At 60.9% G+C, this 113966-nt stretch carries 100 protein-coding genes and 1 pseudogene (2 of these 101 cut by a window edge); 41 read left to right on the forward strand and 60 right to left on the reverse strand.

What is annotated here, in order from left to right; genetic code table 11:
• A protein-coding gene (locus tag H621_RS0110990; protein WP_028943447.1) for a TonB-dependent receptor crosses the window boundary here: on the reverse strand, window positions 1-968 show its beginning. 1072 nt of this gene lie to the left of the window's left edge; 968 of the gene's 2040 nt are visible here — the first part of the coding sequence; the start codon lies at window positions 966-968; its stop codon lies beyond the left edge, outside the window.
• A gap of 231 nt (window positions 969-1199) precedes the next feature.
• Here H621_RS0110990 and H621_RS0110995 point away from each other — a divergent pair, with 231 nt between their 5' ends.
• Window positions 1200-1421, forward strand: coding sequence for a VF530 family protein (locus H621_RS0110995; RefSeq protein WP_028943448.1), 222 nt, complete (start codon window positions 1200-1202; stop codon window positions 1419-1421).
• A gap of 69 nt (window positions 1422-1490) precedes the next feature.
• A complete protein-coding gene (locus H621_RS0111000; protein ID WP_371919749.1) occupies window positions 1491-2078 on the forward strand; it encodes a Pr6Pr family membrane protein in 588 nt (195 codons plus the stop codon).
• A 10-nt stretch (window positions 2079-2088) separates the two neighbouring features.
• Here H621_RS0111000 and H621_RS0111005 read toward each other — a convergent pair whose 3' ends face one another.
• The 3 genes from H621_RS0111005 to H621_RS0111015 form a co-directional block, all read right to left on the reverse strand.
• The gene (locus H621_RS0111005; protein WP_028943450.1) at window positions 2089-2859 is read right to left on the reverse strand and encodes a siderophore-interacting protein; all 771 of its coding nucleotides are present in this window, start codon (window positions 2857-2859) and stop codon (window positions 2089-2091) included.
• The gene (locus tag H621_RS0111010; protein ID WP_028943451.1) at window positions 2856-3419 is read right to left on the reverse strand and encodes a PadR family transcriptional regulator; all 564 of its coding nucleotides are present in this window, start codon (window positions 3417-3419) and stop codon (window positions 2856-2858) included. The genes H621_RS0111005 and H621_RS0111010 overlap by 4 nt, the downstream gene beginning before the upstream one ends.
• Before the next feature lie 148 nt (window positions 3420-3567).
• Window positions 3568-6702: a transglycosylase domain-containing protein gene (locus tag H621_RS0111015; RefSeq protein WP_028943452.1), complete on the reverse strand. Its 3135-nt coding sequence runs from the start codon at window positions 6700-6702 to the stop codon at window positions 3568-3570.
• Window positions 6703-7139: 437 nt separating this feature from the next.
• On the opposite strand from H621_RS0111015, the gene H621_RS0111020 reads away from it, so the two are divergent.
• The gene (locus H621_RS0111020; RefSeq protein ID WP_028943453.1) at window positions 7140-8561 is read left to right on the forward strand and encodes an amino acid permease; all 1422 of its coding nucleotides are present in this window, start codon (window positions 7140-7142) and stop codon (window positions 8559-8561) included.
• 45 nt (window positions 8562-8606) lie between these two features.
• Here the strand turns inward: H621_RS0111020 and H621_RS0111025 are convergent, their stop codons facing one another.
• Window positions 8607-10226, reverse strand: a complete 1620-nt coding sequence (locus tag H621_RS0111025) for an FMN-binding glutamate synthase family protein (protein ID WP_028943454.1) — start codon at window positions 10224-10226, stop codon at window positions 8607-8609.
• A 131-nt stretch (window positions 10227-10357) separates the two neighbouring features.
• Window positions 10358-14638 (reverse strand): DNA glycosylase AlkZ-like family protein, encoded by a 4281-nt coding sequence (locus tag H621_RS0111030; RefSeq protein ID WP_028943455.1) that lies wholly within the window; start codon window positions 14636-14638, stop codon window positions 10358-10360.
• A 120-nt stretch (window positions 14639-14758) separates the two neighbouring features.
• On the opposite strand from H621_RS0111030, the gene H621_RS0111035 reads away from it, so the two are divergent.
• Window positions 14759-15172, forward strand: a complete 414-nt coding sequence (locus H621_RS0111035; RefSeq protein ID WP_028943456.1) for an NUDIX hydrolase — start codon at window positions 14759-14761, stop codon at window positions 15170-15172.
• A 24-nt stretch (window positions 15173-15196) separates the two neighbouring features.
• Window positions 15197-15835, forward strand: coding sequence for a LysE family translocator (locus tag H621_RS0111040; RefSeq protein ID WP_028943457.1), 639 nt, complete (start codon window positions 15197-15199; stop codon window positions 15833-15835).
• Between the two features lie 3 nt (window positions 15836-15838).
• Here H621_RS0111040 and metR read toward each other — a convergent pair whose 3' ends face one another.
• Window positions 15839-16756: a transcriptional regulator MetR gene (metR, locus tag H621_RS0111045; protein ID WP_028943458.1), complete on the reverse strand. Its 918-nt coding sequence runs from the start codon at window positions 16754-16756 to the stop codon at window positions 15839-15841.
• A gap of 108 nt (window positions 16757-16864) precedes the next feature.
• Between metR and metE the strand changes: the two genes are divergently transcribed.
• Window positions 16865-19177, forward strand: a complete 2313-nt coding sequence (gene metE / locus H621_RS0111050) for a 5-methyltetrahydropteroyltriglutamate--homocysteine S-methyltransferase (protein ID WP_028943459.1) — start codon at window positions 16865-16867, stop codon at window positions 19175-19177.
• Window positions 19178-19218: 41 nt separating this feature from the next.
• Here metE and H621_RS0111055 read toward each other — a convergent pair whose 3' ends face one another.
• The gene (locus tag H621_RS0111055; protein WP_028943460.1) at window positions 19219-24531 is read right to left on the reverse strand and encodes a hypothetical protein; all 5313 of its coding nucleotides are present in this window, start codon (window positions 24529-24531) and stop codon (window positions 19219-19221) included.
• Between the two features lie 200 nt (window positions 24532-24731).
• Between H621_RS0111055 and H621_RS0111060 the strand changes: the two genes are divergently transcribed.
• Window positions 24732-25721 (forward strand): alpha/beta fold hydrolase, encoded by a 990-nt coding sequence (locus H621_RS0111060; protein WP_028943461.1) that lies wholly within the window; start codon window positions 24732-24734, stop codon window positions 25719-25721.
• Here the strand turns inward: H621_RS0111060 and H621_RS0111065 are convergent.
• The 11 genes from H621_RS0111065 to H621_RS0111115 form a co-directional block, all read right to left on the reverse strand.
• A complete protein-coding gene (locus H621_RS0111065) occupies window positions 25718-26044 on the reverse strand; it encodes a GlpM family protein (RefSeq protein ID WP_167332105.1) in 327 nt (108 codons plus the stop codon). The genes H621_RS0111060 and H621_RS0111065 overlap by 4 nt on opposite strands.
• Window positions 26045-26077: 33 nt before the next feature.
• Window positions 26078-27403 (reverse strand): two-component response regulator AauR, encoded by a 1326-nt coding sequence (gene aauR / locus H621_RS0111070; RefSeq protein ID WP_028943463.1) that lies wholly within the window; start codon window positions 27401-27403, stop codon window positions 26078-26080.
• Window positions 27400-29307, reverse strand: a complete 1908-nt coding sequence (gene aauS, locus H621_RS0111075) for a two-component sensor histidine kinase AauS (RefSeq protein ID WP_028943464.1) — start codon at window positions 29305-29307, stop codon at window positions 27400-27402. Before aauS ends, aauR begins: the two co-directional genes overlap by 4 nt.
• 65 nt (window positions 29308-29372) lie before the next feature.
• Window positions 29373-30107, reverse strand: a complete 735-nt coding sequence (locus H621_RS0111080; protein WP_028943465.1) for an amino acid ABC transporter ATP-binding protein — start codon at window positions 30105-30107, stop codon at window positions 29373-29375.
• Complete coding sequence (locus H621_RS0111085) at window positions 30104-30772, reverse strand: ABC transporter permease subunit (protein WP_028943466.1); 669 nt, start codon at window positions 30770-30772, stop codon at window positions 30104-30106. Before H621_RS0111085 ends, H621_RS0111080 begins: the two co-directional genes overlap by 4 nt.
• Window positions 30769-31515, reverse strand: a complete 747-nt coding sequence (locus H621_RS0111090; RefSeq protein ID WP_028943467.1) for an amino acid ABC transporter permease — start codon at window positions 31513-31515, stop codon at window positions 30769-30771. Before H621_RS0111090 ends, H621_RS0111085 begins: the two co-directional genes overlap by 4 nt.
• 99 nt (window positions 31516-31614) lie before the next feature.
• On the reverse strand, window positions 31615-32529 hold the full coding sequence (locus H621_RS0111095; protein WP_028943468.1) for a glutamate/aspartate ABC transporter substrate-binding protein: 915 nt from the start codon (window positions 32527-32529) through the stop codon (window positions 31615-31617).
• Between the two features lie 276 nt (window positions 32530-32805).
• On the reverse strand, window positions 32806-34332 hold the full coding sequence (glpD, locus tag H621_RS0111100) for a glycerol-3-phosphate dehydrogenase (RefSeq protein WP_028943469.1): 1527 nt from the start codon (window positions 34330-34332) through the stop codon (window positions 32806-32808).
• 182 nt (window positions 34333-34514) lie between these two features.
• Window positions 34515-35270 carry a DeoR/GlpR family transcriptional regulator gene (locus tag H621_RS0111105; RefSeq protein ID WP_028943470.1) on the reverse strand — a complete coding sequence of 252 codons (756 nt, stop codon included), beginning with the start codon at window positions 35268-35270 and terminating at the stop codon, window positions 34515-34517.
• Between the two features lie 136 nt (window positions 35271-35406).
• Window positions 35407-36906 (reverse strand): glycerol kinase GlpK, encoded by a 1500-nt coding sequence (gene glpK, locus H621_RS0111110; RefSeq protein ID WP_028943471.1) that lies wholly within the window; start codon window positions 36904-36906, stop codon window positions 35407-35409.
• Between the two features lie 67 nt (window positions 36907-36973).
• On the reverse strand, window positions 36974-37825 hold the full coding sequence (locus H621_RS0111115) for an MIP/aquaporin family protein (protein WP_028943472.1): 852 nt from the start codon (window positions 37823-37825) through the stop codon (window positions 36974-36976).
• A gap of 326 nt (window positions 37826-38151) precedes the next feature.
• On the opposite strand from H621_RS0111115, the gene ybaK reads away from it, so the two are divergent.
• Window positions 38152-38622, forward strand: a complete 471-nt coding sequence (gene ybaK, locus H621_RS0111120) for a Cys-tRNA(Pro) deacylase (RefSeq protein WP_028943473.1) — start codon at window positions 38152-38154, stop codon at window positions 38620-38622.
• Between the two features lie 84 nt (window positions 38623-38706).
• On the opposite strand, the gene H621_RS0111125 is transcribed toward ybaK, so the two are convergent.
• Together H621_RS0111125 and argF are read right to left on the reverse strand one after the other, a co-directional pair.
• On the reverse strand, window positions 38707-39816 hold the full coding sequence (locus tag H621_RS0111125) for an ABC transporter ATP-binding protein (protein ID WP_028943474.1): 1110 nt from the start codon (window positions 39814-39816) through the stop codon (window positions 38707-38709).
• Window positions 39813-40733, reverse strand: coding sequence for an ornithine carbamoyltransferase (gene argF, locus H621_RS0111130; RefSeq protein ID WP_028943475.1), 921 nt, complete (start codon window positions 40731-40733; stop codon window positions 39813-39815). The genes H621_RS0111125 and argF overlap by 4 nt, the downstream gene beginning before the upstream one ends.
• 364 nt (window positions 40734-41097) lie before the next feature.
• On the opposite strand from argF, the gene H621_RS0111135 reads away from it, so the two are divergent.
• Both H621_RS0111135 and grxD read left to right on the forward strand, forming a co-directional pair.
• On the forward strand, window positions 41098-43206 hold the full coding sequence (locus H621_RS0111135) for a molybdopterin-dependent oxidoreductase (RefSeq protein WP_028943476.1): 2109 nt from the start codon (window positions 41098-41100) through the stop codon (window positions 43204-43206).
• 92 nt (window positions 43207-43298) lie between these two features.
• Window positions 43299-43634: a Grx4 family monothiol glutaredoxin gene (gene grxD / locus H621_RS0111140; RefSeq protein ID WP_028943477.1), complete on the forward strand. Its 336-nt coding sequence runs from the start codon at window positions 43299-43301 to the stop codon at window positions 43632-43634.
• A gap of 55 nt (window positions 43635-43689) precedes the next feature.
• On the opposite strand, the gene bfr is transcribed toward grxD, so the two are convergent.
• Complete coding sequence (gene bfr / locus H621_RS0111145; RefSeq protein WP_028943478.1) at window positions 43690-44160, reverse strand: bacterioferritin; 471 nt, start codon at window positions 44158-44160, stop codon at window positions 43690-43692.
• 199 nt (window positions 44161-44359) lie between these two features.
• A complete protein-coding gene (locus tag H621_RS0111150) occupies window positions 44360-44578 on the reverse strand; it encodes a bacterioferritin-associated ferredoxin (protein ID WP_028943479.1) in 219 nt (72 codons plus the stop codon).
• 232 nt (window positions 44579-44810) lie between these two features.
• Here H621_RS0111150 and H621_RS0111155 point away from each other — a divergent pair, with 232 nt between their 5' ends.
• Window positions 44811-45413 carry a peroxiredoxin gene (locus H621_RS0111155; protein ID WP_028943480.1) on the forward strand — a complete coding sequence of 201 codons (603 nt, stop codon included), beginning with the start codon at window positions 44811-44813 and terminating at the stop codon, window positions 45411-45413.
• Between the two features lie 62 nt (window positions 45414-45475).
• Here the strand turns inward: H621_RS0111155 and rnt are convergent, their stop codons facing one another.
• Window positions 45476-46144 carry a ribonuclease T gene (gene rnt / locus H621_RS0111160; protein ID WP_028943481.1) on the reverse strand — a complete coding sequence of 223 codons (669 nt, stop codon included), beginning with the start codon at window positions 46142-46144 and terminating at the stop codon, window positions 45476-45478.
• Window positions 46141-47187, reverse strand: a complete 1047-nt coding sequence (gene pyrC / locus H621_RS0111165; RefSeq protein WP_028943482.1) for a dihydroorotase — start codon at window positions 47185-47187, stop codon at window positions 46141-46143. The genes rnt and pyrC overlap by 4 nt, the downstream gene beginning before the upstream one ends.
• A gap of 130 nt (window positions 47188-47317) precedes the next feature.
• Between pyrC and H621_RS27035 the strand changes: the two genes are divergently transcribed.
• On the forward strand, window positions 47318-48268 hold the full coding sequence (locus tag H621_RS27035; RefSeq protein WP_036989697.1) for a flagellar protein MotY: 951 nt from the start codon (window positions 47318-47320) through the stop codon (window positions 48266-48268).
• Window positions 48269-48397: 129 nt separating this feature from the next.
• Entirely contained in the window at window positions 48398-49615 is a 1218-nt protein-coding gene (locus H621_RS0111175; protein ID WP_028943483.1) for an argininosuccinate synthase, read from the forward strand.
• 44 nt (window positions 49616-49659) lie between these two features.
• On the opposite strand, the gene H621_RS28015 is transcribed toward H621_RS0111175, so the two are convergent.
• Entirely contained in the window at window positions 49660-50181 is a 522-nt protein-coding gene (locus H621_RS28015; protein WP_028943484.1) for a hypothetical protein, read from the reverse strand.
• 432 nt (window positions 50182-50613) lie between these two features.
• On the opposite strand from H621_RS28015, the gene H621_RS0111185 reads away from it, so the two are divergent.
• Complete coding sequence (locus H621_RS0111185) at window positions 50614-51240, forward strand: response regulator transcription factor (RefSeq protein ID WP_028943485.1); 627 nt, start codon at window positions 50614-50616, stop codon at window positions 51238-51240.
• Between the two features lie 104 nt (window positions 51241-51344).
• Here H621_RS0111185 and H621_RS0111190 read toward each other — a convergent pair whose 3' ends face one another.
• The 8 genes and pseudogenes from H621_RS0111190 to metG all read right to left on the reverse strand — a co-directional run bounded on the left by H621_RS0111190 (window position 51345) and on the right by metG (window position 57939).
• On the reverse strand, window positions 51345-51524 hold the full coding sequence (locus H621_RS0111190; RefSeq protein WP_028943486.1) for a PA3496 family putative envelope integrity protein: 180 nt from the start codon (window positions 51522-51524) through the stop codon (window positions 51345-51347).
• A gap of 105 nt (window positions 51525-51629) precedes the next feature.
• Complete coding sequence (nth, locus tag H621_RS0111195; protein WP_028943487.1) at window positions 51630-52268, reverse strand: endonuclease III; 639 nt, start codon at window positions 52266-52268, stop codon at window positions 51630-51632.
• Between the two features lie 4 nt (window positions 52269-52272).
• Complete coding sequence (locus H621_RS0111200) at window positions 52273-52797, reverse strand: Rnf-Nqr domain containing protein (RefSeq protein WP_028943488.1); 525 nt, start codon at window positions 52795-52797, stop codon at window positions 52273-52275.
• Window positions 52790-53401, reverse strand: a complete 612-nt coding sequence (locus H621_RS0111205; protein WP_425337418.1) for an RnfABCDGE type electron transport complex subunit G — start codon at window positions 53399-53401, stop codon at window positions 52790-52792. Before H621_RS0111205 ends, H621_RS0111200 begins: the two co-directional genes overlap by 8 nt.
• A 2-nt stretch (window positions 53402-53403) precedes the next feature.
• A complete protein-coding gene (locus H621_RS0111210; RefSeq protein ID WP_028943490.1) occupies window positions 53404-54390 on the reverse strand; it encodes an RnfABCDGE type electron transport complex subunit D in 987 nt (328 codons plus the stop codon).
• Between the two features lie 4 nt (window positions 54391-54394).
• Window positions 54395-55231 (reverse strand): annotated as a pseudogene (gene rsxB / locus H621_RS0111215) (electron transport complex subunit RsxB); the annotation flags it as partial.
• The gene (locus H621_RS0111220) at window positions 55228-55809 is read right to left on the reverse strand and encodes an Rnf-Nqr domain containing protein (RefSeq protein ID WP_028943492.1); all 582 of its coding nucleotides are present in this window, start codon (window positions 55807-55809) and stop codon (window positions 55228-55230) included. The pseudogene rsxB and the gene H621_RS0111220, both read right to left, overlap by 4 nt.
• Before the next feature lie 90 nt (window positions 55810-55899).
• A complete protein-coding gene (gene metG / locus H621_RS0111225) occupies window positions 55900-57939 on the reverse strand; it encodes a methionine--tRNA ligase (protein WP_028943493.1) in 2040 nt (679 codons plus the stop codon).
• 156 nt (window positions 57940-58095) lie between these two features.
• Between metG and apbC the strand changes: the two genes are divergently transcribed.
• A complete protein-coding gene (apbC, locus tag H621_RS0111230) occupies window positions 58096-59190 on the forward strand; it encodes an iron-sulfur cluster carrier protein ApbC (RefSeq protein ID WP_028943494.1) in 1095 nt (364 codons plus the stop codon).
• Window positions 59191-59310: 120 nt separating this feature from the next.
• On the opposite strand, the gene H621_RS0111235 is transcribed toward apbC, so the two are convergent.
• Window positions 59311-59520, reverse strand: a complete 210-nt coding sequence (locus H621_RS0111235) for a cold-shock protein (RefSeq protein ID WP_028943495.1) — start codon at window positions 59518-59520, stop codon at window positions 59311-59313.
• 350 nt (window positions 59521-59870) lie between these two features.
• On the opposite strand from H621_RS0111235, the gene dcd reads away from it, so the two are divergent.
• Together dcd and H621_RS0111245 are read left to right on the forward strand one after the other, a co-directional pair.
• Complete coding sequence (dcd, locus tag H621_RS0111240; RefSeq protein WP_028943496.1) at window positions 59871-60437, forward strand: dCTP deaminase; 567 nt, start codon at window positions 59871-59873, stop codon at window positions 60435-60437.
• A gap of 100 nt (window positions 60438-60537) precedes the next feature.
• Entirely contained in the window at window positions 60538-60771 is a 234-nt protein-coding gene (locus tag H621_RS0111245; RefSeq protein WP_028943497.1) for a hypothetical protein, read from the forward strand.
• A 22-nt stretch (window positions 60772-60793) separates the two neighbouring features.
• Here the strand turns inward: H621_RS0111245 and H621_RS0111250 are convergent, their stop codons facing one another.
• The 8 genes from H621_RS0111250 to H621_RS0111285 all read right to left on the reverse strand — a co-directional run bounded on the left by H621_RS0111250 (window position 60794) and on the right by H621_RS0111285 (window position 69252).
• Entirely contained in the window at window positions 60794-61909 is a 1116-nt protein-coding gene (locus H621_RS0111250; RefSeq protein ID WP_028943498.1) for a succinylglutamate desuccinylase/aspartoacylase family protein, read from the reverse strand.
• Window positions 61910-62055: 146 nt separating this feature from the next.
• Complete coding sequence (locus tag H621_RS0111255) at window positions 62056-64110, reverse strand: c-type cytochrome (RefSeq protein WP_028943499.1); 2055 nt, start codon at window positions 64108-64110, stop codon at window positions 62056-62058.
• 187 nt (window positions 64111-64297) lie between these two features.
• Complete coding sequence (locus H621_RS0111260) at window positions 64298-66739, reverse strand: penicillin acylase family protein (protein WP_028943500.1); 2442 nt, start codon at window positions 66737-66739, stop codon at window positions 64298-64300.
• Between the two features lie 116 nt (window positions 66740-66855).
• A complete protein-coding gene (locus tag H621_RS0111265; RefSeq protein WP_028943501.1) occupies window positions 66856-67500 on the reverse strand; it encodes a glutathione binding-like protein in 645 nt (214 codons plus the stop codon).
• A 93-nt stretch (window positions 67501-67593) separates the two neighbouring features.
• Window positions 67594-67794, reverse strand: coding sequence for an SEC-C metal-binding domain-containing protein (locus tag H621_RS28020; protein WP_036989700.1), 201 nt, complete (start codon window positions 67792-67794; stop codon window positions 67594-67596).
• Between the two features lie 6 nt (window positions 67795-67800).
• Window positions 67801-68271: an LEA/WHy family protein gene (locus H621_RS0111275; RefSeq protein WP_036989702.1), complete on the reverse strand. Its 471-nt coding sequence runs from the start codon at window positions 68269-68271 to the stop codon at window positions 67801-67803.
• Window positions 68272-68276: 5 nt separating this feature from the next.
• Complete coding sequence (locus H621_RS0111280) at window positions 68277-68753, reverse strand: YchJ family protein (protein WP_028943503.1); 477 nt, start codon at window positions 68751-68753, stop codon at window positions 68277-68279.
• A gap of 4 nt (window positions 68754-68757) precedes the next feature.
• A complete protein-coding gene (locus H621_RS0111285) occupies window positions 68758-69252 on the reverse strand; it encodes a DUF6231 family protein (protein ID WP_028943504.1) in 495 nt (164 codons plus the stop codon).
• 157 nt (window positions 69253-69409) lie between these two features.
• On the opposite strand from H621_RS0111285, the gene H621_RS0111290 reads away from it, so the two are divergent.
• From H621_RS0111290 to H621_RS0111300, 3 genes are all read left to right on the forward strand, one after another.
• A complete protein-coding gene (locus H621_RS0111290; RefSeq protein WP_028943505.1) occupies window positions 69410-70099 on the forward strand; it encodes a PA1041 family peptidoglycan-binding anchor lipoprotein in 690 nt (229 codons plus the stop codon).
• 89 nt (window positions 70100-70188) lie between these two features.
• Entirely contained in the window at window positions 70189-70905 is a 717-nt protein-coding gene (locus H621_RS0111295) for a PA1041 family peptidoglycan-binding anchor lipoprotein (RefSeq protein ID WP_028943506.1), read from the forward strand.
• Between the two features lie 15 nt (window positions 70906-70920).
• Entirely contained in the window at window positions 70921-71190 is a 270-nt protein-coding gene (locus H621_RS0111300; RefSeq protein WP_028943507.1) for a DUF1145 domain-containing protein, read from the forward strand.
• 87 nt (window positions 71191-71277) lie between these two features.
• Here the strand turns inward: H621_RS0111300 and H621_RS0111305 are convergent, their stop codons facing one another.
• Window positions 71278-71742 carry a CopD family protein gene (locus tag H621_RS0111305; protein WP_028943508.1) on the reverse strand — a complete coding sequence of 155 codons (465 nt, stop codon included), beginning with the start codon at window positions 71740-71742 and terminating at the stop codon, window positions 71278-71280.
• Between the two features lie 97 nt (window positions 71743-71839).
• On the opposite strand from H621_RS0111305, the gene dinG reads away from it, so the two are divergent.
• The 5 genes from dinG (at window position 71840) to pdxH (ending at window position 79350) form a co-directional block, all read left to right on the forward strand.
• Window positions 71840-73984 carry an ATP-dependent DNA helicase DinG gene (gene dinG, locus H621_RS0111310; RefSeq protein ID WP_028943509.1) on the forward strand — a complete coding sequence of 715 codons (2145 nt, stop codon included), beginning with the start codon at window positions 71840-71842 and terminating at the stop codon, window positions 73982-73984.
• Window positions 73985-74065: 81 nt separating this feature from the next.
• Window positions 74066-76321 carry a beta-agarase gene (locus tag H621_RS0111315; RefSeq protein WP_028943510.1) on the forward strand — a complete coding sequence of 752 codons (2256 nt, stop codon included), beginning with the start codon at window positions 74066-74068 and terminating at the stop codon, window positions 76319-76321.
• A gap of 149 nt (window positions 76322-76470) precedes the next feature.
• On the forward strand, window positions 76471-77616 hold the full coding sequence (locus H621_RS0111320) for an EstA family serine hydrolase (RefSeq protein WP_028943511.1): 1146 nt from the start codon (window positions 76471-76473) through the stop codon (window positions 77614-77616).
• A gap of 99 nt (window positions 77617-77715) precedes the next feature.
• On the forward strand, window positions 77716-78684 hold the full coding sequence (locus H621_RS0111325) for an OmpA family protein (protein ID WP_028943512.1): 969 nt from the start codon (window positions 77716-77718) through the stop codon (window positions 78682-78684).
• A gap of 18 nt (window positions 78685-78702) precedes the next feature.
• Complete coding sequence (gene pdxH / locus H621_RS0111330) at window positions 78703-79350, forward strand: pyridoxamine 5'-phosphate oxidase (RefSeq protein ID WP_028943513.1); 648 nt, start codon at window positions 78703-78705, stop codon at window positions 79348-79350.
• Here the strand turns inward: pdxH and H621_RS0111335 are convergent.
• The gene (locus H621_RS0111335) at window positions 79347-79580 is read right to left on the reverse strand and encodes a hypothetical protein (RefSeq protein ID WP_028943514.1); all 234 of its coding nucleotides are present in this window, start codon (window positions 79578-79580) and stop codon (window positions 79347-79349) included. The two genes, pdxH and H621_RS0111335, sit on opposite strands and share 4 nt — an antisense overlap.
• 147 nt (window positions 79581-79727) lie before the next feature.
• Between H621_RS0111335 and H621_RS0111345 the strand changes: the two genes are divergently transcribed.
• Window positions 79728-80192 carry an outer membrane lipoprotein gene (locus tag H621_RS0111345; protein ID WP_028943515.1) on the forward strand — a complete coding sequence of 155 codons (465 nt, stop codon included), beginning with the start codon at window positions 79728-79730 and terminating at the stop codon, window positions 80190-80192.
• A 69-nt stretch (window positions 80193-80261) separates the two neighbouring features.
• Here H621_RS0111345 and nhaA read toward each other — a convergent pair whose 3' ends face one another.
• Window positions 80262-81440: a Na+/H+ antiporter NhaA gene (gene nhaA, locus H621_RS0111350; protein ID WP_036989704.1), complete on the reverse strand. Its 1179-nt coding sequence runs from the start codon at window positions 81438-81440 to the stop codon at window positions 80262-80264.
• Window positions 81441-81659: 219 nt separating this feature from the next.
• Between nhaA and H621_RS0111355 the strand changes: the two genes are divergently transcribed.
• Window positions 81660-82754, forward strand: coding sequence for a PLP-dependent cysteine synthase family protein (locus H621_RS0111355; protein ID WP_028943517.1), 1095 nt, complete (start codon window positions 81660-81662; stop codon window positions 82752-82754).
• A 65-nt stretch (window positions 82755-82819) separates the two neighbouring features.
• Here the strand turns inward: H621_RS0111355 and H621_RS0111360 are convergent, their stop codons facing one another.
• From H621_RS0111360 to H621_RS0111370, 3 genes are all read right to left on the reverse strand, one after another.
• On the reverse strand, window positions 82820-84433 hold the full coding sequence (locus tag H621_RS0111360) for an NAD(P)/FAD-dependent oxidoreductase (RefSeq protein ID WP_028943518.1): 1614 nt from the start codon (window positions 84431-84433) through the stop codon (window positions 82820-82822).
• Window positions 84434-84539: 106 nt separating this feature from the next.
• Complete coding sequence (locus tag H621_RS0111365) at window positions 84540-85214, reverse strand: COG3650 family protein (protein WP_028943519.1); 675 nt, start codon at window positions 85212-85214, stop codon at window positions 84540-84542.
• A 70-nt stretch (window positions 85215-85284) separates the two neighbouring features.
• Entirely contained in the window at window positions 85285-85884 is a 600-nt protein-coding gene (locus H621_RS0111370) for a short chain dehydrogenase (RefSeq protein WP_028943520.1), read from the reverse strand.
• A 107-nt stretch (window positions 85885-85991) separates the two neighbouring features.
• On the opposite strand from H621_RS0111370, the gene H621_RS27045 reads away from it, so the two are divergent.
• Window positions 85992-86906: a LysR family transcriptional regulator gene (locus tag H621_RS27045; protein ID WP_051270510.1), complete on the forward strand. Its 915-nt coding sequence runs from the start codon at window positions 85992-85994 to the stop codon at window positions 86904-86906.
• 44 nt (window positions 86907-86950) lie between these two features.
• Here the strand turns inward: H621_RS27045 and H621_RS0111380 are convergent, their stop codons facing one another.
• The 5 genes from H621_RS0111380 to H621_RS0111400 all read right to left on the reverse strand — a co-directional run bounded on the left by H621_RS0111380 (window position 86951) and on the right by H621_RS0111400 (window position 91952).
• Window positions 86951-87652: an ABC transporter ATP-binding protein gene (locus H621_RS0111380; RefSeq protein WP_028943521.1), complete on the reverse strand. Its 702-nt coding sequence runs from the start codon at window positions 87650-87652 to the stop codon at window positions 86951-86953.
• On the reverse strand, window positions 87653-88420 hold the full coding sequence (gene livG, locus H621_RS0111385) for a high-affinity branched-chain amino acid ABC transporter ATP-binding protein LivG (protein ID WP_028943522.1): 768 nt from the start codon (window positions 88418-88420) through the stop codon (window positions 87653-87655).
• Window positions 88417-89673 carry a high-affinity branched-chain amino acid ABC transporter permease LivM gene (locus tag H621_RS0111390; protein WP_028943523.1) on the reverse strand — a complete coding sequence of 419 codons (1257 nt, stop codon included), beginning with the start codon at window positions 89671-89673 and terminating at the stop codon, window positions 88417-88419. The genes livG and H621_RS0111390 overlap by 4 nt, the downstream gene beginning before the upstream one ends.
• Window positions 89670-90593, reverse strand: coding sequence for a high-affinity branched-chain amino acid ABC transporter permease LivH (gene livH, locus H621_RS0111395; RefSeq protein WP_028943524.1), 924 nt, complete (start codon window positions 90591-90593; stop codon window positions 89670-89672). Before livH ends, H621_RS0111390 begins: the two co-directional genes overlap by 4 nt.
• A gap of 228 nt (window positions 90594-90821) precedes the next feature.
• Entirely contained in the window at window positions 90822-91952 is a 1131-nt protein-coding gene (locus H621_RS0111400) for a branched-chain amino acid ABC transporter substrate-binding protein (protein WP_028943525.1), read from the reverse strand.
• 361 nt (window positions 91953-92313) lie between these two features.
• Here H621_RS0111400 and H621_RS0111405 point away from each other — a divergent pair, with 361 nt between their 5' ends.
• On the forward strand, window positions 92314-92619 hold the full coding sequence (locus H621_RS0111405) for a DUF2288 domain-containing protein (RefSeq protein ID WP_028943526.1): 306 nt from the start codon (window positions 92314-92316) through the stop codon (window positions 92617-92619).
• Between the two features lie 167 nt (window positions 92620-92786).
• Here the strand turns inward: H621_RS0111405 and H621_RS0111410 are convergent, their stop codons facing one another.
• Complete coding sequence (locus H621_RS0111410; protein WP_028943527.1) at window positions 92787-94970, reverse strand: hypothetical protein; 2184 nt, start codon at window positions 94968-94970, stop codon at window positions 92787-92789.
• 199 nt (window positions 94971-95169) lie between these two features.
• Here H621_RS0111410 and H621_RS0111415 point away from each other — a divergent pair, with 199 nt between their 5' ends.
• Window positions 95170-96057, forward strand: a complete 888-nt coding sequence (locus H621_RS0111415) for an NAD(P)-dependent oxidoreductase (RefSeq protein ID WP_028943528.1) — start codon at window positions 95170-95172, stop codon at window positions 96055-96057.
• Here H621_RS0111415 and H621_RS0111420 read toward each other — a convergent pair.
• Window positions 95957-98230 (reverse strand): putative bifunctional diguanylate cyclase/phosphodiesterase, encoded by a 2274-nt coding sequence (locus H621_RS0111420; RefSeq protein WP_028943529.1) that lies wholly within the window; start codon window positions 98228-98230, stop codon window positions 95957-95959. The two genes, H621_RS0111415 and H621_RS0111420, sit on opposite strands and share 101 nt — an antisense overlap.
• Window positions 98231-98507: 277 nt before the next feature.
• On the opposite strand from H621_RS0111420, the gene H621_RS0111425 reads away from it, so the two are divergent.
• Window positions 98508-99860, forward strand: a complete 1353-nt coding sequence (locus tag H621_RS0111425; protein ID WP_028943530.1) for a spinster family MFS transporter — start codon at window positions 98508-98510, stop codon at window positions 99858-99860.
• 43 nt (window positions 99861-99903) lie between these two features.
• Here the strand turns inward: H621_RS0111425 and rapA are convergent, their stop codons facing one another.
• Complete coding sequence (gene rapA, locus H621_RS0111430; RefSeq protein ID WP_028943531.1) at window positions 99904-102750, reverse strand: RNA polymerase-associated protein RapA; 2847 nt, start codon at window positions 102748-102750, stop codon at window positions 99904-99906.
• A gap of 860 nt (window positions 102751-103610) precedes the next feature.
• On the opposite strand from rapA, the gene H621_RS0111440 reads away from it, so the two are divergent.
• From H621_RS0111440 to H621_RS0111470, 7 genes are all read left to right on the forward strand, one after another.
• The gene (locus H621_RS0111440) at window positions 103611-104255 is read left to right on the forward strand and encodes a hypothetical protein (protein ID WP_028943532.1); all 645 of its coding nucleotides are present in this window, start codon (window positions 103611-103613) and stop codon (window positions 104253-104255) included.
• Window positions 104256-104396: 141 nt separating this feature from the next.
• Window positions 104397-104726 (forward strand): hypothetical protein, encoded by a 330-nt coding sequence (locus H621_RS0111445; protein WP_028943533.1) that lies wholly within the window; start codon window positions 104397-104399, stop codon window positions 104724-104726.
• A gap of 78 nt (window positions 104727-104804) precedes the next feature.
• Window positions 104805-104966, forward strand: coding sequence for a hypothetical protein (locus H621_RS28725; protein WP_165957326.1), 162 nt, complete (start codon window positions 104805-104807; stop codon window positions 104964-104966).
• A 134-nt stretch (window positions 104967-105100) separates the two neighbouring features.
• Entirely contained in the window at window positions 105101-105217 is a 117-nt protein-coding gene (gene ccoM / locus H621_RS29110; protein WP_028943534.1) for a cytochrome c oxidase subunit CcoM, read from the forward strand.
• 236 nt (window positions 105218-105453) lie between these two features.
• Entirely contained in the window at window positions 105454-107442 is a 1989-nt protein-coding gene (locus tag H621_RS0111460; RefSeq protein WP_028943535.1) for an FUSC family protein, read from the forward strand.
• A complete protein-coding gene (locus tag H621_RS0111465; RefSeq protein ID WP_028943536.1) occupies window positions 107429-107635 on the forward strand; it encodes a DUF1656 domain-containing protein in 207 nt (68 codons plus the stop codon). The genes H621_RS0111460 and H621_RS0111465 overlap by 14 nt, the downstream gene beginning before the upstream one ends.
• Window positions 107636-107647: 12 nt before the next feature.
• Window positions 107648-108511, forward strand: a complete 864-nt coding sequence (locus H621_RS0111470) for an efflux RND transporter periplasmic adaptor subunit (RefSeq protein ID WP_028943537.1) — start codon at window positions 107648-107650, stop codon at window positions 108509-108511.
• A 1-nt stretch (window position 108512) separates the two neighbouring features.
• On the opposite strand, the gene H621_RS0111475 is transcribed toward H621_RS0111470, so the two are convergent.
• Window positions 108513-109271, reverse strand: a complete 759-nt coding sequence (locus tag H621_RS0111475; RefSeq protein ID WP_028943538.1) for an SDR family NAD(P)-dependent oxidoreductase — start codon at window positions 109269-109271, stop codon at window positions 108513-108515.
• Window positions 109272-109394: 123 nt separating this feature from the next.
• On the opposite strand from H621_RS0111475, the gene H621_RS0111480 reads away from it, so the two are divergent.
• Complete coding sequence (locus H621_RS0111480; protein WP_028943539.1) at window positions 109395-110312, forward strand: LysR family transcriptional regulator; 918 nt, start codon at window positions 109395-109397, stop codon at window positions 110310-110312.
• On the opposite strand, the gene H621_RS0111485 is transcribed toward H621_RS0111480, so the two are convergent.
• Entirely contained in the window at window positions 110251-111465 is a 1215-nt protein-coding gene (locus H621_RS0111485) for a GAF domain-containing sensor histidine kinase (protein ID WP_028943540.1), read from the reverse strand. The genes H621_RS0111480 and H621_RS0111485 overlap by 62 nt on opposite strands.
• Window positions 111466-111663: 198 nt before the next feature.
• On the opposite strand from H621_RS0111485, the gene H621_RS0111490 reads away from it, so the two are divergent.
• The gene (locus H621_RS0111490) at window positions 111664-111987 is read left to right on the forward strand and encodes a DUF2025 family protein (protein WP_028943541.1); all 324 of its coding nucleotides are present in this window, start codon (window positions 111664-111666) and stop codon (window positions 111985-111987) included.
• Between the two features lie 8 nt (window positions 111988-111995).
• Here the strand turns inward: H621_RS0111490 and H621_RS0111495 are convergent, their stop codons facing one another.
• Complete coding sequence (locus H621_RS0111495; protein ID WP_028943542.1) at window positions 111996-113432, reverse strand: amidase; 1437 nt, start codon at window positions 113430-113432, stop codon at window positions 111996-111998.
• Between the two features lie 112 nt (window positions 113433-113544).
• Here H621_RS0111495 and H621_RS0111500 point away from each other — a divergent pair, with 112 nt between their 5' ends.
• Window positions 113545-113966 carry the 5' portion of a TetR/AcrR family transcriptional regulator gene (locus H621_RS0111500; protein WP_028943543.1) on the forward strand. The gene runs 160 nt beyond the window's last position, so only the first 422 of its 582 coding nucleotides appear in the window; it begins with the start codon at window positions 113545-113547; its stop codon lies beyond the right edge, outside the window.

Consider the following 113966-nt stretch of genomic DNA (forward strand, 5'->3'; position numbering starts at 1 on the left):
TGCCGGGCCTCGACCCGCGCTTCGTAGCCTTTGTTCTTGAACGTGGTATGGACCTCGCCACCCTCCAGTTCGCGGTGCTGGTAATCGGTGTAGCCGACATCGAATTTCAGCGAACTGAAAGGGCCTTCCAGATCCCGCAGTTCAGAGGCGAAGCCGTAGTGATCCTGCTGCATGTCCAGGCGTACGCCGGGCTCGGCCACCGAGCCGTAGTTCGAGTCGTAGCGGCTGAAGGAAAGCCCCGCATAGCCATGATCCCAGTGGTAGGCACCGCCCGCGGCCCCCCCCTCCTGGCGGCCATTGCTGTTCTCCAGTTTGTTGCGACTGCCCGGGTCGTCTGCATCGCGTACTTGGGAACTGTGCGCGTAGCCGGGAATGCGCAGGTCGTTGAACTGCCGGCTGTTGGCGTCCAGGTGCAGGGCAAAGCGGCCGTCACCGGCTTCAAGCTTGCCGGCACTGCTGCGGGTGGTGTCGGCGCCGCCGTAGCGCAGTTCGCCCGCACCCTGGATGCCATCGATCGGGGCGGTGGGGATGCGGTTGTCGAAACTGTTGACTACGCCGCCAATGGCGTTGCCGCCATAGAGCAGGGCGGCCGGGCCGCGGACAATTTCGATGCGATCCACGGTGGCAGGGTCCAGTGGCACGGCGTGGTCATACGACAGCGACGAGGCATCGAGGGCTCCAACACCGTTGCGCAAGATACGGATACGGTCGCCGTCCAGGCCACGAATGATCGGACGGCTGGCGCCGGGGCCGAACCAGGTGGAGGAAACGCCGGGCTGGTTGCTCAGGGTCTGGCCGAGGCTGCCCTTTTGCTGCAGGGTCAGGTCGTCGCCTTCTAGCACGCTGGTGGGCGCGGCCAGTTCACCTGTGCCCAGCGGGTTGGCGGTGATGACCTGGGTTTGAAGCTCGACCGCCAGGCTCAAGGGAGAGACGAGCCAGAGGGCGGCGGCAAGGGGGGAGAGGCGCATGGGGGAGAGGAGTCCTTGGCAGTGTTATAGTGTTGTTACAATATAACATTGCTTTCTGCTCTATGGGAAAGCCCCCGTTGGCGCAGGCTTGCCCCGTGATCAGCCATACTCCTTGCAACTGCCGCATTGGCACTGACGCGGGGCAGGTCGAGACGTCGCACCGCTGCGCTTGCGTGTAAACGACTGAAGACTGAGCTAAGGTGCGCACCTTTGATCCACTGGAGCACAGCAATGTCCACTGCCAACCCCAATCCGCTGCATGGCGTGACGCTGGAGCAGATCCTCACCAAGCTGGTCGAGCACTACCAATGGGAAGGGCTGGCCCAGCGCATCGATATCCGCTGCTTCAAGAGCGACCCAAGCATCAAGTCGAGCCTGACGTTTTTGCGTAAAACGCCTTGGGCGAGGGAAAAAGTCGAACGCCTGTACCTGAAGCTGCAGCGCGGTCGTTGATCCATGCCATGGGCGAGGCGAGCTGTCGGCCTGGCTGCCTGCCTGGGTTGGAGTGCGCTGGCGATCCAGATGTACTTGGTATTGCTGGTGCGCTGGCAGGAGCAGGCCAGCCTGATCGGCGGCCTTGTGAATTTCTTCAGTTACTTCACCGTGCTGAGCAATACCCTGGTTGCGGTGGTGCTCACGCAGGCCGCGTTTGGCAGGGCGTCGGCTTCGCGGCGGTTCTTTCTCGCACCGGGTGTCACTGGCGGCATTGCTGCCAGCATTGTCCTGGTTGGCCTGGCCTATAGCCTGTTGTTGCGCCACTTGTGGCATCCGCAAGGCTGGCAGTGGGTGGCCGATGAACTGCTGCACGACATCATGCCGTTGCTGTTCGTGGTCTATTGGTGGTGCTGCGTCGAGAAAGGCAACCTGCGCTTGAAGCACTTGCTGGCCTGGTTGCTGTATCCGGCGGGTTATTTTGCCTATGCACTGCTGCGCGGCCATTCGATAGGTGTCTATCCCTATCCCTTTATCGATGTGGCGACCCTTGGCTATGGGCAGGTATTGATCAACGCCCTGGCGATACTGCTGGGTTTCATCACCATCGGCCTGCTGATCCTGGGCCTGGATCATTGGCAGGGCGGGCGCCTGGCCAAGGCCAGGACGCAACCCTGATGGTGCCGTATTACGCGTCGTCGTTCGGATCAAGGCGCCAGTAGGCGGCGGCTTTGATCAGGTTTTCCTTCACGCCTTTCTCGTCGATCAACAAGCGCTTGGCCTGGCGGGTCAGGCTCTTCTCCAGCGCGACCCAGGTGTACAGCTGACCTTCTGGCAGCTTCAGCGCTTTCACGACGTCAAGCAGCTCCCGTTGATGACGCTGCACCCAGATCACTTCTACCTGTGCCTTGCTCGCCAGGGGTTGTTGCTCCTGCGCATCTTCAATCTCGATCACCGCCAGCACCTTGCGTGTGGCTGGCAGTTCTTCCAGTCGCCGGGCAATGGCAGGAATCGCCGTTTCGTCACCGATCAACAGGTAGCTGTCGAAGATATCCGGCACCACCATCGACGCACGCGGGCCGGCAATGTTCAGGACCTGACCGACTTCTGCCTGGGCAGCCCAGGTGGAGGCAGGGCCATCGCCGTGCAGCACGAAGTCGATATCCAGTTCGCCGGCTGCCAGGTCGATACGCCGCGGGGTGTACTCGCGCATCGTTGGGCGCCAGGTGTCACGGCCGAAGTCGAGGTTGTCCAGCGCCACCTGGTCTTCTGGCGAAGTGGCGAACAGCAGTTTGATGTGATCGTCGCTGCCCACGCTGGTAAAGCCTTGCAGTTGTGGCCCACCGACGGTGATGCGACGCATGCGCGGGGTCAGGTCGATGACCTTCAGCACATCCAGGCGGCGGTGTTTGATTTCGTGGTTCACGCGATGGATCGCGGTGTTTTCGCTGCCACTCATTGGGACTTCTCCGTAGGTGCCGTGGCCGGTCCTGCAACGATGGCCTTGGCAGTGTTGTTGAGCAGGGTACGCACCCGCTCGATTTCTTCGGGGTTCCAGCGGCCACTGTGCATTTGCAGGGCATGACGCAGGTTGTGTACCGCTTCGTGGATCTCTGCTGGGCGATCGTGGCCGAACAGTGAGCGCTTGCTGACCTCGATGCGCATGCGCACGCCGTCCAGGGCGACAGCCTGCTCGGCGAGGGCCGTGACCCCGGCAGGGGTGACGCTGTAGAGCTTCTTGCTGCCATGGACCTGGCCGACGATCAGTTCGCTCTCTTCGAGAAAGGTCAGGGTGGGGTAGATCACGCCGGGGCTTGGGCTGTAGTTGCCGCCAAACAGGGTTTCGATCTGGCGGATCAGGTCGTAGCCGTGGCAGGGCTGCTCGGCCAGCATCGACAACAGCAGCAGTTTCAGGTCGCCGGGGGCGAATACGCGCGGGCCGCGATCGCCGCGGCCATGGCGGCGTTCAAATCCGTCATGGCGATCGCCGTGGTCACGGTGGGGGTGATGGTCACGCATGGGAATCTCCGATTGCGTTAGATGTATCTTCAGATATTACTCAAGATATATCTTTAGGCAAGCGTTGAGATTGAGAATATTTCTCATGATGTCGGCGGGCAGAAGAGAACCCGGGCGCAATCAATGCGCCCAGGCAAGTTGAATCGGTTTACTTCTGGGCCACTTGTGGTGCCTTGCACAGCGTGTGGCTGCCCGGTTGCAGGTAGGGCGTCAGGATCGGCGCCATGCCCTTGAGCACCTGTACCGGCAGTGCCGAGGTGAACTTGAAGGACTCGGCGGCCCGGCCCGGTACGAAGGCGGTGAGGGTGCCAAAGTGGTTATCGCCGAGGAAGAACACGAAGGTCGCGGTGCGGTTGATGGCCTTGGACCCAAGCAAACGGCCTCCGGCGCCCCAGCTTTCGAGGCGGTTGTCGCCGGTACCGGTCTTGCCACCCATGACCATGGGCGTACCGTCGTTTAGCTTGAAGCTACCGGACACCCGGCGTGCGGTCCCGGCGTCGACGACTTGCGAAAGGGCCCCGCGCAGGGCGCGGGCGACTTCTACCGACAGCACCCGCTGGCCCAGGTCGGGGTCTCCGGCGAGGCGGGTTTCGTAAGGCGTGTCGGCGGCAAAGTGCAGGGTGTCGATACGCAGGACCGGCAGGCGGATACCGTCGTTCTGAATGATGCCGACCAGTTCGGCCAAAGCTGCCGGACGGTCGCCGGAGCTCCCGATGGCGGTGGCCAGCGACGGCACGAGGTGATCGAACGGGTAGCCGACTCGCTTCCAGCGCCGGTGGATATCAAGGAAGGCTTCGATCTCCACCAGGGTACGGATACGGCTGTCGCGAGCGCCCTTGTGCTTGCTCTTGAACAGCCAGCCGTAGACTTCCTGACGCTCGAACTGGCTGGCTTGCACCGCATCCTGGAAGCTCGCGCTGGGGTTCTTGAGGAGGTAGCCCAGCAGCCACAGGTCCAGCGGATGGACCTTGGCGACAAAGCCCTGGTCTGGCAGGTCGAACTTGCCGGGACCGTAGGCGTAGTACATGTCGTCCAGGCGTTTCTCGGTTACCGTGTCTTGCTTGCTGGGTGCACGCTTGTTGTCCAGCCGGTCCTTTTTCAGGTGCGCCTGGACGAAGGCATTGAAAGTGGCCTGGTCGGCTTCGGGGAACAGGTAACGGTGTACGGCGGCCAGGCGGATCGGGGTGATCCGCAGGCTGTCGAGGAAGGTGTCCAGGCGTTGCTGCGAGGTCTTGCGCTGGTATTTTTTCCAGAACCTGCGCAGGTAGTCAGTACCTTCCTTGTCGGCAAAGCGCGCCAGGTACTCCTGGCGCCGTGGCTCGGCATCGTCCCTGAGCAGCGCAACGCTGTTGCCGGGCGTCTGGTAGGTGCTGTAGCGCACCAGATCACGCATCAGGCGAATGAAGGGCAGGTTGATCGACTCGCGCAGCGCGTCCTTGAGGGTGGGGATACGGCCGTTGTCTTCCTTGCGAAAGTTGTTGAACACATGCATGCCGCCACCGGTGAAGAACGCCTCGCCCGGGCTTGCCGAATATTTACGGTTGAGCGCCGCATCCAGCATCGCCTCGATGTTGCGGTCCTTGTTCTGGATCAGGTAGTCGATTGCCCAGCGGGTGATGAAGTCCAGTTCTGCAACTTCGACCTTCTTCAGGTCTGCGGCGGGGGTATTGGCATACTTGTCGTGCAGCTCGGCAATGATTTCCAGGTAGCTGGTCAGCACCCGCAGCTTGGCGGTGGAGCCCAGCTCCAGCTTGCTGCCTTCGTTGATGTCGAAAGGCTGGTCCGTGCTGTCGGTCTGCACCCGTACCCGCGAACCATTGGCGGTACGTTCGAGCAAGGTGAAGCTGTAGCGGACCTGGGTGGTGCTGGTGGGCGTCAACAGGCGTTCACCGAACAGGCCGACCTTTTCGGCAAAGGCCGGGTCGGCGAGGTCCTTGAGGTACTGGCTGACTTGCCCTTGCAGGTCCGATTGCAAGGTACTGGTGGCCGACAGGTCGAGGCGGTCGAGGTCGTAGAGCGGCCGGGCCAGGGCCAGGGACAAACGGCTGCGGGCCACACTGATGCCCTTGTTGGTGACGATGGGCACGATGGTGGGTTGGGCCACCCAGTCGCGGAAGGTGGCCTTGCTGGCCAGTGCGGCATCGGCCAATGGGCGGTCGACAATATTGCTGGCCGCCAGGACGCGGATGTGGCTGTCGGTCAGTTCGGCCAGCTCGTTGCGACCTTTGGATAGAAAGTGCGAAGGCCGGCGCTGGGCGATCATCAACGACAGCACCTGACGCAGCGCCAGGCCCCGCGCCGCCATGCTTTGAGGGTCGGTAGCGGTCGAGGCCAGGATCTCGTTGACCTGGGCAAAATCGGCGCCGTACCAGACCCGCAGGCCCTCCGCCATGCCATGCACTTCACCATGGCCGGGCACCGCCGAGAGCGGCACGCTGTTGAGGTAGTCACGCACGATGCGCTGGCGGGCCTCGAGGGTCTCAGGGCCCCCCTGGTAGGCGCGCACGCTGGCGGAAATCATCTGGCGGATTTTCTCGCTGCCCGACACGGTGAGGCCGTCGGGCGAGTGACGGTATTTTTCCAACTGGGTGGCCAGGGTGCTGCCGCCGGCGGATTGGCCGGGCAGGGCCAAGTACTTGGCCACCTGGCTGTAGGCTGCCTTGGCAAAGCGTGGCCAGTCCACCGCCGGGTTGGCGTAGGGATCATTGGGGTCGAGCAGGTCACGGTTCTCGATGAACAGCAGGCTGTTGACGATCACCGGCGGGATCGAGTCGAAGTCCGGGTACAGGTACTGCGGGTAGTGGTACTGGTAGAGCACGTCACCCTTGCAGTCGGTGATCGACAGGCCGGTCTGGATCTTTTCCTTGTAGGGCACGAAGAAGCCGTGCTCGGTGTAGTTCATCAATGCTGGCGAAAAATGCACCTGCTCACTGATTACATAATCGCGCTTGAGCAGGCGTGGCAGGAAATCGCCCAGGGCGCTGTAGCCCAGGCGCTGGTCGAACGGCCCGTCGCCGGGGTAGATGATCGCATCGCTGGGCCCCGGTTGCAGGGAGTAGGTCAGGGTCGAGGCGAGCTGGCTCAGTTCGCGTGACTGCATCCGCGAAGTGTGCATTTCATTGGTGATGGCCAGTCCAAGGGCGATCAGGCTGAGCAGCAGCACCAGCCAGATCAGCCTCCACCACAAATGACGTTGGCGAGGGCTTTTCGGCAATGGTGATTCTTCTAGAGATTCAGGGGGAGCTTCCTTACTGGTTGGTTCCGATTGCCACAATGCGCCCATAGTTTTCAGCCCGGCTACTTATTTTCGTCTTGCTTGCCTGAAGCTTAGACGGTGAGCGGGTTTGGTGAAAAATTTGTAGAGCCTGCAAGGCATGACCTGGAAAGGCGCAGGCATGCGCCTTTGGTGGAAGGTTGTAATGCCCGGTTTTGGTGCTATGTTAGCCGCCCTTTTTACGGTGCTGGAAAAGGCACGGGGAATACCCCTGCATTGATACGGTTATTGCCGAGAGTTCTCGCCAAATATCGTGCTTTTTATAGTGAAAAGCCCTGTTGGGGCCTTTCTATACTGCTCGCCCCTTTCGCACTACCGGCGCCTCGCGCATCGGTAGACGGGGCCGCTCACAAGGTGGCGCCCGGCAAGGCAGCGTACTCGCCTATCGGCGGTACCAGGCCTGCACGAACGGTCTATATCCAATAACAAAATGAGGTTGTATTTCTATGCCAGTCGGCAACCATCCCTCTCACGGTGAGACCGCCCAGGGCGGCCCACTCAAGCGAGAACTCGGCGAGCGACACATTCGCCTGATGGCGCTGGGCGCCTGTATCGGTGTCGGCCTGTTCCTGGGTTCGGCCAAGGCCATCGAAATGGCCGGTCCGGCAATCATGCTGTCTTATATCATCGGTGGCCTGGCGATCCTGGTGATCATGCGTGCCCTCGGTGAGATGGCGGTACACAACCCGGTTGCAGGCTCCTTCAGCCGTTACGCCCAAGACTACCTCGGCCCGCTGGCGGGCTTTCTGACCGGCTGGAACTATTGGTTCCTGTGGCTGGTGACCTGCGTGGCGGAAATCACCGCAGTGGCGATCTACATGGGTATCTGGTTCCCTGATGTACCCCGCTGGATCTGGGCCCTGGCGGCCCTGGGCAGCATGGGCGCGATCAACCTGATCGCGGTCAAGGCATTCGGTGAGTTCGAGTTCTGGTTTGCCTTGATCAAGATCGTCACCATCATTGCCATGGTACTGGGCGGCATCGGTATCATCGCCTTCGGCTTCGGTAACGACGGTGTGGCCATGGGGATTTCCAACCTGTGGAGCAATGGTGGCTTCATGCCGAACGGCGTGACCGGTGTGTTGATGTCGCTGCAGATGGTGATGTTCGCCTACCTGGGCGTAGAAATGATCGGCCTGACCGCCGGCGAAGCACGCAACCCGCAAAAGACCATTCCCCAGGCCATCGGCTCGGTGTTCTGGCGCATCCTGCTGTTCTATGTGGGCGCGCTGTTCGTGATCCTGTCGATCTACCCGTGGAACGAAATCGGCAGCCAGGGCAGCCCGTTCGTGATGACCTTCGAGCGTCTGGGCATCAAGACTGCAGCCGGCATCATCAACTTCGTGGTGATCACCGCGGCGCTGTCGTCGTGCAACGGCGGTATCTTCAGCACCGGGCGCATGCTTTATAGCCTGGCGCAGAACGGCCAGGCCCCGGCCACCTTTGCCCGCACCTCGAGCAACGGCGTGCCGCGCAATGCCTTGCTGCTGTCCATCGCCGCTCTGCTGCTGGGCGTGCTGGCCAACTACCTGGTGCCGGAGAAGGTCTTCGTCTGGGTGACGGCAATCGCTACCTTCGGTGCGATCTGGACCTGGGTGATGATCCTGCTGGCGCAGCTCAAGTTCCGTGCCGGCCTGTCCACTGCCGAGCGCAAGGCCCTGAAATATCGCATGTGGCTGTGGCCCCTGAGCTCGTACCTGGCGCTGGCATTCCTGATCCTGGTGGTTGGCCTGATGGCCTACTTCGAGGAAACCCGTGTGGCCTTGTACATCGGCCCGGCGTTCCTGGTGATGCTCACCGTGCTTTACTACGTGTTCAAGCTGTCGCCAAAGGCCGACAACGCGCAACTGGCGCGTACCGCGTCCTGATGTGAAACATCGCGGGGCAACGTCTCGACTTGCCCCGCGAAACACTCAGGCTGCAACCTCGCTGTTGGGCTCGAAACTGTCGGCCCGGGCCATCGCCCACATTCTCGAATAGAACTCGCCACTGATCTGCCCGCTGAGCAATTCGCCGGGCTTGAGGAATACGTGCATCTGCGAGAACAATTTAATCTCGGTGGCCGACACGCGTCGCACCAAGTGCTTGGCTTCCAGTTGGGAGGGGTGATCGAGACCGGCAGCGGCGAGCATTTCGGCCAGGGCCTTGAGGGTGCTGTGGTGGAAGTTGAACACCCGCTGGGCTTTGTCCGGCACCACCAGGGCGCGCTGGCGCAGGGCATCCTGGGTGGCGACGCCGGTGGGGCACTTGTTGGTGTGGCAGCTCTGGGACTGGATGCAGCCGATGGCGAACATGAAGCCGCGCGCCGAGTTGGCCCAGTCGGCACCGATGGCCAGCACGCTGGCGATGTCGAAGGCACTGACGATCTTGCCGCTGGCGCCCAACTTGATCTTGTCACGCAGGTTCAAGCCCACCAGGGTGTTGTGAACGAATAGCAGGCCTTCACGCAGGGGGACGCCGATGTGGTCGGTGAACTCCACCGGTGCCGCGCCGGTGCCGCCTTCCTTGCCGTCGATAACGATGAAGTCCGGCAGGATGCCGGTTTCCAGCATGGCCTTGGCGATGCCCATGAATTCCCACGGGTGACCCAGGCAGAACTTGAAGCCCACCGGCTTGCCGCCCGATAGCTCACGCAACTGGGCAATGAACTGCATCATCTCGATAGGGGTGGAGAAGGCGCTGTGGCGCGACGGCGAAATGCAGTCTTCGCCCATCATCACGCCGCGGGTCTCGGCAATCTCGCGGGTGACCTTGTGCTTGGGCAGGATGCCGCCATGGCCGGGCTTTGCACCCTGGCTCATCTTGATTTCGATCATTCGCACTTGCGGGCTGCGGGCTTGTTCGGCAAAGCGCTCGGGGTCGAATCGGCCATCGGAGGTGCGGCAACCAAAGTAACCACTGCCCAGCTCCCAGGTCAGGTCGCCGCCATGCTCACGGTGGTAGGGGCTGATGCTGCCCTCCCCAGTGTCATGGGCGAAATTGCCCAGTTTGGCCCCCTGGTTGAGGGCGCGAATGGCATTGGCGCTGAGCGAGCCGAAGCTCATGGCCGAGATGTTGAACACCGAAGCCGAGTAGGGCTGGGTGCATTGCGGGCCACCGACGATCACCCGGAAGGCTGCCGGATCGCTCAACGGCGCCGGGCGCATGGAGTGGCCGATGAATTCAAAACCCGACTGGTACACATCGATCAAGGTGCCGAAGGGCTTGTCCGAGGCTTCCTTCTTGGCCCGGGCATACACCAGTGAGCGCTGGGCTCGGGAGAACGGCAGGGCATCGCTGTCGGATTCGAGCAGGTATTGGCGGATTTCCGGGCGAATGCCTTCGACCAGGTAACGGATATTGCCCAGGATCGGGTAGTTGCGCCGTACCGCGTGGCGGCTTTGCAGCAGGTCGAACAGGCCGATCAGGCTGAGGATGGCGGTCGCCAGGGTGAACGGCCAAAGCCACTCATGGTGCAGGAAGGGCAGGCTCGCCAGGGTGAACAGGACACAGGCGGCGAAAAAGGCATAGCGGCTCAGAAGTGACAGGCTCATGCAGGTTCCTTTCGATGGCTCGGTCAGGCTCGGGGCCTGGAACAATTTCCGACCTTAGCCCGGTTGCACGCACCAGCGCCAGCCCATGAACATGAAGCCTTGCCGTCAATCAGTTGGAGTAAAAATCATTCTCACAGCGATAGGCCGGGTTCGCGGATCAAGCGGTCGCGCAGCTCGCCCTGCTGGGCAAGCTCCAGCGCAACATCGAAGTGAACCGTGCCGGCAATCAGGCTGGCCACCGGCACGCCGTCGCGGTAGAGCAGGCGATTGCTGCTGAGCGCCGGCACCTTGGTGCCAGGCAGCAGCGTGCCGATCAGGTTGAGTGGGTCACTGGCGCTCAGCGCCACCAGGCTGGCGTCCAGCGGCCGTCGGCGCACCTCACGCAGCAACGCCACCGCTTCGGGCAGGGCGAATTGCTCACCGGCCAGGCCGCTGATGAAGCGCCCGCCTCGAATCTCGCCACGGGCTTCCAGGCGGTGGTAACAACGCAGCAGTTCGCGCCAGCTCGGTAGCCAGTCGGCCTCGCGCTCCAGCAATCGCCAGCAGATCACGCCGTAGCGGCGTAGCAAGGTACGGGCGATGTGTTCCAGGCTTTCGTCGCGGTTATCGGGCGCCGCAGCCTTGCGCAGCAGGGCCCAGCGCCCGGCGTCCTGCATACCGCCGAACGAAGGCCCGCGCCCACGACGGTGGCTGCGCCCCTGGCGCTTGCTGGCCGGCGTGATCAGTGCCCGCAGGCCGGCAAAGCTGTCGGCGCTGATCAACCCGGCCGCCACCAACTCCTGCAGGGCGTTTTCCAATTCGCTGGGCAGCAGGTGGGCGTCATGCACCAGTTCATCGAAGAACAAGGCGCCGTGGTCAGTCAGTACCGCCTGTACCCTTTGTGCCTTCAGGCTCAGCTCGCTGCTCTCCTGTGCTGGGTTCAGTGTCCGCCACAGCCCCAGGCGGGCACGCGGCAACAGCACCAGTGGCGTGCTGCGCAAGGTGGTGGCCGCTGCGCCGGGCGCCAGTCGCGCCCACACGAACTTGCCTGCCCGGCACGCTTCATCCAGCCACATCGGGCTGTAGTCCTTGATACGGGTGGGCAACAAATCGGCCTCCCAGGCACTTGACGCCGCGGCATAACCCTCGAACTGTTCCAGCACTTCACTGAGCGCAGCGGGGCCTTGTAGCCGCGTGGCCGTGCTCAGGTGCTGCCAGTCGAACAGAAAACGCATGAAGTCCTGCAGGCTGACCGGTTCTATTTCCCGACGCAGGCGCTTGACCGTGTAGCGGTGGATACGCGCCAGCAAGTGCCGTTCGCACCATTGCAGGTCTTGGCTACCGGGGCTGAAGTAACCGCGCATCACATAGCCTTCGGCTTCCAGGTGCGCCAGTGCCTGTTCGAGGGCGCCAATGGGCAATTGCAGGGGCGCGGCGATCTGCGCCAGGGTCAGAGGGCCAAAGCCGCTCAGGCGTGCGCGCACCAGCTCGACCAGGGCGGTGTCGGCATCCATGGGCTGATCAAACCCGGGCAGTGGCGGAACATCCGGTGTCAACGCTGCGTGCGGGTACAGCGCACGCAGCAGCGTCAGGCGCTCCCTGGCAAGCCACAGTCCCTGCAGGGAACAGGCTCGCCCTGTGCCGGCCAGTTCATCAAGCCACGTTTGCCAGCCGGGATTGGCCGCGACTTCACGGTGGCTGATGCAAGCCAGGCTCATCAGCGCTTCATGCATTTCATCGCTTCGGGTGGGCGCAGGCCAGGCTTCGGCTTCAACCGCCGCGATGGCATCGGGGTCCAGCGCACCCAGGTCATCACTGCGTTGCGCTTCGTTCCAGCGCCGATTGAGCACCGCCTGGGTGCGTCGTTCCTCCAGCGGCGCATCGTCGAGAAAGGTATAGGGACGAGCATTCAGAATGGCCGACGCCAGGGGCGACGGGGCGGGAAGGTCCCGGCTGATCAACCTGATCCGGCCTTGTTCGATACGCCGCAGCAAGGCCAGCCAGCCCTCGCTGTCCATAGCCTCGTGCAGGCAGTCATCGAGGGTTTGCTCCACCAGCGGATGGTCGGGTATTTGCCGCTCGCCGACGATGTTTTCCAGGCAGGCGATCTGGTCGGGGAACACGGCGGCAATCAGGTCCTCGCTTTTCATCCGCTGGATCTGTGGCGCCACCTTGCGCCCGCCAACAAAACGCGGCAAGGCCAGGGCGACACCGGCGTTCCAGCGCCAGCGCACACCGAACAACGGCGCGTCGAGCAGGGCCTGGATCAGGATCGACTCGGCATTGTTGCTCGACAGGTAGCGCCACACCTCGTCCAGGGCAAAGCTGTGGCTGGCCGACAGTGACAGCACGATGGCGTCTTCGCTGGCGGCGGCCTGCAGTTCGAAGTTGAAGGCGCGGCAAAAGCGTTTGCGCAGCGCCAGGCCCCAGGCGCGGTTGATCCGGCTGCCAAAGGGGCTGTGAATGATCAACTGGGTCCCGCCGGACTCGTCGAAGAAGCGCTCCATGATCAGGGTTTGCTGCGAGGGCAGAGCGCCCAGGACCTCGCGCGTGCGGGCCAGGTAATCGAGCAGTTGCTCGGCGCTGTCCATGGCCAGGCCGATGTCGCTCTGCAGCCAGTCGAGCAGGGGTTGCAGTTGGCCACCGGATTCCCCCAGGCGTCGGTCGATGTCGTCTTGCAGGCGTGCCACGCCGAACGACAGCTCATCGCTGCGACCGGGTGCCTCGCCCAGCCAGAAGGGAATGCTCGGTGGCAGCCCCCGGGCGTCCTCGACCCGTACCTTACCGCTCTCCACCCGCAGAATGCGGTATGACGCGTTGCCCAGCTGGAAGATGTCGCCGGCGATGCTTTCCACTGCGAAATCTTCATTGACACTGCCGATGTTCAGCCCCTGGGGTTCGAGCAGCACGGCGTAGTCGGCATTGTCGGGAATGGTGCCGCCACTGGTCAGCGCGGTCAGCTGGCTGCCGCGCCGGCCGCGCAGGTTGGCGTTGACTGCATCGCGATGGAGGTAGGCGCTGCGCACCCCCTGGCGCCCATTGAAACCTTCGGCAAGCATGCGCAGCAGGGCCTGGTAGTGGCCCTGGTCCAGGTCGGCGTAGGGCAGTGCCTGGCACAGACACTGGTACAACGCCTGTTCATCCCAAGGCTGGCAGCTGACTTCGGCCACGATCTGCTGGGCCAGTACATCCAGCGGAGCCCGGGGAATGTGCAGCAGGTCCAGCTCGCCCCGCCGCACGCAATCGAGCAGGGCCGCGCACTCGATCAGGTCGTCCCTGGAGAGCGGAAACAAGCGTCCCTTGGGCGTCCCGTCGACCTGATGCCCCGCGCGACCGACACGCTGCAGAAAGGCCGCAATGGAGCCCGGCGAGCCCATCTGGCAGACCAGCTCGACTTCTCCAATATCGATCCCGAGTTCAAGCGATGCGGTAGCGACCAGCACCTGCAACTCGCCCCGCTTGAGGCGCTGCTCGGCGTCCAGGCGGTGCTCTTTGGCCAGGCTGCCATGGTGCGCGGCTACTGCGTGCTGGCCCAGGCGCTCGCTCAGGTGGCGGGTCAGGCGTTCGGCCAGGCGCCGGGTATTGACGAACACCAGGGTAGTACGGTGTTCCCGGGCAAGCTGCGCGAGGCGGTCATAGACCAGCTCCCAGACATCGGTCGCCATCACCGCGCCCAAGGGCACCGGCGGCACCTCAAGGGCCAGGTCGCGGGCCCGGGCGTGACCGATATCGACAATGGCGCAGTCACGTTCCTTGCCCACCAGAAACGCCGCAACCCGCTCTACCGGGCGCTGGGTGGCCGACAGGCCGATGCGTCGCAGCGGGCGTTCGCACAGCGCCTGCAGGCGTTCAAGGCTCAGGCTCAAATGGCTGCCGCGCTTGTTGCCGGCCAGGGCATGGATCTCATCGACGATCACCGTGTGCACACTGGCAAGGCCCAGGCGGCCAGAGTCGGAACCGAGCAGTACATACAGCGATTCGGGTGTGGTGACCAGGATATGTGGCGCTTTACGGCGCATGGCCGTGCGTTCTTTCTGCGGGGTGTCGCCGCTGCGCACGGCCGTGCGGATCTGCAGGGGGGCATGGCCGTGTTCGACCAGGGCCTCGTTGATGCCGGCCAGAGGTGCTTGCAGGTTGATCTGGATGTCGTTGGACAGCGCCTTGAGCGGCGAGACATAGACCACCTGGGTCTGGTCCGGCAACTCGCCCTTGGCCAGGCCCTGCTGGAACAGTTCGTCAAGGATTGCCAGGAAGGCCGTGAGGGTCTTGCCCGAGCCGGTAGGGGCTGCCACCAGTAATGACTGGCCGTCACGAATCAGTGGCCAGGCCCGGGCCTGGGCGGCAGTCACGGTCGGGAAGCGGCGCTGGAACCAGGTGCGGACAGCAGGGTGGAAGGCGTCCAGTTCCGGGTGCTTGAGTGCGGGCAGGTTCATGGTCTGTTTATGCGGCCAAGCGGGCGAGCTTGCAAGGTACGTTCGTCAGGCGCCCCGCAGGATTGTGCCGCCAGCGGCGACATGTGATCCTTGCGCGCTTTTTCCGTCACGAGACCCTCCATGAGCAAAATCATCCGCATCGCCGCCGCCCTGCTGCTCGACCCCCAGGGCCGCACCCTGCTGGTGCGCAAGCGCGGTACCCAGGCCTTCATGCAGCCCGGTGGCAAGATCGAGGCTGATGAACATCCGGTCAGTGCGCTGGCCCGTGAGCTGTTTGAAGAGCTGGGGCTGCAGATCGACCAGCAAGATGCCGAGTACCTCGGCCAGTTCAGCGCACCAGCAGCCAACGAGCCGGGTTTCGAGGTCAGGGCCGAGCTGTTCCTGGTACATACCGCGATGCCGGTCGAGCCTGCTGCCGAGATCGAAGAGGTGGTGTGGGTATCGGCGCGCAAGCAACTGACCCTTGAGTTGGCGCCATTGACGCGGGACTTGATTCTCCCCCTGTACCGGCGATTAACTAGCCAAACTGCCTGAACCCGACATTGCAAAGGAATGCTGATGATCCCCGTCCACGAATGGCTGTTGTTTACCGGTGCAGCGCTGCTGATGGTCCTGACCCCCGGGCCGAACATGATCTACCTGATTTCGCGCTCGATCTGCCAGGGGCGCATGGCCGGGATCACTTCGCTGGTGGGTGTGGTCGCCGGGTTTCTGGTACACATGACGGCAGCGGCGGTAGGGCTGACGGCGTTGTTCATGGCGGTACCGCTGGGCTACGACCTGCTCAAGTGGGCGGGCGCCGCCTACCTGCTTTGGATGGCCTGGCAAGCGGTGAAGCCTGGGGCGCGTTCGCCGTTCGAGGCGCGTGAGCTGAGCCCGGATTCTCCGGCCAAGCTGGTGATGATGGGTTTTCTGACCAGTGTGCTGAACCCCAAGGTGGCGATGTTCTACCTGTCGATCCTGCCGCAGTTCATCTCCCCGGAGCATGGTTCGTTGCTGGCTCAGAGCCTGACGCTGGGGCTGACCCAGATCACCGTGAGTTTCTCGGTGAACCTGTTGATCGCCTTGTTCGCTGCCGGCCTGTCGGCCTGGTTCGTCCGCTATCCGTTGTGGTTGATGGTACAGCGTTATGTGATGGGTTTCGTGCTGGCGGGCCTTGCGCTGCGCCTGGTACAGGAGCAGCGCAAACTGGCGTGAGCCTCAACGCACAGCGCTGACGCCGTCGAGGGTGGAGAACGAGGTGTCCTTGGCGGTCAGCAAAAAGTCGCGCATGTACGGCGCATCGAGCATGTCGGTGCGTACCGCGGCATAGAGGGTGGCGAACAGGCCTTTGTCGCCCAGGCGCTTGCCCTTGACGTAACCGCGCGAGCTGTACTCGTGCAATGCCCAGTGCGGCATGCCGCACACGCCACGTCCGCTCGCGACCAATTGCATCATCATCACCGTCAACTCGGCTGTGCGAACCTGGGCCGGCTCCACGTCGGCAGGCTCCAGGAAACGGGTGAAGATATCCAGGCGGTCACGCTCCACCGGGTAGGTGATCAGTGTCTCGCAGGCCAGGTCCTCCGGCACGATGTAGGGCTTGCTTGCCAGCGGGTGCTGGTTGGCCACCGCGAGCATGGCCTCGTAGGTGAACAACGGTACATAGGTCAGTCCGGTCAGCTCCAGCGGGTCGGACGTCACCACAAGGTCCAGGTCACCGCGGGCCAGGGCGGGGAGCGGGGCGAAGGCAAAACCCGAAGCCAGGTCCAGCTCTACCTCAGGCCAGGCGTCGCGAAACTGGTCGATGGTCGGCATCAGCCACTGGAAGCAGCTATGGCATTCGATGGCCATGTGCAGGCGCCCGGCAGTGCCACCGGCCAGGCGGGCGATGTCCCGCTCGGCGCCGCGCAGCAGCGGCAGGGTGGCGTCGGCCAGTTGCAGCAGGCGCAGGCCGGCGCTGGTGAAGCGGAGCGGCTTGGTCTTGCGCATGAATAATTGCATGCCCAGGCGCTCTTCCAGTTCCTTGAACTGGTGGGACAACGCCGATTGGGTCAGGTGCAAGCGTTCGGCGGCCTCAACCAGGCTGTCGGCTTCACGCAGGGCATGCAGGGTTTTCAGGTGACGAATTTCCAGCACCGGGTGCTCCATGAGTAAATTTTGAGATGAACACGAATTTATTGAGTTTGTCTCATGATGGTCTTGCTGTCGACAATGGCGCCATCTTTTACAGGGAGCACGATTGTCATGGCACTGGCCCACAACCTTGGATTTCCGCGCATTGGCGCTGACCGCGAATTGAAAAAAGCCCAGGAGGCCTACTGGAAAGGCGACCTCGACCTGGCCGGTCTGCACGCGGTGGGCCGTGAGCTGCGTGCTCGTCATTGGCAGTTGCAGAAGGACGCCGGTATCGACCTGTTGCCGGTGGGCGACTTCGCCTGGTACGACCAGGTGCTGACGCACTCGCTGGCCTTTGGCGCAATCCCCGAGCGTTTCGCCAAGACCCTGGGCAGCAATGGCCTGCCGACGCTGGATACCCTGTTCGCTATGGCCCGTGGCGCGACCACGAGCTGCTGCGGCGGTGAGCACGGCCAGGCGCAATATGCCCAGGAGCTGACCAAGTGGTTCGACACCAATTACCACTACCTGGTCCCGGAGTTCAGCGCCGATCAGCGCTTCCTGCTCAGTTGGGAACAACTGTTCGAGGAAGTCGCCGAAGCTCAGGCGCTGGGTCACACGGTAAAACCGGTGCTGATCGGCCCACTGACCTACCTGTGGCTGGGCAAGGCCAAGGGCGGTGAGTTCGACAAGCTCGACCTGCTGGAGCGCTTGCTGCCGGTCTATGGTGAAATCCTCAGCCGTCTGTCCCGCCAGGGCGTGGAGTGGGTACAGATCGACGAGCCGATCCTCGGCCTGGACCTGCCCCAGGCATGGAAAAACGCCTTTGAGCGTGCCTATCACATTCTCCAGTACTCGCCACTCAAGAAGCTGGTCGCCACTTATTTCAGCGGCTTGGAAGACAACCTTGGCCTGGCAGTCGGCCTGCCGGTGGATGGTCTGCATGTCGACCTGGTGCGGGCCCCGGAGCAACTGCCGATAGTGCTCGACCGCCTGCCTAGCTACAAAGTGCTGTCGCTGGGTGTGGTCAACGGGCGTAACGTCTGGCGCTGCGAACTCGACACGGCCCTCGAGCAACTGCAGCAGGCCCGCCAGCGTTTCGGTGCCAACTTGTGGGTCGCCGGTTCCTGCTCGCTGTTGCACAGCCCGGTAGACCTGGCCCGCGAAGACAAACTGGATGCCGAGCTGAAAAGCTGGCTGGCCTTTGCCGTGCAGAAATGCGAAGAGATCGCGGTACTGGCCAAGGCCCTGGATGCGCCGCACCTGCCACGGGTGCAAAGCGCTCTGGCCAGCAGTCGCGCGGTACAGAAAAGCCGTGCCGAGTCGCCCCGTATTCACAAGCCCCAGGTCCAGGCTCGCCTGGCAGCGGTTACTGCCGCCGACAGCCAGCGCCACTCGCCCTTCACCCAGCGTATCGACGCTCAGCGCCAGCGCTTGCAACTGCCGGCGTTCCCGACCACCACGATTGGATCGTTCCCGCAGACCTCGGCCATCCGCCTGGCGCGGCAGGCATTCAAGCAAGGCAAGCTGTCGGCCAATGACTACACCGATGCCATGCACAGCGAGATTCGCCATGCCGTGCAGATACAGGAGCGCCTGGGACTGGATGTACTGGTGCACGGCGAGGCCGAGCGCAACGACATGGTCGAGTACTTTGCCGAGCAGCTCGACGGCTACATCTTTACCCGCTTCGGCTGGGTGCAAAGCTACGGTTCGCGCTGCGTGAAGCCTGCGATCATCTACGGCGACCTGAGCCGTCCGCAGGCCATGACCGTGGCCTGGATAGAGTACGCCCAGGGCCTGACCAGCAAGGTCATGAAAGGCATGCTGACGGGGCCGGTGACCATGCTGATGTGGTCCTTCCCACGCGAGGATGTGTCGCGCAAGGTCCAGGCCGAACAACTGGCCCTGGCCATTCGCGACGAAGTGCAAGACCTGGAAGCGGCCGGAATCAAGATCGTGCAGATCGATGAAGCGGCGTTCCGCGAAGGCTTGCCCCTGCGCGGCGCACAATGGCAGCAGTACCTGGACTGGGCCGTGCATGCCTTCCGCCTGTGCTCAAGTGGCGTGCGCGACGAAACCCAGATCCACACCCACATGTGCTACAGCGAGTTCAATGATGTGATCGAGGCCATCGCGGCCATGGATGCCGACGTGATCACCATCGAGACTTCGCGTTCGGACATGGAACTGTTGGAGGCCTTCGAAGCGTTCGAATACCCCAATGATATCGGCCCTGGTGTGTACGACATCCATTCCCCGCGGGTGCCGGATACCACAGAGATGGTCAAGCTGATGAGCAAGGCGGTCAGGCGTATCCCGGCCGAACGCCTGTGGGTCAACCCCGACTGTGGCCTCAAGACCCGTGCCTGGCCGGAGACAGAAGCCGCACTGGTGAACATGGTGGCCGCGGCGCGGCAGCTACGCAGCGAACTGGCGTAAAAAAAACAACGGCGAACCCAAGGGTTCGCCGTTGGTGCTTCTTAGCGGGACGCAAAATACGTCTTGGCTGTATCGTGTCTGATCGACCCTCGCCAGACTTCGTCGGTACGCAAATAGCGGTCCTCAAGGCGCTTGAGATGCGCCGCACTGAAGTTCTCGAACGGCGTATCAAGGCCACGGTAATGAAAGTGGGCATACCACATCACTGGGCGGCTGGGCGCAGTCAGGTCGCGAACCTCGTACTCTTGAAGAAAGTCACGATCTTTGAGTCGCTGCCGTTCTCCCACTGCCTGGATACCGATCTGCTGGCGTTCGTGCAGATACATCAACTGCCCTTCATTCGGTCGATGACTGAGCTTGATCTGGTCGATTCGTAACTGGGTACCTTGCTGACGCAGTTGTGTAGCCTGGGTTCGCAGGTCGGCGGTGTCCGCGAGGCTGCCGCCAAGGAGTTCGAGTCGTTCGGCGCAGCTCTCCAGTTCCACGGCCTTGAGATTCATGATGTCTTCAAGGTCAGCAGGCACTGTATTGGGCCCCATGTACCCACGGGTGCGGTTACGGAAGTTTTCCAGGTCTGCGAGCAGCTGACTTGCCGTCTGCTTGAGGTCACGCAGTTCATGTGGACGAATCGTTGGCCGCGCGGCCTGCTTTCTCCAACGCTTCCCCGAAGGCTCGAACGTACTGACCGCGCCGCCCTCGGCGTTGTGCACGACAATCTGCTCGCCAGTTGTTCCTCCCGCCGGAAAGTAGTCGCCAATGTAGAGGTTGCCGTTTTCGACCTGAAACAGTTTAAGCGTATGAGTGCCTTGCTTTGCCCGTCGTTGCCCCGGCAGGCGTTGAATGGACTTGTCGGCCTGGTCGATGAGCAGGTCGAGATGTTCATACAGCCGCTTCAAGTAAGGCGCATCAAACAGCTCCGGAAGACTGGCATAGGTGCTTTGCAGATCAAGCTTGTATTGACGGAAGACTTGCCGGGCCTGGGAATGGATTTCACGACGCTGGGCTGCATTGGTAGGCACTTCCTGTAGCCCGAGCAATGTACTGTGCATCTGATGCACGTCGTCTTCGATGGTGCTCAGTCGATTGATATAGAACTCAGCCAACACAGAGGTGTTTGTGTAGTTCTGCGCTGCGACTATCAGGTGGCGGGTGTTGTGAAAAACGAAATAAATTTGGTTCAGGTAACGTTCCCTGCGCTGACCGGCCAGTTTGAGTAACTCAAAATCTTTGACTTCCCTCAGGTACTGTTTCGCGGGCGGGAAGGCTTCGCCGAGGGTGAGTAGCCCTTCCTCGAATCGGCTCTGTATTTCAGCCGCCTTTTCAAGGAATTGATCGGGGTCCGGGTCGGTGTTTTGCCACGTTGCGTCTTCAACCACCAGGTTTTTTTTCAAGGCGGTCAGTTTGCTCTTGAACACTGCAGCGTCTCGTCTCAACGAAGGTTGTGGGGGAAGGCTGGTGAGCAGGAACCAGTGATCCAGTTTTTTCTTCAGGTCGAGCAATTGTGCTTTGCAGTCGATGACGTGGAGCGCGTGAATGCGCATTATCTGCAGCAGTGGGGCTCGATCCACCAGATCGGTCAGGTCCTCAAGCTGCAAGGAGATTGCCAGTTGGTTGTACAGGTGATGCTGGGCCTGGGTCGTTGTCAGGTCCATCAGACCGATCAGTCGGTTGCACAGGGCTCTGGCCACACGTGATTTCTGGGTCGTGCAGGTGTGTTTCAAGCCGTGTATTTCGGCTTTCAGCCGTTCATCCCAAGCGCTGTATGACGTTCTGGCCGCGTCTATGTCAGCACGAAAGCGTTGTTTCATTTGAGGCATTGCAGCCATCTGTGCCTCAGGCGTGGCGTTGTCGAATGTCTCGTATTGAGTGTTCGTGCGTTGCAGAGACGCTTGAAACGTACGCTCGTCCACCAGGGATTGCGATTCCAGCATGCGCCGGCGCCGATGGGCGCTGTCTATCAGAAAGCGTGGCAACTGGTCGCGAATTGCCGCCGGCCAGTAGGGGTCCAGTCGCTCGGCCAGGTGTCCGATTACCTGGCCACCCCCCGCGCCACCGCCCATCAGGTGCACTCCGTAGAGGGCGAAGTGGGTATCCCACTGGCCATTTTCATCCATCGCGATGTTTTTTCTCCAGGTCTTGAGCGGGGTTCCACGCAAGCGCCAGGTGTGCTCCGTCTCGAGCCACTGCACTTGGCAGGGACGATCCTCGACCAGAATGAAATCGCCGTCAGGGTGCTGGTAGATACCGCGGTATTTGCCTTGGGTTCCTGGCTCAATCCCGTCCAATGACAGTGGCACTTGATACTCATAGCCATCAAAACGAGCCAGGCGCTGGCGGGCGCTCGCCGCCCCAGGCCTGAAACCCGATGCAGGGCCGGCGTGCAGCTTGTGCAATTGACGCTGGCGGGTGAGTTGGCAGGCTGCAGTTGGGTTGGCCATTGCACCGGGCAGTAGGTCCAGCGCGGCGTCAATGAACGCCAACAGTGCGTACTCCAATTCGTCCAGTGCCCTGCCGATCTGGCCGTTTATCAATGCAGTGGCGGCGTTGGCGCTGGCCTCGAAGAAGTCATAGATGCCAATGACGGTGCCGATCACAGGCAAAAAGCCGAGGGCCATCTTGATGTGGTTGAACACCATGCCGCTCTGGTAAGCGAAATTTTCCAGCCATAGCTGGTCGTTCGAGCGCGACGTTGCGCGATGGGCCTCCAGCATTCGGCCCAGTTGGGCATCCAGCAAGTGCTGGGCAAGTGAGGTGGTAGCGGGCCAGGCAGTACCAAGGCCAATGATGCCGTCGAACTTGAGCCTGATTGCCTCGCGCAGTCGGGCGCGGTGTGCGTCGGGATTACCCTGCAAGGCACGTTCGGCGAGGTACTCGATTTCTCCGGTTTGCTTGGCAAGCCGGTAAAGGTCGATGCGGGCTGCTTCGAGGCTGGGGTACTGGCGCACAGGGCGTGTGGGGTGTTCAGGGCGATACAGTAACGTGAGGCCGCTGTGCAGGTCGCTGATAAAGGTCACGCCAGAAAGGACCGTGCCGTGCAGGTTTGTATCGGCACCACCGGCGGTGAGCATGGCGGGAATCAGACGGATATCGTGCCCTTCATGTCTGTAGGCTGCGGCGTTGTCGGCGTCGATTGCGATATTCAGGATGACCTGGGCCTTATCGTCCAGATCGCCTTTGGCCGTGGCCATGGCGCAGTGCATCTTCAGCATCAGGCGCAGCGGATCGCCAAGTACCTCGCGACGGAGCTCGCGAGCGAAGGGGCTTTCGTCGATCCCCGCGTAGGCAGCACGGATCTTCTCTTCATACTGCTGCGCAAGGTCAAGTTTGCTGGCCATGCTCACCAGGTAATCCTTGTCGATGCGATCACGCAAGGTTTGCTCAAGCGCCTTGTCGGCAGTTTGCAGGCGCAACGCCATGAAGTGCAGGCGGTCTTTTACCTCATCGTCGATGTGCTCCAGCAGCAGGGTTTCCAGCCTCACGGTTTCGCGTTCCGTGCTGGCTACCAGTACTGGTTTGACCGGCACGCCAGGTGCACCGCTGCCCGCGATGAAATCTTTTTTCCAGGCGGTGTTCTGCGGCAGGTCCAGGCCAATCGGTTTGCCATCGTAAGTGGGAAAGTCCCGCTTCAGGTATTCGCTGATGTGTTGGCGGCAGAACAGAAGGCGGTTGGGCAGGTCGCGGGCGATCAGCGCCTGGGCGCGACGCATGGCGGCGATGTAGTCGAGTGTGCTGGTCTTGAGGGCAAGCCGATCAGGTGCCTGCAGGTTTACCAGCCAAGAAGGAAAAACCGCGCTCAAGGCTTCACTGTGCGCCTGCTCTTGCAACTGTTTGAACGCAAAGTCGCGGGCCGCGTGGCGAGGCACTGTCCAGGCGTGCGCCAGTGTTTCAGCCGCACGCTCCCACGCATCGTTGGTGGCCTCGACGGGCAGGGCTTCAGGTGTACCGCGCTCCAGGTGATACGCAAGGATCTGCGCCAGTACATTGCCGCTGAGCGTGACGAGGTTCAATGACTGATCGCTCGAGTCGGTAATGTCGAAACAGCGCGCCAGTTCGTCCAGATTGGTGCAATGCAGCAGTCCGCCCGATTCGCCAGGCCAGTACAGCAACAGGCCCGATGATGGCTGCGGATCGCGCAGGGTGATCACCACGCAGTTGCGCAAGACGGTGTTGATACCTTTGAGGTGCAGTTGCGGATGTGCGGCGATAACTGCCGAACCCGCTGGTGGAAAGGACTCAGGAGCGCCGACCAGACCCTCGACCCAGCGCAGGTGTTCGTCGTTGATCTGTCCCAGCAGGTGTTGGATGCGGGCATGGGCATGCAAGCCTTCATAGTGGGCCTTGAGGAGCACCTCACTGGCGACGGGGGGCAGGGGTGATGTCTGAAGGTACAGATCGATGGCCCGCTCGGCGTCAGCACAGACCCCCTCCAGTGCGGCGTGCTCACGCTTGAACGCCTGTAGTTTGTCGTCGCTCAGGGCGGTGAGCAGCTGGTACTGCAGGTTGATCTGTTGCCGACGAACGGCGTAGGGCATGTCGATATCCAGGCTGCCAAAGTCGAACAACGAGCGGCCCGGGGGCGGTTCGTCTTCTTCGTGTTCGAGGGCCGGCGGTGTGCTCAGAACGCTCGGGCTGTATTGCCTGGCATCGACTCGATGGACGATGGCCAGGGCCAGCTCGGCATGCGTTTGGAGGTCGTCGCCGGGATTGTGTTCCAGGGCTTGGAGCCGAGCCTGCAGAAGGTTCTCGAACAAGGTGTCAAAGCCTGCTGGGGCATGGTCATCATTGCCCGGGCCGAGCGCCTGCTCATCGCCGTCACGCCTTGCCAGGGTGGCGTCCCGGCTTGCGCGCTCGTATTCCTGATAGTGGTGTCGGGCGTGGCTGAGTCGGCTGACGGCCGTACCTTTGGCACGCGCTGCCCAATAGTCATGCCATTGCCGGCTGACAATGGCCGGCAAATCCAGGGCGGCGAGTTTGTCCAGTAGTTGCGTAGCAGAGAGCCTCAGGATCGGGTGCTGGACGTCGACGCCGACGACCTGGGCCTGTGCATTCAGTTCGGCGGGGGCTTGAGGGTGGTGGCGGGTAAAGGTTGCGAGTGCGATGAGATTGATGAACGTGGCTGAAGCATGAAACCGCAGGCCGGTGATATCAGGGTCAGTGCTCAGCTGGTTGTGCAACACGCTGCGCAGCGCCTGGTACACCCCCGGCGCGCGGGCAAGCAGGTCATTGAAGGTATCGAAATGGTGTGTCCAGCGTCGGGTGGCGTCGTTCGACCGCTCGAGGTCGAAGGGGGTGGCGCTGGTCAATACGACCGGGGAAGGGACATTCGGTACGTGGGTTTCAGATGGGGCGCGCATAAAAAGACTTCCCGAAATGGGGTAGTGCCGAGAGTGGCAATCCCATTGGGTGGCAGATCCTGGTGGCGCAGGCGGTACATAGTTAGTGAGGTGACCGCTTGGCCAGATTCATCAAATTGTCATGCAACTGTGGCAGCGCGCTTGAATGAATTTCATCAGACTCGCGCTCTACTGGGGATTTGCATTCTGGTGTTTCACTCATGCGGGCTTTTTTGTTCTTTTTCTTGATTTTATGCACTCAAGTCGCGACGGCGGCGCGTTGTGACGTCAACGCGCCGGTGCAGCAGGCGCGCCTGGAGCAGGTCAGCCTGGCCTACCAGAGCATTGGACGTGACTCGGACCCTGCCTTGTTGTTGGTCATGGGCCTGGGGGGGCAATTGATCCACTGGCCGGATGAGGTGCTGGTCGCTTTGTGCCAACAGGGCTTCAGGGTAATTCGCTATGACAACCGCGACGTTGGACTGTCGTCCTGGAACCAGGCGCCGCGGAACGCCAACCTCACCTATGAATTGCTGCGCTACAAGCTGGGCCTGTCGGTGGGCGCGCCGTATACCTTGACCGACATGGCCGACGATGGCCTGGGTCTGATGAATGCCCTGCGGGTTGAGCGTTTTCATGTGCTTGGCGTGAGCATGGGCGGCATGATCGCCCAGCACCTGGCAGCAATGGCGCCGCAGCGGGTGGAGAGCCTGACGTTGATCATGTCCAGTTCCGGCGCCGTGGGCCTGCCGGCACCGAGCCCTGCGCTGGTGCAGTTGTTGGCCAGGCGCGGGGCGCCCAATCGCGAAGTGGCACTGGAGCAACAGGCCGACTTGCTGGCTGCGCTGGGCAGCCCCCAGGTCAAGGATGATCGCCAGGCATTGCTGGAGCAGGCGGCGCAGGCCTATGACCGGGCGTTCAACCCCGAGGGGGTCAAGCGCCAGATCATGGCGATCCTCGCCGAGCCGAGCCGTGTCGACCTGCTCGACAACCTGCGCCTGCCGACCCTTGTGGTGCATGGCACGGCCGACCCGTTGCTCCCCGTCATGCATGGGGTGCATCTGGCTGCCCATATCCGGGGTAGCCAATTGCGCTTGATTCCGGGGTTGGCGCACCGTTTCCAGGAGCAATTCAAGGCGCCCTTGCTGGCTGCCGTGCTGCCGTACCTGAAGGCCCATCGCGAAGACATGAGCCATTGGGCCCAGCTTTAGTGCAGGCGCACCCAGAGGCTGACCAGTACGGTCGCCGCGATCAGCCAGGCCACTGCCGCCAGGGCCAGTGAAGCCTCCAGGCGCAAGCGGTCGACCAGCAGGTACAGGGCTGCCAGGTAAACGAAATACGGAATGATCGACCACATGCCGAACAGAATGGTGGTCTTCAGGTCGTCAAGCGAACGGCCCTTGCCGACGATGTAGTGGGCAATCAGGGCGAAGGTCGGGAACAGCGGGACCAATCCCGCAATGTAGTAGTTGCGGGTTTTGGCCAACGCGGCAAGGATGACCACCACGGCTGCGCCCAGGCAGGCTTTGAGTATCAGGTCCACATGCGTTCCTGTTGGTGTGGCAGGTTATCCCAGGCCATATTTTTTCACTTTGTCGAACAGGGTGGTCTTGGCCATGCCCAACTCCTGGCTGGCCTGGCTGAGGTTGCCCCCGGTGCGCTGCAAGGCGTCGCTGAGCAGGTTGCGCTCGAACGCTTCGACCGCCTCGGCAAAACCCAGGCTCTGGTTGGAGGTGGTACCGGCTTTCTTGAAGGCCGGCAGGCCCAGGGCGTAGCGTTCGGCAACGTTGCGCAGCTCGCGCACGTTGCCCGGCCAGTCGTGGGCCATCAGCCGCGACAGGGTCTGGCTGTCCAGTTGCGGAGCTTCCCGATCGAAGCGCAGGGATGCCAGCTGCAGAAAATGCTCGAACAATTGCAGGATGTCTTCGCGGCGTTCGCGCAGCGGTGGCAGTTCCAGGGTGACCACGTTCAGGCGGTAATACAGGTCGCTGCGAAACTGCCCGTTTTGGCCCAGTGCATCGAGGTCGGACTTGGTCGCGGCGATCACCCGGCAATCGACGGGAATGCTCTGGTTCGACCCCAGGCGTTCCAGGGTGCGTTCCTGCAGGACCCGCAGCAGTTTGATCTGCAGGTTGATCGGCATGCTTTCGACTTCATCGAGGAACAGCGTGCCGCCATTGGCATGTTCGATCTTGCCGATGCGGCGCTTGCCGGCACCGGTGAACGCATTGGCCTCGTGACCGAAGATCTCGCTTTCAAACAGGTTCTCCGGTAGGCCGCCGCAATTCAGCGCCACGAACGGCTGCGCCTGGCGGCGGCTGAATTCGTGCAGGCAACGGGCAACCAGCTCTTTGCCGGTGCCGGTTTCACCTTCGATCAGCACGTTGGCGGAGGTGTCGGCCACATTGGCAATCAACTCGCGCAGGTTCTGCATGACCGGCGAACGGCCGATGATCCGGCCTTCCAGGGTGCTTTGCTCGGCCAGTTGGCGGCGCAGTGCGAAGACTTCGCGCGACAGCCCGCGTTGTTCCAGGGCGCGGCGTACCACTTCGACCAGGCGCTCCGGGGCGAAGGGTTTTTCCATGAAGTCGTAGGCACCATTACGCATGGCGCCGACGGCCATGTCGATATCACCGTGACCGGTGATCAGCACTACCGGCAGGCTGCTGTCGCGTGCCTTGAGGCGACCGAGCAGCTCCAGGCCATCAATGCCGGGCAGGCGAATATCACTGACCACAATCCCGGCGAAGTCATCACCAATGCGTTGCAGGGCCTCTTCGGCGCTGCCGACACCTTCGCAAGCGATGTCTTCCAGCGCCAGGGCTTGTTGGCAGCCGAGCAGCACATGCGGGTCGTCTTCGACAATCAGGACGGTAAGGGGCGCTTGGTTCATAAAGACTCGGCAGATTCTGTGGGGGCATTGACCAATGGCAGGGTGAGGACGAACGCAGTACCGCCGCCGGCGGGGTGTTCGACACTCAGGTTGCCCTTGGCCGCGGCCGCGAGGCTGGCGGACAGGGTCAGTCCCAGGCCCAGGCCGTGCTCTCCCGGTTTGGTGGTGAAAAAGGGCTCGAACAGGTGCTTGCGCGCTTCGTCATCGATGCCGTGGCCGTTGTCGCGCACCCGCAGGCGGTATTTGTCGCCCTGCAGTTCGCCTTCCAGCCAGAGCTGGGGCAGGGGCTGGGCGGCCATGGCATCGAGCGCGTTGCCGATCAGGTTGACCAGGATTTGTTCGAGACGCGTCTGGTCGATGGCCAGTTGCTGGTCTTCGAAGTGGCTGTGCAGTTTCAGGTGACACCCCGCAATGCGGTTGCCCAGCACCTGCAGGCAGGCCTCCACGGCCTTGGCCAGCGATGCCTGGCCGCTGTCGTCGCCGCGCCGGGCAAATGAACGCAGGCTGGCAGTGATGCGGCCCATGCGGTCGATCAAGTCGTTCATGGTGCGCAGGTTGGTGCTGGCGGTTTCCAGGGCTCCGCGCTCGAGGAAACGCACGGTGTTGCCCGAGAGGGTGCGCAAGGCCGCCAATGGCTGGTTCAGCTCATGGGCGATGCTGGTGGACATCTGGCCGATGGCTGCAAGCTTGCCGGCCTGGACCAGTTCGTCCTGGGCGTAGCGCAGGGTTTGCTCGGCATGCCGCCGTTCGCGGATCTGGCCGATGAGGCGTTCGTTGCTGGCCCGCAGGTCGGCGGTGCGCTCGGTAATCTTGCGCTCCAACTGGCTGTTGGCTTCTTCCAGGGCTTCACGGGCAGCCAGGCGTGTGGCGATCACCTTGCGCCGCTCGTTCCAGGCAATCAGCAGGATCGCCAGCAAGGCAAACGCCACGGCGACCAGCATGCCCTGGATGGTCGACTCGCGGCGCAGGTCTTGCAGCGGTGTGAGCAGGGTGAAATGCCAGGGCGTGTCATTCAGCCGCCGTGTTTGTGCCAGGTAGGCCACTTCGTGGCTACCATCCCCCAGTTCGGCGTTGGCCGGGAAGCTCAGCTTCTCGATGCCGTCGGCGTATTTTTCCCGTGACAAGGGGTGCAGCTCGTTGAGCGGCCACCAGTAATACTGAAGGCTGCGGGCCAGGCGCTCCTTGGTCTCCGGGCTCAGCGGGCGGACTGACTTGAGGCGCCGCGCCGGGTCGCTGGAAAGGATGATGATGCCGTTCTCGTCGCTGACGAAGGCCTCCAGGCGTGCGCGTTGCCAGCGTTCTTCCATCGCCTCCAGGCGCACCTTGATCACCGCCACGCCAATGATCTTGCCGTGTTCTTCCAGGCCATGGGCCAGGTAGTAGCCAGGCTCGCCATTGGTGCTGCCAATGCCATAGAAACGCCCGGGCTGGCCGCGCACGGCATCCTGGAAATAGGCACGGAACGACAGGTCTTCACCCAGGAAACTGTCGACATCGCGCCAGTTGCTGGTGGCCTGCACCCGGCCCGTGGTGTCGAGCACGAAGATAGCCCGGCTGCGGCTGCGCCGGTTCAGGCCTTCGAGGTATTCATTGACCGTCTGGCGACTCTCGCCATCGGTTTCGGTCAGCAGGCTGGAGACGCTGTCTTCCAGTTCCAGCAGGCTGGGCAGGTAGGTGTACTTGCTGATTTCGCTCTCGACCCCGCGTGCGTGCAGCTCGAGCTGGCGCTCGCCGGATTCGCTCAAGGTGCGGATGCCGTTGTGTTCGCTGATCATGAAGCCAGCCACGCCCAGGCCAATCATCAACAGGACGATCAGGGGCGGAATCAGCAGTTGGCGGATCAAACGGGGTTTCACGGCAAGGGCAGGCTTGGCTGGGCGAAAGAGCGTGGGATCGCATTTCATCACAGTGGCCCTGTAACTAACAGCGCTGCCTGTCCGGCGTTTGCCGGACAGGCAGCGTTAACACCTCAGTGCTGCAGGATTTTGCTGAGGAAGTGCTGGGTACGCTCATCACGGGCGTGCGGGTCACCGAAGAACTCTTCCTTGGTGCAGTCCTCGATGATGTTGCCCTTGTCCATGAAAATGACGCGGTTGGCAACCTTGCGAGCAAAGCCCATTTCGTGGGTCACGCACATCATGGTCATGCCTTCGTTGGCCAGTTGGACCATTACGTCCAGTACTTCGCTGACCATTTCCGGGTCGAGGGCCGAGGTCGGTTCGTCGAACAGCATGACGATCGGGTCCATGGCCAGTGCGCGGGCAATCGCGACGCGTTGCTGCTGGCCACCGGAGAGTTGGCCCGGGTGTTTCTTTGCCTGGTTGCTGAGGCCGACGCGCTCAAGCAGGGCCAGGCCCTTCTTGGTTGCTTCGGCTTCACTGCGGCCCAGTACCTTGCGCTGGGCAATGGTCAGGTTTTCGGTGATGGTCAGGTGCGGGAACAGTTCGAAATGCTGGAACACCATACCGACTCGCGAGCGCAGCTTGGGCAGGTTTGTTTTCGGGTCGGCGATCGAGGTGCCGTCGACGACGATGTCACCCTTCTGGAAGGGCTCCAGAGCGTTGACGCACTTGATCAGTGTCGACTTGCCGGAACCGGACGGACCGCAGACCACCACCACTTCACCTTTTTTGACCTCGGTGTTGCAGTCGGTCAGAACCTGGAAGTCGCCGTACCACTTGTTGACGTTCTTGATGGAAATCATACGGTTATCCTTTTCTGCAGACGCTTGACCAGGAAGGAAGCGGAGAAGCTGATGACGAAGTACACGATGCCGGCGAAGACCAGGAACTCGTTCGAGCGTCCGATGATGTCGCCGTTGGCACGTGCGGAGTTGAGGAAGTCCACCAGGCCGACGGTGTAGACCAGCGAGGTGTCCTGGAACAAGATGATGCTCTGCTGCAGCAGCAACGGGGTCATCTTGCGAAACGCCTGGGGCAGGATGATCAGGCGCATGGTCTGGCCGTAGGTCATGCCCAGGGCCTGGGCTGCGCCCATCTGGCCTTTGGAGATCGACTGCACACCGGCACGGACGATTTCGCAGAAGTACGCCGCCTCGAACATCATGAAGGCCACGACGCAGGAGGTGAATGCCCCCACCGGGGTGTCTTCGCCGGTGATCCAGCGCAGCACGAACGGCACCGCCAGGTAGAACCAGGTGATGACCAGCAGCAGCGGGATGGAGCGGAAGTAGTTGACGTAGGCACCGGCAAGGTTTGCCAGGAGCTTGCTCGACGACAGCCGCATCAGTGCCAGCATGGTACCCAGCGCGATACCACCGACCACGCCCATGACCATCAGTTGCAGGGTCATTACCATGCCGTTCCACAGGCCCGGCAGGGCAGGAATGATTCCACTGAAGTCCATTATTTACCCCCCACGGAGATCAGGCCGGGTACGGCGACTTTCTTCTCGACCATGCGCATCAGCAGCATCAGGCCCATGTTCAGGGTGAAGTAGATCAGGGTCGCCAGGGTGAAGGCTTCAAACAGGTTGGCCGAGAATTCGGCGGTCTGCTTGGTCTGCGCCAGCAACTCCATCAGGCCGATCAGCGAGGCCACCGAGGAGTTCTTGAACACGTTCAGGAATTCGGAGGTCAGCGGCGGAATGATGATCCGGTAGGCTTGCGGCAGCAGCACGTTCCAATAGATCTGTGGCAGGCTGAAACCCATGGCGCGGGCTGCGGCTTCCTGGCCGCGGGGCAGCGCCTGGATACCGGTACGCACTTGTTCGCAGACACGGGCGGCGGTGAACAGGCCCAGGCAGACCACTACGCTGATGAATGCCGAGGTGGTCGGGTTGAGGTCTTGCTTGAACCACTCCTGCAAGCCTTCTGGCAGCAGGTCGGGCACCAGGAAGTACCAGATGAACAGCTGCACCAGCAGCGGTACGTTACGAAAGAGTTCCACGTAGGCCGTGGCAATACCCGATACCAGACGGTTCGGGACAGTCCGCATGACGCCGAGTACCGAACCCAGCAGCAATGCGATGATCCAGGCTGCAACGGCAATGCCGATGGTCCAGCCCAGGCCGGTGATGTACCAGTCCAGGTAGGTTTCGCTACCGACGCCGGTGGACTTGAAGAATACGCCCCAGTCCCAGTTGTAATTCATCGGGATCTCCCCTCAGATCAGTTGTTTCACGGGCACCTTCGAGCATCCGAGGGCGCTGCACGCCCTCGGATGAAAGGTTAGACACTAACTAGCTGGGGATCAGGACTTCTTTTCGTCTGCAGCTTTGTCGGTAGGATTGGCGATCAACGCCTTGAGCTCTTCGCTCATTGGGAACATCAGGTTCAGGCCCTTTGGCGGGATTGGCGACTGGAACCACTTGTTGTAGATCTTGTTGATCTCGCCCGACTTGTACAGCGCGATGATGGCGTCATCGACTGCCTTCTTGAACGGCTCGTCGCCCTTGCGGACCATGCAGCCATAGATTTCATAGGATTGCGGGGTACCGGTCACGGCCCAGTCGGTCGGCTTCTTGGCCTTGGCCATTTCGCCAGCCAGCAGGGCGTCGTCCATCATGAAGGCAACGGCACGACCGGATTCGAGCATCTGGAAGGATTCGCCATGGTCCTTGGCAGAGATGACGTTCATCTTCATCTGCTTGTCGGCGTTCATCGACTTGAGGATACGCTCGGACGTGGTGCCTGCAGTGGTGACCACGTTCTTGCCAGCCAGGTCTGGGAAGTCCTTGTAGGAGGAGTCTTTCTTGGACAGCAGGCGAGTACCGATCTCGAAGATACCGACCGAGAAGTCGACCTGCTGCTGGCGCTCGACGTTGTTGGTGGTCGAGCCGCACTCGACGTCAACGGTGCCGTTCTGTACCAGTGGAATGCGGGTCTGGGAGGTGACGAGGTTGTACTTGACCTTCAGGTCTGGCTTGTTCAGGTCCTTTTTCAGGGCCTCGACGATTGCCAGCTGGATGTCATGGGAGTAACCGACGGGTTTGCCCGAAGCGTCGGCGATGTAGGAGAACGGAATGGAGGCGTCGCGGTGCCCCAGGGTAATGGTGCCGGAGTCGTTGATTTTCTTCAGGGTGCCTGTCAGCTCTGCAGCGGTGACTGGCATGCTGATCACAGCAGCCGTGATGGCTGCGCCCAACAGGTGGGGAACGATACGCATCAAAATTTCCTCGACATTGTTTTTTTTATGGAGCCGTTGGCGGGCTCTTCGTTCAGCGAACACTGCAATAAAGCGGTTTGCGCATTCGGGTACTGAGTGTAGAGCATGACTCGTGCCAAGCCCTGACTTTGATCATAAAGCCTTGAAAAAGCGGGGCATTAATCTTTTTTGAAGATTTCCTGATGGGGTGATTCGTCCGGTTGGCCGAATGCGGCTGGGAGTGGCATTCGGAAAACCGAATGCCACGCCTGTGGGAGTCCCACAGGTTCTGTGCGATCAGGCGGCGCGATGCAGTTCCAGGCGCTGCAGGTAGTCCCGCAGTGCCTGTTGTTCGCTTGCCGTGGTGAACAGCCCAAGCTTGGTACGGCGCCAGAGGATGTCGTCAGCGCTCACGGCCCATTCTTCGCTGCGCAGGTAATCCACCTCGCGAGTGAACAGCCCGCCGCCGATGGCATCGCCAAGGTCCTCGGGGCCTTGAACGCCTTCGAGCAGGCGCCATACGCGACTGCCGTAGGTCAGCGCCCAACGCTTGGCAATCTCGGCTGGCAGCCAGCCGCAGCGTGCCAGGATTGCATCGGCCAGCGCTTGTGGGGTGGTCATCGCTTCGCCACCCGGCAGCGGAGCGGTAGCGGTCCAGCTGCCACGCATCTGGGGGAAGAAGGGCGCCAGCTCGCTCATGGCCGATTCAGCCAGCTTGCGGTAGGTGGTCAACTTGCCACCGAACACCGACAGCAGCGGCGCTTCACCCGTGCTGGCAGAGAGCGCCAGGGTGTAGTCGCGGGTCACTGCCGACGGGTTGTCGGATTCGTCGTTGCACAGCGGTCGAACACCGGCATAGGTATGCAGGATGTCGGCGCGGCTGAGTGGGTGATTGAAGTGCGCATTGACCACCTTGAGCAGGTAATCGGTTTCTGCCTCGGTGATCGCCACTTTGGCCGGGTCACCGGTGTACTCACGGTCGGTGGTGCCGATCAGGGTGAAACGTTCCAGGTATGGAATGGCGAAGACGATCCGCTGGTCTTCGTTCTGCAGGATGTAGGCATGTTCGCCCTCGTAGAGCTTGGGCACGATCAGGTGGCTGCCCTGGATCAGACGAATGCCGTAGGGCGCATCGAGTTTGAGATCGTCCTGAATGAACTTGGCTACCCATGGGCCGGCCGCATTGACCAGCGCCCGGGCTTTGATCGACTGCAGGCTGCCGTCGGCATTTTCCAACTGCACATGCCACACGCCATCGATCCGGCGTGCATTGACGCAACGAGTGCGGGTACGGATGTGCGCACCTTTCTCGCGGGCTGCCATGGCATTGAGCACCACGAGTCGGGCGTCATCAACGGCGCAATCGGCATACTCGAAACCGCGGGTGATAGCAGGCTTGAGCGGGTTGCCCGGGCCAAAGCGCAGGCTGCGCGAAGCGCCCAGTTGCTTGCGCTTGCCCAGGTTGTCATAGAGAAACAGGCCGGCGCGAATCATCCAGGCTGGACGCAGGTGCGGGCGATGTGGCAGCACGAAACGCATCGGCTTGACGATATGCGGTGCCTTGGCCAGCAGCACCTCACGTTCGGCCAGGGCTTCGCGTACCAGGCGGAACTCATAGTGCTCCAGGTAGCGCAGGCCGCCGTGGATCAGCTTGCTGCTGGCGGACGACGTGTGGCTGGCAAGGTCGTCCTTTTCGCAAAGGAACACCGACAGGCCGCGTCCGGCTGCATCGGCGGCAATGCCCACGCCATTGATGCCACCACCGATTACGGCGAGGTCATAGAGATCGGCAAGGGCAGGCGATGACTGACTGGGATGGGGCACGGGCGGCTTCCTTAAAACTTTCTAGCATCGAATTTGAACATTAATGTTCATTTGCGAAAATACTAGCGCAACAGAATGCTGACTGCCAGTCGCTTTCCATAGAAAATACTGATCGGATAATAATTAAATGAAAAATAACGAACATTGCTGCTGCCGCCATTGCGGCGGCAGCGTTGAAGGGCTCAAACCACGTCCAGGCGGATCTTGTATTGGTTGAGCAATTGGGTGAGTGCAGGCACGGGAGCCTGGTCGGTCACCAGGCAGTCGATCAGGCTGATCGACCCCAGGCGTACCATGGCATTGCGGCCGAACTTGCTGGAGTCGGCGGCGAGGATAACCTGGCGGGCATTGGCGATGATCGCCTGGGAAACCCGGACTTCCTGGTAGTCAAAATCGAGCAGGCTGCCGTCCTCGTCGATACCACTGATGCCAACCAGGGCAAAGTCGACTTTGAACTGGTTGATGAAATCGACGCTGGCCTGGCCTACCACACCCCCGTCACGACGCACATTGCCACCTGCCAGTAGCACCTCGAAATCGTCCTTGGCACTGAGGATCGAGGCCACATGCAGGTTGTTGGTAATGATTTTCAGGTGATTGTGATTGAGCAGGGCGCGAGCAATGGACTCGGTGGTGGTACCGATGTTGATGAACAGCGAGGCGTGATCCGGGATCTGTGCAGCGATGGCTTCGGCAATACGTTGCTTTTCGTCGCGCATCTGATCGGCGCGCATGGCATAGGCGGTGTTTTCGATGCTGGAGTCATAGGCTGCGCCACCGTGATAGCGGCGTAGCAGGTTCACTTCGGCCAGTTGGTTGATATCACGGCGGATGGTTTGCGGGGTAACGACAAATAGCTGCGCCATTTCTTCGATACTGACGTAACCGCGTTCGCGGACCAGTTCGAGGATTTGTTGTTGGCGAGGGGGCAGGTTCATGGGCGGTCCTTTGGGGCAGCCGGGCAAATTGCGCCATGATGCCGCAGGATTTCGCTGACGACCAGCATCGCGGGGCAAGCCCGCTCCCACCAAGCGTGTGGGAGCGGGCTTGCCCCGCGATGCCGTTGTCGGTCAATCAGTCCTCGTGCGGCTCCCAGTCCCGGGTGCGGTCCACCGCCTTCAGCCAGCCGGCATACAGCTTCTCTTTCTGCGCTTCTTCGAGCTGCGGGGTGAACTCGCGCTCGATGATCGCTTTGCCGCGCAACTCGTCCAGGCCACTCCAGAAACCACAGGCAAGACCGGCCAGGTAGGCTGCACCCAGGGCGGTGGTTTCACGCATTTGCGGACGCTCGACACAGGTGCCGAGGATGTCGGCCTGGAACTGCATGAGGAAGTTGTTGGCGACCGCGCCACCATCCACGCGCAGTTCGCTCAGGCGCTGGCCGCAGTCCTGTTGCATGGCGTCGAGTACATCGCGGGTCTGGAAGGCAATCGACTCCAGGGCGGCGCGAATGATGTGGTCGACTTTCACGCCACGGGTCAGGCCGAACAGGGCGCCACGGGCGTAGGGGTCCCAGTAGGGCGCGCCCAGGCCGGTGAAGGCTGGTACCAGGTAAACGCCGTTGCTGTCTTTGACCTTGCTGGCGAAGTATTCGGTGTCGTGGGCGTCGTTGACGATCTTCAGTTCATCACGCAGCCATTGCACCGTGGAGCCGCCATTGAACACCGCACCTTCCAGGGCATAGGCCACTTCACCGCGCGGGCCGCAGGCAATGGTGGTCAGCAGGCCGTGGGACGATTTCACCGCCTTGTCGCCGGTGTTCATCAGCAGGAAGCAACCGGTGCCATAAGTGTTCTTGGCCTGGCCCGGCTCTACGCACATCTGGCCGAATAAAGCGGCCTGCTGGTCGCCGGCAATACCTGCGATGGCAATGCCGCTCTTGGTGTGGCCATAGACCTCGGAGGAGCTGCGTACTTCTGGCAGCATCTGCCGAGGAATATCCAGCACCTGCAGCATCTTCTGATCCCATTCCAGGGTATGGATGTTGAAGAGCATGGTGCGCGAGGCGTTGGTGTAGTCGGTGACATGCACCTTGCCGCCGGAAAATTTCCAGATCAGCCAGCTGTCGACGGTGCCGAACAGCAGTTCGCCACGCTCGGCACGCTCACGGGCGCCCTCGACGTTGTCCAGCACCCACTTGAGCTTGGTGCCGGAGAAGTACGGGTCGGTGACCAGGCCCGTGGTTTCGCGGATGTAGTCCTGCAGGCCGTCGCGCTTGAGCTGCTCGCAGATCTCGGTGCTGCGTCGGCACTGCCAGACGATGGCGTTGTACACCGGGCGGCCGGTTTCCTTGTCCCAGACCACGGTGGTTTCACGTTGGTTGGTGATTCCGATGGCGGCCACCTGGTCATGGCTCAGGCCAGCCTGGGCCAGGGCCTCGACCATGGTCGCGCTCTGGGTGGCGAAGATTTCCATCGGGTCGTGTTCGACCCAGCCAGCTTGCGGGTAGTGCTGTGCGAATTCTCGCTGCGAGGTGCCCACCACGTTGGCATCGCGATCGAAAATGATGGCCCGCGAACTGGTCGTGCCCTGGTCCAGGGCAATGATGTAGTTCTTGTTCTGGCTGTCTGTCATAACGTTGGCCTTGCACTCAAATAAGGTAGATATCAGGGCAGGGCGAGCCTGGCTCGCCGGGGCGGCATCAGGATGCCTGGGTCTTGCCCTGAGGGTTGGCGTCGGTCTGGGCGGTCTCGCTCGGGGCAACCGGCAGGTTGCGAGCAATCACGCCGCGATACAGGGCGGCACCAAGGCTCGCTCCTATGATCGGCGCAAAGATCGGAATCAGGAAATAGGGAATGTCACGTCCGCCAGTAAAGGCGACTTCGCCCCATCCAGCGAGGAATGTCATCAGCTTGGGACCGAAATCCCGGGCCGGGTTCATGGCAAAGCCGGTCAGCGGGCCCATGGCGCTGCCGATCACCGCGATCAGCAGGCCGATCAGTAATGGGGCCATGGCGCCGCGGGGCAGGCCGTTGTTGTCGTCGGTCAGGGCCATGATCACCGCCATCAGCACGGCGGTGATGATCATTTCGACCAGAAAGGCCTGGCCAGTGGACAGCGCCGGGTGCGGGTACGTCGAGAAAACGGAGGCAAGCTCCAGGCTGGCCTGGCTGCCACGGATCATTTCGTGGGCTTGTTCGTAATCGAAGAACAGGTTGCTATAGAGCGTATAGACCAGTGCGGCAGCGCAGAAGGCCCCGGCGATCTGGGCAACGATGTAGAAGGGCAGTTTGTGCTTCTCGAAACCGGCAAAAAGGCACAGTGCAATGCTCACCGCCGGGTTCAGGTGGGCGCCGGATACCCCGGCGGTCAGGTAGATCGCCATGCTCACGCCAACACCCCAGATGATGCTGATCTCCCACAGGCCAAAGCTGGCGCCGGCCACCTTGAGTGCAGCGACGCAACCGGTACCGAAGAAAATCAGCAGGGCGGTGCCTAGAAACTCGGCCATGCATTGGCTGGACAGCGTAGGTTGTCGTTGAGCAGTCGTCATTCGTTCCCTCGGTTCTTGTTGTTGTGAGACGCGGTGGGCGCTCGACAAAAACCCGACAGAAATCCCCATTTCGGTCGGGTCGGCTGCAGAAATGCACCTAATCGGGGCATGGCTATATTCAGAATCGAAAAAATATAGACAAGAAACGCTTATGTCAAAGGTCGAAAGTGAACAGGCATTCATAAACTGACTATTGGTCTTGCTGATGGTGTTGAAATGTCACCGGGTGCGTAACGCTCGTGCAGACATGACGCGGTGGCTGGGACACGGATTTTTGTCCTAAAGTAGCCAGCGAAACGGCATTCACTTTTTGTTTGGAGCTTTGCATGACCCCCGCCCTGGATCTGCTGAAAAAGGTTCGCGCTGAACATCGTATCCACAGCTACGAACACGACCCCAAAGCGGCCTCTTATGGTTTGGAGGCTGCCGAGAAGCTCGACCTTGAGCCTTCGCGGGTGTTCAAGACGCTGTTGGCCAGCAGTGAAAAGGGCGAGCTGCTGGTGGCCGTTGTGCCGGTGGTGGGTAGTCTTGATCTGAAGGGGCTTGCCCACGCGGCAGGCGTCAAGAAGTGCGAGATGGCCGATCCGGCGGCAGCCCAACGTTCCACCGGCTATCTATTGGGCGGTATCAGTCCGCTGGGGCAGAAGAAACGCCTGCGTACCTTCATTGATCAATCTGCCGAAACGTTTGAAACCATTTTTGTCAGCGCTGGCCGGCGTGGGCTGGAAGTGGAGTTGTCTTCGAGGGTACTGGCTGAACACACCCAGGCGACATTTGCCGAGATCGCCCGCGCCTGACGTCCGTATGCTGACAATCCGAGTGGGTAGCCGCGGGGCGAGCCCGCTCCTGCGTTAGGAGCGGGCTCGCCCGCGAAGGCGTTGTCAAACCGCCGAGCTGTACCGGCGAACGCCGTTCTCGGGTACCGGCAACTGCGCCGCCACGCTACCTGGTACCGCAAACAGTACCAGGTGATCGGCCGCCACTTCGATACCGACCTCTGCCCCGACCTGGTGGTCGATATGGCTCGCGAAAATCGCCTCGAGTTGGCTGCCGGTGGACAGTTGCAGGCGATACAAGGTGGAGGCGCCGAGGAAGCTCTTGCCCACGATCAGCGCCTTAAGGGCACTGTGCGGGGCATGAATGATGTCGTCCGGGCGCAGCAGCACGTCCACCGCACTCCCCGGGGTAAAGGTGTAGGCGCGGTTGCCTCGCAGTTCGCCCAACTCGGTACGTACCGATTCCGGGCTGGTCAGTTGGCCGCGAATGAAATAACCCTGGCCGATGAAGCTGGCCACGAAGGGGGTCAGCGGCTCGTGATAGAGGTTGTAGGGGGTGTCCCACTGCTCCAGGCGACCTTCTTTGAAGACGCCGACGTGATCGCTGACGGCAAAGGCCTCTTCCTGGTCGTGAGTGACCAGAATGGCGCTGGTGCCGCGGCTCTTGAGAATGTCGCGAACCTCGTGGCTCAGGCGTCTGCGCAGCTCTACGTCGAGATTGGAGAAGGGCTCGTCGAGCAGCAGCAATTGCGGCTCGGGCGCCAGGGCTCGGGCCAGGGCAACGCGTTGTTGCTGGCCTCCGGAAAGCTCATGGGGGTAGCGTTTGCCAAGGCCGCCGAGCTTTACCAGCTCAAGCATTTCTGCAACCACCTGCTGCTGTTGCGGGTGCTTGCCGATACCGAAGGCAATATTCTCCGCCACCGTCAGGTGTGGAAACAGTGCGTAGTCCTGGAACACCATGCCGATACGGCGCTTCTCCGGTGCCAGGGTGAACCCGGCCTTGGAGATGACTTCGCCCGCCAGCTGGATTTCGCCTTCGTGTACAGGCTCGAAACCCGCGATAGCACGCAGGGTGGTGGTCTTGCCGCAGCCCGAGGAACCCAGCAGGCAACCGATGTCGCCTGCGTTGAGGTGCAGGTTGAGGTTCTGGACGATGCGCGCCTCGCCATAGCCGCAGGCGAGGTTGCGCAGGTTAAGCAGTAAAGGCTGACTCATGCGTGGTGATAGGCCGGTTCAACAAGAAATTCGAGAAGCGCCTTCTGTGCATGCAAGCGGTTTTCGGCCTGGTCCCAGGCGACCGAACGCGGGTCGTCGAGCAGGTCCAGGCTGATCTCCTCGCCGCGGTGTGCGGGCAGGCAGTGCATGAACAGGGCATCGGGTGCTGCCAAGTCGAGCAGTTCGCGGGTTACCTGGTAAGGCGCGAACAAGGCCAGACGCCGTGCAGTTTCCTCTTCCTGGCCCATGGAAGTCCAGACATCGGTGCTCACCAGGTGGGCACCCTGCACGGCATCCTTGGGCTCGCGGAAGATCTGCACGCGGTCACCGGCCTTGGCCACGAATTCCGGATTGGGCTCGTACTCGGCCGGGCAGGCGATGCGCAACTGGAAGTCGAACTGGAGGGCAGCTTCTATATAGCTGTTGCACATGTTGTTGCCGTCGCCGATCCAGGCCACTGTCTTGCCCTGGATCGAGCCGCGGTGTTCAAGGAAGGTCTGCATGTCGGCCAGCAGCTGGCAGGGGTGCAGGTCATCGGACAGGCCGTTTATCACCGGTACACGGGAGTTGGCGGCGAATTCGGTCAGGGTGCTGTGGGCAAAGGTGCGGATCATCACCGCGTCGAGCATGCGCGACATGACGATGGCGCAGTCGCCGATCGGCTCGCCACGGCCCAGCTGGGTGTCGCGCGGGGACAGGAAGATGGCCTGGCCACCGAGCTGGATCATGCCTGCCTCGAACGACAGCCGGGTGCGGGTCGAGGACTTCTCGAAAATCATGCCCAGCACGCGGTTCTTCAGGGGCTCGAACAGTACGCCGCGGTTACGCAGGTCCTTCAGCTCGATGCCTCGACGGATCACACTCAGCAGTTCGTCGGGAGTGAAATCCATCAGGGAGAGAAAGTGCCTAGCGCTCATGTTTGACTACCTTTTGCAACAGACCGCAGATCAACAGTGCCGGTTTTCAGAAACAACGGAAGTGACCTGCGGCGAAAGCCGCACGGGGCGACGAATTAGGGGGAGACGCAATACTATAATTAAATGTCGCGTCATACCAAGTGGGGCGTTCACCGGCTGTAGCGCAGCCAGTGCCGTAACCCATTGGGCGGCTGATTTTTTTATTACTGCGTAAGGGTTTTACACTGCCCGCTGGCGCCTTTGCAAACACCCGAGCTAATCGCTGCGCCTGATGGTGCGAGATTCACGGGGCAAAACTCGCTGGTGGTCACCGCACCCCAGGCTCATAGTCAGGCGCATCACCAGACACCCGAAAGAGGTGCTCATGAACAAGACCGTGCATCACCGTGCCTGCCACCTGTGCGAAGCCATTTGTGGCCTGACCATCGAAATCACCCACGAAGCGGACACCGGGCCGCGGATCAGTTCGATCAAGGGTGACCCTCTGGACAGCTTCAGCCGAGGCCATATCTGCCCCAAGGCTGTGGCCCTTCAAGACATCCAGAACGACCCTGATCGCCTGCATGCGCCGCACAAGCGCGTGGGCGAAAGTTGGCAGGCGATCAGTTGGGACGAAGCGTTCGAACTCGCGGCGCACAAGCTCTGGGCCATCCAGCAGGCCCACGGGCAGAATGCCGTGGCGGTGTACCAGGGCAACCCCAGCGTGCACAACTATGGGCTGATGACCCACAGCAACTACTTCCTCGGCTTGCTCAAGACCCGCAATCGGTTTTCGGCGACTTCGGTCGACCAGTTACCGCATCACCTGACCAGCTACCTGATGTATGGCCATGGGCTGTTGTTGCCGATCCCGGACATTGACCATACCGATTTCATGCTGATCCTGGGCGGCAACCCGCTGGCGTCCAATGGCAGCATCATGACCGTGCCAGACGTCGAGAAGCGCTTGAAAGCCATCCAGGCCCGTGGCGGCAAACTGGTGGTGGTCGACCCGCGTCGCAGTGAAACCGCGGCCGTGGCCGACCAGCATGTGTTCATCCGGCCTGGTGGCGATGCGGCATTGCTGTGCGGGCTGCTCAATACCTTGTTCAGTGAAGGCCTGGAGCGTCCGACGGTGCTGCCGGTCGACGGGCTAGATGAAGTGCGCCAGGCGATTGCACCCTTCACGGCCGAAGCAATGGCGCCATTGTGTGGGGTCGCTGCTGCAGTCATCCGCCAACTGGCCCGGGACTTTGCCGCCGCCGACAAGGCAGTCTGCTATGGGCGCATGGGCATTTCGACCCAGGCCTTCGGCACGCTCTGCCACTGGCTGGTGCAACTGATCAACCTGGTCAGTGGCAACCTGGATCGGGTCGGCGGCGCCTTGTGTACACAACCTGCGGTCGACTTGGTGGCCAGCACGAGTGGCGGGCACTTCAATGCCTGGCAGAGCCGGGTTTCCGGTTTGCCGGAATACGGTGGCGAACTGCCGGTGGCGGCACTGGCCGAAGAGATGCTGTGCGAGGGTGAGGGACAGGTTCGCGCCTTGGTGACAGTCGCTGGCAATCCGGTGCTGTCCACTCCCAACGGCCGGCAGTTGGAGCGTGCCCTTGACGGACTTGAGTTCATGCTCAGTATTGACCTCTACATCAACGAAACCACCCGTTACGCAGATTTGATCCTGCCGTCCACCTCGGCACTGGAGAACGATCACTACGACACCACGTTCAACCTTTTTGCCGTGCGCAATGTCAGTCGCTTCAATCGGGCGATCCTGCCCAAACCTGAAGGTGCGTTGCACGACTGGGAAATCTTTGTCGGTCTGGCCAAGGCGTTCGCCAGGCTCAGCGACAAGCCTTTGAAGCCCACTTTGCCACCCGCGCAGATGATCGACTTCGGCTTGCGAGGCGGGCGCTATGGTGAAGGCACACCGTTCAATCTGTCGGTCGACACGCTTGACCAGCACCCTCACGGCATTGATCTGGGGGCGCTGCAGCCTAACCTGGCGACGCGCTTGAAAACGGCCAGCCAGCGCATCCAGGCGGCGCCGCCGGAGATTCTCATCGACCTGCAACGCTTTGCCGGCTTGCCACCGGCGCCGTCGGAGCAACTGCTATTGATTGGTCGCCGACATGTACGCAGCAACAACTCCTGGATGCACAACTATCACCGCCTGGTGAAAGGCAAGCCGCGCCATCAGTTGCTCATGAATCCCGAGGACCTGAATACCCGACAGTTGCAGGATGGACAGCGGGTCCGAGTCAGTTCACGGGTCGGCAGCATCGAGGTCGAGGTGCAGGCCTGCGCAGACATGATGCTTGGGGTGGTAAGCCTGCCTCATGGTTTTGGCCATGCCCGTGCCGGCGTGCGCATGGAGATTGCACAGCATCAGCCGGGCGCCAGCGCCAACGACCTGACAGACGAGCGTCAACTCGATGCCGTGTCGGGTAATGCGGCGCTCAATGGCGTGCCGGTGCAAGTGGTTGCGGCCTGATATCGGCAAGGCCGAGCGTCATGCTTGGCTTTCCGATACAATGCGTCACCGTGCCGACAACCAGGTCGGAAAGTTCAGCCGCGAGGTGCTTCATGGATATCATCGAAACAATCAAAGAGCAGATTGCCAACAACACCATTCTGCTTTACATGAAAGGCTCGCCGAATGCCCCGCAGTGCGGTTTTTCGGCCAAGGCGGCGCAAGCCGTGATGGGTTGTGGCGAGAAATTCGCTTACGTGGATATCCTGCAGAATCCGGAAATCCGCGCCAACCTGCCAAAGTATGCCAACTGGCCGACCTTCCCACAGCTGTGGGTTGCCGGTGAACTGGTCGGCGGTTCCGACATCATGGCCGAGATGTTTGCCAACGGCGAACTGCAGACCCTGATCAAGGAAGCTGCAGCCAAGGCTGAGGCGGCCAAGGCCTGAGTACAGGTTTGGTAAAAAAAAGCCCCGCATTGCGGGGCTTTTTTTATGGGATGGTTTATTCGCCCATCTGCGACTGCAGGTAGTTTTCCAGGCCGACCTTGTCAATCAGGCTCAACTGGGTTTCCAGCCAGTCGATGTGCTCTTCCTCGGACTCGAGGATGTCTTCGAGCATTTCACGGCTGCCGAAGTCGCCAACGGTTTCACAGTGGGCGATGGCGGCCTTGAGGTCCACCAGGCCTTTTTGCTCGATCTTCAGGTCGCACTCGAGCATTTCCTTGGTGTGTTCACCAATCAGCAGCTTGCCCAGGTCCTGGACGTTGGGAATGCCTTCGAGAAACAGAATGCGCTTGATCAGTTTGTCAGCGTGCTTCATTTCGTCGATGGATTCTTTGTATTCGTGCTTGCCGAGCTTCTCCAGACCCCAGTCTTCATACATGCGGGCATGCAGGAAGTATTGGTTGATTGCGACCAGCTCGTTTCCGAGGATCTTGTTGAGATGCTGGATGACGCTAACGTCGCCTTTCATGATGGGGTCCTGCCCTGTAAGTGTGCCTATAAGCAGGAGTTTGAGCTTCGCAACTTCGGCTGTCAAACCTAAGTTATTGAATAATAAGTGAAAATTAATCGGAATAAGAATGTTTGTGTTCCGCGTTTTAACCCTAACTTGTTGAATTAAAGGCATAAAAAAACCGGACGCTGGGTCCGGTTCTTCAAATGGGCTGTTTTTACGCGGCGGTAAATTCCACAGGGTAGGGCAGTGCGGCCTGGCTGACCTGCAATTCGGTCAAGGTTTCACGCACTACCTGCTTGGCCAGGCAGGCGCATTTGCCGCACTGGCTTGCCACATTCGTAGCGGCTCTGACGTCCTTGTAGCTGCAGCATCCTTCATAGATCGCATCGCGGATCTGTCCGTCGGTTACACCAACACAAAGACACACATACATAGGGCAGACCATCACTGGTAAAGGCTCAATGCGAAGAAGCTTAATGTTAATGAGAATGCTTGTCAAAGCTCATTCGGAACGAGACGTGCCAGGGCGACCGACGGCAGGATTCGAATCAGGTTGCCTGAAATTCGGCGTGCAGCGCCTGGCCGTGTATCATGGCCGGTCTTTGCGTGGTCAGGTCGGCTGGAGCTTGCCTGGCAACGTGTTTCAAACCATCAGGAGATATCGAATGAGCGTACTCGTTGGCAAACAAGCCCCGGACTTCACCGTTCCAGCCGTGCTGGGCAATGGCGAAATCGTCGACAGCTTCAACCTGGCTTCGGCCATCAAGGGCAAGTACGGCCTGGTGTTCTTCTACCCACTGGACTTCACCTTCGTCTGCCCGTCCGAGCTGATCGCTCTGGATCACCGCATGTCCGAGTTCCGCGACCGCAACGTTGAAGTGATCGCCGTGTCGATCGACTCGCACTTCACCCACAACGCCTGGCGCAACACCCCGATCAATGCCGGTGGCATCGGTCAGGTCCAGTACATCATGGCTGCCGACATGAAGCACGAAATCGCCAAGGCCTACGACGTAGAGTCCGAAGGCGGCGTCGCTTTCCGTGGCGCGTTCCTGATCGACGACAAGGGTGTCGTTCGTTCGCAGATCATCAACGACCTGCCGCTGGGCCGTAACATGGACGAGCTGCTGCGTCTGGTCGACGCCCTGCAATTCCACGAAGAGCACGGCGAAGTCTGCCCTGCCAACTGGAAGAAAGGCGACAAGGGCATGACCGCTTCGCCTGAAGGCGTTGCTGCATACCTGAGCGAGAACGCTGGCAAGCTGTAATAGCGAGCCACAAAAAAACCGGCCTCAATGGCCGGTTTTTTTTGTGCCGCGAGGAGTGGGCTTCAGTCGTTGAAGTCTTGCCAGCCGCCCATTTCCTTCCAGCGATTGACGATGCCGCAGAATAGCTCGGCGGTCTTCTCGGTGTCGTAGCGCGCCGAGTGGGCTTCACGCCCGTCGAAATCGATGTCGGCGCTCTGGCACGCACGGGCCAGTACGGTCTGGCCGTAGGCGAGGCCGGCGAGGGTCGCGGTGTCGAAGCTCGAGAACGGATGAAACGGGTTGCGTTTCATGTCGTTGCGCGCCACGGCAGCATTGAGGAAGCCCAGGTCGAAGCTGCTGTTGTGCCCGACCAGGATCGCCCGCTTGCAGCCATTGGCCTTCAGCGCCTTGCGCACGCCACGGAAGATGTCGGTCAGGGCCGACTCTTCGCTCACGGCCATGCGCAACGGATGATCGAGCTTGATACCGGTGAACTCCAGCGCCGCCTGCTCGATATTTGCCCCTTCAAACGGTTCGACGCGGAAGAAGTAGGTGTGCTCCGGGAACAGGAATCCTTTCTCGTCCATGCCGATGGTCACGGCGGCGATTTCCAGCAGGGCATCGGTGGCGCTGTTGAAGCCACCGGTCTCCACATCGATTACTACCGGCAGGTAACCGCGAAAACGTTCCGCCATTGGGTGACGGGGGCCACCACTTGGACCGTCCTGGTCATCGTACAGATCTTCACTCACGCAGTTTCCTCCAGCAGGCGCCAGCGCAGTTGCTCACCGGCGCGCAGCGGGATAACGGTTTGCTCGCCGAACGGCAAGCTGCTTGGGGCGGTCCAGCTTTCGCGAACCAGGGTAATGGTGTCGGTGTTGCGCGCCAGGCCGTAGAAGTCGGGGCCATGCTTGCTGGCAAAGCCTTCGAGCTTGTCGAGGGCGTTGCGTTGCTCGAACGCTTCGGCGTACAGCTCGATCGCCGCATAGGCGGTGTAGCAGCCGGCGCAACCGCAGGCCGCTTCCTTGGCGTGACGGGCGTGCGGTGCCGAGTCGGTGCCCAGGAAGAACTTGCTGCTGCCGCTGGTGGCGGCGTCCAGCAAGGCCACCTGGTGGGTGTTGCGCTTGAGGATCGGCAGGCAGTAGAAGTGCGGGCGAATACCGCCAACCAGCATGTGGTTGCGGTTGTACAGCAGGTGCTGGGCCGTGATGGTCGCGCCAACATTGACCGGGGCCTCGTTGACGAACTGTACGGCATCGCTGGTGGTGATGTGTTCGAACACCACTTTCAAGGTCGGGAATCGCTCGACGATACGGCGCATGTGTTCGTCGATGAACAGTTTCTCGCGGTCGAATACGTCGACCTCGCCGCGGGTCACTTCACCGTGTACCAGCAGTGGCATGCCGACCTCGGCCATGGCCTCGAGTGCGGCGAAAATGTTATCGACACTGGTGACACCGGAGTCGGAGTTGGTGGTCGCACCGGCCGGGTAGAGCTTGGCGGCATGCACGAAACCGCTGGCCTTGGCCGCGCGGATTTCCTCGGGCTGGGTACGGTCGGTGAGGTACAGCACCATCAGCGGCTCGAAGCGGCTGCCGGCCGGACGGGCGGCGAGGATGCGCTCGCGATAGGCGCCGGCTTCGGCGGCATTGCGTACCGGTGGTACCAGGTTGGGCATGATGATTGCGCGGGCAAAGGTGCGCGCAACGTCGCCGACGGTATGGGGCAGCACGGCGCCATCGCGAAGATGGATGTGCCAGTCATCGGGACGCAGGAGGGTCAGGCGGTCGGACATTGGGGATTCCAGGCGGGTCGAACTCAAGCTGAATGCTACCGGAAAAGCCGGGTTCGAGCACTTTCTATCAAGTTTTGCCGCACCTGACCGATAGCCTGCAGGTATACCGTGAAAATCTGTGGAGCCTCCCGTGCGCCAGCGTTATCTTGCCTTGCTCAGTGTGTTTGCCTGCTTGCCCGCGACGGCACTCACGTTCCAGACCCGTCTGGAGAATATCGAGTGGAAGGTCGAAGGCGATCAGTTCGAGTGCCGGCTGGTCCAGCCGATTGCCGATTTCGGCAGTGGTGAATTCGTGCGCCGTGCCGGCGAGCAGGCCACGTTTCAATTGCGTTCGAGCACCAACGCACTGGGCAGCGGCTCCGCGACCCTGTTTGCAGCCGCCGCGCCCTGGCAGCCAGGTCGTGCGGATATCAACCTGGGGGCGGTGCGCATGGCCCGCAGCGGCGTGCTCTTCATCAGCTCCCAGGGCCAGGCCAGTCGCCTGATCAACGGCTTGCTCGACGGACGCAGTACCGTGGTGCGCAATTATGCAGGTGAAGCCGGTCGGGCAATAGAAGTGCGCCTGTTGCCGGTGAAATTCAGCAAGGCATACGGCGACTATCAGGTGTGCGCCGCCAAGCTGCTACCCATGAATTTCGATCAGGTGCGCCAGGCGCGTGTCGGTTTTCCCGGTGGTGGCATTGACCTGGACGTCGATGCCAAGGCCCGTCTGGACGTAATCCTGGACTTTATCAAGGCCGACCCTACGGTCAACCATATCGAACTCGACGGTCACTCGGACAACAGTGGCAATCGCCTGACCAATCGCGACCTCTCAAGGCGCCGGGCGCTGGCAGTCATGGAGTACTTCAAGGCTCATGGTATTGCTGAAGACCAAATGACCGTTCGCTTTCATGGCGAACGCTACCCACTGGCCAAGAACAATTCCTCGGCCAATCGGGCGCGTAACCGTCGGGTCAACATCCAGCTGGACCGTGTGGCGCCCGTGGAAAAGCCGATGGAAAATGCATCCGAGACGCCTGCGGCAACCCAGGCGCCGGCAGTCCAGGCCGAAACCACCAAGCCCTCGGTCAAGTCCTGAGCTGCGACCGTCCGTCGCGCTCTCGACAGTTCCTGTCGCTTTGTCGTCACAAGCTGTCGCCCCACTGTAAATTTTGCCGCAAGGCCGGTAGAATCGACGGCTTTCCGTACAACCCCGTGGAGTGATGGCATGGCGGACGTAAAAAAGGTCGTACTGGCGTATTCCGGCGGCCTTGATACTTCGGTGATTCTCAAGTGGCTGCAGGATACCTACAACTGTGAAGTGGTGACTTTCACCGCTGACCTGGGTCAGGGCGAAGAGGTCGAACCGGCCCGCGCCAAGGCTCAGGCCATGGGCGTGAAGGAAATCTACATCGATGACCTGCGCGAAGAGTTCGTCCGAGACTTCGTGTTCCCGATGTTCCGCGCCAACACCGTCTATGAAGGCGAGTACCTGCTGGGTACTTCCATCGCCCGTCCGCTGATCGCCAAGCGCCTGATTGAAATCGCCAACGAAACCGGCGCCGACGCCATTTCCCATGGCGCCACCGGCAAGGGCAACGACCAGGTGCGTTTCGAACTGGGTGCCTATGCGCTCAAGCCAGGGGTCAAGGTCATTGCTCCATGGCGCGAGTGGGACCTGCTGTCCCGCGAGAAGCTCATGGACTATGCCGAGAAGCACGGCATCCCGATCGAGCGCCACGGCAAGAAGAAGTCGCCGTACTCGATGGACGCCAACCTGCTGCACATCTCCTATGAAGGCGGCGTGCTGGAGGATACCTGGACCGAGCACGAAGAAGACATGTGGCGCTGGACCAAGTCGCCAGAAACCGCGCCAGACGTTCCAACCTACCTGGAACTGACCTACCGCAACGGTGACATCGTCGCCCTGGACGGCGTCGAGATGACTCCGGCCACCGTACTGGCTACCTTGAACCGCATCGGCGGCGAGAACGGTATCGGTCGCCTGGACATCGTCGAGAACCGTTATGTCGGCATGAAGTCCCGTGGTTGCTACGAAACCCCGGGCGGCACCATCATGCTGCGCGCCCACCGGGCGATCGAGTCGATCACCCTGGACCGCGAAGTGGCTCACCTCAAGGATGAGCTGATGGTCAAGTACGCCAGCCTGATCTACACCGGCTACTGGTGGAGCCCGGAGCGTCTGATGCTGCAGCAGATGATCGACGCCTCGCAGGTCAACGTGAACGGCGTGGTTCGTCTGAAGCTGTACAAGGGCAATGTGATCGTTACCGGTCGCAAGTCCGATGACTCGTTGTTCGACGCCAACATCGCCACCTTCGAAGAAGATGGCGGCGCTTACAACCAGGCCGACGCAGCGGGCTTCATCAAGCTCAACGCCCTGCGCATGCGTATTGCCGCCAACAAGGGCCGCTCGTTGATCTGAACGACGCCTTGATCCAAAAGAACCCCGGCCTGGTCCGGGGTTTTTTATTGGCTGATCACTTGGGACACCAAGGTGATTTGAGTACCGGCTTCCAGATTGCAGATTATCCAGGTGTCGCAAGGCCCTCCGGGCTCACGCAGCGCCTGGGCAACAAAGGCGTCGAGCCTTTGCTGGGCGCCTGCACCCTTCAAGCTGATGGTGACCGTAGTTGCTGGTATTTCATTGCGTTCGGCCGGTTCCGGGGCGTGCTTGGCAGGGTTTTCAACAATGTCTGTATTTTTCTTCACGGGTTGTGACTTGAAGGCAGAGGGATCTTCCGGGTCCGCCAGTGGCGGAGTCGATGTGGCTGTCTCAAGCAGGTCTGGCGAACACAGGGATTTGTAATTGAAGTTCAGGGTAAGAAAGAACAGCACGGTGAGGAAGAAAGGAAAGCCGACTAGAAACCATGTATAGATTCCCTGGCTGTCCTCCCCCAGGAACGGTAGTGAGGCCAGCGCAGACGCCTCAATAATGCCCGCGAAAATCGCGATGATCGTCAACGGGCTACGCGGCTCGCTTCTGCTCATGGCCTTTGCTCCCTTCGACTGAGTCAAGTTCAAGGTTATGTACTATGGGCAGTGCGCGCCGGGTAGGGGGTTGCGTTTCTGTCAGGGGAAATGATTGTGCTTTAAAGGGAGTCTGCAGGTTGTTAACTGTTTGTGTTTGGTATTTATCAAACGTGTGAAGTTGATTTTTCCTGCGCCGGCTATCGCGTTGTTGATGGGGTGCTTATATATAGTGCTGCTACCTTGTTGTGTGGTTTAGAGATTTATCTCTACTGGCGCGGGCGGCTCTACTCTGGTGCCGTGTGTGGTAGTTACATCTGTAGGAATTGTCTGCCGCATTTGTAGGTTGTGTCTTTGTATGCATTTATCTGTTATTAGCGTAATACAGTTTGTCCTGTAACTAGGCTATTGTGCGGGGACAAAATATCGAACAGCAAACAATTGGATTTGCCCATGAATAAAGTGCTGATCGTGGATGATCACCCTGTCATTCGCCTGGCTGTACGCATGTTGATGGAGCGACATGGCTATGAGGTCATCGCGGAGACAGACAATGGTGTAGATGCGCTGCAACTGGCGCGCGAGCATGGCCCGGATATCGTCATTCTGGATATCGGCATTCCCAAGCTCGATGGTCTTGAGGTCATCGCCCGGCTCAACTCCACCTGTCCAGGGGTCAAGGTTCTCGTACTGACGTCGCAAGCTCCCGGGCATTTCTCAATGCGCTGCATGCAGGCCGGCGCTGCCGGCTATGTTTGCAAGCAGCAGGACCTGACGGAACTGCTCAGTGCCATCAAGGCGGTGCTGTCCGGCTACAGCTATTTTCCGAACCAGGCGCTGCATTCTGTACGTTCCAACCTGGGCGGGGCGACCGAGGCCGACATGGTAGAGCGACTGTCAGGGCGAGAGATGATGGTGTTGCAGCAATTGGCCCGTGGTAAAACCAACAAGGAAATTGCCGACGGCATGTTCTTGAGCAACAAAACGGTCAGTACCTACAAGACCCGGCTGCTACTCAAGCTCAATGCGCGGTCACTGGTAGACCTGATCGAGCTGGCTCAACGCAACGGTCTGGTCTGACGCTCCAGGAACGACAAAGCCTCCTTGCGGAGGCTTTTGTGTTTGAGCGGGTACTGAATGCTCGAGTGTCCGGGTGAGTCACCCGGACCGAGGATGGCGTGGCGTCAGAGGTCGAAGTCGAACTCGGCGAGTTGCTTCTGCAAGCGACGTTCTTCCAGCAGATTGTCGATGGTGCGACGTTTGCTGAGGTTGGTCTTTGCCACTTCAACAACGGGTTCCACGTCATCGGCCTCTGCCGGCGTGAAATCTTCATCTACATCCAGGTCTTCTTTATCGGTGCTCATAAGTCACTCCAAGCCAAGAGGGCCATTGGCGCACCTTATAGCGAGAATCCTTGAGCTGGTAAAAAAGATTTTTTCAATCGACCTGGTACATATTTCACTATCTTCTCAATCGTCAGAGGTTTTCTGCTTGTATTCGCACAAGTCCTCGATCCGGCAGCTACCGCAGCGCGGTTTGCGCGCCTGGCATACATAGCGCCCGTGCAGGATCAACCAATGGTGTGCGTCGAGCAGGTAGGCCTTGGGTACGAACTTCATCAATGCCTTCTCGACTTCAAGCACCGTTTTGCCGGGCGCAATGCCTGTACGGTTGCTGACCCGGAAAATATGCGTGTCCACTGCCATCGCCACTTGCCGGAACGCTGTGTTGAGTACCACGTTGGCAGTCTTGCGGCCTACGCCGGGCAGCGCTTCGAGTGCTTCGCGGGTTTCCGGCACCTGGCTTGCGTGTTTTTCAATCAACAGGCGACAGGTTTCGATAACGTTGCGGGCCTTGCTGTTGTAAAGCCCGATGGTCTTGATGTACGCCGACAGTCCGTCGACCCCCAGCGCATGAATGGCTTCGGGGGTGTTGGCGACAGGGTACAACTTGGCCGTGGCCTTGTTGACACTGACGTCCGTGGCCTGGGCTGAAAGAATCACCGCGATCAGCAGCTCGAACGGCGTGGTATAGGCCAGTTCTGTCTTGGGCTCAGGGTTGTCTTCGTGCAGCCTGCGAAAGATTTCCAGGCGTTTGGCAGCATTCATGGGGTCAAAGGTTTCCTTGACGACGTAAGGGGGCTCGCCCATGGCAAACCCGGTTGTACAGGGCCAGTAGCAGGCCCATCAATATCAGCGCCCCAGGCAGCAGGGCGGCCAGGCGAATTCCTGCCCATTGCGCCAGAAACTCGCGGCCAGCACCCAGGCCCAAGGCCAGGGCAGCAAAACCGAGCAACACGATGGCTGATTGCCGCAAGGTCTGGGTGTCGCCACGGGCGTGTTCAAACACCAGGCATTGTACGGCGATCAGTGCCGGATAAGGGCCAAGCGCCAGGTACAACGGCAGGGTCCAGGTACGAAGCCCAAGCTCCAGGCAGGTGGTCAACCCCGCCGATAGCAGTACGCTGGCAAGCAGCCTGCCGGGGCCGTCGAGCCAGCGGTGCAGTGGGCTCATTGCCAGGTGGTGCAGGGTGATCACCAGGACACTCAGGCCGGCAATGGCGCCAGCGTTGTGTAGCGTCTGAGTGGCGCCCAGCAGCGGCGCCAGGCTTACGGCGGCAAGCCATTGCTTATTCATTGCTGCGCTCTCCCAGTAACACCTGCCGATGCTCGTCGAAGTAGCGCAAGGCGTCGTGCACGGCATGAATGACGGCGCGGGAGGTGATGGTAGCCCCCGCCAACTGATCGAATTGACCGTTGTCGCGCTTGAGCGACCAGGCGGCGTCGGGAGTCGTCTGCCGGCTGTTCCCGACAAAGCCCTGCAGCCAGTGGTTGTCTGGTGCTGCCACGGCGGCGCCTAGGCCTGGCGTCTCTTGCTGGCGCAGTACCTTGCTGCCGATCAGGCGTCCTTGTGAATCAATGGCGATCAGCAGTTCAAGGGGGCCGCCATACCCCTGTGCCAGACTGTGCAGCACCACAGCGCTGGGCTGGCCCGCCAATGTGGCGCGATAGCCTGCCAGTAACCGGCTGTGGGCGAGGGGGGCGGTGTCCAGTGCCAAGGGCGTCTGCAAGGGGTGATTGTCGTAGAGAGTTTGCGGCAGCACGCTGAGCCAGGTTTGCGCCTTGAGCTGTTGTTGTGCCTGGTCGATGGCATCAGTGCCCAGGCGATGCCAGATGATGACGCTGCCGATGCTCAATGCGGCAATGAGCACCAGCAGTATCCACTTGCCTGTTGCAGACAGGTTCAAGAGGGAACCGCCTGCCGACGTTCGGCCCAGCGCTCGAGCGCCGGCACACAAAGGTTCATCAACAGCACGGCAAAGGCGGTGCCGTCGGGGTAGCTGCCCCAGGTCCGTATCAGGTAGATCAATACCCCAATTCCGATCCCGAACATCAATCGGGCCTGTGCTGACTTGGGCCCGGAGACCGGCTCGGTGGCGATGAAAAATGCTGCCAGCATGGTCGAGCCACTGAGCAAATGCAGCAGTGGTGAGCCATTGGAGTCTGAGCCCGAACCATTCCAGAACACCAGGCTCATGACGAAAAGGCTCGCCAGCAGGCCAACCGGTGCATGCCAGGTGAACACCTTGCGTTGCAGTAACAGCAAGCCACCGAGCAGAAACGCCAGGTTGGCCCACTCACTGCCCTGGCCGCCGAAATGACCAAAGCCAGGGTGACTGGCGAACAGCTCGTCCAGGGTCAGGCTGCGGTTGTTGCGCAGGGCATCGAGGACCGTGGCCTGGGCCCAGGCGTCGGGTTGTTCGGTGCCGCTCCAGGCAAACACATAGTGCAGGCTTGAGGCCAGGTCCAGCAGCTGTACGCCGGGCCACTGGGTCATGGACTGTGCAAAGGTGAGCAGCACCACGGCATAGCCGAGCATCGCCGGGTTGAACGGGTTCCTGCCAACGCCGCCGTAAAGCTGCTTGCCCAGGGCAATGGCGCTGGCGCTGGCGATGACCGGCACCCACCAGGGGGCATAGGCGGGCAAGGCAACAGCCAGCAGGCAGGCGCTGACCAGAGCGCTCCCGTCATTGAGCGAAGACCGCACCGGGCGTTGTTGCAGCTTGAGTGAAATGGCCTCGCTGGCCAGCGCCGAGCCTGCGCACAACACAAGGTTGAACAGCATCCCCCAGCCATGTTGCCAGAGCAACGTCAGCACGCCCGGCATGCACGCCAGCAGCACCAGCGACATCGTGCTGCGCAGGCGATCGCTGGAGTCAGTGGCTGGCATGATCGGCGACCGGTTGCAGGGCGTGTAGACGTGCCTGGGCGTGTTCGGCCGCTTGCTCCAGTTCAGTCAGCTGGGCCTGCTGGGCATCGTTTGGCGTAGCGCCAAAGGCAGCCCGTGCCTTGCTCAGTTGGGCCCTGCTCATGGCGGCAGCAATCTTGGCTTGTTTCAGGGCGGCATCGGCTGCGGCTGCCTTCTGCGCCTTGACCCGCTCGATGGCGGCTTTGATCGGGTCATCGGCTGTCGCGCCGGGGCTGGCAGTGCCTGGCGCCGCGGTGCGCTGGCTACGGGCCGTGCGCTCTGCCTGTTTGCGCGCCTCTTCGCGCTCCAGCCGGCTGTTGCGCAGCTCGAAGCGGCGCCGAGCCTGGTTGCGTTTACGGGTACGCGTCGCCAGGGTGTCGGCGTCAGGGGCCAACCCGCCGACAATCGCCACGATGTTGCTGGTAGCGGTCAGTGGCAGCAGGTCAATGCAGTCCACCGGACAAGGTGCCACGCACAGGTCGCAACCGGTGCATTCGGCGCTGATAACCGTGTGCATCAGTTTGGCTGCGCCGACGATGGCATCCACTGGACAGGCCTGGATGCATTTGGTGCAGCCAATGCACTCTGCTTCGCGGATGTAGGCGACTTGCGCCGGCGCAGTGCCGCGCTCAGGGTCCAGGGCAATGACCGGAACCTGCAGCAGGCTGGCCAGTGCAGCGATGGTTTCGCTACCACCGGGTGGACACTTATTGATCGCTTCGCCCTTGGCCAACCCCTCTGCATAAGGCTTGCAGCCAGGGTGGCCGCACTTTCCGCACTGGGTTTGCGGCAGCAGGGCGTCGATGCGTTGAATCAGACTCATGATGTGAATAATCCATTGAAGCCGAGAAACGCCAAGGCCATCACGCCTGCCCCGATCAACTCGATGGGCAGGCCGCGAAAGGCCAAGGGTATTGCGTTATGGTCGCTACGCTGGCGCAGGTCGTCGAACAGGCTCAGCGCCAGCCAGAAGCCCAGCCCTCCACCCAAGCCCCAAGCCAGCGTCTGCATCACTGCGTAACCACCCTGAGTGATCTGGAGGGTCAATCCCAGGAGCCCTGTATTGCCCAGCAGCAACGGCATCAAGCCGTCGAAGGGCAGGGCAGGCAGAGCGCGCGACAACAACCCCAGCAATGGCTCGATCAGCACTACGCACAGGGGCAGGAATACGAACAGGCGAAGGTACTCGAGCTGCAGGGGTTGCAGGGCAAGTCGGTAGATAAGCTGGCCCAGGCAGGTGGCAAGTGCCAGTAGCGCGAGGGTTGCCAGGCCCAGGGCATGTACCCTGCGTCGGTCGTTATCGACCGAGGGTTGCAGCAGCGGGTCGATGGCCAGCGCCTGGTGCAGGACCAGGTTGTTGATCAGCGCGGCGCTGATCAGGGCCAGGATGAGTTCGCTCATGGAAGTGCCGAATGCCAGGGCTGTTCGCCATTATCCGGCAATGACGCGAGGAAGAGAACGCCCCGGACGCAAACGTCCGGGGCGTGGGGTTTACTTGATGCGCTGGCCTGGCTTGGCACCGCTGTCGGGGCTGAGCAGGTAGATCTCTTCGCCGCCCGGGCCTGCGGCCATCACCATGCCTTCGGAGATGCCGAAGCGCATTTTGCGCGGTTTGAGGTTGGCGATCATCATGGTCAGGCGACCTTCGAGCTTGGCCGGGTCCGGGTAGGCCGACTTGATGCCGGAGAACACGTTGCGCTGCTCGTCACCGATATCCAGGGTCAGGCGCAGCAGCTTGTCGGCGCCTTCCACGGCTTCAGCCTTGAGGATCAGCGCCACACGCAGGTCGACAGCCGCGAAGGTGTCGAAATCGATCTCCGCCGACAGCGGGTCTTTGGCCAGCTCGCCGTTGCCGGTCACGACGCTGGTCTGGCTGGCGGCCAGGTCTTCTTTGGACGCGGCAACCATGGCCTCGACCTTGACCGGGTCGATGCGGCTCATCAGGGCCTTGAACGGGTTCAGCTTGTGGTTGGTCAGGCGGGTCTGGTGATCGGCCCAGGTCAGTGGCGCCACGTTGAGGAAAGCCTCGGCGTCGGCAGCCAGCAGTGGCAGTACCGGCTTGAGGAAAATCACCAGTTGGCGGAACAGGTTGATGCCTTGGGCGCAGATGGCCTGGACTTCGTCCTGCTTGCCTTCCTGCTTGGCCAACGACCACGGGGCCTTGTCGGCGATCCAGGCATTGGCGCGGTCGGCCAGGCCCATGATCTCGCGCATGGCACGGGCAAAGTCGCGGCCTTCATAGGCCTCGGCAATGCTTGGCGCTGCAGCGAGGAAGGCTTCGGTCAGCTCTGGCGCGGCGTCGCCGTCGACCATCACGCCGTCGTTGCCCTTGTGGATGAAACCGGCGCAGCGGCTGGCGATGTTGACCACCTTGCCGACCAGGTCGGAGTTGACCTTCTGGACGAAGTCTTCCAGGTTCAGGTCCAGGTCATCGACGCCACGGCCAAGCTTGGCCGCGTAGTAGTAGCGCAGGTATTCCGGCGACAGGTGGTCCAGGTAGGTACGGGCCTTGATGAACGTGCCGCGCGACTTGGACATCTTCGAGCCGTTGACGGTCAGGTAGCCGTGGACGTTGATGCCGGTCGGCTTGCGGTAGCCGGCGCCTTCGAGCATGGCAGGCCAGAACAGGGCGTGGAAGTTGACGATGTCCTTGCCGATGAAGTGGTAGAGCTCGGCCTTGGAGTCCTTGTTCCAGAACGCGTCGAAGTCCAGCTCCGGGCGGCGGTCACACAGGTTCTTGAAGCTGGCCATGTAGCCGATCGGCGCATCCAGCCAGACATAAAAGTACTTGCCGGGCTCGTCAGGGATCTCGAAGCCGAAGTACGGGGCGTCACGGGAGATGTCCCATTCCTGCAGGCCAGCATCCAGCCACTCGGCGATCTTGTTGGCCACGGCGTCTTGCAAGGTGCCGCTGCGGGTCCACTGTTGAAGCATGGCCTGGAAGTCAGGCAGCTTGAAGAAGAAGTGCTGGGAGTCCTTGAGCACCGGGGTGGCACCGGAAATCGCCGACTTCGGGTTCTTCAGCTCGGTGGGCGCGTAGGTGGCACCGCATTTTTCGCAGTTGTCGCCGTACTGGTCGTCGGCGGCACACTTGGGGCAGGTGCCCTTGATGAAACGGTCGGCCAGGAACATTTTCTTGTCCGGGTCGAAGTACTGGGTGATCGAGCGGGTGGCAATGTGCCCGGCATCACGCAGCTTGAGGTAGATCTGGCTCGACAGCTCGCGGTTTTCTTCGGCGTGGGTCGAGTGGAAATTGTCGAAATCCACCAGGAAGTCGGCGAAATCCCCACTGTGCTCGGCCTGGACGGCGGCAATCAGTTGCTCCGGGGTGATGCCCTCCTTCTCGGCGCGCAGCATGATGGCCGACCCATGGGCGTCGTCTGCACAGACATACACGCACTGGTTGCCGCGATGCTTCTGAAAGCGCACCCACATGTCTGTCTGGATGTACTCGAGCATATGGCCAAGGTGGATCGAACCATTGGCATAGGGCAGGGCGCTGGTGACGAGAATCTGACGGGGCTCGGACATGGGGGCTCGGCTACTTTTTTCGGCTACTTGAGATGAAACGGTGATCGGCCACTATAAAACGCCGGGAAATTTATTTCACCCCATGTACGTATCTATGGATGTTTCGCGGGTTAGCATAGTCGCCTGTTTTACTCAGTCTTTATCACGGGAGTCTCCATGAGTGCCGTCACTCGCGCAGCCGTCGAAGCCGTTCTTCGCCAGTACACCGACCCTTATCTGAACCAGGACCCGGTCAGCGCCGGTTGTGTGCAGGCCATCGACATCCAGGGCGACCGGGTCAATGTTCAGCTACAGCTCGGTTATGCCGCCGGTCTGTTCAAGAATGGCTGGGCCCAGGTCCTGCAAACGGCCGTCGAGGGTATCGACGGCGTCGCCGCAGCGAAGGTCGAGATCAGTTGCGTGATTGCCGAGCACAAGGCCCAGGCCCAGATTCCTGGCCTGGCCAACGTCAAGAACATCATTGCCGTGGCCTCGGGCAAGGGGGGGGTGGGCAAATCCACTACCGCCGCTAACCTGGCGTTGGCGCTGGCGCGTGAAGGCGCCCGCGTGGGCATTCTGGATGCGGACATCTACGGTCCGAGCCAGGGTGTGATGTTCGGTATACCCGAGCGCACTCGCCCGCAGATCCGTGACCAGAAGTGGTTCGTGCCGCTCAAGGCCCATGGCGTAGAAGTAATGTCGATGGCGTTCCTGACCGATGACAACACGCCGATGGTCTGGCGCGGTCCGATGGTGTCCGGTGCCTTGCTGCAACTGGTGACCCAGACCGCCTGGGACAACCTCGACTACCTGGTGATCGACATGCCGCCAGGCACGGGTGACATCCAGTTGACCCTGGCGCAGAAAGTGCCGGTTGCAGGTTCGGTGATCGTCACCACCCCCCAGGACCTGGCGCTGCTAGACGCCAAGAAAGGGGTCGAGATGTTCCGCAAGGTCAATATTCCGGTGCTGGGTGTGGTCGAGAACATGGCGGTCCACATCTGCTCGAACTGTGGTCATGCCGAGCATCTGTTCGGTGAGGGTGGGGGCGAGAAGCTTGCGGCGCAATATGGCGTTGAACTGCTGGCCTCGTTGCCGCTGTCGATGCTGATTCGCGAACAGGCTGACAGCGGCAAGCCGACAGCCATTGCCGAACCGGAAAGCCAGATTGCCATGGTATACCAGGAGTTGGCTCGCCAGGTGGGCGCACGGATTGTATTGCAGGAAGCGGCTGCGCCGGCAATGCCGAGCATCACCATCAGCGAGGATTGAGGCTCATCGCCGGGCGAGCCCGCTCCTACCGTAGGAGCGGGCTCGCCCGGCGAAAAAAACCGGGCATAAAAAAGCCCCGCCTGTTGAGGGCGGGGCTTTTTTCAAGCTGTAAAGCGGAAGTTAGATAACTTCTACTTCTTCAGCCTGCATGCCTTTCTGACCGCGGGTAGCGATGAAAGAAACCTGCTGGCCTTCTTTCAGGCTCTTGAAGCCGTCAGCCTTGATGGCTTTGAAGTGTACGAACAGGTCGTCACCGGATTGTGGGGTGATGAAGCCGAAGCCTTTTTCATCGTTGAACCACTTAACGGTACCGGTTTGGCGATTGGACATGGTCTGTCTCCTTGGACAAAGTTAACTACGGCTCAGGAAACGCCCTGGCCGAGACTGAGTGCAAAGAGGCAGAAAATTCATGAAGATGGGTTGATCGAGATCTTGCATCAGGTAGATATTCTCAGTGACACGTGCAGCACAGTGGCGTCACCTTAACCCTTTTTCCAGAACGTGCCAATGGTCTTGTTCAGCTTTCGCGCAAATCATGACTGACGGTGTTGGTGGGCTAGCTACAAGCCCCGCCGGGCGGGGATTCGCTGCCTTGCAGTGGATGAAACTTTGAACCCGGCGCCCGGCCCGGTAAGATGCGCCACAGAATTTCTTCACCTCGTTACTTCAGGACACCCGCCATGAGCATCAAATCGGACAAGTGGATTCGCCGCATGGCGCAGGAACACGGCATGATCGAGCCGTTCGTCGAGCGCCAGGTGCGCGGTGAGAGCGACAACCGGCTGATCTCCTTCGGTGTTTCCAGCTACGGCTACGATGTGCGCTGCGCCGACGAGTTCAAGGTCTTCACCAACATCAACTCGGCAACCGTCGATCCAAAGAATTTCGACGCTGGCAGCTTTGTCGACGTCAAGAGCGATGTCTGCATCATCCCTCCCAACTCCTTCGCCCTGGCCCGGACCGTCGAGTACTTCCGCATTCCGCGCAATGTGCTGACCATCTGCCTGGGTAAAAGCACCTATGCACGCTGCGGCATCATCGTCAACGTCACCCCGCTGGAGCCGGAGTGGGAAGGCCATGTGACCCTGGAGTTCTCCAACACCACCACCTTGCCGGCGAAAATCTACGCCAACGAGGGTGTCGCCCAGATGCTGTTCCTCGAATCCGACGAAGAGTGTGAAGTGTCCTATAAGGACCGTGGCGGCAAGTACCAGGGCCAGCGCGGCGTCACCCTGCCACGCACCTGAGCCGACAAGCCGAGGGAATTCCTTGCCGCAGGCAGACTCCAATGCAGTGAACTGTTTCGCCAGGCAACAGGCCTGGCGCACTTCACCCAGGAGCTGCCCCATGAAACTCGACCCTACCATCAGCGCCAAGCTGGCCGTGTTGCAGCCCAACCATGTCGGCGTGCTGGCCTGGTCGTTGATGGCTCATCCGCATCCGCACATCGCCCACGCCGGTGGTGTGCCTGGTCAACCTGACCCAGACACCCCCGAGACGCCGCAACCCGGTGAGGTTCCGCCTATGGAGCCGGGCGAACCGACCCTGCCTGACGAGCCGCCTCCCGCGCCTGTGGCCTGAGCCGAGCTCCAGGTTTACCGCTTCAAGGCGATAGCAGATAGCCGCTGCGGTAAGCCTGCCGACCGGCAACGTGGGCGATGACCATGCCCGCGGTGGCCATGCGGCGCAGTGAGCGTGCGTACAGCAGGCCAGGCTGGGCATTGCTCACCGGTGTCACGCGGTCATTGAGCGGGTCAATCACTTCTGCGATCAGCTGGCCTGCCTCCAGGTACTGGCCAGGTTCGACATGAAACACCAGTAGCCCGCCCAAAGGCGTTGCAACCGGCTCGACGCCTGCCAATGGCGTTGCCGGGTAGAGCAACGCAGGCATCTGGGCAGCTTCGGCTTCGATAGCGCCGTAATGCATCAGGTAATCGAGAATCGCCGTGCAGTCCTGTTTTGCCAGCGGGTGGTTCACATCGCCCTGACCACGCAGTTCGACCGTGACCGAAAAGCTGCCCTGGGGAATGGGAAACTGTTTGCCAAAGCGTTGGTGCAGCTGCCACCAGACCAGGGTGAAACACTCGTCGAACGACTGCCCGCCCGAGTCGGTGGCCAGCAGGCTGGCCTGGGTGCCGAGGTAGCGCGCCAGGGGTTCGACCTGCGGCCAGGCCTCTGGCGTGGTGTACAGGTGCGCGACGGCGTCGAAATCACAGTGCAGGTCCAGCACCATCTCCGCATCGCAGGCCAATCGTTGCAGTGTCAGGCGCTGGGATTGCAGGGGCGTGTGTGCAGGATGGGCATCCAGGGCGCGCCGCAGGTACTCGCGAATCAAGGCCACGTTGTGCGCAGGATCCTGGCTCAAGTGGGCCTCGATCTGATCACCGATAGCGTCGCTCAGGTCGACAAAGTTGCGGTTGAAGTTTTCTCCGCTTTGCAGCTCGAAACGGCCGAGCGGCACGTCCATCAGTACCTGCTCCAGGCCCACCGGGTTGGCAATCGGAACCAATACGATTTCGCGGCGCAGCATGCCCTTTGCTTCGAGCTCTGCCAGGCGCTGCTTGAGATGCCAGGCCACCAGCATGCCGGGCAGCTCGTCTGCGTGCAGTGATGCCTGGATATAAATTTTGCCGGCACCTCGTGGGCCGAAATGAAAGCTGTGAATCTGGCGGGCGATGCCTGGAACCGGCGCCAGAATGTCGTGGGTCGAGTGATGCATAACGGTCCTAGTGAGTCGGTCCTGGAAAGGTTGATATAAGCATAAAGTTTCCAGGCGCGCAGTCCCTTACTTGTAGGCGCGGGCTTGCCCCGTGATAGCAATCGTTCAGGTAGATTGCCATCGCGGAGCGAGCCCGCTGCTACGGATCAGTAACGAGCATCCACCGGCTTGCCGCCGTTGGGCCAGTCCTTGGCCTTGTCGGGGAAGTCAGGCCGGGGCTGTTGCGAGAACCACGTGGCGACATCCACCGCCTCCTGATCACTCAAGCCGCCCTGGCCCAGCGGGAAGCGTTCGTGAAAGCCGATCGGCATGTTGCGTTTGACGAAGGCCGCTGCCGTGTAGGTGCGCGCCATGCCGGCACCGATGTTGAACGACTGTTCTCCCCACAATGGCGGGAACACCAGGCTGCCATCGTCGCGTGCCAGACCTTCACCATTGCTGCCGTGACATACCGCGCATTGCTTGACGTACACCTGCTGGCCATTGGCGAGGTCTGGCTTGATAGCCGGGTCGATCTTGCCGACACCGCGTCCGGCCACCTTGTCGCCAGGCTGGGTGTTGTTCTTCATCCACTCGAAGTACGCCACCATGGCCTGCATGTCGGCCGATTGAGGCGGGATCGGCGTGCCGTTCATGGAGCGACGGAAGCAGCCGTTGATACGTTCCTCCAGGGTAATCACTTTGCCGGCGCGCGGCGCGTAGCCGGGGAAGAAGGCCGACACGCCGACAAAGGGCGAGCCGTCGGCCACGGTACCGGCGTTCAGGTGGCAGCTTGTGCAGTTCAGGGCGTTGCCGACGTTGTCGGGCAACAGTGCCTTGGTCTGCAGGTGCAGGCGCATACCGCGCACGACTTGCTCGGCGTTCGGGGCTGCCAGCAGGTCGGCCAGGCGTGGCGTCTGGAACGCGGTTGAATCAGTCGTTTGCGGGTTGAGCTGGCCACGCAGTTTCTTCACCTGCTGGGCGGTGACGGCCGGGCTGTCGTTGCCCCAGTGCCCACGTACGAAGGTGAGTATCTCGGCGATTTCCTGATCCGACAGGCGAGCGAAGCCGGGCATGGTGTAGACCCGTGAGTGGGTTGCGGTCTGCGCAGTTTTCCAGCCGGTGAGGGTGATATGCAGCAAGGAAGTCGGGTCGTTCGAGGTCACGCTGGGGTTGCCGGCAAGCGGTGGAAACATGCCTTTGACGCCTGCACCGTCGGTGCGGTGACAGTCGCTGCAGAACTGTGTGTAGCCCAGGCCGCCACGGCTGCTGTACAGGTCATCCGGCGGCATGGCCGGTGTCAGCGCTACGGCCGGCATGGGCAAGTCATGCTCTCCCGGCGGCAAGGATTTGAGGTAGCTGGCGATGGCGACGAGGTCGGCATCGCTGAAGTGCTGGGTACTGTGATGGATGACTTCAGCCATGTTGCCCGAAACGGTGGCAAAGCGATTTTGTCCGGTTTTGAGCAATTGCACGGTGTCCGGTACCGTCCACAAGTTGCGCAGGCTCAAGGCACGCCAGTGCTCTACGGTTTCGCCGGCGAGAAAGTGCTTGCCGCTGCTGCCGGCATCGCTCAGGGCTTTTTCCTGGAAGGCAATGCCCCGAGGTGTGTGGCAGGCACCGCAATGTCCCAGGCCCTGTACCAGGTAAGCCCCGCGATTGATCACAGGGTCCTGGTCGGGGTCGGCTTCAAACGGCTGGGTGTCGAGGAAGGCCCAGTTCCAGAACGCCAGGCCCCAACGCATGTTGAACGGCCAGCTCATGTTGGCAGACTGGTTGGAGCGGCTGATCGGTGGAACGTCGTGCATCAGGTAGGCAAAGAGTGCGCGCATATCCTCTTCGGTCATTTTGGCGTAGGACGGATAAGGCATGGCCGGATAGAGGTGGGTGCCGTCCGCCCTCACACCCTCGCGCATGGCCGTGTCGAACTGCTCGAAGCTGTAGCGGCCAATGCCGGTGTCCGGGTCGGGCGTAATGTTGCTGGAGTAGATAATGCCCATGGGCGTTTTCAACTGCAGGCCACCGGCCATGAGTGGGCCCTTGGGGGCGGTGTGGCAGGCGATGCAGTCGCCCAGTTGTGCCACGTACTTGCCGCGTTCGAGCTGGGTGTTGTCGACCGGTACAGGTGGGGTTGTTGCCGGCGCTGCGTCGCTGGCGTGAAGGGTTGGGATCAACAACAACGTCGCGGCGTATAGCGCCAGACGTGAAAGGGCACAAGCCATTGCAATATTCCTTTATTCACCCGGCCTGGAGCGATCCTTGGGCGCAGGTGTGCAATCGTTTTCAGAGATCATCAGGCAGAACCGGGGCGAACTTCGCCCCAGTTTCGTTGTAAGGCAATTGCGGGCGGGGGCAGTTGATATGGATCAGCGCAGCCGGCATTGCACCGGCTGCGCGGGCAGGAAAGGTTTACTTGCCCGGTACCAGGGTCAGGCGTTTGCTGCCGTAGGCCCGGTCGAAGTTCTGCGGTTGCAGGGGCAGGCTCATGTAGCGGCCCTGGAACCAGGCATCGAGGCCATCGGCGAAATGCGCACTGGCCGGATTGCCGGACTGCCCGCTGCTGGTTTGCAGTTGCAGCGGTTCGACCTGGCCGAAGTCGACCACCATGCGCAGCGACGGCGGCAATTGGGCGTTGAAGTCCTGGCCCCAGGCATACGGAGCAAGGTTCAGGGTGCTGTGATCGCCACCGGTGGCTTGCGGGCCACGTTTGACTTCATCACCCAGGCCATGGAAGGTCGGTGCAGGCCAGCGGTACTGGTGCAGCTTGCCCCATTGCCAGGCGCGGCGGTCGTTACCCAGTTGCGCTTCGCCGGCGTTGACGGCAGCCGCCAGGCTACGAGCGAGGATCGCCGGTTTGTCTTCTTTTTGCGCCGTATGCACATCGTCCCAGAAAGGACTGTCTTCCCGGCCCAGCAGGTGGTCGGCCTGCGCCGAATACGACAGGCGTGCATTTGCGACAAAGGCCTGCCAGGTGGCCGAGGACTCCGGGCCCAGTTCATCCAGGAAGGTCAACTTCGCGCTTTCCTGCAGGAACAGTTCATACAAGGCTGCATCGGCCGAGGTGGTGCTCAGTCGGCCATCGAACGCCATCAAACGGGTATAGGCTTCCCGGGCCTTGGCCCGTTGGTCGATGGGCAGGCTGTCGATGGCCTGCTTGAGCGATTGCGCCATGCCCGGTGCCTCGAACATTGCCTTGAGCTTGCCGGCGAACAGCGAAGTCTGGTCGTTCTGCATGGTAATCAGGCTACGACTGTCGTGTTTGCCGTTACCCGCCAATTGCCCCAGACGCTCGGCGCGTTCGGGGTAGTACCAGCTATTGGACAACTGCATGCCGTAGCCTTTGGGCACGCTGCGCTGATTGGCATTGCCGAGCCAGCCCTGCAGTGGGTCCTGATCGTAGGGATGCAGCATCGGGTCGGCGTAGCCATCCCAGTCGTAGCGGCCGTCCCAGCCTGGTGAAGGCAACAGTCCCTGGCCTTCGCGGCGGTTGGGGAAACGTCCGCTGACTTGCCAGCCTATGTTGCTGGCGTCGGCAAAGACGAAGTTCAGCGCGGCGGCGCCGATCTCCCGGGTGTTGTCGAAGGCTCGCTCGACGTTCTGTGCCCGCGACAGGTTGAAGAACGCATCCATGCTCATGTCACCCTTGAGCTGCGGTACTTGCAGGGCCAGACCGAGGCTGGCGTTCTGTGTGCTGCCGAGCAAGGCGCCGTGGCGGGTGTCGAACAGGGTTTCACGCTGCGGGCGCTGGCCCCTGATAAAGAAAGTTTCATTGCGGGCCAGCGTCGGTAGCCACTTGCCGTCGGCCTGGTACATCAGACGACTGCCTTCGCGCTTGAGGCGTTCCAGGAACAGGTCCTGATTATCGGCCATGACTGCACTGGTGCTCCAGGCCAGCTTGCCGTTGTAACCCGAGAGCACCAGCGGCAGACCGGCGAGGGTGACGCCGGCAGCCTGGTACTTGGGCGCACGGATCTGCACAGGGGTCATGGCCCAGGCACCGAGAGTGTCGCTGGCCAGCAGGCTCTTGCCGCTGCGGCTGCGTTGCGGGGCTATGGCCCAGTTGCTGGAGCCGGCCGTACCCAACAGGTTCAGGGCCGCCAGTTGCTGACTGGCCGCAGCCAGTGGTGCCAGGGCGCTCAATTGGCTGGAGAGGCTCAAGCCCTTGAGCTTGTCGGCCTCGGCCATCGGCAAGGGTTCGTCAGGGTAGCTGGGCAACAGCCAGGGCAGTTTGTCGCTGCCGACCTTCTGCGCCAGGGTCAAGGCGGCCAGTTCTTCCTGCAGGTTGACCGACTGGCTGAAGTTGTACAGGCAGAAGATCAGCGCCGAGTCTTCCGGTTTCCAGTACTCGGGGCGGTAGCCATATTGGGCCAGGGGGGCTGGCAGGCGGTCGCGGTAACGGAACAGGTAGGCGTTGACGCCGCGGGCATAGACTTCAAAGAAGCGCTTGAGGCGAGGCGAAGCATCGGCGTAGAGCTGGTTGGCCGTTTGCTTGAGGTTGGCAGCGCGCATCAGGCGGTCGACCTCCAGCACGTCGGCGCCGGCCATCTCGGCCAGACGACCCTGGGCCAGCAGGCGCATGCCGACCATTTGCCCGATGCGGTCACTGGCATGTACGTAGCCCAGGGCGAACAGGGCATCGTGGAAGTTGCTGCTTTCAATCAGCGGCATGCCTTGGGCATTGCGCCGCACCGAGACATTCTGCGCCAGGCCTTTGAGCGGCTGCACACCCGTACTCGGTGGCACGCTGTCGCGATAGCCGCCCATCTGGCAGCCGCCCAGGGCAAGCAAGCCGAACATCGCTGCGGCTACGCCGAACCGGGGGGGGGAAGGGGGAAAGGCTGGCGCGGCCATGGATGGGCTCCTGCAGGGCGTGGCGACTAAAAGGCGCTACGTTAGTGAGCCCGACCACACCATGCAAGCGGGGGCGAAGCCTTTATTTTCAAAGCCTCGCGTCGATCACGGCGGTGTCAGGGTTGCGGCGGGTTGACCTGCTCGACCAGGGCATAGGCCCGTTGGGTGGCAGGACGCGCCTGAATCCGCTCGAACCACTCCTTGAGGGCCGGGAAGTCGTCGAGGTTCTGCCCTTGCCAGGTGTGCGAAACGATCCAGGGATAGATCGCCATGTCGGCGATGCTGTACTCGTTCCCGGCGACGAACGGTCTGTCCATCAGGCGTTTGTTGAGCACCCCGTACAGGCGAGCCGTCTCATCCACATAGCGCTTGATTGCATAGGGGATCTTTTCCGGGGCAAAGCGATTGAAGTGATGATTTTGCCCGGCCATCGGGCCCAGGCCGCCCATTTGCCAGAACAGCCACTGCAGGGTCTCCTGGCGGCCGCGCAGGTCGTGGGCAATGAAGCGGCCGGTTTTCTCGGCCAGGTACAAAAGGATGGCCCCGGACTCGAACAGTGACAGTGGCGGCTGGCCGTCCATTGGTTGGTGATCGACGATGGCAGGAATGCGGTTGTTGGGGGCGATCTTGAGGAAGTCGGCGGCGAACTGTTCACCTTTGCCGATATTGATCGGGTGCAGCGTGTAGGCCAGGCCGGTTTCTTCGAGAAACAGGGTGATCTTGTGGCCGTTGGGGGTGGTCCAGTAATACAGGTCGATCATGGCACGCTCCGTCGAATGACTGGCTGCTGCGCCGGCGCGCAGCGGTCGCGCCTATGCATACCACAGGCGGCGACCGCTGTTACAGGGCTGTGATCAGGCCCCGTGGCACTTCTTGAATTTCTTGTTGCTGCCGCACGGGCATGGGTCGTTTCGACCGACGTCCTTCAGGGTATTGCGCACTGGCTCCTGGGGGGCGTGGTTACAGTGCGGGCCGTGAACATGGCCGTGGTCATGGTCGTGATGATCATGATCGTGGTTGCAGTCTGGGCCATGAACATGGGGTTGTTGGGTCATTGCGGGTTACTCCGGTAAAAGATCGCCGGGAATTATCTCACCACTGCGCGACAAGTGCAGGTCACGGGTGAAGATTAATCCGCTGCTGAGCTCGCCATCGAGACGATAGTGCAGCGGCTGATCGGTATTCTTGAGCAGTTTGGCCAGGGGCTTGACCTGCGCCCAGAGGTTGGTGCGCACCGGAATCTTGAAGGTGCGCCGGGCGTGCCCGCCCACACTGCGCCACAAGCTCGATTCCCCCTCGGCCAGCAACAGTTCGTTCAAGTGCACTGTGTAGCTCAGGCTGCGGATGAACAGGCGCTCGTCATTGGGGTTGTCGACGCGCACATGAAGAACGAACTCCTGCTCCAGCAGGCGCATCTTGACCGCCTCGACCTTGACCAGGTGGACCTCGGGGTCACGGTAATCATCGCCCAGCCAACTGGCACAGCCCGTCAGTTGCAGTATCAGGAGGCTGAGCAACAACAGACGGGCCATCAACCTCAGTTACCCAGGTAGCTGGAGCAGCATTTCTTGAATTTCTGCCCGCTGGCACAGGGGCAGGGGTCGTTGCGTCCGGCCTTGAGGCCTACGGTGGGGTCGATGAAGTACCAGCGGCCGTGGTTTTGCACGAAAGCCGAGCGCTCACGGTGACTGTGTTCACCATCATTGTCGTGCCAGCGCGCTGTGAAGGTGACAAAGGCATGTTCAGGCTGGCCGCCGAACACTTCGGCACCTTCGACCTCCAGGCCCAACCAGGTGCTCTGGGTGCTCCAGGCCATGATGCTGTCGCGATCCAGTCCTGCCTGCTGCGCGGGCAGGGTGGTTGCTACCAGGTAGTCGATCAATCCCAATACGTAGGCGCTGTAGCGCGAGCGCATCAGGGCTTGCGCGTCGGGTGCCGGCTGGCCGGCATGGAAATGTCCACAACAGGCGTCGAGCAGGTTACCGCTGCCGCAGGGACAAACCGAGACACTCATTGTTTCACCACCAGTACTTGCCAAAATTTTCCGGGTTGGCCCAGAACTTGGCGTTGAGCCAGTCCGGTACCTGTTTGTATTCACGTAGATCATAGGTGAACAGGCTCAGAACCTGTTCACCACGCTGAAATTTTTCATTGGCCTGCAGGGCCAGGGCGAAAAAGTCGGTGTCTTGCCACTGGCAGGCTTCGAGGTCCGCCAGCACGGCCACGCGACTGGCATTGAGATTGCGGATACCGCCCAGCAATTGCAGGCCGTTGCGCTTGGGCAGGTGCTCCAGGCAATCGACCAGCAGGGCCAGGTCGAAGCGTTGCGCCGCCAGCTCGGCGGGCAACGGTCCAGGGGCTGCCTGGGCGATCTCGACCTGCGGGTGGGCCTGGGCAAAGGCCTCCAGGGCAGGGAAGCGCGAACCCACCAGCAGCAGGCGCTGTGGCGCATGTCGTTCAAGCAGCGCGGCCAGGGCCTGTTGCGGCGTGCGCTGGGAAAATCCGTCAATCATCGGGAATCCTCGGTCAGATGCGTCAAGACTAACGGTCCCGGGCCCCCGCGCATAGTGACTGATGGCGGCATCATGGCTTATTGCTGGCGGAGATGGATTGGCGGGTCTTTACTCCCATGAGCATCGGTTTTGCACCGAATCCCAGGAGATGCAACAAATGAGCATAGTACGCACAGCTTTACCTCTGGTTCTGCTTACCAGCGTGTTGACTGGTTGTGCAGGTTTGCAAAAAACCGACTGGCCGAAATGCGCGGCGGTCGGGGGTGTGGGCGGCGCAGCCTTGGGCGCTATAGAAAGCTCGAGTTGGGCTGGCTGGGGGGCCTTGCTGGGTGCGGGTATGGCAGCAGGTTACTGCTGGGCCCATGGCGATGGTGATGAAGATGGTGATGGTGTACCGGACAGCCGTGACAAGTGTCCGGGTACGCCTCGTGGCGTTCAGGTCGATGCCAATGGATGCCCACCTGAGCCTGCCGTGGTTGAAGAAGTAGTAGTGGTCAAGGAAGAAGTGATCGTGATTCGTGATGTTCACTTCGAATTCGACTCGGCGAAACTGACCGCAGCCGACAAGGAGCGCTTGAACACCATTGCGACTCGCCTGAAAAACGAAGCGGCAAGCGCCAGGTTGAGTGTGACCGGGCATACCGACAGTGTCGGTCGTGATGCCTACAACCAGAAACTGTCTGAACGCCGTGCCCAATCGGTCACCGATTACCTGGTGAGCAGCGGCGTACCGCAAGCCAGTTTCGTTTCGGTTCAAGGCGCCGGTGAGAGCCGTCCGGAAGCGGACAACGCTACCGCTGAAGGCCGGGCGATGAATCGGCGGGTGGAAATTCGCATCGAGCGCTGACGCGCGACGGCCTGCGGCTTGAGAAGTGCCGCGGGCCGGTCTTTACTCCTGTGTGACCGGTAGCGACCGGTGACACAGGAGCAATTCCCATGAGTGTTCTCTCCAAGGCCGCGGTATCAGTGCTGGTGGCGGCAAGCCTGCTTTCCGGTTGCGCTACTCACAGTGATGGCAGCGCACCACTCAATCAAAGGACCTGGCCAATCTGCAGCCTGCTCGGCGGACTTGTCGGCGGTGGACTGGGGGCTATTGAAAGTTCTGCATGGGCCGCGGGGGCCGGTGCCGCTGGCGCGATCGCCGGTGGGCTGATCTGCTATGCCCAGGACGGTGACGAAGATGAGGACGGCGTATTCGATCGCCGTGATAACTGTCCGGATACCCCGGCCAATACTCCGGTCAGCCATAACGGTTGCCCATTGCCACAGTATCCGGTCGCCGAAAAAGCCGAGCCTGCCCCTGTGCCCGAGGTGATTACCCTCAATGACCAGGGCGCGGTGATGTTCGCATTCGACTCTGCAGAACTGACCAGCAGCGCCCATACGCAATTGCAGGCGCTGACAAACAAGCTGAACGCCGCCAGCGTGGTCAGCGTCAAAGTGATCGGGCACACCGACAGCCAGGGGGCTGACGCTTACAACCAGACGCTTTCCGAGCGGCGAGCCAGCAGCGTTGCCGAGTACTTGATCAGCCAGGGGTTGTCTCCGGCTAAAGTCACCAGCCAGGGCCGGGGTGAGAGCGAGCCGATTGCAGACAACAACACCGAGGAGGGGCGGGCACAGAACCGCAGGGTGGAACTGCACCTGAACTAATGGCAGGGGGCATCCATGAAGGTTTTTTTGGGGTTGGGCAAGGCGCTGACGGTGGTGTTCTGGTGGGTAGTGCTGGTGAATCTGCTGATTCCCCAGGCGTTCCCCTTCAACAAACTGATCAGCGCCGTCGGGATCGGATTGTTGGGGCTGCACCTACTGGAAGTGCTGGCCTATAACGGCCGCCTGCGTGACCGCAGCCATCGCTGGTTCGATCGGTTGCAGATCCTCTTGGTCGGGATCTTTCATGTGCTTTCGATTCCGCCCCCCGTCCACGCTAAACCGTAGGAGCGGGCTTGTCCCGCGATTGCAATCCTGCAGTCCAATTGCAATCGCAGGGCACGTCGAGACGTCGCACCGGTGCTCCTGGCGCCGTCAGATTGGCAGGCGGGCAGTGGCGACCACGACCACGGCGATCCCCAGCAGCAGGTTGAAACCCACCACCCGGCGGATTTTCCCAAGAACCGTAGCACCGGTCGGCCAGTCTTCTGCCTTGACCGCTTTACGCAGCTCCGGCAGCAGCAATGACTGGATACGAATGAACAGCGCAATCATCGCGATCGCTCCGCCCATCATTACCTGAACATAGCGTGGCGCCCCGTCGAAGCCGGCAAAACGCATGTGCAGCATGCCCACGCCGCTAATGACCAGCACAGCGATCGCCACCCAGACCCACACGAAAAAACGCTGAAATACTGCTGCCCATAAACGCAGGCGAGCGGGGCCATCAAGGGCTGCAACCGCCGCAGGCCGCAGGATCAACCAGGCGAAGAACATCCCGCCGACCCACACCAGGGCGGCCAGGACGTGCAGGCTATAAGGAAGGGCAAAGGCGGCCATCGGGATCTCCATTCGGCGCAAAGGGCAATAGCGGGGTATGATAGCGACCCAATCGAAACACTGAAAATTTATCCAGCCCTCCGGGCGCCCCGACACCATGATCAGCACCGAACTCAAAACCACGATTCAGGGCGCCTATTCGCGTTTTCTCGAAGCCAAGAGCCTCAAGCCTCGCTATGGCCAACGTCTGATGATCGCCGAAGTGGCAAAGGTCCTTGGCAATATCGACTGCGATGACGAAGGTCGCCGTGTTGGTGAACCCGCCATTGTGGCGGTCGAGGCCGGCACCGGTACCGGCAAGACGGTCGCCTATAGCCTGGCTTCGATCCCCGCTGCCAAAGCCGCTGGCAAACGCCTGGTGATCGCCACGGCGACGGTCGCCTTGCAGGAGCAGATCGTTTTCAAGGACCTGCCCGACCTGATGCGCAACAGCGGCCTGAACTTCAGCTTCGCCCTGGCCAAGGGGCGTGGCCGCTACCTGTGCCTGTCCAAGCTCGACCTGTTGCTGCAGGAGGGCCATGCACAATCGGCCACCGCTCAGTTGTTCGAAGAGGAAGGCTTCAGGATCGAAGTCGACGAGGCCAGCCAGAAGCTGTTCACCAGCATGATCGAGAAGCTTGCCGGCAACCGTTGGGACGGTGACCGCGACAGCTGGCCCCAGGCCCTCGAAGACCAGGACTGGGCCCGGCTGACCACCGATCATAGCCAGTGTACCGGTCGCCACTGTCCTAACTTCGGCCAGTGCACCTTCTACAAGGCCCGTGAAGGCATGGGCAAAGTCGATGTCATTGTCACCAACCACGACATGGTCCTGGCCGACCTGGCCCTGGGCGGCGGTGCGGTGCTGCCTGATCCGCGCGATACCATCTATGTATTCGACGAAGGCCACCACCTGCCCGACAAGGCCATCGGCCATTTCGCCCACTACACCCGCCTGCGTTCCACCGCCGATTGGCTGGAGCAGACTGCCAAGAACCTGACCAAACTGCTGGCCCAGCACCCGTTGCCGGGCGATCTGGGCAAGTGGATCGAGCAGGTGCCGGAGCTGGCCCGGGAGATCAAGGCCCAGCAGCAGTTCATGTTCAGTGCCTGTGAGCAGGTGGCTGACTTCCGTCCCGGCGAAGACATGGAAGGCCGTGAACGGCCGCGCCATCGCTTCGAGGGCGGGGTAGTGCCCGAGCATATGCGCGAGATGGGCATCGAGCTGAAGAAGGGTTTCTCACGCTTGACCGACCTGTTCACCCGCCTGACCGACTTGCTCAAGGAGGGCATGGATGCGGAGGTGAGCATCGGCATTGCCAGCCATCAGGCTGAAGAGTGGTATCCGCTGTTTGGCAGTCTGCTGATGCGTGCCCAGGGCAACTGGGAGCTGTGGACCGCCTTCACCGCCGAAGACCCGGAAGACAGCCCGCCCATGGCGCGCTGGCTGACCCTGGCCGAGAGTGGCGCGCTGTTCGATATCGAGGTCAACGCCAGCCCGATCCTGGCGGCCGAGATGCTGCGCCGCAACCTCTGGAACGTCGCCCATGGCGCGTTGGTGACCTCGGCAACGCTGACGGCGCTGGGTAAGTTCGATCGCTTCCGCATGCGTGCCGGCCTGCCCAAGGACGCCGTGACCAGCGTCGTGCCCAGCCCGTTCCATCATACTGATGCAGGTGTTCTGCGGGTGCCGGACCTGCGTGCCGATCCGCGGGACGCCGCCGCCCATACCGCAGCGATCATTCGTGACCTGCCGGCGCTGGTCGAAGGCTCGCGCGGTACGCTGGTGCTGTTCTCTTCACGCAAACAGATGCAGGACGTGTTCGACGGCCTGGACCGGGACTGGCGCAAGCAAGTGTTCATTCAGGGCAACCTGTCCAAGCAGGAAACCTTGAACAAGCACAAGGCGCGGGTCGATGGCGGTGACACCAGCGTGTTGTTCGGCCTTGCCAGTTTTGCCGAGGGTGTCGACCTGCCAGGCGCCTATTGCGAGCATGTGGTGATTGCCAAGATTCCGTTCGCGGTGCCCGATGATCCGGTCGAGGCTGCCCTGGCCGAGTGGATCGAGGCGCGTGGCGGCAACCCGTTCATGGAGATCGCCGTGCCGGACGCCTCGTTGCGCCTGATCCAGGCCTGCGGTCGCCTGCTGCGTACCGAAGAGGATCGCGGCACCATCACCCTGCTGGATCGACGCGTCGTCACCCAGCGCTACGGCAAAGCTATTCTCAACGCTCTGCCGCCGTTTCGACGGGAAATTTCCTGACCCCCGCAGAGAAATACGCCGGGGCGTTGTCTATGACTCAGTTCAAGGCCCGCAAGGGCCCTCAAGGAGAGCTCCAGCCCTATGATTCGCCGTACCTTGCCCGCTGTCTTCGCCCTGTTGTTCAGCACCCCGTTGCTGGCCGGGCAACAGACGCTGTTCAGCTTCGTGCGCCCGGCCGCCGTGGTCAATGTGGCGACCGAGGATGCCAGTTTGCCGCAATACAATGCAGAGCAGACGGCCGAGGGTGAGGTATTGCGCCGGGTGGTATTCAACCCCGTCGAGCGGCCCAGCCTGAAACTGAGCCCGCAATCGGGCGCCTGGGACTGGTCCAGTGCTACGGCCATGACCTTGCGCCTGCAAAGCGGCATGGACTGGCCACTCACGGTAGATGTCACGGTACTGAGTAGCGACGGCAAGACGCTCACCAGTCGTATCGACTTGCCGGCTGGCCCAGCGCAGACGGTGTTGGTGCCGTTGAAGGCGACCTCAGCGCTGAGCCAGGGCATGCGTGCCGGGCCACCGATGCCGTGGGTACATGAAGGCCAGCGTTGGTTGTTGACCAGCAGCGCGGGCGAGGTGGACCTCAAGCAAGTGGTGTCGGTGACCTTGTCGATGAACAAGCCCAACGTTGCCCAGAGCCTGATGATCGAGCGCGTTGGAACCCAGGACGATGAGCAAGTGCAAAAGGCCGTCTATACCGGCTTGATCGATGGCTACGGCCAGTCCACCCGGGCGCGCTGGCCGGAAAAGATTGTCAGCGACGACCAGCTCAAGGCAGCGGCGGCTCGCGAACAGCAGCAACTCAAGGGCTGGATGGCCGAGCGCAGCCAATTGCCCCACGACAAGTTCGGTGGCGTGACCACCGGCGTACGCTTCGAGGCCAAGGGTTTCTTCCGCACCGAAAAGCAGGACGGGCGATGGTACCTGGTCACTCCTGAGGGCCATCCGTTCTATTCGCTGGGCGTCAATGCGGTCGCCCCCGACGGTGGGCGCACCTATGTGGCTGGGCGCGAGTCGATGTTCACCACCTTGCCACAGGAGGGCGAGCCGCTGGCGCAGTTCTATGGTGAAGGTGACAACAACGACGGCAACGGCTCGTCCAGCGGGCGCGGTTTCAACCAGGGGCGCTGGTACGACTTCTATGCCGCCAACCTTGAGCGCACCCATGGCAAGGCCTGCACCCCGGCTGCTGCAACCGACACAGCGCCGGCAGTGGACTGCCCGGCGTCAGTCGTGGACAAGCAGCGCTGGCAGGGTCATACCCTTGATCGCCTGCAGGGTTGGGGGTTCAACACCCTGGGCAACTGGAGCGATTCCGCCGTGGGGCAGGCTGATCGCATCGCCTATACCTTGCCGCTGTCGATCGTTGGTGACTACACCAGCATCAGCACGGGCATGGATTGGTGGGGCCGTATGCCCGACCCGTTCGACCCTCGCTTTGCCATGGCCACGGAACGTGCGGTAGCCATTGCCGCGCGAGACCACCGCGACGACCCCTGGTTGATCGGTTATTTCGCCGACAACGAACTGGCCTGGGCCGCGCCGGGCGATGATCCCAAGGCGCGCTATGCCCTGGCCTACGGGACGCTGCGCCTGACCACCGATGTGCCGGCCAAGCGTGCCTTCCTCAAGCAGTTGCGCGACAAGTACCGTAACCAGGCGGGGTTGTCCAAGGCCTGGGGTATCGACCTGCCGGCCTGGGAACTTATGGAAGACCCAGGTTTCGAGCCGCCCTTGCCAAGCCCGGAGTACCCGGAGATCGAGGCCGACTTCAAATACTTCCAGAAGGTATTTGCCCAAACCTACTTCAAGACCATATCCGACTCCTTGAAGTGGCATGCACCCAATCACTTGCTGCTGGGCGGGCGCTATGCGGTCAGTACGCCGGAAGCGGTGGCTGCCTGTGCCGAGTTCTGCGATGTTCTGAGCTTCAACTTCTACACACCCAAGCCCCAGGACGGTTACGATTTCAGCCAACTCAATGCGCTGGACAAGCCGGTGCTGGTCTCCGAGTTCCAGTTTGGCTCGCGTGATCGCGGCCCGTTCTGGCCAGGGCCGATGGAGGTGGCCAAGGAGGAGGCGCGGGGGCCTTCCTATGCTGCCTTCGTCAAGGCCGCACTGGCTGAGCCAACGATTGTCGGGGTGCACTGGTTCCAGTACCTGGATCAACCGGCCAGCGGGCGTTTGCTGGATGGGGAAAACGGACACTTCGGCCTGGTGGGCATTACCGATGTACCGTTCCAGGGTTTTGTCGAGAGTGTGCGTAAAAGCAACCTGCAGGCGCAGGCGCAGATCGGCAAGCTCGCAGCGCCCGAAAAGGCAGCAACAGCCCCGTAATCCCTGCTTGTCGGCCCGGCGCACCTGCGTGCGCCGGGCCGCACTGCTTTCTGGGCAGGCAACTGCCTGACCGCTGTCTGTTCCCAAATCCGCCGCAGGCTGAAACAATGCACGCCATTTTGGGTTTTGGTGTATTCGGGAGCGGCTGGGTGCAGATTCAGGGTCATTACGAGCTTAAGTTCGAAGCAGTGCGCGAAGCCTTCGCGGCGTTGTTCGACGATCCTCAGGAACGTGGTGCGGCGCTGTGTATCCAGGTGGGTGGCGAGACGGTCGTTGATCTCTGGGCGGGTACCGCCGACAAGGACGGTGCCGAGGCCTGGCATAGCGATACCATCGCCAATCTGTTTTCCTGCACCAAGGCCTTTGCGGCGGTTACCGCCCTGCAATTGGTAGGTGAGGGCAAGCTGTCGCTGGACGCTCCGGTTGCCCGTTACTGGCCAGAGTTTGCCCAAGCCGGCAAGCAGGCGATCACCTTGCGCCAGCTGCTCTGCCACCAGGCCGGGTTGCCGGCCATTCGTCAGTTGTTGAGTGCCGAGTCCTTCTATGATTGGCAGACCATGGTCGACACCCTGGCCGCTGAAACGCCCTGGTGGACACCCGGGAGCGCTCACGGTTATGCGGCGATCACCTACGGTTGGCTGATCGGTGAGTTGATTCGCCGCGCCGACGGACGTGAGCCGGGTGAGTCCATTGTTGCCCGCACGGCACGGCCCCTGGGCCTGGATTTTCACATTGGCCTGGCCGATGAGCAGTTCCACCGGGTGGCGCATATTGCCAGGGGCAAGGGCAACATGGGCGATGAAGCGGCCCAGCGCTTGCTGCAGGTTACCCTGCGCGAGCCGGAGGCACTGTCTACCCGTGCCTTCACCAACCCGCCAGGGATGCTGACCAGCACCAATAAGCCCGAGTGGCGGCGGATGCAGCAGCCTGCGGCCAACGGTCATGGCAATGCCCGCAGCCTGGCAGGGTTCTATGCCGGCTTGCTCGACGGCAGCCTGCTTGAGTCCGAGTTGCTGGATGAGCTGACCCGCGAACACAGCCTGGGTGATGACAAAACCCTGTTGACCCGCACCCGTTTCGGCCTGGGCTGCATGCTCGACCAGCCGACGGTAGCCAATGCCACCTTCGGTCTGGGCAGCAAAGCCTTTGGTCATCCAGGCGCGGGCGGGTCGGTCGGGTTTGCCGACCCTGAACACGATGTCGCCTTCGGTTTTGTAACCAATACCCTGGGGCCTTATGTACTGATGGACCCGCGAGCGCAGAAGCTGGTACGGGTCTTGGGCAGTTGCCTTTGATCGGTTAACCCCGGTGTTACCTGAACCCTTTGGCTATTCTGGATTCCAATGCTCAACACTTTTGAGCAGAATTTCTTTCATTTTCATGGTGTATCGCTGATGTCTTCACATAAAACCTTAGCTCTCGCCCTGTGCCTGGCCATGACCGGTTGCGCGCAGCACTCTCAGAATGGCGCGGTAGATGGCGGGCTCAACTGGTGGCCATTCGGTTCGGACAAGGTCGCCGACAAGGAAGTGAAGGAAGTGGTAACCGAAAAGGTCGCCAAGGCCGATGCCAAGTCGGAAAACTCCAGCCGCTGGTGGTGGCCGTTCGGCGAGAGCGCCAAGAACAACACCCCTGTCGTGCCGAAGATCGACCACAAGGCCACCCAGGCCTGGCTGGACAGCTACGAGCCGCGACTGCGCGAGGCCATCAAGGACAGCAAGTTCGAAGTCGAGCGTCGTGAAGACGTACTGGTGGTCACGGTGCCGGTGGACTCTTCCTACAATCCTGATCGCCCGGCCATGCTCCTGCCGGTAACCCTGGGGCCAATCACCCGGGTGGCCAAAGCCATCGAGACCGACAAACAGACCGCCGTGCTGGTCCTGGGCCATGCCGACACCAGCGGCGCCGCAGCGCTCAATCAGAAACTCAGCCAGGAACGTGCGCAGTCGATTGCCGCGATCTTCCGTCTCAGCGGTCTGGAACGTGATCGTCTGAATTTGCGGGGCATGGGCTCGGAAATGCCTCGTGCAGCCAACGACAGTGTTGAAGGCCGAGCCTTGAACCGTCGCGTAGAATTGGTACTGACCCCACAAAACACCATGATTGCCTTGCTCGCCAAGTACAAACAGCCAACCCCGAGCCCGGCAGCACTGGTCGCTGTGCAGGATGCCAAGGCGCCGGTCAAGGCGGCTGTGAAACCTGCGTCCAAGGCACCAGCGAAAGCAGCCAGCACGGCCAAGAAAGCCCCGGCCAAGACCGCTGCCGCAAAGAAGAAAGCCCCCGTTGCCAAGCCTGCGGCTAAAAAGCCTGCACCGACAGCGAAAAAAGTGGCCGCCAACACCAGCCCTGCGAAGACCAACTGATCGTCAAGGAACGCAGCAATGACCCAGACCCTGGCCGATATGCGCCGCGATTACACCCGTGATGGCCTGGCAGAAGCTCAGGCCCCGGACGAACCCTTCGCGTTGTTTCGCCACTGGTTCGACGACGCGGTGAAAACCGAGCTGCCGCCGGTAGAAGCCAATGCCATGACCGTGGCGACGGTCGACGCTGACGGTCGCCCGCACTGCCGGGTCTTGTTGCTCAAAGGCCTGGATGACAAAGGCTTCACCTTCTTCACCAATTACGAGAGCGCCAAGGGGCAGCAACTGCTGGCCAACCCCCATGCGGCCATGACCTTCTTCTGGCCAGCCCTTGAGCGTCAGGTGCGCATCGAAGGCAAGGTGGTCAAGGTCAGTGCCAAGGAGTCGGATGAGTATTATCAGGTGCGCCCGTTGGGCAGCCGCCTGGGGGCCTGGGCATCACCGCAGAGTCGGGTGATTGCGGGTCGCGAGGAACTCGAGGGTCTGGTCAAGGCCACCGAGCAACGCTTCAGTGATACGCAGCCGCATTGTCCGGAACACTGGGGTGGCTACCGCTTGCTGCCCGAGCGCATCGAGTTCTGGCAGGGGCGCGCCAGCCGCCTGCATGACCGCCTCAATTACCGCCTGCAAGATGGCGCCTGGCTGCGCGAGCGCCTGGCACCTTAATCGGTATATCCCGCGGCCTCGCGTTCCAGCCAGGCCGCCAGCTCAGCGCGCTTGACCTTTTGCGCGCGCGCTTTGTCCAAGCATTCAAGCATGTAGGCTTTCTTGCGCTCATCCTTACCGGCCATCGACAGCGCCAGGTCGCGATCCATCCAGCGCCGGATGCGCACATACAACCACCAGTGAAAATACAGCCCTGCCACGGTCGTGACGACGACGATGAAGTAATCCATGACTATCCTTGCGCTAGACGTTTCTACAGACCGCATCGATGACACAGGCTGTATGGAAGCTGAATGGAAGCAATTTTACCCCGCATCGGTCGTGACAGTCGTCAACGCGCGGAGTCTAATGAACACCTGACTTTTGGAGACCATCCTATGCGTAAATCTGTTTTGCTGTTGGCCAGCTTCACCACGATGTCGATGCTGCTCACTGGCTGCGCCTCGAGCCTGACCGGCGATAGCTACTCGCGCGACGAAGCCCGCCGTGTTCAGACCGTACGTATGGGCACCATCGAATCCCTGCGGCCCGTCAAGATCGAAGGCACCAAGACGCCAATCGGTGGCGGTGCCGGCGCCGTTGTCGGCGGTGTGGCCGGTAGTGCCATTGGTGGCGGGCGCGGCAGCATCGTTGCTGCTGTCATCGGTGCCGTGGCCGGTGGCCTTGCAGGTTCGGCCGCTGAAGAGGGCCTGACCCGCACCCAGGGTGTGGAAATCACCGTACGTGAAGACGACGGCAGCATGCGAGCCTATGTGCAGGCAGTGCAGGAGAACGAGATTTTCCGCGTGGGTGAGCGTGTGCGCATCATGACCGTCGATGGCACCAGCCGGGTTTCGCACTGATACCCGAACAGCAATAAAAAACCCCGACTCGGCAATGCCGGTCGGGGTTTTTTATTGCCTTGTTCTTGCTCAGGCGGTGGAAGCTTTGCGGCTGGCCAGCGCGGTGATGGTGTAGCCGATCAGCGCGGCGAGAATGGAGCCGGTGAGAATACCCATGCGGTCCATACCGGCGTAATCGCTGCTGCCAGGCACGAACGCCAGCGAGCCTACGAACAGGCTCATGGTGAAGCCGATACCACACAGGATCGCCACACCCAGCACCTGGCCCCAATTCGCATTGGCGGGGAGGGCGGCGATGCCCAGCTTGACTGACAGCCAGGTCAGGCCGAATACCCCGAGGGTCTTGCCCAGCAACAAGCCCACGGCGATGCCCATCGGCACGTGGTGGGTGAAACTTTCGAGTGTGACGCCGGCCAGCGATACACCGGCGTTGGCGAAGGCAAACAAAGGCAGAATGCCGTAGGCCACCCACGGGTGCAGGGCGTGCTCCAGCGTCAACAAGGGGGAGGGTTCGGCATTGCGGGTTCGCAAGGGGATACACAGGGCCAGGGTGACACCGGCAAGGGTGGCATGGACACCACTCTTGAGCACGCAGACCCAGAGAATCAGGCCAATCACCATGTAAGGCCCCAGCTTGACCACTCCCATCCGGTTCATGCCGACCAGGGCCAGCAGGCAGGCACCCGCCAGCATCAGCGACAAGCTCGACAACTCGCCCGAATAGAAGAGGGCAATAACAACGATTGCACCCAGGTCATCAATGATGGCCAGGGTCATCAGGAACAGCTTCAGTGACACGGGTACACGCTTGCCCAGCAGGGCCAGTACACCCAGGGCAAAGGCGATGTCGGTGGCCATTGGAATCGCCCAGCCAGCGGTAGCGCTCGGGTCGTCCTTGTTCAGGAACCAGTAGATCAGGGCCGGGACGACCATACCGCCGATGGCAGCAGCCCCTGGCAGAACGATCTGCGACGGCTTGGACAGGTGACCTTCGACCACCTCGCGCTTGACCTCAAGGCCGATCAGCAGGAAGAACAGCGCCATCAAGCCGTCATTGATCCACAGCAGCAACGGCTTGGCGATTTTCAGTGCGCCAATCTGGGCGACCACGGGGACATCCAGCAGGCCGTTGTACAGGTACGATAACGGCGAGTTGTTGATGATCAGGGCCAGGGCAGCTGCAGCAATCAGTAATAGACCGCTGGCAGCTTCCAACTGAAAGAAACGTGTGAAAGTGCTACGCAGCAAGGGTGATCTCCATCCTGAGGGTTCAATAGGGCGACACCCTACCGTGAGAAGATATGCTTTAAAACAAAAAATATATTCGTTTTTGTTATAAGTGATGGCCATCTTGCCTCATGCAGCCTAGCAGTTGTATCGGAATATTTACTGCGGCTGTATCTGTTGGCTTTCGCTGGGGTTTCCTACCATGATCGCCTGCATTTCGATCTTTTCCGGGACTGGACCATGACTGATCACCGCCTCTGGGCACGCGAAGCCATCCGTATCATCGAGGCTGACTTTCAGCGCAGTGCCGATACCCACCTGATCCCGCTGCCGCTGCCCGGGTTTGCCGATGTCGACTTGTATTTCAAGGACGAGTCCAGTCATCCCACGGGCAGCCTCAAGCATCGCCTGGCCCGTTCGTTGTTTCTCTACGCCTTGTGCAATGGCTGGTTGCGCCCCGGTGCGCCTGTGATCGAAGCCTCCAGTGGTTCGACGGCGATTTCTGAAGCCTACTTCGCGCGCTTGCTCGGTTTGCCCTTCATTGCCGTGGTACCCGCCAGTACCTCTCAGGAAAAGATCACCCAGATCGCCTTCTATGGCGGCCAGAGTCACCTGGTGGATGATCCGACGCAGATCTATGCCGAATCCGAACGCCTGGCGCGGGAAAGTGGTGGGCATTTCATGGACCAGTTCACCTACGCCGAGCGCGCCACCGACTGGCGTGCCAACAACAATATTGCCGAGTCGATCTACAGCCAGATGCGTTTCGAGCGCCATCCCGAGCCGAGCTGGCTGATTTCCAGCCCGGGTACGGGGGGCACCACGGCAACCCTGGGGCGCTATGTGCGTTATCGCCAGCACACCACCCGGGTACTGTGTGCCGATGCCGAGCGCTCGGTATTTTTCGACAGCTACAAGAGCGGTGATCGCTCCTTGCAGCTTGATTGCGGCTCACGGATAGAAGGCATTGGCCGTCCACGGGTAGAGGCATCGTTCCTGCCTCATGTCATCGACGCGATGGTCAAGGTGCCGGATGCACTGTCGCTGGCAGCCATGCACTACCTCGCCAAGCGTCTGGGGCGGCGAGTGGGTGGATCAAGCGGCACCAACCTGATTGGCGCGTTGATCGCGGCACGGCAGATGCGCACTGCCGGGGAGGCGGGCTCGATCGTGGCGATACTCTGTGATGGCGGTGATCGCTATGCCACCAGCTATTACGACCAGGACTGGCTGACGAAACAGGGGTATCAGTTGCAGGAGGTTATCGAGGCGGTGACGGCGTGCGTCGAGCGGGGCGAGGCGTTGCCCGAGACGATCTTGTGTGAAGGAATCTGAAATCATCGTGGGGCAAGCCTCACCGGTATTGTTTGTACCGGTGGGGCTTGCCCCGTGATGTGGCCTTACTGCTGCAGGCCCAGCATGCTGCGCGCCACGGCCTCGGCAATGCGAATCCCGTCAACACCCGCCGAGAGGATCCCACCCGCATAGCCAGCACCTTCACCGGCCGGGAACAGGCCCTTGAGGTTGAGGCTCTGCAGGTTTGCATCACGGGTGATGCGCAGCGGTGAGGACGTGCGGGTTTCAATGCCTGTCAGCACGGCATCGTGCAGGTTGTAACCTTTGATCTGCCGATCGAAGGCAGGCAAGGCCTCACGTATGGCTTCGATGGCAAAGTCCGGTAGGCTCGGAGCCAGGTCGCCGAGGTTGACGCCGGGCTTGTACGATGGCTCGACACTGCCCAGGGCGGTAGACGGCCTGCCAGCGACAAAGTCGCCGACCAGTTGGGCCGGTGCCTGGTAGTTGCTGCCACCGAGCACGTAGGCGTGGGCTTCGAGTTTTTCCTGCAGTTCGATACCGGCCAGTGGACCGCCTGGGAAGTCTTGCTCTGGAGTGATACCGACGACGATGCCCGAGTTGGCATTGCGCTCGTTGCGCGAGTACTGGCTCATGCCGTTGGTGACTACCCGGCCTGGCTCGCTGGTGGCCGCCACCACAGTGCCGCCCGGACACATGCAGAAACTGTACACGGAGCGTCCGTTCTTGGCGTGGTGAACCAGCTTGTAGTCTGCCGCGCCCAGCTTCGGGTGCCCGGCATACTTGCCCAGGCGCGCCTGGTCGATCAGCGACTGTGGGTGCTCGATACGAAAGCCGATGGAGAACGGCTTGGCCTCCATGAACACGCCACGGGCATGCAGCATGCGGAAGGTGTCGCGGGCGCTGTGACCCAGGGCCATCACTACATGGCGCGAGTGCAGTTGTTCACCGCTTTGCAGCACCACGCCATTGAGTTGGCCATCGTCCATCAGCAGGTCGGTGACTTTCTGTTCAAAGCGTACTTCGCCGCCCAGCGCGTGGATCTCATGGCGCATGTTCTCAACCATGCCGGTGAGGCGGAAGGTACCAATGTGTGGCTTGTTGACGTAGAGGATCTCCTCTGGCGCCCCGGCCTTGACGAACTCGTGCAGCACCTTGCGACCATGATGTTGCGGGTCTTTGATCTGGCTGTAGAGCTTGCCGTCGGAGAAGGTGCCTGCGCCGCCTTCACCGAACTGCACGTTCGACTCGGGGTTGAGCACGCTCTTGCGCCACAGGCCCCAGGTGTCCTTGGTGCGCTGGCGAACTTCCTTGCCGCGTTCGAGGATGATCGGCTTGAAGCCCATCTGTGCCAGCAGCAGGCCGGCGAAGATCCCGCACGGTCCGAAGCCGACCACGATCGGGCGTTCCTGCAGGTCGGCAGGTGCCTGGCCAACCACCTTGTAGCTGACGTCCGGCGCGACATTGATGTTGTGGTCGTCGGCGAACTTCTCCAGCAGCTCGGTTTCGTTGCTGACGTTCAGGTCGATGGTGTAGATGAACAGCAGTTCGCTGTTCTTCTTGCGCGCGTCATAGCTGCGCTTGAACAGGGTGAAGTCCAGCAACTGCTCGTCGCTGATCCCCAGGCGTTGCACAATGGCCTCGCGCAGGGCTTCATCAGGATGATCCAGTGGCAGCTTCAGTTCGGTGATTCGTAACATGGCAGGGTCCAGTATCCCGGCCATGAACGGCCGGCGGCTTTACACAAACCGCCAAGTATAAGCTGTTCGCCGCCGTTGCAGGCAGGAGAAACGCGTGCGCCGATGATCAGTCGTTGCGTGCGCCGCCGTAATAAGCGCAGCCGCGCAGGGTCTGGCCATCGACGCGCAACTCGGCCATCAAGTGCTGCACGCCACCGGTGGCAATATCGACACAGCGTTGTGGGGCTACCCAGAGTTCCACGCGCTGGCCGTTGGCTTCGGTGCTGAGGCTGAAGCGGCCATCAGGCAGTTGCTCTTCCAGGTAAGGCACCGCGAGGGAGGGCTGGCCGGGGCGGTCCAGGACCATGCCCTTGCCACTGGCCTTGAGGTTCCAGTCTGGTTCGTGACCGCTGGCCCGCAGGGTCAGGCGCTTGAAGTTGGGGTCGCTGCAGGCACTGTTGGAGTGCTCGACCCGGTACAACCGTTGCACGTTCAATTGGCCGTCGTTGCCGGTTTTCTGGCTGGTAGACAGCGTGCCGTTGATATCGGCGAACAGCGTACCCGGCTCGTCTGCCAGGTCTGCTGCTTCCTGCAGGATGCCGGTGTTGCCTGCATCGAACACGGCAAAATGGCGGTTTTCCGTGCAGGGCTTGAACAGCAACTGGCCACCTTGTGCGCTCAACTCGCCCTGCATCCGAGTCATGCCAACGCCTGAGGCGGCCTGCGGTGTATCGGCCAGCATCTGGCAGCCGGCAAACAACGGCAACAAGGCGACAAGCAATAGCGAAGGGGCGGCACGCATCGAGCAAACTCCAGAGTCTCTACCAAAAGGTGCCGCCACGTTACGCAGGCTGGACGCCGATCACAAGGCCTCAGCCGACATGATAGGTCTGGCCGGTCTGCAGGCCTTCGACGCTCTTGGCGTAGGCCAGTGCCACCTCGGCTGCCGGTACGGGTTTGAACCCACGAAAATACGGTGCGTAGGCCGGCATCGCCTCGACCAGCACATTGGGGCTGATGGAGTTGACCCGCAACCCGCGCGGCAATTCGATGGCCGCCGCCTTGACGAAGGCATCGATGGCACCGTTCACCAGGCTCGCCGAGGCACCGGTACGGATGGGGTCATGGCTGGTGACGCCGGTGGTGAAGGTGAACGAACCACCATCGTTGATGAATTCCCGCCCAATCAGCAACAGGTTGACCTGGCCCATGAGCTTGTCGCCAAGGCCCAGGGCGAACTGGTCTTCGGTCATTTCAGCCAGCGGGGCAAACGTCACGTTGCCGGCTGCGCAGACCAGGGCATCGAAGCGACCGGTCTGCTCGAACAGGTGGCGAATCGATGTGCTGTCGCTGATATCCACCTGGTGGTCACCGCTGCTGCGACCGATACGAACCACTTGATGACGTTGTTCCAGTTCCTTGGCTACCGCTGAACCAATTGTGCCGCTGGCGCCGATCAACAGGATTTTCATGGAGCTGTTCCTTGCAGGTTGTGAGGGGAAGGCTCAAGTCTAGGGTGGATTTTTCTGCAGATAAGCGTGCTAATGGGCAACCTTTGGTTTTCATTTGGAAACAATCCATGAGCGACCTGGACGATCTGGCGGCCTTTGCCGTGTTGATGGAAGCCGGCAGCTTCACCCAGGCTGCGCAGCAACTGGGGTGGAGCAAAGGACAGCTGTCCAAGCGCATCCGTGCGTTGGAGGCCAGTTATTCGGTCAAGCTGTTGCACCGCACTACTCGCCGCCTGAGCCTGACTGCCGCGGGGGCCATGTTGTTGCCCCTGGCCCAGGCGCTGGTGCGTCAAATGGACAGTGCGCGCCAGACCCTGTCGATGCTCAGGGACGAACTGGCAGGCCCGGTGCGCATCACTGTGCCGGTGTCGCTGGGGGAGACCTTTTTTGAAGGGCTGCTACTGGAGTTCACTTCGGTCTACCCCGACCTTCAAGTGGAACTCGAATTGAACAATGGCTACCGTGACTTGCTGGCGGCCGGCTTCGACCTGGCCATTCGTACCGAGGTCCAGGACGATGCGCGACTGGTTGCACGACCTGTGCTGGCCATGCAGGAGCTGACCTGTGCCAGCCCGGCCTATGTCGAGCGCCATGGGCAGCCGTACACGCCTGCGCAGTTGAGCAGCCATCGCTGCTTGCTCAACAGTCACTACAGTGGTCGCGAGGAATGGTTGTATCACCAGCATCACGAACTGGTGCGGGTGCAAGTTGCTGGCAGTTTCGCCAGCAATCACTACAGCTTGCTGAAGAAAGCCGCATTGCTGGGGGCGGGGATTGCCAGATTGCCTTCCTACATGGTGCATGGGGAACTGGCAGAAGGGCGATTGCTCTGGCTACTGCATGACTATCAGACGCGCAGCGTGCCACTGTTCCTTGTGCATCCCTATCAAGGGGCGATGCCCAAGCGGGTCCAGGTGCTGGCCGACTACCTGTTGCACTGGTTCAAAAACGTAGGAGCGGGCTTGCCCCGCGATAACAATTGATCAGTCACCTTGCTATCGCGGCACAAGCCCGCTCCTACAGCGGGTCAACCGCCCAGGTAGGCGTCGCGCACTTTCGGGTCGGTCAGCAGGGATTCCCCCGTGCCTTGCATCACCACCCGGCCGTTTTCCAGTACATAGGCACGGTCGGCGATCTTCAAGGCCTGGTTGGCGTTCTGCTCAACCAGGAACACCGTTACGCCATCACGGCGCAGTTGTTCGATGATGTCGAAGATCTGCTGGATGATGATCGGCGCCAGGCCCAGTGACGGTTCGTCAAGCAACAGCAGCTTGGGTTTGCTCATCAGCGCCCGGCCGATGGCCAGCATCTGCTGCTCGCCGCCGGACATGGTGCCGCCACGCTGGGTGAAACGCTCCTTCAGGCGCGGGAACAGGTGCAGGACTTTATCCATCTGTTCCTGGAAGTCGCCCTTGTCGGTAAAAAAGCCACCCATGGCCAGGTTTTCTTCCACCGTCAGGCGGGCGAACACCCGGCGTCCTTCTGGTACCACGGCAATGCTCTTGCGCATGATGTGCGAGGACGGTTGGCCGACCAGCTCTTCACCCAGGTACTTGATGCTGCCGCTGTGGGCCTGGGGCGAGCCACAGAGGGTCATCAGCAAGGTGGATTTGCCCGCGCCGTTGGCACCGATCAACGTGACGATCTCGCCCTGGCGGATCTCGACATTGACGCTGTGCAGCGCCTGGATCTTGCCGTAGAAGGTGGAAACGTTTTCAAACTGCAGCATTTACGCTTCCCCCAGGTAGGCTTTGATCACTTCAGGGTTGTCACGGATCTGTTCCGGCGTTCCGTCAGCCAGGGGCGTGCCCTGGTTGATGACCACGATATGGTCGGAGATGCTCATGACCAGTTTCATGTCGTGCTCGATCAGCAGCACCGTGACGTTGTGTTCTTCACGCAACAGGCTGATCAGGGCCTTGAGGTCTTCGGTTTCCTTCGGGTTCAGGCCGGCGGCGGGCTCGTCGAGCATGAGGATCCGCGGGCGGGTCATCATGCAGCGGGCGATTTCCAGGCGTCGTTGCTGACCGTAGGCCAGGGTCCCGGCGGTACGGTTGGCAAACTCGGTGAGGTTGACCTTGTCCAGCCAGAACTGCGCGTAATCCATGGCTTCGCGCTCGCTGCGACGGAACGACGGCGTCTTGAACAGGCCAGCGAAGAAGTTGGTATTGAGGTGGCGGTGCTGGGCAATCAGTAGGTTTTCCAGTGCGGTCATGTCCTTGAACAGGCGCACGTTCTGGAAAGTCCGTACCACACCCTTGCGCGCAATCTCGTGACCAGCCAAACCCTGGATCGGTTGCCCATCGAGCAGGATGGTGCCAGCGCTCGGCTTGTAGAAGCCGGTCAGGCAGTTGAATACCGTGGTCTTGCCGGCCCCGTTGGGGCCGATCAAGGCCACCACTTCCTTTTCCTTGACGGTCAGGGCCACGCCGTTGACCGCCAACAAGCCGCCGAAGCGCATGCTCAGGCCGCTGACTTGCAGAATTTCGCGGCTCATCGACGCAGCTCCATGTGAGGACGTTGCATAGGCAGCAGGCCTTGCGGACGCCAGATCATCATCAACACCATCATTGCCCCGAACATCAGCATGCGGTATTCGCTGAATTCACGCATGAGTTCGGGCAGCAGGATCATCACGATGGCCGCGAGAATCACGCCCAACTGGGAGCCCATGCCGCCAAGCACGACGATGGCGAGGATGATCGCCGATTCGATGAAGGTGAACGACTCCGGGGTCACCAGGCCCTGGCGTGCTGCAAAGAAGCTCCCGGCGAAACCGGCGAAGCAGGCACCCAGGGTGAACGCCGAGAGCTTGATCACGGTTGGGTTCAGGCCCAGTGCGCGGCAGGCGATCTCGTCTTCACGCAGTGCTTCCCAGGCGCGACCGATCGGCATGCGCAGCAGGCGGTTGATCACGAACAGCGCGAGCAAGGCCAGCAACAGGGCAACCAGGTAGAGGAAGATGACCTTGTTGATCGAGTTGTACGGCAGGCCGAAGAACTCGTGGAAGGTCTGCATCCCCTCGGCCGCGCGGCGCTCGAAGGTCAGGCCGAAGAAGCTCGGCTTCTCGATGTTGCTGATGCCGTTAGGGCCACCGGTCAACCCGGTGAGGTTGCGCAGGAACAGGCGGATGATCTCACCGAAGCCGAGGGTCACGATGGCCAGGTAGTCACCGCGCAGACGCAGTACCGGGAAACCGAGCAGGAAGCCGAAGGTGGCCGCCATCATGCCGGCGATCGGCAGGCAGATCCAGAAGCCCCAGCCAAAGTAGTGCGACAGCAGGGCATAGCTGTAGGCGCCGACGGCGTAGAAGCCGACATAGCCCAGGTCTAGCAGCCCTGCCAGGCCCACCACGATGTTCAGGCCCAGGCCCAGCAGCACGTAGATCAGGATCAGGGTGGCGATGTCGACCGCGCCGCGCGAACCGAAGAACGGCCACACCAGCGCAACCATGATGAGGCCCAGGATGATCCAGCGCTGGGTCTTGGGCAGGGTCAGGAAGTTGCTCACGGCCGGCGAGATCAGCTTGCGGTCCGAGCGGGTGCGCATCACTGCGCTCCACTGTTTGTCGAACAGCACCCGCAGGAACATCAGCACCGAACACACGGCGATGATCGTAAGGGTGAAGGCCCCCTGGCTGTGGACGATCAGTCGGATGCCATCGATGCTGAGCTTGAGGCCCAGCACCGGAAACGCCACGGCCCAGACCAGCAAGGCGGCGAAGAACGCCTGTTTGAGATTCTTGTTCATACTTTCTCAACCTCCGGACGGCCGAGAATGCCGGTCGGACGGAACAACAGCACCAGAACCAAAAGGCCGAAGGCTACGACGTCCTTGTACTGGTCACCGAAGATGTCGGCGCCAAAGGCTTCAGCCACCCCCAGCACCAGCCCGCCGAGCATGGCGCCCGGAATACTGCCGATGCCACCCAGTACCGCCGCGGTAAATGCCTTCAGGCCTACCAGGAAACCGGCGTTGGGGTTGATCACCCCGTACTGCATGCTCAGCAATACGGCCGCCACGGCTGCCAGGGCAGCGCCGATGACGAAGGTCAGGGCGATGATGTTGTTGGTGTTGATGCCAAGCAGGTTGGCCATCTTGATGTCTTCTGCGCAGGCCCGACAGGCCCGGCCCAGACGCGAACGCGAGATGAACAGGGTCAGTCCGGTCATGGCCACCAGGGTGACGACGAAGACCAGGATCTGCATGTAGGAGATCAGCACTTCCTCTGCGCCGCCCGGTCCGAAGGAGATGCTCCCTGGGATCAGGTTGGGGATGGACTTGTCCTTGGAGTCCTGGGATAGCAATACGGTGTTCTGCAGGAAAATCGACATACCAATGGCAGAAATCAGTGGGATCAACCGGTTGCTGTTGCGCAGCGGCCGGTAGGCGACCCGTTCGATACTGTAGCCATAGGCACTGGTGACGAAGATCGTGGCGACGAAGGCGACGGTCATCAGTATCGGCAGTGAATCGATACCCATCATGGCCAGCCCGGCAAGGGCAATGAAGGCCACGTAGGAACCAATCATGTAGACCTCGCCATGGGCGAAGTTGATCATTCCAATGATGCCGTAAACCATTGTGTAGCCAATGGCTATCAAGGCATAGGTGCTGCCAATGGTCAGGCCATTAACCAGCTGTTGGAAGAAGTGATAGATCTCAGGCATTACAGCGCTCCTAAAAACCTGGTACGCATTTCACTGGTGGGGGTATCCCCGGCGCGGTCTTGTGGTCTTGAGCCACTTCGACACAGGCACTGTCAGCGAACCGCTGGTGACGGTTTTAAGATTTTCAGGTGAACCTGCTCCCGGATCGCGGGAATCAGGCCCATGAACCTCGTAAAACAAAGCCCACTGCTCGCACAGTGGGCTTAGTAGTCATGTGGTCAGACGGGATTACTGAGGAGAAACTTCGGTTTTAGGTTTGCCGAAATGCCATTCGTAGACCACGAATTTGAAGTCTTTCAGGTCGCCCTTGTCGTCGAACGACAGGTCGCCAGTCGGGGTCTTGAAGGTGCCTTTGTGGATTTCTGCCGCGACTTTTTCTGCGTCGTCGCTGCTACCGGCGGCCTTGATGCCATCGGCGATCAGCTGAACGGCGGAGTAGGCCGGGAACACGAACGGACCGCTTGGATCTTTGCCGTCTGCCTTGATGGCATCGACGATGGCCTTGTTCTCGGGGGCCGCGTCGAAGGACTTGGGCAGGGTTACCAGCAGGCCTTCGGAGGCGTTCTGGGCGATTTGCGAGATGGAGTCGTTGCCGACGCCTTCAGGGCCCATGAACTTGGCGTTCAGGCCTTTTTCCTTGGCCTGGCGCAGGATCAGGCCCAGCTCTGGGTGGTAGCCGCCGTAGTAGACGAAGTCGACGTTGTTCTGCTTGAGCTTCTGGATGATGGACGAGAAGTCCTTGTCACCGGCGTTCAGGCCTTCGAAGACGGCAACCTTGGTGCCTTTGCCTTCCAGGGTCTGCTTGACCGCGGTGGCGATGCCTTCACCGTACTGCTGTTTGTCGTGCAGTACCGCGACCACTTTGGGTTTGACATGATCGGCAATGTAGTTGCCGGCAGCCGGGCCCTGGGCGCTGTCCAGGCCGATGGTGCGGAAGATCAGCTTGTAGCCACGGGCGGTGATTTCAGGGCTGGTGGCAGCCGGGGTGATCATGATCACGCCTTCATCTTCATAGATGTCGGACGCCGGTTGGGTGGAGCTGGAGCACAGGTGGCCGACTACGAACTTGACGCCGTCGTTGACCACTTTGTTGGCGACTGCCACGGCCTGTTTAGGGTCGCACGCATCATCGTATTCCTTGGCTTCAAGCATTTTGCCACCGACGCCGCCCTTGGCGTTGATGTCTTTGATGGCCTGTTTGGCACCAATGAACTGCATGTCGCCGTACTGAGTGACCGGGCCGGTTTTCGGGCCGGCGATGCCGATCTTGATGGTATCGGCTGCAAACGAATGGCTGGCAACCCCGGCCAGAACCATTGCGGCAAACAGCTTGGAAATCTGCTTAGTAGCCTTACTCATAATGCTCCACTCATTCTGTTGTAATTTTTATAGTCCTGGCGGCCAGCGCATGAGGACCGGATCAGGTTCCATGGGAGGCCACGCCTCGTCACTGTCCCGGATTGCCCCGATTTTGCCCTGACAACTGTACCGGTACAGTGTAGAGCGCCGCTTTGTCGCTTGAAAAGCAGGCCCGCCGAGGCAAATTCGAAGCATGTCGCTTAATTGACAGAAACGTACAGCAAAGCGGCTATTTACAGCCAAATTCGCGCGGAAAACTGCCGCTTTCCAGTTGTTTTCGCTCAATTATTTATTTGAAACCGGGTTTTTCTGCAAAAATACCGACTTCTCACAGTAGTCGAATTATTTCAGGCAGGAACCCATGACTGATCAACCAAGCACCCTCTATGCCAAGCTGCTCGGCGAGACGGCAGTAATCGAGTGGAAAGCCCTGGAGCGTTTTTGGGCCAAAGGTGACCTGATTTGGGTCGACACGTCCCTGGACCTGATTGAAGTTGCACAGGCAATGGCCGAGAACCGTAGCGAAACCGTGGCTGCATGGCGTAATGCTGGCACGGTGGGCCCGGTTACTGCAGAGCAGGCGCTAGACCTTCAGAGCCGCGATCCAGAGATCTGGGCAGTCGTGGTTTCACCGTTCATCGTGATTCAGGTAAAGAAACCTGAGTAAGCGCGCCCTGATTTGGTGCGTGAAAACGCACAGGCAGGCGGTTTTGGTGCGCGAGACTGTTCAGGCGGGGTGACCGTTGGTAACAGTCCGTGGTGCAGGTAACAGTTTACCGCGGGGCCAGCCTGCTCCTGGCGGACAGGAGCGGGTTGGCCCCGCGATGCGGTCTATCAGTAATCGACCTTCCCGGTGTGGCTGTTCAACGAAATCACTCGTGTCTTGCCGATGCGATGGCGGAAGATTTCGCGCAGGTACTTCACCGCTTTCTTCACGCATTCCCGTGACAGGCGAATGTCATTGATCGAGACGAACTTGCTCTTGTCGTTGATCAGTTCGCGGTATTTTTTCTCGTACATCGGCTTGATCGCGTACCAGTTGGTATCGAGAATCTTCGCCGGGTTTTCGTATTCATTGAGCAGTTCATCGATGCGGCCTTCATCGAAGGCTTCACTGGTGATGAATTCGAGGATGGCATTGTCCAGGGTATCGTCGAAACGGTACGGATTGCGGGCAAAGCAGCGCTTGATGAACGCCACGATCAAGGTCAGGAAGTCGTCCGACAGGCACGGGCTCTTGGCAATCAGGGTGGTCAGCGACAGGTTTGCCGATGCACCGATGACCAGGGCATAGCGCTTGAGGGTGGTGTTGGGGAACAGGCTGTTGAGGTGGGTCTTGAGCCGGTTCAAGTCCATGTATGACAGCTTGTAGTCCTTTGGCAGCGAGACAATCGAGACCACCGACGAGCAATTCTTGAAAAAGTGCAGGTCATGCAAGGCTGCAGCGTCATAGCCCGAGGCCTTGTACTGCTCCAGTGCCGCACGGTAGCGCTTGGATTCGATGGGCAGCAGGCTGATGCCCTCGATAGCCTGGGTCACCTTGTTGAAATGCGGCAGGTCGATGGAACGGAAGAACAGGTCATCGATGTTCAGCGGTGGCTGGTCTTTCTCGAACACCTTGAATTTGTCCGACCCAGGGGCCGTCCGCTCCGGTACCACGGATTCTGCGTAGGCGATGGCCACCGGGCCCGCCAGGCTCATGAACAGATCATTGGCGTCCAGGCGGATGGTTTCGCCCAGGTCGATGCCTGCCCGGCGGAAGTAGTTCTGGTCGTAGTCGGTGGTCACCGCCTGGGCGGTGAGAATGTTGAAGATCTGCTGGGAGATGTACTGGTTGGCGTGTTTCTCCATGGCATTGACATCAATGTTCTGGATGTTGCCGTCATCGTTCTCTTCGGCATAGCGCATGATGTCGTTGGAGATCAGCATCATCGCGTTCCAGGGGCGGATACGGCCCATGACGCTGGCTTCGCTGCTGTCTTCGTTATCGAAGTTGTAGGAGAAGTCCCATTCCTCCGACAGGTACTTGCACAGTAATCGACCGGCGTTGATGTGCAGTGCTTCCGACATTTCACTGCGGTGATCGGAAATGTTCGGCAGCACGCAGATGCCACTGGTGAAGATTGGCTCGAACACGAACGAGTGCCCGCTTTTGCCGTCGTTCTCATCAGCAGGCTTGGTGTCGAAGGTCTTGTTCATGTACGAGTATTGCTGGGCCAGACCGAACTCCGAGGCCATGCCCGATCCTGTGCCGCCACCGGCGCTGAAGATATAGAAGTACAACCTCGACTGGTTGGCCTTGATCCCGCAGGAGTCGATCAGGTAGGAGTGGATCAATTTCCAGTCGGCGCTGGAGAATCGGTGGGTCTCCTTGTTGAGGATGATCTTGGCCAGGTACTGGCCCAGGATTGGCGCGTTACCTGCGCCCCCGGCATGGACTTCCGAGAGGTCCATGATCTTCATTTTGCTGTAGTCACGGATGAAGCTGTTCTTTTCACCCTTGCCCGAAAAGCGGATGCGCCCTGCAATGTCCTTGTCCAGATCGCCAAGCATGACCAGCGGTTCGACCAGGAATACTGGTTTGCTGGCTTTGTTCTGCACCAGGCGCAGATTGTTGCGGATCCAGCGCGCCGGGCTGTAGCGGGGTTCGCTACCGACAGGGCCTTGATTATTGAATTCGTTGAGGTAGAAGGTCCTGGCGTTGTATACAAGTTCTGCAACATCCAAGGCGATGTTCGAGCCACAGCGGCCCAGGCCAATCAGGCAGACCGAAGGAAACTGCTGGTCCAGACGGAGTTGGCTCTGGTCTTCGAGATGAACACTGGGTGGAAACACCAGGTCGCGCAGGCCGTCAAGGTTGTCGAGGATGCGCTGAATGTCTGTCTCGGTGAAGTAGAGGTACTGCTGTGGGTTGGGCGCCCGTGGCGCATGGAACTCGCTTGCCCCTGAACTGCTGAGCGCGGGAAGGGATGACGTCAGCTCGGAAACCGCGTTGGCAGAAGTATTCTTGGAGGTCATTTTGCGCCATTTGCCTGCAGGTGGATGGCTGCTCTAGTGGATATCATAGGGCCATCACTTGGAAAGTTTCGCGACTGTATCAGTGCGTATTTGGCGTGAGCGATAGGGGGTTACCCTAGAGCCATATAGGAGTTTCCCTGTAACGCCTGCAACTGAATCGTCCAATCACTCAACTTCTTTAATCTGCCTGGAGCTGTACATGAGCACTGCACGTCCTTCACTGGGGTTTGCCGGAATCGGCCTGATGGGATTGCCGATGTGTCGGCGACTGTTGGCAGCGGGGTATCGGCTGACGGTATGGAACCGCTCGCCAGACAAGTGTGCCGAGCTGGTCAAGGCGGGCGCCCGCCAGGTCGAGACGCCGGCCGAGTTGTGTCAGGACACCGAAATGGTGTTGCTGTGCCTGGCCGATACGGCTGTGGTGCGCGATGTAGTGTTTGGCGCTGAAGGCGTGGCCAAGGGTGGCAAGGCCGGGCAGTTGCTGGTGGACTTTTCCAGCCTGGAACCGACGGCGACCCGGGAAATGGCAGCAGAGCTTGCCGCACTCAGTGGCATGAGCTGGCTGGATGCACCCGTGTCCGGTGGTACGCCGGGGGCTGAGGCAGGCAGCCTGGCAATTATGGTAGGGGGCAACGCGGCAGACCTTGAAAGGGTGCGCCCGGTGTTGCTGACGCTGGGCCAGCGGGTCACGCACATGGGGCCGGTGGGGGCAGGGCAGGTGACCAAGGCCTGCAACCAGATGATCGTTGCGTGCAACGCCCTGGTCATTGCTGAGGTGGTGGCGTTGGCCGAACAGTCCGGTGTCGACGCCAGCCTGATCGCCGAGGCCCTGGCCGGAGGCTTCGCCGATTCCAAGCCCTTGCAGATTCTGGCACCGCAAATGGCCCAGAGCCGCTTTGAACCGGTCAAATGGCACGTGCGCACGTTGCTCAAGGATCTGGACACAGCAGTGAAATTTTCCCGAGAGCAAGGCTCGGCGACGCCCCTCAGTGGCCTGGCCGCGCAGATGATGCGCTTGCACGGTAGTCAGGGCTATCTGCAAAAAGATCCGGCGACATTGATTGATCTGTACCGACGTAAGGATTGAAGCTGGCCAACACCGGCTCGCGCTGGTCAAACTTGCCGAAAATGGCCCGCAGCTCACCCAGTGGTACCGGGCGGCTGAGCAGGTAACCCTGGACAAAATCGCAGCCTTGCTGGGCGAGGAACTGGTACTGCTCCAGGGTTTCCACGCCTTCGGTGACCACCTGCAGGTGCAGGGTATGGGCCATGATGATGATTGCCTGGACGATTTCCATGTCCTGTCGGCTGCGTGGCACATCCTGTATGAACGAACGATCGATCTTCAGGGTGTCCAGGGGCAGGCGCTTGAGGTAGGCCAGGGAGGAGTATCCCGTGCCGAAGTCATCGATCGACAGCGACACTCCCAGGGCGCGGATTTCCTTGAGCATCGAAATGGTGCTGTGAATGTTGCCCATCAGGGCATTTTCGGTGACTTCCAGCTCCAGTTGCCTCGGGGCGAGGCCGACGTGTTGCAGGGCATCTTCGACCTCCCTGGCCAGCTCTTGGCGCCCCAGGGTCAGGGCTGAACAATTGACGGTAACCTTCAGCCCGCTATAGCCATTGCGGCTCAAATGGGCCAGATCCTCGCAGGCATGGCGCAGCACCCAGAGGTCGAGCTCGGTTATCAGACCGTTGGCTTCGGCAATACCAATGAAACGCTCTGGGCTGAGCAGGCCATGCTGCGGATGCTGCCAGCGAACCAGCGCCTCGAGCTTTGCCACTTGCCCGGTGTGCAGATCAAAAATCGGTTGGTAGTGGATGCGTAGTCCACGCTCTTCGAGCAGTGCAACACGCAGCTCTTCCTCCAGTTGCAGCTCAAGGGTGGCCCGGGCCTTGAGGGTGTTGTTGAAGAAATTCAGGTTGTTGCGCCCACAGCCTTTGGATTGATACAGCGCCAGGTCCGCATTCTTGAGCAGTTCTTCGCACGTACGGCCATCGTCGGGGAACACGCTGATACCGATACTGGTGGTCATGACCATGCGCCGTCCGGCCAGGTCGATAGGCTCTTTCATCTTCTGCATGATGCGCTGGGCCAGGTGGCGGGCTTCGTCCCGGTTGTGCAGCGCGGTGAGAATGCAGAACTCGTCACCGCCAAAACGCGCCACTACATCCTGGCTCCTGGTCGCCGCCTTGATATAGCCGGCAATGACCTTGAGCAGTTCGTCGCCAGCGTCATGACCAAGGCTGTCGTTGATGCGCTTGAAGTGGTCGATGTCGAGGAACATGACCGCCAGCATGCCCTCGTTGGTGGTTTGTTCGACCAGTCGCTCGGCAAAAACCTGGTTGAAGCCGCGGCGGTTGATCAGGTTGGTCAAGGCATCGTAATGGGCCGCTTGCTGCAACGATACCCGGGCCTGATCCAACTGACTGAGCAACAGGTTGACCCGGCGCAGGTCATGCTCCTTGCTCTGCAGCTTCTGGTCGGATAACGCCGCGCTGATGCTGCTGGCACTGATCAGTAGGGTGATGAAGGCAATGGTCAGGCTCAACTGCAGACTGTTGTCGCCGGCCGCCAGGGTAACGCTGGCGTCATTGGGAATGACCAGGGTCATGGCGGCCATGCCGGTGAAGTGCGTGGCGAAAATGCCTCCGGCCATCAACAGGCTGGCGCCGTACTTGAGCAGTTGGTGGAGCATGCCACTGCCGTAGCGAAAGTAACGCGCCAGCACCAGGGCCAGCAGGCTGGTAGCGATGGCCACGGCAATAGAGGTGATGAACATGTCCGGGCGATAGAACTGCTGGGCGTTGGAGCGCATGGCCGCCATGCCGATGTAATGCATGGCGCAAATGCCCAGGCCGATGCACACGGATGCCTGCAGGAAATGACGCGGTCGCAAGTTGCGATGCCCCAGCGTGTTCATGGCCAGCCAGCCGGCCAGCAACATGACCATCAGTGAAAGCCCGGTGAGGGCGTAGTCGTAGTGCACCTCGATCGAGGTCTGGAAGGCCAGCATGCTGATAAAATGCAGGGCCCAGACACCCCCGGCCAGGCAGCAGGCACCCAGCAGTCGCCATTGTCGCTGGGCCGCGGGCTGGTCTACAGGGTTCAGGCGTTCAGCCATGCTCAGGGTGGCGAAGCTGCCAGCGCCAGCGACCAGCAGGGCAAGCGTCACCAGATAGGGGTTGTACCTGCACTCAAGAAGGATCTGACTGCTTACCGGCAGCTCGGCGAGCATCTGTAGCCCCAGCCACTCCATAGCATGCCTCTTTGTCGAGTTTTCACTCGTCCCCCAAAAGAGTCTGGAGACCGTTCTGCTGCAGTATAGAAAGCGGGAATTAACCCATCCTGATTAATGGCACTTTGACTTCTACCATTTGGGCATTGAATTCATAGCGATGCGTTCTAACGCTGCCAATCGTTCCCATTAACCGGTATCACCCTGGTCAATGGTGGCAGACAGTTAAACGATGGCCCTCTAGATTCAGTTCGGCATGTGCAACGCCCCGAACACAATAATAACGAGGGACTGATCGATGCAGCGCTCCACTCAAGCGGACAATGCCTGGCGCATCCTGTTTCTGCTGTTTCTGGCCAACCTGTTCAATTTCTTTGATCGCACCATTCCCGCCATCATCATCGAGCCGATCCGCCTGGAGTGGAACCTGAGCGATTTCCAGATCGGCCTGATCGGCACCGCGTTTACGCTGGTGTATGCCATTGCTGGTTTGCCGCTGGGGCGCATGGCCGATAACGGATCGCGCAGCAAACTCATGGGCTGGGGCCTGGCGGTGTGGAGCGGACTGACCGCGGTCAACGGTATGGTGGGCAGCTTTTGGAGCTTTCTGCTGGTACGCATGGGCGTGGGGATTGGTGAAGCCAGCTATGCCCCCGCGGCCAATTCGCTGATCGGTGACCTGTTCCCCGCCGAGCGCCGCGCACGGGCAATGGGCTTGTTCATGCTTGGCCTGCCTTTGGGGCTGTTGCTGGCGTTCTTCACCATCGGCGCGATGGTCCAGGCTTTCGATAGCTGGCGTGCGCCGTTTTTTATCGCGGCGGTGCCTGGGCTGCTGCTGGCGGTATTCATGTTCATGATTCGCGAACCGGCCCGTGGCGCTGCCGAAGTGGTGACCATCTCGCAGGCGCCGGTTGATCGGCCGTTGCGTCGGGTGCTGAGTGTGCCGACGTTTTGCTGGCTGGTGCTGGCAGGGCTGACTTTCAACTTCGCCACCTACGCCTGCAACTCCTTCATGGTGCCGATGCTGCAGCGCTATTTTTTGCTGTCATTGCAGCAGGCGGCCGTGGCCACTGGCGTGATCGTCGGCCTGACTGGGCTGGTGGGATTGACCCTGGGGGGGTGGGTCGCCGACAAGGTTCATCAACGCTTTCCCACTGGCCGGTTGCTGTTTGGCGCTTTCAGCATGCTGGTTTCGACCGTGGCCACGGCCTGGGCGCTGCATGCCGGGCGTATCGATATCGGTCTGTTTGTCGCAGTGTTCGGCGTGGGGTGGTTGTTTGCCTACAACTTTTATACCTGCGTCTACACGGCTATCCAGGATGTGGTGCAGCCACGCCTGCGCGCCACGGCCATGGCCTTGTTCTTTGCCGGGCTGTATCTGCTCGGCGGCGGGTTGGGGCCGGTGGTGGTGGGGGCGTTGTCGGATCACTTCGCCCAGGCGGCCATGCTGGCAGCGGGGGAGGTGCAGATGAGCGAGGCGTTCAAGGCTGAAGGCCTGCACGATGCAATGTATTTGATTCCGGTGGCACTGATGCTGACGCTGGTGTTTTTGCTGATGGCGTCGCGGTGTTTCGGTCGTGATACGCAGCGGATGCGGGAGGGGATGGTGCTGGGGAGCGCAGAGGAGGCCGGGAAGCTGGTAGAGGCCTGACAGACTTCATCACCGGCAACGCCGGCGATGAAGTCAACAAGGTTTAACCTGCGACCAACACCCGAATCGCTTCAAGGCGCAGGGCGGCTTTTTCCAGCATTGCCAGGCCTTGTTCGCGTTGCTTGCGCAGGGCGTCGATTTCGGTGTCGCGCACGCTCGGGTTCACTGCTTGCAAGGCGGTCAGACGAGCCAGTTCCTCGTCGGTTTCGGCAGCCAGTCGACGTTGGGCCTCGGCAACCCGCTCGGCGTGGCGCGGCATGATCTTGGCTTCACCGCTGTTGATCCGTGGCGTCAGCACATCGCGCTGGGCCTGGATGAACTTGTTGGCGCTGGCCTTGGGCACGCTTTCGAGCTGGTCATTGAGCGTCTCGAACGACACTCGTGAAGCCAAGTCGTTGCCATTGGTGTCGAGCAGGCAGCGCAACGCGGCCGGTGGCAAGTAACGGCCCAGTTGCAGGGCGCGTGGTGCCACCACTTCGCTGACATACAGCAGTTCGAGCAGCACGGTACCCGGCTTCAGCGCCTTGTTCTTGATCAGTGCCACGGCGGTGTTGCCCATCGAGCCAGACAGCACCAGGTCCATGCCGCCTTGCACCATTGGGTGCTCCCAGGTGATGAATTGCATGTCTTCACGAGACAGCGCCTGGTTGCGGTCGTAGGTGATGGTCACGCCTTCGTCGTCACCCAGCGGGAAGCTGGCGTCGAGCATTTTTTCACTCGGCTTGAGGATCAGGGCGTTTTCCGAGTGGTCTTCGCTGTCGATGCCAAACGCGTCGAACAGGGTCTCCATATAGATCGGCAGGGCAAACTGGTCGTCTTGCTCGAGGATCGCCTCGACCAACGCCTGGCCTTCACCAGCACCGCCGGAGTTGAGCTCCAGCAAGCGGTCGCGACCGCTGTGCAGTTCGGCTTCCAGACGCTCGCGCTCGGCACGGGCTTCATCGACCAGTGCTTGCCACTCGCCGTCGTCACCGCTTTCAAGCAGTGGCAGCAGGCGTGGGCCGAACTGATGCTGCAGGGCGTTGCCAGTCGGGCAGGTGGCCAGGAAGGCATTCAATGCCTGGTCGTACCATTGGAACAGGCGCTCTTGCGGGCTGTTCTGCAGGTATGGCACATGCAGTTCGATGATGTGCTTCTGGCCAATCCGGTCCAAGCGGCCGATACGTTGCTCGAGCAGGTCCGGGTGGGCCGGCAGGTCGAACAGCACCAGGTGATGGGAGAACTGGAAGTTGCGGCCTTCGCTGCCGATTTCCGAGCAGATCAGCACCTGGGCGCCGAACTCTTCGTCAGCGAAGTAGGCGGCGGCGCGATCGCGCTCCAGGATGCTCATACCCTCATGAAACACCGTTGCGGGGATGCCGGAGCGCACGCGCAGTGCGTCTTCCAGGTCCATGGCGGTTTCGGCATGGGCGCAGATCACCAGGACCTTGACCCGCTTGAGCATCTTCAGGGTATCGATCAGCCAGTCGACGCGCGGGTCGAAGCGCCACCAGCGCTCGTCATCGGCCATCTCGCCCTGGGCCTGGAAGGCTACTTCCGGGTACAGCTCGGCGTGTTCGCCCAGCGGTAGCTCCATGTATTGGTCCGGGTTTGCCAGCGGATACGGGTGCAGGTTGCGCTCCGGGAAGCCCTGGACTGCGGCGCGGGTGTTACGGAACAGCACGCGGCCGGTACCGTGGCGGTCGAGCAGTTCGCGAATCAGCCGAGCGCTGGCCTGGCTGTCGCCATCGCTGACCGCAGCCAGCAACGCCTCACCTTCGGCACCCAGGAAGCCCTGGATGGTGGCGTGCGCCTTGTCCGACAGGCGACCTTCATCGAGCAGCTCCTGAACGGCTTCGGCGACCGGGCGATAGTGCTCGCTCTCGGCGCGGAAGGCGGCCAGGTCGTGGAAACGGTTGGGATCGAGCAGGCGTAGACGGGCAAAGTGGCTGTCCTGGCCCAGCTGCTCGGGGGTGGCAGTTAGTAGCAGTACGCCAGGGATGACCTGGGCCAGTTGCTCGACCAGGCCGTACTCGGGGCTGACCTGGTCTTCATGCCAGACCAGGTGGTGCGCTTCGTCCACAACCAGCAAATCCCAGCCCGCTGCGAACAATGCGTCCTGAGCCTTTTCATCTTCGGTCAGCCACTCCAGGGCAACCAGCGCCAACTGGGCATCCTCGAAGGGGTTGCTGGCGTCGCTTTCGATGAAGCGTTCGGCATCGAACAGGGCAACCTGCAGGTTGAATCGGCGGCGCATCTCTACCAGCCACTGGTGCTGCAGGTTCTCGGGAACCAGGATCAGCACACGGCTGGCGCGGCCGGTCAGCAGTTGGCGGTGAATCACCAGGCCCGCTTCAATGGTTTTGCCCAGGCCTACTTCGTCGGCCAGCAATACGCGTGGGGCGATCCGGTCCGCAACTTCGCGGGCAATGTGCAGTTGGTGAGCGATAGGCTGGGCGCGTGTGCCGCCCAGGCCCCAAAGCGACGATTGCAACTGGCGGCTGGTATGTTCCAGGGTGTTGTAGCGCAGCGAGAACCATGGCAGCGGGTCGATCTGTCCGGCGAACAGACGGTCGCTGGCCAGGCGGAACTGAATGAAGTTCGATAGCTGGGTTTCAGGCAAGGTACGGGCCTGATTCTCTGCATCGAGGCCGTGGTAGACCAGCAGGCCCTCGACATCGTCGACTTCGCGGACAGTCAGTTTCCAGCCTTCGAAATGCGTGATCTGGTCGCCAGGCGAGAAGCGCACCCGGGTCAGGGGCGCATTGCGCAGGGAGTACTGGCGGGTGTCGCCAGTGGCCGGGTAGAGCACGGTCAACAAGCGGCCGTCCTGTGCCAGAACGGTCCCTAGACCTAGCTCGGCTTCGCTGTCGCTGATCCAGCGTTGCCCCGGTTGATACTGCTGCGCCATACTGCCTTACTCCCGCCATGAAAAAGCCGACTATCTTAACGGATAGGAGCTGTTCAGACCAAAGAGTCTAGCATTTCAGCCTGTGGCCCCATAAAACGATGAGGTCCTTATCAATGCCATTTTTGGGGACTTCGACCTGCTGATTGTCCCTGAGGGCTTTCCCCCGGACACTTTGCGCGCGTTTCGCGACGGCGATCTCAACAGCCACAGTTTCCCGTAATCATTCAGGCTTGGCAGCCGTTATGCGGTGCCCGACAAGGCCGCCACCGATAATTCACGTATCAACAATGAACGGCAGCTTTACAGGCACGCGACGCAAGTGCACCGTGCCGTTATTGTTTGTGGGCGCCGGTTGCGGGCAATGTGTCCGTCGCGAAGTTTGTTTAATGGTCTTTTTTAATCATACTGTATGGTTAATTAACTTGCGGATGACGAAATGGAACGCTGTTCTGCAGCGTTGGGGGGGCAAGTCGGTGTGACGCTGAGGGGAGGGTGATGCCATCGGGTTAAAGGCTTTGGAATAGTTCTACAATGGCTGTAGGAAAATTCTACATTTAGGTGGGTTAATAAATTCGCATACCTATGGATACGCTGTGTTGGTCGCAGTAAAATTACAATTTTCAAACGCGTAACCCCCTGGGAAAGGCCGTACTTCAAAGGCTGCAGCGCACGATGGCCATATGCCTGGTCACCTAGGCAGTGCGCAGATTCAAGCAAGGTGCGTCATTGCAACCTGTCGCTGGAATATTTACGATTGAGTGATCGGATAATTCTATTTTGCGTCGCCGCACCAATGGAGTGTAAGGGGTGATGGCAGGCGTAGAGAATATTAAATAAGCTCAATTTGAGGGCGGTGAAGTATGATTGAAAAAGTGTTGGTGGGTCGGTACCTTAAAAAGCCGGGGGAGTATTTTCAGGATAACTTCATGCCGGATAACCCCAGTTTTCCCGAGCACTTTCTGGAGGCGGTGAATAGTTCTTATAATATCGGTGTTTCTGTGCGTTCAGGTTTTCTGGGGACAGGCCCTAGATCAATTGAAATGAATGAGGGTGCCCAGGACAATGTGCACAGGATCTTCAAGTGGCTTCCTTACGTCCCCGGTAAAGTAACGTGCATCCGTGATACCGGCCATGATGTTCTGACAGGCAAAATGTCGGGTTGCTGGATCACGAGGTTCAACCTGAACGGCATTCGATATATAGGTCATATTGGTACGGGATCGACACGTGTCCTGGACGGCACCCGGCAAGCCAACGATGCGTGGAAGAATGCGGTTTCTGATGGCAGGGTTACCCAGGTCTCTGCATTCAATCCCACACGAGGAATGACCTCGGCGCAAATGTTTGTGGACAAGGCGTTATCAAAAGAATTTTATGCAGTGGTCGACGCGCAGGGCAAATTCTATACGCTGGTGCTTGGGATGACGATGAACTCAACATGGGCGAGCGGTAAGAAAATCTGCGCTGTCTACCCCATGTCGCCCACGCCTTATGTGTGTAGCTGACATCAATCAATGTGTTTCCATAAGGTGATGATCGGCACCTTAGGCGCTTGAGGGCAGTGCGCTCTGCCTGCCCACATTCATCACCATCGGCTCAAGAATACCGCGCTGCGGCCGACACATTGGCGACAGGAGATCACCATCATGCTGCCGCCCCTCATTCCGCTCAGTGCTGCCCCCGTGACGTCGCAACTGGACCCGGTCAAGCCGACGCCGGATATCAAGCCAGTGGTGCCTGCCCAGCCGAGTTCCAGTGACGGCGCCATCGACCTCAAGCACCGCGATCCGCACCAAGCGGCGCTGCTGCTGCGTGAGGAGCAACAGCGCAAGCAGCGCCGGCATCAGCCGAATGGGGAGCAAGCGGATTATCAGCCTGTACCAGGCGATGAGGTCAATGCCGACAACACGGTGCCGGTCGCGCCATTGATCGATGATGAGCCCCGTCAGGGCCAGCTGGTGGACATCGAAGTCTGAAACGATGCGCCCGTACTGGTCAGACCCGGTTGCAGCCTTCATTATTATGGAATCGCCGTCCGCTTCCTGAGCCAGACCATGAGCCAAGATGACAACCTGATCGACCTCGGTGCCGAACGCGCCCGACGCGTCCACGACCTCAATGAAAAACGCCTGAATGAAGTACGCCAGGCGTTTGAACAGGCCATGCCACTGGGCAAGGTCAAGAAGAAGCCCAAGGGCAAACCCAAGAAGCGTTGAAAGCTTGATGCAGGTCAAGCCTGCCCCCCCCTCCTGCGCCCGGCCCCGGGTGCCATTGACCTCGGTCAATTTCTTCCCGCCGTCCATTCGATACCTTGAGCCCATCAGACAGGTGCAGGCAAATGGAGGCCGACATGTTCTTCGATAATGTGGTTATCGCTGGAGTAATTACGGTCGGCCTGATGTTGCTATTCTTCGTTGGATTCGGAATTTTCATCTGGAAGGACTCGACCAAGCGCAAACAGCGCTGATTCTTCCAGATTCACGGGCACGCAAGGCATTTAGGGTGACTTCGGTCGCCCATTTTTTTTGCCTGTAGGAACGGGCTTGCCCCGCGATAGTCATTTCGCCTGATTTCACTCATCCATCGCATCGCAGGGCAAGCCCGCTCCTGTATGGCTTGATAGTTAGCTAGCTAATTATTAAGCTTCAACCTTTCCGCACCATCCTGACTATCTTTAGATCATCGTTTTCCAAGGTTCGTCCCGTGCCCATCACGTTGCAGGCCCTGCTGGCGCCGAACAGACTCGCTGTGCAATTTGCCCTCAAGACCGTGCTCGGTGGCGGCCTGGCCTTGTGGCTGGCATTGCGTTGGGGGCTTGAGCAACCGGCGTGGGCATTGATGACCGCCTTTATCGTTGCCCAACCGCTGTCGGGCATGGTTCTGCAGAAGGGCTTGGCGCGGCTGTTCGGTACCCTGGTTGGCACCATCATGTCAGTGGTGTTCATGGGACTGTTCGCCCAGACGCCCTGGTTGTTCCTGCTGGCCCTGGCCTTGTGGCTGGCACTGTGTACCGCTTGCTCGACGTTGCTGCGCAGCGCCTGGTCTTATTCATTCGTACTGGCCGGCTACACCGTGGCGATCATTGCCTTGCCGGCGATCAGCCATCCGCTGCTGGTGTTCGACCAGGCCGTGGCGCGTTGTACCGAGATCTGCCTGGGCATTGTCTGTGCCACGGCCAGCAGCGCCTTGCTCTGGCCAATGCGGGTCGAGCAGCAATTGGGCGGGCAGGCGCGGCAGGCCTGGATCAATGGTCTACAGGCAGCCAGTGCGACCCTGACGGGCGAGGAGCAGGCCCGTAAAGGGCTTCTGGAGATTCTCGGACGTATCGTTGCCGTGGATGCCCAGCGCGAACACGCCTGGTTTGAAGGGCGACTGGGACGGGAGCGGGGCCGGGCCATTCGGGGCTTGAGTCAGAAGCTGCTGGTGCTGTTGCGAATTGCCCGTTCGGTGCGTCGCCAGTGGCAGCAACTGGACCAGGCCCAGACCTTGCACCTGCAACCCTGGCTCGATGAGGTCCGGGCCGCCCTGGCCACACCTGACCAGGCGAGTTTGCTGTTGCTGCGTCAGCGCGTTTGGGACGCGGCCCACGATGACACCATCAATACGGCCGAACACTATTGCCTGGCACGCCTGACCTTGCTGCTGGATACCGCCATGGCGGCGACCCTGGCGCTGCGCGCGGTGGAAGAGGGCAAGGCACCGCTGGATGTACCTGATAGCCTCGCCGCGCACCGCGATGTGCCGCTGGCATTGTTGTTCGGATCGCGCAGTGCGCTTGCATTTCTGGCCATGGCCAGCTTCTGGCTGGCCACTGCCTGGACTGCGGCTCCAGGCGGGTTGGTGCTCACCTGTGTCGTCTGCAGTTTGTTCGCCAGCCGCGAGAACGGTGCGCAGATCGGCATGAGCTTTTTGCGCGGGATTCTGCTGGCAATCCCGGTAGCGTTTTTTGTGGGGCAGATTCTGTTGCCCCAGTGGAACGGTTTTCCCATGTTGTGCATGGCCATGGGCGTGCCTTTGTTCTTTGGAGCGTTGGGCATGGCCAATCCGCGCATCGGCGCCACGGCCACCTCGTATTGCCTGCACTTCATTGTGCTGGTGGCACCGCTCAACGCCATGAGCTTCGAGGTGGCGACCTTCCTCAACAGTGCCCAGGCCATGTTGATCGGTGTGGGGGCTGCGGTGCTGGCGTTCAAGCTGCTGGTGCTGCGTAACCCGGCGTGGCATGGCCGGCGGTTGCGGGCTGCCACCCAGAACGATCTGGTGCGTTTGACCCGGCGGGATCTGCGCGGGGCCGAAACCTGGTTCGGTGGCCGGATGGCCGACCGCCTGTTGCAACTGGCACGGCATTACACCGCGCTGCCGGAGCAGGACCGCAGCCGTTGGGACGATGGTGTGCATGGATTGGATATCGGTGATGAGCTGCTGCACCTGCGCCATTGCCTGGCCGTGGCCCAGGCGCCGCTGGCCGCTGCCGAGCGGGAGTATCTGCAGCAATTGGAAGCGGTGTTGGCGCGTGGGCCGGCACCGGGTCGGGGTCAGCGCCTGGATGCGGCCAGCGAACAGTTTATCAAGGCCCTGCAACGCCAGCCTCCCAGCGATCCACTGCGTCTGGCGGTGGGCGCGGTGTTGCAGCTGCAGCGCAGTTGGGGCAAATGGTGTCGACGCCAGGAGGAAATCCATGGGTTTGCGTGAGTGGGCATTGGGCGGCGTACTGCTCAGCCCGTTTCTGATTTATGTGGTATTGGCGTTGGCAGTGACCGCTGCGGTGCGGTTGCTGTTGCGCCTGACGCCGTTGGGGCGATGGATCTGGCATGAAGCCTTGTTCGATTGCGCGCTGTTCGTTTGTGTCTTGACCGGGGTAACGCTCGGGTTGGGGCCTTTGTAAGGAGTGTGGACCATGCGTGCATTGGTACGTATCGCAGTGACGCTGAGCCTGGTGGCAGTGGCAGTATTTGCCGGCTGGAAGCTCTGGCAGTACTACATGCTCACTCCCTGGACCCGCGATGCGAAAATTCGCGCTGACGTGGTGATCATCGCCCCCGACGTGTCGGGCTGGGTGCGCGAACTCAAGGTCCAGGACAACCAGCAGGTAAAGAAGGGGGACTTGCTCATGTCGATCGACCGCGACCGTTTTGAAGCCGCCCTTGAAAAGGCCAATGCCGTGGCCGAGACCCGCCAGCATCAACTGCGCCTGCGTGAACACGAAGCCTCCCGACGCCTGGCCCTGGGGCCGCAGGCAATCAGCGCCGAGTTACGTGAAAACGCCCAGATCAACGCCGCGGTGGCCCGGGGCCAATTGCGTGAAGCGCAGGCCGAAGTCACGGAAGCAGCCATCAACCTGGCCCGCAGCCAGGTCAAGGCGCCACGTGATGGTCATATCACCAACTTGCGCTTGGCCGAGGGCAACTTCGTCAATGCCGGGCAGCCGGTCATGGCCTTGATCGACGACTCGACCTTCTATGTTCAGGCCTATTTTGAAGAGACCAAGTTGCCGCGCATCCGCGTCGGCGACCCGGTCAAGGTCTGGTTGATGAGCGCCGGTGAGCCCATGCAGGGACATGTCGAGAGCATCAGTCGCGGGATCACCGATCGAAACACCAATCCCGACAGCCAGTTGCTTGCCGAAGTCGAGCCGACCTTCAACTGGGTGCGCCTGGCACAGCGTATCCCTGTGCGGATCAAGCTGGATCAGATTCCCGAGGACATGCCGCTGAGCGCCGGCATGACGGCCAGCGTCCAGGTGCATGAAGACCAGCGCTGACTCAGAGGAACATGCCGCCGGACACTTCCAGCCGTTGGCCGGTGATCCAGCCTGCGCCATCGCTCAGCAACAGGGCGATGGCAGCGCCGATGTCGTCCGGCAGGCCGACCCGTCCCAGGGCGGTGTTGCTGGCGATGAAGTCGTTGACGTCTGAGTTGTCGCGCACCACGCCACCGCCAAAATCTGTTTCGATGGCTCCGGGTGCGAGGATGTTGACGCGGATCCCGCGCGCGCCCAGCTCCTTGGCCTGATAACGGGTCAGTACCTCCATGGCACCCTTCATGACGGCATAGGCGGCGTAGCCAGGGAGAGCGAAGCGAGTCAGCCCAGTGGAGATATTCACGACCCGGCCCTGGTCGGCAATCAGCGGGAGCAGTTGTTGGGTAAGGAAGAACGGGCCTTTTAGCTGGATATTGCACAGCTGGTCGAACTGCGTCTCAGTGGTTTCACTAAAGGGAGCGTTGATGCCGATGCCGGCATTGTTCACCAGAAAATCCAGCTGCTCGCGGCCGAAGGCCGATTCGAGGGTGTGGCGCAGCTGTTCGACAAATACGGCAAAGCTTGCACTGTTGCTGACGTCCAGTTGCAGCATGGCGGCGCGAACGCCCTGTTGCTCCAGAGTCTGGACCAGTTCCTGGGCTTCCTGCGCCTTGCTGTGGTAGGTGCCGATGATATCGATACCCTGGGCGGCCAGGTGTACTGCGGTGTTTTTACCCAGTCCCCGGCTGGCACCGGTAATCAATGCGATTTTGCGCGTCATGTTCTGTAACCTCGCAGCGGTATAGGAAGAAGTCGAGGAAAGTCTATTGGTCGCTCGGGTGCAGATAAATCCGCAGATTTCGGAAATACTGATCGGCATCAGCGAACAATCGAGCCTGCGGCCATGAACAAGTTGGAGTTGCTGCGAACCTTTGTCCGGGTCAGTGAGCTGTCGAGCTTCACGCTGGCCGGAGAGAACCTGGGGTTGCCGCGTTCAACGGTTTCGGAACAGATCCGAGCCCTTGAAACACTGCTCGGTACGCGCTTGCTCAACCGCACCACGCGGCGGGTGCAGGCGACCCAGGACGGCCTGCGCCTGTACGAGCGTAGCAAAGACCTGTTGTCGCGCATGGACGAGATCGAGGGGCTTTTCCATAGCGACACAGCAACGCTCACCGGGCGTTTGCGGGTCGACCTGCCGACGTTGATGGCACGGCGCATCGTGCTGCCCAACTTGCCGATATTCATGTCGCGTCATCCGGGGGTGGCGCTTGAGATCAGTTGCACGGATCGACAGGTCGACTTGTTGCGCGAAGGGTTCGACTGCGTACTGCGCATCGGTACCTTGAGTGACCTTGACCTGATTGCCCGGCCCTTGGGCAGCCTGGCGCAGATCAACTGTGCAAGCCCGGGTTACCTGCAACGTCATGGCACGCCGACCTGCCTGGCCGACCTGCATCGGCACCAGTTGATCCATTACGTGAGGAACCTTGGCAGCCGCAGTGCAGGCTTCGAATACCTGCAGTCGGGCACCCTGCAGGTTCAACCCATGGCCGGAGCGATTGCTGTCAACAGCACAGAGGCCTACGAGAGCGCCTGCCTTGCCGGGCTCGGACTGATCCAGGCCCCGGCGGCAGGGTTGCAGGGTTATCTGGAACGGGGTGAGCTGGTGGCACTGCTGGCGGATTATGTTGCGCCATCTTTGCCGGTGTCGTTGCTGTTTGCCCGGCAACAACACGTGTCGCCCCGGCTGCGCGCGTTTATGGATTGGCTGGCAGCTTTGCTTGAGCCTCGACTCGATCCAGTGGCAAGCGGAAGCTGAAGAGGGTTCCGGCCTCCTGGCTTGAGATCACTTCCATGCGCCCACCATGAGCCAGGGCGATCTGGTTGGCAATGTACAGGCCCAGGCCCAGGCCGGTTTGGGGGGTATCGCTGATCGGACGGGAGAAGGGTTGGAACAGTTGCCCCAACACAGGGGCAGCAATAGGCTTGCCGAAGTTGTGTACGCCGAGCACGAATACCCGATCACGCACCTGTGCACTGATGTCCACCGGTTGCGTCGCGTCGCCGTGGGTCAGAGCATTGGCAAGCAGGTTGGAAAGCAGTTGGGAGACCCGTTCACGATCGCAATCTATGCCGTCGAGATCACCGATGTGCTGGATTATCTGCCGATGCGGGTGAACCCTCTGCAACTCCGAGGTGACATGCTGGAGTGCATCCGCCAGGTCCGGGCAGGGCTTGATAGCGACCACAATGCCATTGCCCAGGCGTCCGCGGGCAAAGTCCAGTACGTCGCGAACCAACTGTGTGGCGCGACGACCGCAGGTGAGGATGTGCTGGGCAATGGCCCGGCTCTTTTCTTCTTCCAGGCGCTGGGTCAACAGCTCCGCCCCGGCGGTGATGGCGAACAGCGGGTTGCGCAGGTCGTGGCCCAGCACCGCGATAAACTGTTCGCGGACTTCAGCCGTCGCGCGCTCCTTCTGCAGGGCCTCTTCGGTCTTCTGAGTGTTTTCTTCACTTTCGATCTGAATCGACAGCAACCGTGCAAAAGACTCCATCATCGGCTGGATGGCGCTGCCCTTGAGGGCTGCAGGCAATGGGTCAAGGGCGCAGATGGTGCCGAAGAAACTGCCGTCGGCGCGGAACACAGGTACCGAGATGTAGCTCTCGAATTTGTAGATGCGAGGTGTGTGATGATTGCAATAGAGCTCGTCCTCGCTGGCCTTGTCGATCACGATGGTCTGGTGACTGCTGCGTATTTCGTGGCATAGCGTGGTAGTCAGGTCCAGCTCGCCGCCAACCTTCAGGCCAAACTCCAGGGTGTCGAGGACTGCGCAGGCGGTCCAGCGGGTTTCTGTAACCCGGGCCACTGCAGCAAAGCGTAACCCGGTGGTTTCGCAAATCACCTGCAAGATGGCGGGTACGGCATTGATACGACCAATGGTGGCGATATCGGAAGTGACGGCAGTGCTCATGAATCATCCACGGTGCAATAACAGGGTGTGGATTGAGTCTAGCGATCAACCCCGTATCGGGTGAAAAATCCGTAACCGTAGCGGAACAATTTCCATTACCCTTGGCCTTCGAGTCGCTCCGCTAGAGAGCTACCCTCCCGCCCTGCGTGCCAATCCCTTTCGCCCCGCATCCTTGTGGATGCAAAAGTGAGGTTTGACATGCATATCACATCCCAGGACATCTGCACCGCTGCCGACCAGCTCAAGGGTTTCGTCGGATTTCACCGCAAGCTTGGCAAGCACATTGTGCGCTTCAGCGAAGACGCCTTCGGCATGGACGTCGCCGATGACAGCATCACCCCCAGCAGCGAATTTGTCTGGCAGACCGGAAACGGCGACGTCATGACCTTGAGCCGAGCGCTCATCGAGATCCTCCTGGCGCAGAATGTCGATGAGCGTCTGAACATTAGTGAACCCCTGCGGGTGTACCTGCGCCGGAGCGACTTGCCGGAGATTGCCGCGCAGCGACAACTGCGGGCCTAAGGGCTGTTCTAGGTCGCCCACACTGCTGGGCGCCTCGCGGCCCAGGGCAGTACCTGCTCCAGTTGACCGGCCAGGCTCAACAGCAGCTCTTCACCGGCTGCGCCAGCGCTGAACTGCATGCCGATCGGCAAACCGCTGGCCGGGTCCTGGAACAGCGGCACCGACATAGACGCTGTGCCGCAAATGTTGGCCAAGGCAGTGAAGGGCGAGTGGTCGAACACCCGGTGCATCCAGCCGAGGCCGTCAAGTTGTTCCTGCCCGGCGTTGTAGGCGCCGATCATGGGGGGGAAATCGGCAAGGCTGGGGCTGAGCAGCATGTCAAAGCGCTGGTAGAAGCCGGCCATGTTTCGGCTGACATGGTTGCGTTGGTCCATGGCAACCAACAGATCTGTGGCGCGCAAGGCTTTGCCGTATTCATGCACGGCCAGGGTGGCGGGCTCCAGCCAGTTGCAGTTGAGCGGGCGACCGGTTTCGCTGCTCAGCGCTTCGAGCCAGGCCGCGGTATTGCTGGCCCAGAAGCAGGCATTCATCTTCACGAACGCATCCCAACCCACTCCCATGTCTGGCTCGATCAGCTCGCAGTGATGGCCCAGCCCCTCCAGGGTTGCAATCAAGGTGTCCAGGGCCAGAAGCATTGCGTCGTTGCTGCGCTTGCCATTGAGCGGGTGCTGTTGCACGGCGATGCGCAACGACTGGGGCGCCTGGGCAACAGCGCTCAAGTAGTGACCGGAGGAGGAAGGGAGCGGGACGGGATCACCGGGCTCGTTCCCGGCCATGCAGTCGAGCAGCAGCGCGCTGTCACGCACCGAGCGGCTGAGTACACCTTGGACGGCCAGACCATTCCACGCCTCATCCAGATAAGGCCCCATGGAGATCAGGCCTCGGCTGGGCTTGAGGCCAAACAAGCCACAGGCCGCCGCCGGAACCCGGATCGAACCGCCACCGTCGGTGGCGTGTGCCGCCGCGACCATGCCGCTGGCGACTGCCGCCGCCGAGCCGCCGCTGGAGCCACCAGCGCTGCGGCTCAAGTCCCAGGGGTTGCGGGTCGGGCCGCAAAGTAGTGACTCGGTGGTGGTGCTGATTGCCAGCTCCGGCGTTGTCGTACGGCCCAGGGTGACCAGGCCTGCGCGGCGAAAGCGCTGCATCAGAAAGGAGTCCGCTTCGCTGTACGTGCCTTGGGCCAGACGGCTGCCGAACTCATGGGGCCGCCCTTGCATGCTGATGGCCAGGTCCTTTATCAGGAAGGGAACGCCATGCAGTGATCCGTCGCTGCGAGCGGGGAGGGGTTCATCCTGCCAGTGCTCGGCGAGGGCATTGACTCTGGGCTCGACCGCCTCGATTGCCTGGTGCGCCGCCTGGATGACTTCATTGCTGCTGACGTGGCCCCGGGCAATCAGGTCAGCCAGGCCAATGGCATCGTATTGCACGTACTCAGAAACCTTCATCCTGGACTCCCGCTACTGTGACGGTTGACGATAGAATACCGATGGGTATCGAAAGATACTAATGGGTATAGAGTGATACCGATTGGTATCGCAGTCAACCGGGAGCCTGTCCATGCGTTCGCAACGAATCGCCCGTCTGCCACCTCGCGAGCGTGTCCTCGACGCCGCCCACGAGCTGTTTTTCAATGAGGGCATCAGCCGCGTCACGGTCGATGCCATTGCCGCCAAGGCTGAAACCACCAAGATGACCGTGTACCGGCACTTTGAATCCAAGGATGTTCTGGTGCTGGCCTGGTTGCAGTTGCTGATGGAGGAGTACGACAGTGTTTGGGCAGATCTGGCCGAGCGCTTTGCCGGGCAGCCGGCGCTTCAGATTCTGGGCTTTGCCGAGTTTCTGGTGCAGGAACCGGTACTGTCGTCGCACCGCGGCTGCGCCTATACCAACACCCTGGCGGAGCTGCCGATTTGCGACAGCCCGGCTCGGACATTGATCGAAGCACACAAGCGTCGGCAAGCGGCGCGGTTGATTCGCCT

It is taken from the genome of Pseudomonas vranovensis DSM 16006, assembly GCF_000425805.1.
Taxonomy (GTDB): Bacteria; Pseudomonadota; Gammaproteobacteria; order Pseudomonadales; family Pseudomonadaceae; genus Aquipseudomonas; species Aquipseudomonas vranovensis.

Excerpts from the sequence above, each read along its gene's own strand:
- H621_RS0110995 (WP_028943448.1), top strand. The coding sequence starts at position 1,200 with ATGTCCACTGCCAACCCCAATCCGCTGCATGGCGTGACGCTGGAGCAG.
- H621_RS0111000 (WP_371919749.1), top strand. The coding sequence starts at position 1,491 with ATGTACTTGGTATTGCTGGTGCGCTGGCAGGAGCAGGCCAGCCTGATC.
- H621_RS0111005 (WP_028943450.1), bottom strand. The coding sequence starts at position 2,859 with ATGAGTGGCAGCGAAAACACCGCGATCCATCGCGTGAACCACGAAATC.
- H621_RS0111010 (WP_028943451.1), bottom strand. The coding sequence starts at position 3,419 with ATGCGTGACCATCACCCCCACCGTGACCACGGCGATCGCCATGACGGA.
- H621_RS0111015 (WP_028943452.1), bottom strand. The coding sequence starts at position 6,702 with ATGGGCGCATTGTGGCAATCGGAACCAACCAGTAAGGAAGCTCCCCCT.
- H621_RS0111020 (WP_028943453.1), top strand. The coding sequence starts at position 7,140 with ATGCCAGTCGGCAACCATCCCTCTCACGGTGAGACCGCCCAGGGCGGC.
- H621_RS0111025 (WP_028943454.1), bottom strand. The coding sequence starts at position 10,226 with ATGAGCCTGTCACTTCTGAGCCGCTATGCCTTTTTCGCCGCCTGTGTC.
- H621_RS0111030 (WP_028943455.1), bottom strand. The coding sequence starts at position 14,638 with ATGAACCTGCCCGCACTCAAGCACCCGGAACTGGACGCCTTCCACCCT.
- H621_RS0111035 (WP_028943456.1), top strand. The coding sequence starts at position 14,759 with ATGAGCAAAATCATCCGCATCGCCGCCGCCCTGCTGCTCGACCCCCAG.
- H621_RS0111040 (WP_028943457.1), top strand. The coding sequence starts at position 15,197 with ATGATCCCCGTCCACGAATGGCTGTTGTTTACCGGTGCAGCGCTGCTG.
- metE (WP_028943459.1), top strand. The coding sequence starts at position 16,865 with ATGGCACTGGCCCACAACCTTGGATTTCCGCGCATTGGCGCTGACCGC.
- H621_RS0111055 (WP_028943460.1), bottom strand. The coding sequence starts at position 24,531 with ATGCGCGCCCCATCTGAAACCCACGTACCGAATGTCCCTTCCCCGGTC.
- H621_RS0111060 (WP_028943461.1), top strand. The coding sequence starts at position 24,732 with ATGCGGGCTTTTTTGTTCTTTTTCTTGATTTTATGCACTCAAGTCGCG.
- aauR (WP_028943463.1), bottom strand. The coding sequence starts at position 27,403 with ATGAACCAAGCGCCCCTTACCGTCCTGATTGTCGAAGACGACCCGCAT.
- aauS (WP_028943464.1), bottom strand. The coding sequence starts at position 29,307 with ATGAAATGCGATCCCACGCTCTTTCGCCCAGCCAAGCCTGCCCTTGCC.
- H621_RS0111080 (WP_028943465.1), bottom strand. The coding sequence starts at position 30,107 with ATGATTTCCATCAAGAACGTCAACAAGTGGTACGGCGACTTCCAGGTT.
- H621_RS0111090 (WP_028943467.1), bottom strand. The coding sequence starts at position 31,515 with ATGAATTACAACTGGGACTGGGGCGTATTCTTCAAGTCCACCGGCGTC.
- H621_RS0111095 (WP_028943468.1), bottom strand. The coding sequence starts at position 32,529 with ATGCGTATCGTTCCCCACCTGTTGGGCGCAGCCATCACGGCTGCTGTG.
- H621_RS0111105 (WP_028943470.1), bottom strand. The coding sequence starts at position 35,270 with ATGAACCTGCCCCCTCGCCAACAACAAATCCTCGAACTGGTCCGCGAA.
- glpK (WP_028943471.1), bottom strand. The coding sequence starts at position 36,906 with ATGACAGACAGCCAGAACAAGAACTACATCATTGCCCTGGACCAGGGC.
- H621_RS0111115 (WP_028943472.1), bottom strand. The coding sequence starts at position 37,825 with ATGACGACTGCTCAACGACAACCTACGCTGTCCAGCCAATGCATGGCC.
- ybaK (WP_028943473.1), top strand. The coding sequence starts at position 38,152 with ATGACCCCCGCCCTGGATCTGCTGAAAAAGGTTCGCGCTGAACATCGT.
- H621_RS0111125 (WP_028943474.1), bottom strand. The coding sequence starts at position 39,816 with ATGAGTCAGCCTTTACTGCTTAACCTGCGCAACCTCGCCTGCGGCTAT.
- argF (WP_028943475.1), bottom strand. The coding sequence starts at position 40,733 with ATGAGCGCTAGGCACTTTCTCTCCCTGATGGATTTCACTCCCGACGAA.
- H621_RS0111135 (WP_028943476.1), top strand. The coding sequence starts at position 41,098 with ATGAACAAGACCGTGCATCACCGTGCCTGCCACCTGTGCGAAGCCATT.
- grxD (WP_028943477.1), top strand. The coding sequence starts at position 43,299 with ATGGATATCATCGAAACAATCAAAGAGCAGATTGCCAACAACACCATT.
- bfr (WP_028943478.1), bottom strand. The coding sequence starts at position 44,160 with ATGAAAGGCGACGTTAGCGTCATCCAGCATCTCAACAAGATCCTCGGA.
- H621_RS0111150 (WP_028943479.1), bottom strand. The coding sequence starts at position 44,578 with ATGTATGTGTGTCTTTGTGTTGGTGTAACCGACGGACAGATCCGCGAT.
- H621_RS0111155 (WP_028943480.1), top strand. The coding sequence starts at position 44,811 with ATGAGCGTACTCGTTGGCAAACAAGCCCCGGACTTCACCGTTCCAGCC.
- pyrC (WP_028943482.1), bottom strand. The coding sequence starts at position 47,187 with ATGTCCGACCGCCTGACCCTCCTGCGTCCCGATGACTGGCACATCCAT.
- H621_RS0111175 (WP_028943483.1), top strand. The coding sequence starts at position 48,398 with ATGGCGGACGTAAAAAAGGTCGTACTGGCGTATTCCGGCGGCCTTGAT.
- H621_RS28015 (WP_028943484.1), bottom strand. The coding sequence starts at position 50,181 with ATGAGCAGAAGCGAGCCGCGTAGCCCGTTGACGATCATCGCGATTTTC.
- H621_RS0111185 (WP_028943485.1), top strand. The coding sequence starts at position 50,614 with ATGAATAAAGTGCTGATCGTGGATGATCACCCTGTCATTCGCCTGGCT.
- H621_RS0111190 (WP_028943486.1), bottom strand. The coding sequence starts at position 51,524 with ATGAGCACCGATAAAGAAGACCTGGATGTAGATGAAGATTTCACGCCG.
- nth (WP_028943487.1), bottom strand. The coding sequence starts at position 52,268 with ATGAATGCTGCCAAACGCCTGGAAATCTTTCGCAGGCTGCACGAAGAC.
- H621_RS0111200 (WP_028943488.1), bottom strand. The coding sequence starts at position 52,797 with ATGAATAAGCAATGGCTTGCCGCCGTAAGCCTGGCGCCGCTGCTGGGC.
- H621_RS0111210 (WP_028943490.1), bottom strand. The coding sequence starts at position 54,390 with ATGCCAGCCACTGACTCCAGCGATCGCCTGCGCAGCACGATGTCGCTG.
- H621_RS0111220 (WP_028943492.1), bottom strand. The coding sequence starts at position 55,809 with ATGAGCGAACTCATCCTGGCCCTGATCAGCGCCGCGCTGATCAACAAC.
- metG (WP_028943493.1), bottom strand. The coding sequence starts at position 57,939 with ATGTCCGAGCCCCGTCAGATTCTCGTCACCAGCGCCCTGCCCTATGCC.
- apbC (WP_028943494.1), top strand. The coding sequence starts at position 58,096 with ATGAGTGCCGTCACTCGCGCAGCCGTCGAAGCCGTTCTTCGCCAGTAC.
- H621_RS0111235 (WP_028943495.1), bottom strand. The coding sequence starts at position 59,520 with ATGTCCAATCGCCAAACCGGTACCGTTAAGTGGTTCAACGATGAAAAA.
- dcd (WP_028943496.1), top strand. The coding sequence starts at position 59,871 with ATGAGCATCAAATCGGACAAGTGGATTCGCCGCATGGCGCAGGAACAC.
- H621_RS0111245 (WP_028943497.1), top strand. The coding sequence starts at position 60,538 with ATGAAACTCGACCCTACCATCAGCGCCAAGCTGGCCGTGTTGCAGCCC.
- H621_RS0111250 (WP_028943498.1), bottom strand. The coding sequence starts at position 61,909 with ATGCATCACTCGACCCACGACATTCTGGCGCCGGTTCCAGGCATCGCC.
- H621_RS0111255 (WP_028943499.1), bottom strand. The coding sequence starts at position 64,110 with ATGGCTTGTGCCCTTTCACGTCTGGCGCTATACGCCGCGACGTTGTTG.
- H621_RS0111260 (WP_028943500.1), bottom strand. The coding sequence starts at position 66,739 with ATGGCCGCGCCAGCCTTTCCCCCTTCCCCCCCCCGGTTCGGCGTAGCC.
- H621_RS0111265 (WP_028943501.1), bottom strand. The coding sequence starts at position 67,500 with ATGATCGACCTGTATTACTGGACCACCCCCAACGGCCACAAGATCACC.
- H621_RS28020 (WP_036989700.1), bottom strand. The coding sequence starts at position 67,794 with ATGACCCAACAACCCCATGTTCATGGCCCAGACTGCAACCACGATCAT.
- H621_RS0111275 (WP_036989702.1), bottom strand. The coding sequence starts at position 68,271 with ATGGCCCGTCTGTTGTTGCTCAGCCTCCTGATACTGCAACTGACGGGC.
- H621_RS0111280 (WP_028943503.1), bottom strand. The coding sequence starts at position 68,753 with ATGAGTGTCTCGGTTTGTCCCTGCGGCAGCGGTAACCTGCTCGACGCC.
- H621_RS0111285 (WP_028943504.1), bottom strand. The coding sequence starts at position 69,252 with ATGATTGACGGATTTTCCCAGCGCACGCCGCAACAGGCCCTGGCCGCG.
- H621_RS0111290 (WP_028943505.1), top strand. The coding sequence starts at position 69,410 with ATGAGCATAGTACGCACAGCTTTACCTCTGGTTCTGCTTACCAGCGTG.
- H621_RS0111295 (WP_028943506.1), top strand. The coding sequence starts at position 70,189 with ATGAGTGTTCTCTCCAAGGCCGCGGTATCAGTGCTGGTGGCGGCAAGC.
- H621_RS0111300 (WP_028943507.1), top strand. The coding sequence starts at position 70,921 with ATGAAGGTTTTTTTGGGGTTGGGCAAGGCGCTGACGGTGGTGTTCTGG.
- H621_RS0111305 (WP_028943508.1), bottom strand. The coding sequence starts at position 71,742 with ATGGCCGCCTTTGCCCTTCCTTATAGCCTGCACGTCCTGGCCGCCCTG.
- dinG (WP_028943509.1), top strand. The coding sequence starts at position 71,840 with ATGATCAGCACCGAACTCAAAACCACGATTCAGGGCGCCTATTCGCGT.
- H621_RS0111315 (WP_028943510.1), top strand. The coding sequence starts at position 74,066 with ATGATTCGCCGTACCTTGCCCGCTGTCTTCGCCCTGTTGTTCAGCACC.
- H621_RS0111325 (WP_028943512.1), top strand. The coding sequence starts at position 77,716 with ATGTCTTCACATAAAACCTTAGCTCTCGCCCTGTGCCTGGCCATGACC.
- pdxH (WP_028943513.1), top strand. The coding sequence starts at position 78,703 with ATGACCCAGACCCTGGCCGATATGCGCCGCGATTACACCCGTGATGGC.
- H621_RS0111335 (WP_028943514.1), bottom strand. The coding sequence starts at position 79,580 with ATGGATTACTTCATCGTCGTCGTCACGACCGTGGCAGGGCTGTATTTT.
- H621_RS0111345 (WP_028943515.1), top strand. The coding sequence starts at position 79,728 with ATGCGTAAATCTGTTTTGCTGTTGGCCAGCTTCACCACGATGTCGATG.
- H621_RS0111355 (WP_028943517.1), top strand. The coding sequence starts at position 81,660 with ATGACTGATCACCGCCTCTGGGCACGCGAAGCCATCCGTATCATCGAG.
- H621_RS0111360 (WP_028943518.1), bottom strand. The coding sequence starts at position 84,433 with ATGTTACGAATCACCGAACTGAAGCTGCCACTGGATCATCCTGATGAA.
- H621_RS0111365 (WP_028943519.1), bottom strand. The coding sequence starts at position 85,214 with ATGCGTGCCGCCCCTTCGCTATTGCTTGTCGCCTTGTTGCCGTTGTTT.
- H621_RS0111370 (WP_028943520.1), bottom strand. The coding sequence starts at position 85,884 with ATGAAAATCCTGTTGATCGGCGCCAGCGGCACAATTGGTTCAGCGGTA.
- H621_RS27045 (WP_051270510.1), top strand. The coding sequence starts at position 85,992 with ATGAGCGACCTGGACGATCTGGCGGCCTTTGCCGTGTTGATGGAAGCC.
- H621_RS0111380 (WP_028943521.1), bottom strand. The coding sequence starts at position 87,652 with ATGCTGCAGTTTGAAAACGTTTCCACCTTCTACGGCAAGATCCAGGCG.
- livG (WP_028943522.1), bottom strand. The coding sequence starts at position 88,420 with ATGAGCCGCGAAATTCTGCAAGTCAGCGGCCTGAGCATGCGCTTCGGC.
- H621_RS0111390 (WP_028943523.1), bottom strand. The coding sequence starts at position 89,673 with ATGAACAAGAATCTCAAACAGGCGTTCTTCGCCGCCTTGCTGGTCTGG.
- livH (WP_028943524.1), bottom strand. The coding sequence starts at position 90,593 with ATGCCTGAGATCTATCACTTCTTCCAACAGCTGGTTAATGGCCTGACC.
- H621_RS0111400 (WP_028943525.1), bottom strand. The coding sequence starts at position 91,952 with ATGAGTAAGGCTACTAAGCAGATTTCCAAGCTGTTTGCCGCAATGGTT.
- H621_RS0111405 (WP_028943526.1), top strand. The coding sequence starts at position 92,314 with ATGACTGATCAACCAAGCACCCTCTATGCCAAGCTGCTCGGCGAGACG.
- H621_RS0111410 (WP_028943527.1), bottom strand. The coding sequence starts at position 94,970 with ATGACCTCCAAGAATACTTCTGCCAACGCGGTTTCCGAGCTGACGTCA.
- H621_RS0111415 (WP_028943528.1), top strand. The coding sequence starts at position 95,170 with ATGAGCACTGCACGTCCTTCACTGGGGTTTGCCGGAATCGGCCTGATG.
- H621_RS0111420 (WP_028943529.1), bottom strand. The coding sequence starts at position 98,230 with ATGGAGTGGCTGGGGCTACAGATGCTCGCCGAGCTGCCGGTAAGCAGT.
- H621_RS0111425 (WP_028943530.1), top strand. The coding sequence starts at position 98,508 with ATGCAGCGCTCCACTCAAGCGGACAATGCCTGGCGCATCCTGTTTCTG.
- rapA (WP_028943531.1), bottom strand. The coding sequence starts at position 102,750 with ATGGCGCAGCAGTATCAACCGGGGCAACGCTGGATCAGCGACAGCGAA.
- H621_RS0111440 (WP_028943532.1), top strand. The coding sequence starts at position 103,611 with ATGATTGAAAAAGTGTTGGTGGGTCGGTACCTTAAAAAGCCGGGGGAG.
- H621_RS0111445 (WP_028943533.1), top strand. The coding sequence starts at position 104,397 with ATGCTGCCGCCCCTCATTCCGCTCAGTGCTGCCCCCGTGACGTCGCAA.
- H621_RS28725 (WP_165957326.1), top strand. The coding sequence starts at position 104,805 with ATGAGCCAAGATGACAACCTGATCGACCTCGGTGCCGAACGCGCCCGA.
- ccoM (WP_028943534.1), top strand. The coding sequence starts at position 105,101 with ATGTTCTTCGATAATGTGGTTATCGCTGGAGTAATTACGGTCGGCCTG.
- H621_RS0111465 (WP_028943536.1), top strand. The coding sequence starts at position 107,429 with ATGGGTTTGCGTGAGTGGGCATTGGGCGGCGTACTGCTCAGCCCGTTT.
- H621_RS0111470 (WP_028943537.1), top strand. The coding sequence starts at position 107,648 with ATGCGTGCATTGGTACGTATCGCAGTGACGCTGAGCCTGGTGGCAGTG.
- H621_RS0111475 (WP_028943538.1), bottom strand. The coding sequence starts at position 109,271 with ATGACGCGCAAAATCGCATTGATTACCGGTGCCAGCCGGGGACTGGGT.
- H621_RS0111480 (WP_028943539.1), top strand. The coding sequence starts at position 109,395 with ATGAACAAGTTGGAGTTGCTGCGAACCTTTGTCCGGGTCAGTGAGCTG.
- H621_RS0111485 (WP_028943540.1), bottom strand. The coding sequence starts at position 111,465 with ATGAGCACTGCCGTCACTTCCGATATCGCCACCATTGGTCGTATCAAT.
- H621_RS0111490 (WP_028943541.1), top strand. The coding sequence starts at position 111,664 with ATGCATATCACATCCCAGGACATCTGCACCGCTGCCGACCAGCTCAAG.
- H621_RS0111495 (WP_028943542.1), bottom strand. The coding sequence starts at position 113,432 with ATGAAGGTTTCTGAGTACGTGCAATACGATGCCATTGGCCTGGCTGAC.